This window comes from Flavobacterium polysaccharolyticum, assembly GCF_038739875.1.
GTDB lineage: Bacteria > Bacteroidota > Bacteroidia > Flavobacteriales > Flavobacteriaceae > Flavobacterium > Flavobacterium polysaccharolyticum.
This window is the reverse complement of sequence record NZ_JBCGDP010000009.1, coordinates 1-115,343: the sequence shown is the minus strand read 5'-3', so window position 1 is coordinate 115,343 and position 115,343 is coordinate 1. Positions and strand designations below refer to the sequence as shown.

General features: G+C 35.7%; 95 protein-coding genes, 1 other RNA gene and 3 pseudogenes (1 of these 99 running past the window's edge). 71 read left to right on the top strand and 28 right to left on the bottom strand.

Going from position 1 to position 115,343, the window contains the following annotated elements:
- The 10 genes and pseudogenes from WFZ86_RS10795 to WFZ86_RS10755 all read left to right on the top strand — a co-directional run.
- Positions 1 to 149, top strand: the 3' end of a protein-coding gene (locus WFZ86_RS10795; protein WP_342691919.1) for a DUF1345 domain-containing protein. 526 nt of this gene lie to the left of the window's left edge; only the last 149 of its 675 coding nucleotides appear in the window; its start codon lies beyond the left edge, outside the window; it ends in the stop codon at positions 147 to 149.
- Positions 150 to 343: 194 nt separating this feature from the next.
- Positions 344 to 601: a heavy metal-binding domain-containing protein gene (locus WFZ86_RS10790; protein WP_024981664.1), complete on the top strand. Its 258-nt coding sequence runs from the start codon at positions 344 to 346 to the stop codon at positions 599 to 601.
- 306 nt (positions 602 to 907) lie between these two features.
- Positions 908 to 1,540, top strand: a complete 633-nt coding sequence (locus tag WFZ86_RS10785) for a phosphatase PAP2 family protein (protein WP_051536680.1) — start codon at positions 908 to 910, stop codon at positions 1,538 to 1,540.
- Between the two features lie 279 nt (positions 1,541 to 1,819).
- Positions 1,820 to 3,781: an LTA synthase family protein gene (locus WFZ86_RS10780; protein WP_024981666.1), complete on the top strand. Its 1,962-nt coding sequence runs from the start codon at positions 1,820 to 1,822 to the stop codon at positions 3,779 to 3,781.
- Positions 3,782 to 3,842: 61 nt separating this feature from the next.
- On the top strand, positions 3,843 to 4,712 hold the full coding sequence (locus WFZ86_RS10775) for a bestrophin family protein (RefSeq protein WP_342691918.1): 870 nt from the start codon (positions 3,843 to 3,845) through the stop codon (positions 4,710 to 4,712).
- 10 nt (positions 4,713 to 4,722) lie between these two features.
- Positions 4,723 to 5,190: an MgtC/SapB family protein gene (locus WFZ86_RS10770; RefSeq protein WP_024981668.1), complete on the top strand. Its 468-nt coding sequence runs from the start codon at positions 4,723 to 4,725 to the stop codon at positions 5,188 to 5,190.
- 36 nt (positions 5,191 to 5,226) lie between these two features.
- Positions 5,227 to 7,323, top strand: a complete 2,097-nt coding sequence (locus WFZ86_RS10765; protein WP_024981669.1) for a heavy metal translocating P-type ATPase — start codon at positions 5,227 to 5,229, stop codon at positions 7,321 to 7,323.
- A gap of 292 nt (positions 7,324 to 7,615) precedes the next feature.
- On the top strand, positions 7,616 to 8,224 hold the full coding sequence (locus tag WFZ86_RS10760; RefSeq protein WP_051536683.1) for a DUF3943 domain-containing protein: 609 nt from the start codon (positions 7,616 to 7,618) through the stop codon (positions 8,222 to 8,224).
- Positions 8,203 to 8,295 (top strand): annotated as a pseudogene (locus tag WFZ86_RS20400) (DUF3943 domain-containing protein); the annotation flags it as partial. The gene WFZ86_RS10760 and the pseudogene WFZ86_RS20400, both read left to right, overlap by 22 nt.
- Positions 8,296 to 8,346: 51 nt before the next feature.
- Positions 8,347 to 8,484: a hypothetical protein gene (locus WFZ86_RS10755; RefSeq protein ID WP_244530708.1), complete on the top strand. Its 138-nt coding sequence runs from the start codon at positions 8,347 to 8,349 to the stop codon at positions 8,482 to 8,484.
- A 502-nt stretch (positions 8,485 to 8,986) separates the two neighbouring features.
- Here WFZ86_RS10755 and WFZ86_RS10750 read toward each other — a convergent pair.
- On the bottom strand, positions 8,987 to 9,394 hold the full coding sequence (locus WFZ86_RS10750) for a helix-turn-helix domain-containing protein (protein WP_342691917.1): 408 nt from the start codon (positions 9,392 to 9,394) through the stop codon (positions 8,987 to 8,989).
- Positions 9,395 to 9,994: 600 nt separating this feature from the next.
- Here WFZ86_RS10750 and WFZ86_RS10745 point away from each other — a divergent pair.
- Genes WFZ86_RS10745 through WFZ86_RS10735 form a run of 3 tightly spaced genes read left to right on the top strand, consistent with a single transcriptional unit; the run spans position 9,995 to position 17,116 of the window.
- Complete coding sequence (locus tag WFZ86_RS10745) at positions 9,995 to 13,021, top strand: SusC/RagA family TonB-linked outer membrane protein (protein ID WP_024981671.1); 3,027 nt, start codon at positions 9,995 to 9,997, stop codon at positions 13,019 to 13,021.
- A 17-nt stretch (positions 13,022 to 13,038) separates the two neighbouring features.
- Entirely contained in the window at positions 13,039 to 14,457 is a 1,419-nt protein-coding gene (locus WFZ86_RS10740; protein ID WP_024981672.1) for a RagB/SusD family nutrient uptake outer membrane protein, read from the top strand.
- A 7-nt stretch (positions 14,458 to 14,464) separates the two neighbouring features.
- Positions 14,465 to 17,116: an alpha/beta hydrolase family protein gene (locus tag WFZ86_RS10735; RefSeq protein WP_081764664.1), complete on the top strand. Its 2,652-nt coding sequence runs from the start codon at positions 14,465 to 14,467 to the stop codon at positions 17,114 to 17,116.
- Positions 17,117 to 17,186: 70 nt separating this feature from the next.
- On the opposite strand, the gene WFZ86_RS10730 is transcribed toward WFZ86_RS10735, so the two are convergent.
- From WFZ86_RS10730 to WFZ86_RS10715, 4 genes are all read right to left on the bottom strand, one after another.
- Positions 17,187 to 17,453, bottom strand: a complete 267-nt coding sequence (locus tag WFZ86_RS10730) for a hypothetical protein (protein ID WP_024981674.1) — start codon at positions 17,451 to 17,453, stop codon at positions 17,187 to 17,189.
- A gap of 106 nt (positions 17,454 to 17,559) precedes the next feature.
- Positions 17,560 to 19,038 carry a MauE/DoxX family redox-associated membrane protein gene (locus WFZ86_RS10725; protein WP_024981675.1) on the bottom strand — a complete coding sequence of 493 codons (1,479 nt, stop codon included), beginning with the start codon at positions 19,036 to 19,038 and terminating at the stop codon, positions 17,560 to 17,562.
- 112 nt (positions 19,039 to 19,150) lie between these two features.
- On the bottom strand, positions 19,151 to 20,071 hold the full coding sequence (locus WFZ86_RS10720) for a helix-turn-helix transcriptional regulator (RefSeq protein WP_024981676.1): 921 nt from the start codon (positions 20,069 to 20,071) through the stop codon (positions 19,151 to 19,153).
- Between the two features lie 39 nt (positions 20,072 to 20,110).
- Complete coding sequence (locus WFZ86_RS10715; protein ID WP_024981677.1) at positions 20,111 to 20,494, bottom strand: DUF7793 family protein; 384 nt, start codon at positions 20,492 to 20,494, stop codon at positions 20,111 to 20,113.
- Between the two features lie 221 nt (positions 20,495 to 20,715).
- Here WFZ86_RS10715 and WFZ86_RS10710 point away from each other — a divergent pair, with 221 nt between their 5' ends.
- The 26 genes and pseudogenes from WFZ86_RS10710 to WFZ86_RS10585 all read left to right on the top strand — a co-directional run bounded on the left by WFZ86_RS10710 (position 20,716) and on the right by WFZ86_RS10585 (position 53,904).
- Complete coding sequence (locus WFZ86_RS10710; RefSeq protein WP_024981678.1) at positions 20,716 to 23,145, top strand: aminotransferase class I/II-fold pyridoxal phosphate-dependent enzyme; 2,430 nt, start codon at positions 20,716 to 20,718, stop codon at positions 23,143 to 23,145.
- Positions 23,120 to 24,010: an RteC domain-containing protein gene (locus WFZ86_RS10705; RefSeq protein WP_342691916.1), complete on the top strand. Its 891-nt coding sequence runs from the start codon at positions 23,120 to 23,122 to the stop codon at positions 24,008 to 24,010. The genes WFZ86_RS10710 and WFZ86_RS10705 overlap by 26 nt, the downstream gene beginning before the upstream one ends.
- A 490-nt stretch (positions 24,011 to 24,500) precedes the next feature.
- Positions 24,501 to 24,809 (top strand): helix-turn-helix domain-containing protein, encoded by a 309-nt coding sequence (locus WFZ86_RS10700; protein WP_024981680.1) that lies wholly within the window; start codon positions 24,501 to 24,503, stop codon positions 24,807 to 24,809.
- Positions 24,810 to 24,892: 83 nt separating this feature from the next.
- Positions 24,893 to 26,344, top strand: coding sequence for a DUF3945 domain-containing protein (locus WFZ86_RS10695; RefSeq protein WP_024981681.1), 1,452 nt, complete (start codon positions 24,893 to 24,895; stop codon positions 26,342 to 26,344).
- Between the two features lie 68 nt (positions 26,345 to 26,412).
- Entirely contained in the window at positions 26,413 to 26,856 is a 444-nt protein-coding gene (locus WFZ86_RS10690) for a hypothetical protein (protein WP_024981682.1), read from the top strand.
- A 61-nt stretch (positions 26,857 to 26,917) separates the two neighbouring features.
- Positions 26,918 to 29,005 (top strand): type IA DNA topoisomerase, encoded by a 2,088-nt coding sequence (locus WFZ86_RS10685; RefSeq protein ID WP_342691915.1) that lies wholly within the window; start codon positions 26,918 to 26,920, stop codon positions 29,003 to 29,005.
- Complete coding sequence (locus WFZ86_RS10680; RefSeq protein WP_342691914.1) at positions 29,005 to 29,886, top strand: ORF6N domain-containing protein; 882 nt, start codon at positions 29,005 to 29,007, stop codon at positions 29,884 to 29,886. The genes WFZ86_RS10685 and WFZ86_RS10680 overlap by 1 nt, the downstream gene beginning before the upstream one ends.
- A 24-nt stretch (positions 29,887 to 29,910) precedes the next feature.
- A complete protein-coding gene (locus WFZ86_RS10675; protein ID WP_024981684.1) occupies positions 29,911 to 30,348 on the top strand; it encodes a DUF1896 domain-containing protein in 438 nt (145 codons plus the stop codon).
- Positions 30,335 to 35,716 (top strand): N-6 DNA methylase, encoded by a 5,382-nt coding sequence (locus tag WFZ86_RS10670; protein ID WP_342691913.1) that lies wholly within the window; start codon positions 30,335 to 30,337, stop codon positions 35,714 to 35,716. Before WFZ86_RS10675 ends, WFZ86_RS10670 begins: the two co-directional genes overlap by 14 nt.
- 190 nt (positions 35,717 to 35,906) lie before the next feature.
- Positions 35,907 to 36,278 (top strand): hypothetical protein, encoded by a 372-nt coding sequence (locus WFZ86_RS10665; protein ID WP_024981686.1) that lies wholly within the window; start codon positions 35,907 to 35,909, stop codon positions 36,276 to 36,278.
- A gap of 159 nt (positions 36,279 to 36,437) precedes the next feature.
- Positions 36,438 to 37,283, top strand: a complete 846-nt coding sequence (locus WFZ86_RS10660) for a DUF3347 domain-containing protein (protein ID WP_342691912.1) — start codon at positions 36,438 to 36,440, stop codon at positions 37,281 to 37,283.
- A gap of 29 nt (positions 37,284 to 37,312) precedes the next feature.
- Positions 37,313 to 37,930: a heavy metal-binding domain-containing protein gene (locus WFZ86_RS10655; RefSeq protein WP_342691911.1), complete on the top strand. Its 618-nt coding sequence runs from the start codon at positions 37,313 to 37,315 to the stop codon at positions 37,928 to 37,930.
- A gap of 92 nt (positions 37,931 to 38,022) precedes the next feature.
- Positions 38,023 to 38,598, top strand: a complete 576-nt coding sequence (locus WFZ86_RS10650) for a DUF3347 domain-containing protein (RefSeq protein WP_315184242.1) — start codon at positions 38,023 to 38,025, stop codon at positions 38,596 to 38,598.
- A gap of 1 nt (position 38,599) precedes the next feature.
- Positions 38,600 to 39,070 (top strand): heme-binding domain-containing protein, encoded by a 471-nt coding sequence (locus WFZ86_RS10645; protein WP_130923499.1) that lies wholly within the window; start codon positions 38,600 to 38,602, stop codon positions 39,068 to 39,070.
- Positions 39,071 to 39,075: 5 nt separating this feature from the next.
- Complete coding sequence (locus WFZ86_RS10640) at positions 39,076 to 40,356, top strand: efflux RND transporter permease subunit (protein ID WP_342691910.1); 1,281 nt, start codon at positions 39,076 to 39,078, stop codon at positions 40,354 to 40,356.
- 11 nt (positions 40,357 to 40,367) lie between these two features.
- Positions 40,368 to 42,305 (top strand): efflux RND transporter permease subunit, encoded by a 1,938-nt coding sequence (locus WFZ86_RS10635; protein WP_342691909.1) that lies wholly within the window; start codon positions 40,368 to 40,370, stop codon positions 42,303 to 42,305.
- Complete coding sequence (locus tag WFZ86_RS10630) at positions 42,292 to 43,545, top strand: TolC family protein (RefSeq protein WP_342691908.1); 1,254 nt, start codon at positions 42,292 to 42,294, stop codon at positions 43,543 to 43,545. Before WFZ86_RS10635 ends, WFZ86_RS10630 begins: the two co-directional genes overlap by 14 nt.
- Before the next feature lie 2 nt (positions 43,546 to 43,547).
- Positions 43,548 to 44,795 (top strand): heavy metal-binding domain-containing protein, encoded by a 1,248-nt coding sequence (locus WFZ86_RS10625; RefSeq protein WP_342691907.1) that lies wholly within the window; start codon positions 43,548 to 43,550, stop codon positions 44,793 to 44,795.
- A gap of 2 nt (positions 44,796 to 44,797) precedes the next feature.
- A complete protein-coding gene (locus WFZ86_RS10620) occupies positions 44,798 to 46,015 on the top strand; it encodes an efflux RND transporter periplasmic adaptor subunit (RefSeq protein WP_342691906.1) in 1,218 nt (405 codons plus the stop codon).
- Positions 46,016 to 46,177: 162 nt separating this feature from the next.
- Positions 46,178 to 46,468: a heavy metal-binding domain-containing protein gene (locus WFZ86_RS10615; RefSeq protein ID WP_314836656.1), complete on the top strand. Its 291-nt coding sequence runs from the start codon at positions 46,178 to 46,180 to the stop codon at positions 46,466 to 46,468.
- Between the two features lie 81 nt (positions 46,469 to 46,549).
- Positions 46,550 to 47,110 (top strand): AraC family transcriptional regulator, encoded by a 561-nt coding sequence (locus WFZ86_RS10610; RefSeq protein WP_314836657.1) that lies wholly within the window; start codon positions 46,550 to 46,552, stop codon positions 47,108 to 47,110.
- A 78-nt stretch (positions 47,111 to 47,188) separates the two neighbouring features.
- Positions 47,189 to 49,726, top strand: coding sequence for a heavy metal translocating P-type ATPase (locus tag WFZ86_RS10605; protein WP_342691905.1), 2,538 nt, complete (start codon positions 47,189 to 47,191; stop codon positions 49,724 to 49,726).
- Between the two features lie 35 nt (positions 49,727 to 49,761).
- On the top strand, positions 49,762 to 51,006 hold the full coding sequence (locus WFZ86_RS10600; RefSeq protein ID WP_342691904.1) for a hypothetical protein: 1,245 nt from the start codon (positions 49,762 to 49,764) through the stop codon (positions 51,004 to 51,006).
- Positions 50,945 to 51,346: pseudogene (locus WFZ86_RS10595) on the top strand (MerC domain-containing protein); the annotation flags it as partial. The gene WFZ86_RS10600 and the pseudogene WFZ86_RS10595, both read left to right, overlap by 62 nt.
- Positions 51,347 to 51,397: 51 nt before the next feature.
- Positions 51,398 to 51,616: a GDCCVxC domain-containing (seleno)protein gene (locus tag WFZ86_RS10590; RefSeq protein WP_342691966.1), complete on the top strand. Its 219-nt coding sequence runs from the start codon at positions 51,398 to 51,400 to the stop codon at positions 51,614 to 51,616.
- A gap of 44 nt (positions 51,617 to 51,660) precedes the next feature.
- Positions 51,661 to 53,904: a multicopper oxidase domain-containing protein gene (locus tag WFZ86_RS10585; RefSeq protein WP_342691903.1), complete on the top strand. Its 2,244-nt coding sequence runs from the start codon at positions 51,661 to 51,663 to the stop codon at positions 53,902 to 53,904.
- Between the two features lie 144 nt (positions 53,905 to 54,048).
- Here WFZ86_RS10585 and mobC read toward each other — a convergent pair whose 3' ends face one another.
- Positions 54,049 to 56,049: a conjugal transfer protein MobC gene (mobC, locus tag WFZ86_RS10580; protein WP_342691902.1), complete on the bottom strand. Its 2,001-nt coding sequence runs from the start codon at positions 56,047 to 56,049 to the stop codon at positions 54,049 to 54,051.
- 207 nt (positions 56,050 to 56,256) lie between these two features.
- Between mobC and WFZ86_RS10575 the strand changes: the two genes are divergently transcribed.
- On the top strand, positions 56,257 to 56,814 hold the full coding sequence (locus WFZ86_RS10575; protein ID WP_342691901.1) for a hypothetical protein: 558 nt from the start codon (positions 56,257 to 56,259) through the stop codon (positions 56,812 to 56,814).
- 27 nt (positions 56,815 to 56,841) lie between these two features.
- Here WFZ86_RS10575 and mobB read toward each other — a convergent pair whose 3' ends face one another.
- The gene (gene mobB, locus WFZ86_RS10570; RefSeq protein ID WP_111410181.1) at positions 56,842 to 58,125 is read right to left on the bottom strand and encodes a conjugal transfer protein MobB; all 1,284 of its coding nucleotides are present in this window, start codon (positions 58,123 to 58,125) and stop codon (positions 56,842 to 56,844) included.
- A gap of 7 nt (positions 58,126 to 58,132) precedes the next feature.
- Entirely contained in the window at positions 58,133 to 58,564 is a 432-nt protein-coding gene (mobA, locus tag WFZ86_RS10565; protein WP_100844412.1) for a conjugal transfer protein MobA, read from the bottom strand.
- A gap of 723 nt (positions 58,565 to 59,287) precedes the next feature.
- On the opposite strand from mobA, the gene WFZ86_RS10560 reads away from it, so the two are divergent.
- The 4 genes and pseudogenes from WFZ86_RS10560 to WFZ86_RS10545 all read left to right on the top strand — a co-directional run.
- A complete protein-coding gene (locus WFZ86_RS10560) occupies positions 59,288 to 60,055 on the top strand; it encodes a ParA family protein (RefSeq protein WP_111410182.1) in 768 nt (255 codons plus the stop codon).
- A gap of 4 nt (positions 60,056 to 60,059) precedes the next feature.
- On the top strand, positions 60,060 to 60,476 hold the full coding sequence (locus WFZ86_RS10555) for a DUF3408 domain-containing protein (protein ID WP_024981707.1): 417 nt from the start codon (positions 60,060 to 60,062) through the stop codon (positions 60,474 to 60,476).
- A gap of 2 nt (positions 60,477 to 60,478) precedes the next feature.
- Complete coding sequence (locus WFZ86_RS10550; protein ID WP_111410183.1) at positions 60,479 to 61,111, top strand: conjugal transfer protein TraD; 633 nt, start codon at positions 60,479 to 60,481, stop codon at positions 61,109 to 61,111.
- 416 nt (positions 61,112 to 61,527) lie between these two features.
- Positions 61,528 to 61,626, top strand: a pseudogene (locus tag WFZ86_RS10545) (DUF4133 domain-containing protein); the annotation flags it as partial.
- A 131-nt stretch (positions 61,627 to 61,757) separates the two neighbouring features.
- Here WFZ86_RS10545 and merA read toward each other — a convergent pair.
- Genes merA through WFZ86_RS10525 form a run of 4 tightly spaced genes read right to left on the bottom strand, consistent with a single transcriptional unit; the run spans position 61,758 to position 64,793 of the window.
- The gene (gene merA / locus WFZ86_RS10540) at positions 61,758 to 63,413 is read right to left on the bottom strand and encodes a mercury(II) reductase (RefSeq protein ID WP_111410185.1); all 1,656 of its coding nucleotides are present in this window, start codon (positions 63,411 to 63,413) and stop codon (positions 61,758 to 61,760) included.
- A complete protein-coding gene (locus WFZ86_RS10535; protein WP_111410186.1) occupies positions 63,413 to 63,769 on the bottom strand; it encodes a heavy-metal-associated domain-containing protein in 357 nt (118 codons plus the stop codon). Before WFZ86_RS10535 ends, merA begins: the two co-directional genes overlap by 1 nt.
- 47 nt (positions 63,770 to 63,816) lie before the next feature.
- Positions 63,817 to 64,422: a mercuric transport protein MerTP gene (gene merTP / locus WFZ86_RS10530; RefSeq protein ID WP_111410187.1), complete on the bottom strand. Its 606-nt coding sequence runs from the start codon at positions 64,420 to 64,422 to the stop codon at positions 63,817 to 63,819.
- Complete coding sequence (locus WFZ86_RS10525; protein WP_111410188.1) at positions 64,419 to 64,793, bottom strand: ArsR/SmtB family transcription factor; 375 nt, start codon at positions 64,791 to 64,793, stop codon at positions 64,419 to 64,421. Before WFZ86_RS10525 ends, merTP begins: the two co-directional genes overlap by 4 nt.
- A gap of 250 nt (positions 64,794 to 65,043) precedes the next feature.
- On the opposite strand from WFZ86_RS10525, the gene WFZ86_RS10520 reads away from it, so the two are divergent.
- The 14 genes from WFZ86_RS10520 to WFZ86_RS10455 all read left to right on the top strand — a co-directional run bounded on the left by WFZ86_RS10520 (position 65,044) and on the right by WFZ86_RS10455 (position 78,612).
- On the top strand, positions 65,044 to 65,349 hold the full coding sequence (locus WFZ86_RS10520) for a DUF4134 domain-containing protein (RefSeq protein WP_024981713.1): 306 nt from the start codon (positions 65,044 to 65,046) through the stop codon (positions 65,347 to 65,349).
- A gap of 11 nt (positions 65,350 to 65,360) precedes the next feature.
- Entirely contained in the window at positions 65,361 to 65,690 is a 330-nt protein-coding gene (locus tag WFZ86_RS10515; protein ID WP_111410189.1) for a DUF4133 domain-containing protein, read from the top strand.
- Entirely contained in the window at positions 65,687 to 68,182 is a 2,496-nt protein-coding gene (locus tag WFZ86_RS10510; RefSeq protein WP_116798009.1) for a TraG family conjugative transposon ATPase, read from the top strand. Before WFZ86_RS10515 ends, WFZ86_RS10510 begins: the two co-directional genes overlap by 4 nt.
- A gap of 34 nt (positions 68,183 to 68,216) precedes the next feature.
- Positions 68,217 to 68,849, top strand: a complete 633-nt coding sequence (locus tag WFZ86_RS10505) for a DUF4141 domain-containing protein (RefSeq protein ID WP_116798010.1) — start codon at positions 68,217 to 68,219, stop codon at positions 68,847 to 68,849.
- 3 nt (positions 68,850 to 68,852) lie between these two features.
- A complete protein-coding gene (gene traJ, locus WFZ86_RS10500; protein WP_116798011.1) occupies positions 68,853 to 69,845 on the top strand; it encodes a conjugative transposon protein TraJ in 993 nt (330 codons plus the stop codon).
- Positions 69,846 to 69,869: 24 nt separating this feature from the next.
- Positions 69,870 to 70,493, top strand: coding sequence for a conjugative transposon protein TraK (gene traK, locus WFZ86_RS10495; RefSeq protein WP_342691900.1), 624 nt, complete (start codon positions 69,870 to 69,872; stop codon positions 70,491 to 70,493).
- Positions 70,494 to 70,503: 10 nt separating this feature from the next.
- A complete protein-coding gene (locus WFZ86_RS10490; RefSeq protein ID WP_342691899.1) occupies positions 70,504 to 70,932 on the top strand; it encodes a hypothetical protein in 429 nt (142 codons plus the stop codon).
- A 20-nt stretch (positions 70,933 to 70,952) separates the two neighbouring features.
- Entirely contained in the window at positions 70,953 to 71,174 is a 222-nt protein-coding gene (locus WFZ86_RS10485) for a nitrogen regulatory IIA protein (protein ID WP_243412125.1), read from the top strand.
- Between the two features lie 53 nt (positions 71,175 to 71,227).
- On the top strand, positions 71,228 to 72,556 hold the full coding sequence (gene traM, locus WFZ86_RS10480; RefSeq protein WP_342691898.1) for a conjugative transposon protein TraM: 1,329 nt from the start codon (positions 71,228 to 71,230) through the stop codon (positions 72,554 to 72,556).
- Positions 72,557 to 72,581: 25 nt separating this feature from the next.
- Positions 72,582 to 73,475 (top strand): conjugative transposon protein TraN, encoded by an 894-nt coding sequence (traN, locus tag WFZ86_RS10475; protein WP_342691897.1) that lies wholly within the window; start codon positions 72,582 to 72,584, stop codon positions 73,473 to 73,475.
- Between the two features lie 27 nt (positions 73,476 to 73,502).
- Entirely contained in the window at positions 73,503 to 74,063 is a 561-nt protein-coding gene (locus WFZ86_RS10470; protein WP_342691896.1) for a conjugal transfer protein TraO, read from the top strand.
- 11 nt (positions 74,064 to 74,074) lie between these two features.
- Positions 74,075 to 74,515 carry a DUF3872 domain-containing protein gene (locus tag WFZ86_RS10465; RefSeq protein WP_342691895.1) on the top strand — a complete coding sequence of 147 codons (441 nt, stop codon included), beginning with the start codon at positions 74,075 to 74,077 and terminating at the stop codon, positions 74,513 to 74,515.
- A 229-nt stretch (positions 74,516 to 74,744) separates the two neighbouring features.
- On the top strand, positions 74,745 to 76,877 hold the full coding sequence (locus tag WFZ86_RS10460; RefSeq protein WP_342691894.1) for an AAA family ATPase: 2,133 nt from the start codon (positions 74,745 to 74,747) through the stop codon (positions 76,875 to 76,877).
- Entirely contained in the window at positions 76,870 to 78,612 is a 1,743-nt protein-coding gene (locus tag WFZ86_RS10455; RefSeq protein WP_342691893.1) for a UvrD-helicase domain-containing protein, read from the top strand. The genes WFZ86_RS10460 and WFZ86_RS10455 overlap by 8 nt, the downstream gene beginning before the upstream one ends.
- Before the next feature lie 361 nt (positions 78,613 to 78,973).
- Here the strand turns inward: WFZ86_RS10455 and WFZ86_RS10450 are convergent, their stop codons facing one another.
- From WFZ86_RS10450 to WFZ86_RS10420, 7 genes are all read right to left on the bottom strand, one after another.
- The gene (locus WFZ86_RS10450; protein ID WP_342691892.1) at positions 78,974 to 79,783 is read right to left on the bottom strand and encodes a PRTRC system ThiF family protein; all 810 of its coding nucleotides are present in this window, start codon (positions 79,781 to 79,783) and stop codon (positions 78,974 to 78,976) included.
- Positions 79,780 to 80,505, bottom strand: a complete 726-nt coding sequence (locus tag WFZ86_RS10445) for a PRTRC system protein B (RefSeq protein WP_342691891.1) — start codon at positions 80,503 to 80,505, stop codon at positions 79,780 to 79,782. Before WFZ86_RS10445 ends, WFZ86_RS10450 begins: the two co-directional genes overlap by 4 nt.
- Complete coding sequence (locus WFZ86_RS10440; protein WP_342691890.1) at positions 80,502 to 81,677, bottom strand: hypothetical protein; 1,176 nt, start codon at positions 81,675 to 81,677, stop codon at positions 80,502 to 80,504. Before WFZ86_RS10440 ends, WFZ86_RS10445 begins: the two co-directional genes overlap by 4 nt.
- An 18-nt stretch (positions 81,678 to 81,695) precedes the next feature.
- Complete coding sequence (locus WFZ86_RS10435; RefSeq protein ID WP_315142480.1) at positions 81,696 to 81,914, bottom strand: PRTRC system protein C; 219 nt, start codon at positions 81,912 to 81,914, stop codon at positions 81,696 to 81,698.
- Between the two features lie 17 nt (positions 81,915 to 81,931).
- Positions 81,932 to 82,468 (bottom strand): PRTRC system protein E, encoded by a 537-nt coding sequence (locus tag WFZ86_RS10430; RefSeq protein ID WP_342691889.1) that lies wholly within the window; start codon positions 82,466 to 82,468, stop codon positions 81,932 to 81,934.
- A gap of 80 nt (positions 82,469 to 82,548) precedes the next feature.
- Positions 82,549 to 83,622 carry a DUF932 domain-containing protein gene (locus tag WFZ86_RS10425; RefSeq protein WP_342691888.1) on the bottom strand — a complete coding sequence of 358 codons (1,074 nt, stop codon included), beginning with the start codon at positions 83,620 to 83,622 and terminating at the stop codon, positions 82,549 to 82,551.
- Positions 83,623 to 83,667: 45 nt separating this feature from the next.
- Positions 83,668 to 84,045: a single-stranded DNA-binding protein gene (locus WFZ86_RS10420; RefSeq protein WP_342691887.1), complete on the bottom strand. Its 378-nt coding sequence runs from the start codon at positions 84,043 to 84,045 to the stop codon at positions 83,668 to 83,670.
- A gap of 580 nt (positions 84,046 to 84,625) precedes the next feature.
- Here WFZ86_RS10420 and WFZ86_RS10415 point away from each other — a divergent pair.
- The 5 genes from WFZ86_RS10415 (at position 84,626) to WFZ86_RS10395 (ending at position 94,417) form a co-directional block, all read left to right on the top strand.
- A complete protein-coding gene (locus tag WFZ86_RS10415; protein WP_342691886.1) occupies positions 84,626 to 88,486 on the top strand; it encodes a sacsin N-terminal ATP-binding-like domain-containing protein in 3,861 nt (1,286 codons plus the stop codon).
- Positions 88,487 to 88,771: 285 nt separating this feature from the next.
- Positions 88,772 to 90,277 carry a restriction endonuclease subunit S gene (locus WFZ86_RS10410; RefSeq protein WP_342691885.1) on the top strand — a complete coding sequence of 502 codons (1,506 nt, stop codon included), beginning with the start codon at positions 88,772 to 88,774 and terminating at the stop codon, positions 90,275 to 90,277.
- Positions 90,274 to 91,860 (top strand): restriction system-associated AAA family ATPase, encoded by a 1,587-nt coding sequence (locus WFZ86_RS10405; RefSeq protein WP_342691884.1) that lies wholly within the window; start codon positions 90,274 to 90,276, stop codon positions 91,858 to 91,860. Before WFZ86_RS10410 ends, WFZ86_RS10405 begins: the two co-directional genes overlap by 4 nt.
- A 2-nt stretch (positions 91,861 to 91,862) precedes the next feature.
- Entirely contained in the window at positions 91,863 to 92,945 is a 1,083-nt protein-coding gene (locus tag WFZ86_RS10400) for a hypothetical protein (RefSeq protein ID WP_342691883.1), read from the top strand.
- Positions 92,942 to 94,417 (top strand): class I SAM-dependent DNA methyltransferase, encoded by a 1,476-nt coding sequence (locus WFZ86_RS10395; protein ID WP_342691882.1) that lies wholly within the window; start codon positions 92,942 to 92,944, stop codon positions 94,415 to 94,417. The genes WFZ86_RS10400 and WFZ86_RS10395 overlap by 4 nt, the downstream gene beginning before the upstream one ends.
- Positions 94,418 to 94,699: 282 nt before the next feature.
- Here WFZ86_RS10395 and WFZ86_RS10390 read toward each other — a convergent pair whose 3' ends face one another.
- From WFZ86_RS10390 to WFZ86_RS10380, 3 genes are all read right to left on the bottom strand, one after another.
- Positions 94,700 to 96,004, bottom strand: coding sequence for a site-specific integrase (locus WFZ86_RS10390; protein WP_342691881.1), 1,305 nt, complete (start codon positions 96,002 to 96,004; stop codon positions 94,700 to 94,702).
- Positions 96,005 to 96,303: 299 nt separating this feature from the next.
- Positions 96,304 to 96,700: a transfer-messenger RNA gene (ssrA, locus tag WFZ86_RS10385) on the bottom strand.
- A gap of 88 nt (positions 96,701 to 96,788) precedes the next feature.
- The gene (locus tag WFZ86_RS10380; RefSeq protein WP_342691880.1) at positions 96,789 to 97,991 is read right to left on the bottom strand and encodes a serine hydrolase domain-containing protein; all 1,203 of its coding nucleotides are present in this window, start codon (positions 97,989 to 97,991) and stop codon (positions 96,789 to 96,791) included.
- A gap of 247 nt (positions 97,992 to 98,238) precedes the next feature.
- Here WFZ86_RS10380 and WFZ86_RS10375 point away from each other — a divergent pair, with 247 nt between their 5' ends.
- Together WFZ86_RS10375 and WFZ86_RS10370 are read left to right on the top strand one after the other, a co-directional pair.
- Positions 98,239 to 99,441, top strand: coding sequence for an NAD(P)-dependent oxidoreductase (locus tag WFZ86_RS10375; RefSeq protein WP_342691879.1), 1,203 nt, complete (start codon positions 98,239 to 98,241; stop codon positions 99,439 to 99,441).
- A 149-nt stretch (positions 99,442 to 99,590) separates the two neighbouring features.
- Positions 99,591 to 99,761 carry a hypothetical protein gene (locus WFZ86_RS10370; protein ID WP_197488940.1) on the top strand — a complete coding sequence of 57 codons (171 nt, stop codon included), beginning with the start codon at positions 99,591 to 99,593 and terminating at the stop codon, positions 99,759 to 99,761.
- A gap of 99 nt (positions 99,762 to 99,860) precedes the next feature.
- On the opposite strand, the gene WFZ86_RS10365 is transcribed toward WFZ86_RS10370, so the two are convergent.
- Positions 99,861 to 102,305, bottom strand: coding sequence for a TonB-dependent receptor (locus WFZ86_RS10365; RefSeq protein WP_342691878.1), 2,445 nt, complete (start codon positions 102,303 to 102,305; stop codon positions 99,861 to 99,863).
- Positions 102,306 to 102,392: 87 nt separating this feature from the next.
- Positions 102,393 to 102,740 carry an arsenate reductase (glutaredoxin) gene (gene arsC / locus WFZ86_RS10360; RefSeq protein WP_342691877.1) on the bottom strand — a complete coding sequence of 116 codons (348 nt, stop codon included), beginning with the start codon at positions 102,738 to 102,740 and terminating at the stop codon, positions 102,393 to 102,395.
- Between the two features lie 105 nt (positions 102,741 to 102,845).
- On the opposite strand from arsC, the gene WFZ86_RS10355 reads away from it, so the two are divergent.
- Both WFZ86_RS10355 and WFZ86_RS10350 read left to right on the top strand, forming a co-directional pair.
- Positions 102,846 to 103,760, top strand: a complete 915-nt coding sequence (locus tag WFZ86_RS10355; protein WP_342691876.1) for a CPBP family intramembrane glutamic endopeptidase — start codon at positions 102,846 to 102,848, stop codon at positions 103,758 to 103,760.
- Between the two features lie 34 nt (positions 103,761 to 103,794).
- Entirely contained in the window at positions 103,795 to 104,841 is a 1,047-nt protein-coding gene (locus WFZ86_RS10350) for an AMP-binding protein (protein WP_342691875.1), read from the top strand.
- Between the two features lie 53 nt (positions 104,842 to 104,894).
- On the opposite strand, the gene WFZ86_RS10345 is transcribed toward WFZ86_RS10350, so the two are convergent.
- The 3 genes from WFZ86_RS10345 to prfB form a co-directional block, all read right to left on the bottom strand.
- Complete coding sequence (locus WFZ86_RS10345) at positions 104,895 to 106,523, bottom strand: acyl-CoA carboxylase subunit beta (protein ID WP_342691874.1); 1,629 nt, start codon at positions 106,521 to 106,523, stop codon at positions 104,895 to 104,897.
- A 157-nt stretch (positions 106,524 to 106,680) separates the two neighbouring features.
- Positions 106,681 to 107,679 (bottom strand): UDP-3-O-(3-hydroxymyristoyl)glucosamine N-acyltransferase, encoded by a 999-nt coding sequence (gene lpxD, locus WFZ86_RS10340; RefSeq protein ID WP_342691873.1) that lies wholly within the window; start codon positions 107,677 to 107,679, stop codon positions 106,681 to 106,683.
- A gap of 191 nt (positions 107,680 to 107,870) precedes the next feature.
- A protein-coding gene (gene prfB, locus WFZ86_RS10335; protein ID WP_342691872.1) for a peptide chain release factor 2 occupies positions 107,871 to 108,969 on the bottom strand; the annotation gives its coding sequence in 2 pieces (ribosomal slippage) (positions 107,871 to 108,905 and positions 108,907 to 108,969; 1,098 coding nt in all).
- 89 nt (positions 108,970 to 109,058) lie between these two features.
- On the opposite strand from prfB, the gene WFZ86_RS10330 reads away from it, so the two are divergent.
- Positions 109,059 to 110,087, top strand: coding sequence for a threonine aldolase family protein (locus tag WFZ86_RS10330; RefSeq protein ID WP_342691871.1), 1,029 nt, complete (start codon positions 109,059 to 109,061; stop codon positions 110,085 to 110,087).
- Positions 110,088 to 110,130: 43 nt separating this feature from the next.
- Here WFZ86_RS10330 and WFZ86_RS10325 read toward each other — a convergent pair whose 3' ends face one another.
- Complete coding sequence (locus tag WFZ86_RS10325; protein WP_342691870.1) at positions 110,131 to 110,451, bottom strand: YbaB/EbfC family nucleoid-associated protein; 321 nt, start codon at positions 110,449 to 110,451, stop codon at positions 110,131 to 110,133.
- A 143-nt stretch (positions 110,452 to 110,594) separates the two neighbouring features.
- Between WFZ86_RS10325 and WFZ86_RS10320 the strand changes: the two genes are divergently transcribed.
- The 3 genes from WFZ86_RS10320 (at position 110,595) to WFZ86_RS10310 (ending at position 115,113) form a co-directional block, all read left to right on the top strand.
- Positions 110,595 to 112,655: a S9 family peptidase gene (locus WFZ86_RS10320; RefSeq protein WP_342691965.1), complete on the top strand. Its 2,061-nt coding sequence runs from the start codon at positions 110,595 to 110,597 to the stop codon at positions 112,653 to 112,655.
- Positions 112,656 to 112,729: 74 nt separating this feature from the next.
- Complete coding sequence (gene capA, locus WFZ86_RS10315; protein ID WP_342691869.1) at positions 112,730 to 113,770, top strand: cysteate synthase; 1,041 nt, start codon at positions 112,730 to 112,732, stop codon at positions 113,768 to 113,770.
- A gap of 278 nt (positions 113,771 to 114,048) precedes the next feature.
- Positions 114,049 to 115,113, top strand: coding sequence for a tetratricopeptide repeat protein (locus tag WFZ86_RS10310; protein WP_342691868.1), 1,065 nt, complete (start codon positions 114,049 to 114,051; stop codon positions 115,111 to 115,113).
- Positions 115,114 to 115,343: the final 230 nt, after the last annotated feature.

Sequence of the window (115,343 nt, the reverse complement as noted above, 5' to 3'; positions counted from 1 at the left end):
TCGTAATTGGTATGACATTTCAAGTTTCAGATGTCCAAGTAAGCTCAAAGATTATCAGAAGATTTGTTTTGTTGCACAGTCTAATTTCATTTGCGTTCAATACAATTATTGTGGCACTGACTATTAATAGTATTGCCAGTTTTAAATAACTATTTAATATAAAAAATTTAGAAAATGAACAACAGACTCAATTGTTGGAAGTGTGTATTAATGCTTTCAGGTTTGCTTGGAATGGCTACCATTTTTTCATAATAACATTAACCAAGGATCAAATTAGGGTTTTAAATAATTCCTATTTGCACTCTCTTTTATATAATTTAAGAAACATTTTAAATCTAATTTGATGAAAAAATTAATCATACTAGGAATTATAAATATTGCAATAATGACGATTGTTTTTTCCTGTAAAGAAGAGAAAAAAGTACAAAAGGTTCATATTCACAAAAAGGCAGAAGCCCATAAGATAGTCTACGAATGCCCTATGAAATGTGAAAAAGGGAAATTTTATGACATTTCTGGAAAATGTCCTGTTTGCAAAATGTCATTAATAAAAATTGAACACGAAGAAAATAAAAACCATTTAGAACATAATCATAAATAACTAAAAAAGAAACACCAACACAAATATGATGCAAACAGTAAACAGCTTTGGTGCAGACAGGAAGAAAAAATAAATCACCAAACAAACAAACAAACAAACAAACAAACAGGTTGTTCTATTCACAATGATTCAGAAAATCATTCTGATGATGTTCATAAACGCTAAAGCGAAAGAAATGTCTGCCGAAGATAAATAACACGGCTGTTCGCACGATCTAGAGCACAAGCATTAAAAAGTAGAACATAAATGAGTATTGTTTTCTGTACTCATTTGCATTATAAAAATTTTGATTAAAAAGACAGAAGAATGAAAAACAAAATAAATTTGTTACAAATAACCAATTTAGTGGTGTTGTTTTTTTGCATAAACTTTGCAAATGCCCAGAATTTAGACATTGATGTTTTAAGAAACATAAATCATAATAGGAACAAATCACTGGATCCAGCATTAAAAGGAATTACAAATAGTCTAGCTCCTGTAAGTATTGGAACTCCAATTATTATGTACTCTGTCGGATTGATAATGAAAGATAGTACAGTCAAAAAGAAAGCTATTTTTATTGGAGAAGCCTTTTTGGCTTCAGGATTTATAACATTTGCTTTAAAAAAAACAGTAAATAGAGAACGACCATTTGTAACTTATCCAGATATTGAGCAAGTTACAACAGCAACCGGACCTTCTTTCCCATCAGGGCACGCTTCTTTAGCTTTTGCAACTGCCACTTCCTTGAGTATGGCGTATCCAAAATGGTACATTATTGCTCCTTCGTTTGCGTGGGCAAGTGCAGTAAGCTATTCTCGTATGGTATTGGGTGTTCATTATCCAAGTGACGTTTTAGCTGGCGCAATCATAGGAAGCGGATCAGCTTATCTTTCCTACAAATTGAATAAATGGGTTAATAAAAAACAGAGGAAAAAAATCCCACAACTTTGGGAATAAATAGTTCTTTTTATTTAAAATCAAATACTTATGTTTTATATATAGTAAAAATAAAAAGATTACAAACATTCTAAAACGAAAGAAATACCCAACATCTGCAATGAAGTCTTTAAAAAACTTAAACCTATCCCAAACTGCCAGTATCATTGATGATTTTAAAAACTATTTCAAGGCAGTAGAATCGATTAGGCAATGCTTTTAGGAAGTATATTTCTTTTAATAAAAGATGAAGGAGAAATGGTCTCTGGATTCTCATAACTAAAAATACAATTTAAAAAAATGAAAAATATATTTAACAAACGATTTTCATTACTATATTCATTTATATCAACTTATGTTCTGATTTCTTTCGGGATAAGAATTTCCCTTTATGCTTTATCATTTGATGATATTGATTTTTCTCTTATTTCAATTATCAAAATTTTCAGTTTAGGATTTTTCTTTGACCTATCAGTAGCTTTGTTTTTTTCTACAATTTATTATTCATATCTACTTGCTTTACCTTCAAAACTTGTCGGTAGCATACTTGATAAGGTAATTACTTATTTTTTAATGGGTATTTTACTATTCATTAGTATTTTTTCTTTTGTTGCGGAATTTCCATTTTGGGAGGAATTCAATACAAGGTTTAACTTTATTGCTGTTGATTATTTAATATATACTTATGAAGTTTTTGAAAATATAAATCAATCCTATCCAATCCCATTAATAATTTTGGTTCTATTTACTTTAATCTTCATTATATATGTCATTTATAAGAAGAAAAATGTTTTTAGGGAAACATTCACAGAAAAACCAAAATTTAAAGAAAGGCTTTTTAATGTTTTACCTTTATTACTAGTAACATTACTTTTCGCTTTTTTTGCAAAAAATAAACTTGCAGAATGGAGTATCAATAATTATGAAAATGAATTAAGCAAAAATGGTGTTTTCTCTTTTTTTTCAGCATTGCATTCAAACGAGTTAGATTATACAACATTTTATAAAACATTGCCTAACAAAGAAGCATATAAAATAGTAAAAAAGGAATTGCTTCAAAACAATCAAGAATTTACAAATCAAGAAAAAGATGCGATTACAAGAAACGTAAGTGGCTCAAAAGAACAAGCCCCTAACATAGTTTTAATTGCTATTGAAAGTTTTAGTGCCGATTTTTTAAAACAATTTGGAAACCAACAAAATCTAACACCTAATTATGAAGCATTAGCAAAAAACAGCATATTCTTTACTAATATGTATGCTACAGGTACAAGAACTGTTCGAGGTATGGAAGCACTCACACTCTGCGTTCCACCAACACCAGGAAACAGTATTGTAAGAAGACCAAATAATGAAAGTATATTTTCAATAGCTACGATATTAAAAAAGAAAAATTATGATTTAAGTTTTATATATGGAGGCGATGGCTATTTTGATAATATGAACACTTTTTTTGGCGGTCAAGGGTTTAATATAATAGATAGAAACAGAGGAAATCCGCTATCTGATAATATTAAAACAAAACGATTTGCAATAGAAGACAACGAAGTAACATTTGAAAATGCTTGGGGAATTTGTGATGAAGATAGTTATACTCAATCTATAAAATATGCCAATATAAATTCAAAAAAAAACAAACCTTTTTTTCAATTTATAATGACAACATCTAACCATAAACCCTATTCATTTCCTAATGGAAGAATAAATATGGTACAAGGAAGTAGAGAAAGTGCAGTAAAATATACTGATTTTGCTTTAGGACAATATATCAAAAAAGTGAAAACAAAACCTTGGTTTTCAAATACAATTTTTGTAATTGTTGCTGACCATTGTGCCAATAGTGCTGGTAAATGGGAAATAAATATTGAAAATCATCATATTCCAGCAATGATTTACAATTTGAATAATCAAAAACAAAAAATCAATAAACTTGTATCGCAAATTGACCTAATGCCAACAGTATTTGGATATTTGAATTGGAATTATCAAACAGAACTTTATGGCAAAGATATTAATATAATGAAACCTAATGAAGAAAGAGCTTTAATTGGAAATTATAGAACATTAGGATTATTAAAGAATAAATATTTTACAGAAATAAATGACCGAAAAAAAGTAAATAATTATATATGGGATGCAGAAAAGAAAATAATGAAAAAAATAGAAAATAAAAATTTAATTGATTTAGAAAAATTAACTGTTTCTTATTACCAAACTGCGAGTGAACGATTCAAAAATGGTAAGATGAAACAAAGTAATTAATTATAAATGATTATGTTTTTGTTCTAGATGGATTTTGTCTAAATAATTAAAAAATTAATTTATGCTATTAAATAAAAGAATATCAATATTCACATTTTTGAAACAAATAAAATTTGACATAACTGCCATTCTAATCTATGCTATAGTAGTAGGAATTGCTGACCAGTACGGTTTTCTGTCAAAAATAGAAATACCAATTGCTATGAGTGCCATAATCGGAACTGCATTATCATTATTACTGGCTTTTAGAACAGCCCAAGCTTATGAAAGATGGTGGGAAGCAAGAATAATTTGGGGTGCAATAGTAAACGATTCAAGAACTTTAATACGTCAAGTAAAGCAATTTTTACCAGAAAAAGACACTAAAATTGTGCAGGATTTTGCGTACCGTCAAATAATTTGGTGTTATGTTTTAGGAGAATCGTTGCGAAAATTATCGTATTCAAAAAAAGTATACGACTATGTTAAAGAACATAAATTATCAAAAAACAACATCCCAAATGCAATAATTAATCAACATAGTGAAGCACTATCTAAACTAGAAATTAGCGATTTCAAGCAAATACAGATTGACAGTACTTTAAGTCGCTTGTGTGACTCTATGGAAAAATGCGAACGTATTAAAAACACCGTTTTTCCAAAATCATACAGCTTATTGGTACATTTTTTTATTTATGTTTTTGCCTCGCTTTTACCATTTGGGTTAGATGATAAATATGTTTTAGTAGAAATATTTTTAACAGCTTTGATACCTATAATATTTATAGCCATAGAACGAACGGCAATTATATTACAAGATCCGTTCGAAAATGTAACAACCGACATTCCAATGACAAGTCTTGCAATAACAATAGAAATAAATATTAAAGAATTGATAGGCGATACAGATTTACCAATTGTAGAAAAGCCAAAATCGTTTTATATAATGTAATATATAAATTATGGATATAAATGCAGAATTAATTATTGTTTCCAAACTGATTGTCTCCTTTTTATTAGGAGGATTTATTGGTTTAGATAGAGAAAAACACGGTCAAGATGCAGGAATAAGAACGTATGCAGCCGTATGTATTGGCGCAACTTTGTTTACAGCTATTACAGCCCATTTGGTAAATAACCCAGCGGATACTTCAAGAGTAATTGCAAATATTGTAACAGGCGTTGGTTTTCTAGGTGCTGGAATTATTTATCGCAATTCTACTGCAGGAACATCACACGGATTAACAACAGCAGCAACCGTATGGTGTACATCAGCAGTTGGTGTTGCGGTAGGATTAGATATGTTTATTATAGCTATAATAGGTGCTTGCGCATTGTATTTTCTACTTTCATTACACCATCAAAAATGGTATATAAAATGGAAGCAAAATATGATAATAAAACACGGTAAGGAAAACGAAAATGATTAAATAAAATATTCTTAATTAATTTAAAATGATTAAAAAATGAAAAATACAGATCCAAAACACAAGCACACTTATGATGCTCAAGGTAAAATGACTTGCTGTTCACAAGAAGAAAAAATAAATAAAATGGCAGATAAGCAGGTAAAAAAGAAAACTAAAAAAGAAAGCTGTTGTAGCAACGAACACGATGATACAAAGGCTAAAAAAATAGTAAAGGACCAGCACAATCACGATGAGCATTCGGATGATGACGGACACGACCATTCAGGCGGTAATCAAACGACGTTTCAAATGTTCTTGCCAGCAGTTATAAGTTTTGTGCTATTACTCATTGCTATTGGTTTTGATAATTATTTTCCACAAACTTGGTTCACTGGCTGGGTGCGTATTTCTTGGTATGTAGTAGCTTATGCTCCTGTAGGTTTTCCGGTAATAAAAGAAGCTTTTGAAAGCATACGTAAAGGCGAAATCTTTTCAGAATTCCTATTAATGAGTATTGCTACAATCGGAGCATTCGCTATTGGTGAATATCCCGAAGGTGTTGCCGTAATGCTATTTTATGCCGTTGGCGAAGTATTTCAAACACTGGCAGTTCAAAGAGCAAAAAACAACATCAAATTATTGTTGGATCAAAGACCAGATACCGCTACAGTTATCAAAGAGGGCAATACTATTGATAAAAAAGCAGCTGAAATTGTCATTGGAGAAATAATCCAATTACGCCCAGGAGAAAAATTAGCACTCGACGGAAAATTACTTTCAGATAATGCTTCCTTAAACACAGCAGCATTAACAGGAGAAAGCAAACCAGATACAAAACAAAAAGGAGAAACCGTTCTTGCAGGAATGATTAACCTGAATACAGTTGTTCAAGTCGAAGTGACAACGGCTTACACTGATAGTAAGTTGTCAAAAATCCTTGAGATGGTGCAAGATGCCACGGCTAAAAAAGCACCTACCGAACTATTTATTCGAAAATTTGCTAAAATATACACCCCAATAGTTGTGTTTTTGGCAATCTGTATTTGTTTAGTTCCAATGATATTCATAGAAAATTATATCTTCAACGATTGGTTATACCGAGCTTTAGTTTTCTTGGTTATTTCCTGTCCTTGTGCGCTGGTAATTTCTATTCCTTTGGGATATTTTGGAGGTATTGGTGCAGCAAGTAAAAATGGAATTTTAGTAAAAGGCTCGAATTTTCTAGATATAATGGCATCTATTCAAACAGTAGTTATGGACAAAACTGGAACGCTGACCAAAGGCGTTTTTAAAGTTCAAAAAGTGGTAGCCGTTGATATTCCGGAAGCTGATTTAATAAAATTCACAGCAGCATTAGAAACCAAATCCACACATCCGGTAGGAACTGCTATTATTGAATATGCCAAAGGTTCAGAAAAAGAGGTAACAGTTACCGATGTCGAAGAAATTGCAGGACACGGATTGAAAGGTAATGTAGAAGGAAAAGAAATATTGGCAGGAAATGTAAAATTAATGAAGAAATTCAATATCAGTTACGATGCTGAAATCGACAACACACCATTTACAATAATAGTTATTGCCATCAATCAAAAATATGCAGGATACTTTCTAATTGCTGACGAAATAAAAGAAGATGCAAAAACAGCTATCGAAAGTTTGCATAAAATAAACATCAAAACCGTAATGCTTTCGGGAGATAAACAAGCCGTTGCAGATGCTGTTGCAAAAGAATTAAATATCGATCAAGCCTATGGCGATTTGTTACCTGAAAACAAAGTAGAAAAAGTAGAGGAACTTAAATCACAAAACCTAAAAATTGCTTTTGTGGGCGATGGTGTAAACGATGCGCCAGTGGTTGCCCTTGCCGATGCCGGAATTGCAATGGGTGGTTTAGGAAGTGATGCAACTATTGAAACGGCAGATATTGTAATTCAAAACGACCAACCTACTAAAATTTTCACAGCTATAAATATTGGAAAAAAAACAAAACAAATTGTTTATCAAAACATTGGGCTGGCATTTGCAGTAAAAGCAATTGTTCTTGTTCTTGGGGCTGGTGGTCTAGCAACAATGTGGGAAGCCGTTTTTGCAGATGTGGGTGTAGCGTTGCTTGCTATTTTAAACGCAGTCAGAATACAGAGAATGAAGTTTTAAAAAACCGATTCAAATAATGCTCTTTTCAACGAAAAGTATTCAATATTTCAAGAAGGAGCAAATTGAATCAAAGAACAAGAGAGATTCTAACTATAATTAAATGAAATCAGAAGTATAACGGTTCCAAAACTTATTAATTGAGTTGGTCAACATAGCATTCATATGAATATTTTTTTCTGCTTAAATAATTCTATTTAAGCAGGAAATTATTTTTTATGCTATCTGAAAGAACGTAAATTCTGAGATATATATCTGATAACAATATTAAATAAAATATTTTTTTACATTACCCATGATTCAAACAAAGAATAATATTTACAGCTTACTTTTTACATTGATAGGAGTTGCAACATTTGCCCAACAAATCAGCAATACTGACACCAACCAATTCTCATTTGACAACTCTCTACTAGTTTTTAATTCCAATATCGATAAATTAGAAAATGACAAAACTAAAAGTTATACTTTTGAAAAAGAGGATTCATTTCAATTAGACTCTTCTTTTCAAATTAATGATTCCCTCGTATATCCACCAACAACAAAAGACTATAGAAAATTAGGATACAATACTGCTATTGTTTTTGGTACAACTATTGTCGCTTATGGTATTTTATGGTCTCTTCCTGAAAGCTTCACAAAATGGGATAAGGAAGAAATGAAAAAAAACGGAATAACAGCCAAATGGAAAGAGAATGTGAAAGCAGGCCCCGTTATAGACGAAGATAATTTCTTTTTAAATTATGTAATGCACCCGTACTTTGGAGGTGTATATTATATGACGGCTAGAAGTAATGGTTTTACTATCTTAGAATCCTTTGCGTATTCCGCTATAATGTCAACTTTTTTTTCTGGGAATATGGGGTTGAAGCCTTTGCAGAGATTCCCTCAGTACAAGATTTAATTGTCACACCTGTCTTAGGTTCCGTAGTGGGAGAAGGCTTTTTTTATGCCAAGAAAAGTATTCTTAAAAATGATTCCAAAGTATTAAATTCAAAATTTCTGGGTAAAACCTCCTTGTTATTGATGGATCCACTTAATACTATTATGGATAGTTTCGGTTACAAACAAAAGGTAAAAACACAACTTAATGTGGCTCCAGTGGGGTTCAATCCATATACCAAAAGTGCTACTTTAGGACTTAGCTTTTCAGCTAGCTTTTAATTCTTTTGAAACAAGCTTTCCTCTCAAGTAAAGCCCAACAAACCACAACTCAACAAACTCTATTATTACATATCACTCCATCTTTTAAAGATAAAATGGTGATTCCCGTAATGTTGTATCCTAAATTCGAATACTCCCGATTTGACAAGTATTCGTTATAAAATAAAAAGATGCTTTTATAGCATCTTTTTAGTAGTGGTATTTAATTAAGATCAAATTCTATTTTTTGTCATTTATCTTTAATTTTTTGTTAACTTCTTCAACCCTTTAAAAAAAAAATTGAAATAGTTATTTTATAATATTCACATAGTAGAACAGACTCTACTATAGTAAATAAAATAAAATTTCTAATAAGTTCAGAACATAATGTTTTAAAACAAACTCACTTTATTTTATTAATCCATATGCTAAAACTTTTCCTAAACTTATAAACCTTACTTACAATATATATACCTATTGGGATTACTATTATTAATATGATTATTTCATACCATTTCATAATCTATTTTTTAACTCTACTTTTATCATATTCCAGTATCTCCTGTTCAGAGAGAGGTGTAATAGATATTTCTTTAAATCTTTCAATTTTCTCACCCTGTTGATGTAAGTCTTTTTTTACTTCTCCTTTATCAAATAAATTAATTTTTATTTTAACCAAATCATTGGAAAAAGGTTTTTTAGGAAATAAATCTAGATAAGAGTCTAGTTCTAAGGCTATTGCTATTCGCGATAGCATTCTAATATTGTATTTTGCGGTCTGCTTTGGATTTTCAATATTTCCAATATACCCTTCTGATACTCCTAGTTTATGTGCTAACATCACTTGTGATAAGTTAGATTTTAATCTTAATTCTCTAACTCGTTCAATTAAATAAAAATCTAATTCTGATATAATTATTTCTATAATCATCTGCTTAATTTGATTTAGAAAATAAAGGATTAAAAAAATATTTCACACATACATATAGATATGTGAAATAAATTCGATATATTTGTTTTGTAATACTATTATGAATAGTAATTTTGCGATTCTTCAAATACAATATTGAAGCATTCGCTTTGAATCTCGTTTTCAAAAACTGGTAATTTTATACACACGAGATGATAAGTAAGATGCTCACGTCCTATGGCGTGGGCTCACTTATTCGTGTGGAGGGTATACCAGTACCTTGAAAGCGTTTAAGTTGAGTTCCATGCCATTTTTTATGCCTATATTTTTTAGGTAAAACTCAACTTTAATTCTTAGCACTGCTTCATTTTTTAAGTTTCGTAATACCATTAATTAATGAATTAGTTGGGAAAGACACTGCCACCGTCTGGCTGCAACAGGCAACGGCAGTTGGCTTTCCTGTTTAAAAAACCTTTAAAAAATTGCCAATGAATTAAAAAACACAAAAAAAACTTTGTGCCATTGCGGTACAACAAAAAAATGGCCCTCTAACTCTTCTTGGCGGTTGAATAGAGGACCGTAGCTAAATTAACTAACGTTTCACTTAACCAATCCAATATTATGAATAATTTTTCATTTTACAGGGGTGGAAAGACTTTTTGTTTCCTGTTTTTAATGGGTGTCATCTTGTCTTTTTCCCCTATACAAGCCAACAATTCAGAACGGCGTAATCTAGAAATTACCCAACAGTTTCACATTCAAGGAACTGTCACTGATGGTAACAATCCCTTAGCAGGCGTAAGCATTTCTATAAAAGGAAAACCAAATGCCACCGTAACAGATTATAATGGTCATTATACCCTTTCTGCCTCACCACAAGACATTTTAGTTTTTTCGTATATCGGATACCGAACACAACAGGTTTCCGTGCAAGGGCGAACCACAATCAACATCAGCTTACAGGAAAACACGACCAAACTTCAGGAGGTGAAGATTAATGCGGGATATTATTCGGTAAAGAACAGCGAACGCACTGGGAGCATTTCTAAAATTACCGCAAAAGATATCGAGAAACAGCCCGTTACCAATGTATTGGCCACGATGCAAGGGCGTATGGCTGGAGTCGATATCACACAAGATACGGGAACGCCCGGAAGTGGGTTTCAAATAAAGATACGAGGACTCAACAGTCTTCGTGAAGAAGGCAATGAACCACTGTATATTATTGATGGCGTGCCGTATTCGTCGGAAGTAATCGGATACAGCAATACTACTAGTGGAATACCTACACCCACCAGTCCGTTAAACAGTATTAATCCCAACGATATTGAGAGCATAGAAGTTCTAAAAGATGCCGATGCAACGGCTATCTACGGTTCACGCGGTGCCAATGGCGTGGTACTGATTACTACCAAAAAAGGCAAGGCAGGGAAAACTAATGTAACAGTTTCTGCCTCCTCAGGAATTGGAAAAGTTACCAAAATGATAGACCTGATGAATACCCAGCAGTATCTGGAAATGAGAAGACAGGGTTTTGCCAATGATGGTGTTACTACATATCCTGATTGGGCATATGACATTAATGGAACCTGGGATCAAAACCGCAATACCGATTGGCAGAAGGAACTTTTGGGCGGTACTGCGGTAATCACCAATATGCAGGCATCCGTATCGGGTGGTTCCGATTTAACTCAATACCTGTTGAGTGGTACCTATCACACTGAAACAACGGTACTCCCGGGAGATTTTGAGTACGATAAAGCGGCTGTTCATTTTAGCATGAACCATAGGAGTGAAGATAAAAAGTTTAAACTCACTTTTTCAACAGGCTATACCGCCCAAGACAATCTACAGCCTGAAACCGATATTAGCCGCACTGCACGAAATCTGGCTCCAAATGCCCCCGCTTTATATGATGCCGACGGTAACCTGAATTTTGAAAACAGTACCTTTAGAAATCCATTGGCAGCACTTCGCGCCATCACCACTGCAAAAACAAATGATCTTATTGCCAATACCGTACTTAGCTATCAAATATCCCCCAGTTGGGAACTCAAGGCTAACTTAGGCTTAACGGATTTAAAGAATGCAGAACAGCGACTATTGCCTTCGACGATGTATGATCCTGCCTATGGATTGGGAAGTAACCGCTCATCGATGTTTTCCAACAATACTCAAAGAAAATCATGGATTGTGGAACCACAGCTTCGCTGGAACCATGATTTTGGAATCAGTAAAATTGACATACTGGTGGGGGGTACCGCGCAGCAACAAACTTCTTCAAGGCTGTACCAGTTCGGATATGGTTTTGCCAGCAACAGCCAGATTACAGATATAGCTTCTGCCACGCAAAAATCCATTTATGTAAGCGATGAAACGCTGTATAAATACCAAGCCTTTTTTGGGCGGCTCAATTACAATTGGGATCAAAAATACATTGTGAATATAACAGGAAGAAGGGACGGCTCCAGCCGATTTGGTCCAGGTAAGCAGTTTGCCGCTTTTGGAGCTGTGGGAGCCGCATGGCTGTTCTCGAAGGAAAATTTCCTCAAGGAAAACACCGTTTTTAGTTTTGGAAAGCTTAGAGCGAGTTATGGCAGTTCAGGCAGTGATCAAATAGGGGATTATCAGTATTTGGATACTTATACATCCTCTGGTCTAAACTATAATGGTGCCATCGGTTTGGATCCTACACGACTCTACAATCCGGATTTTAGTTGGGAAATCAATAAAAAATTGGAAGCTGCATTGGAAATGGGGCTTCTAAGTGATCGCATATTCTTTACGCTGGCTTGGTATCGAAATCGATCGTCCAATCAGCTGGTGGGAATTCCTTTGCCTGGCACCACTGGATTCAGCTCTATTAATGCCAATTTAAACGCGACCGTCCAAAATATGGGTCTGGAATTTACACTGCGAACCTTAAATTTTGAAAGTAGCAATTTTAAATGGACAACTAACTTTAATATCTCGGCTTCCCACAACAAACTGCTTTCTTTTCCGGGACTCGAAGGATCTACTTATTCTAATCGCTATGTTATCGGAGAATCTACAAGCATTGTAAAGACATATCAGTTAAATGGGGTCAATCCGCAAACCGGACTCTATGAAGTGGAAGATATCAATAAAGATGGAATGATTACTTCTTTGGAAGACAAAAAAAATATTGAGGATCTCACTCCAAAATATTTCGGAGGTTTAGAAAACCAGTTTCAATATGGAAATTGGCAATTGGATTTTCTTTTTCAATTTGTAAAACAGAAAAATTATGACTACAGTCCCAGCGTTCCTGGAGGAAGTTTCTTTAATCAGCATTCGGATATGACCAATGCATGGCAACATGCAGGCGATCAAGTTCCCTTTCAAATGAATACATCAGGTGAAAATGGGGATGCCGTAAATGCCTATTATAATTATCTGGACAGTAATGCCTCCATTGTAGATGCCTCTTTTATTCGATTAAAAAATGTTGCACTAAGTTATGACTTGCCACAACAGGCCATCAAAGGGGTGCACTGCAAAATCTCACTGCTGGGACAGAATGTGTTAACATTTACCCCATACAAAGGCGGTGATCCCGAATTTAAATATACTGCCTACCTGCCTCCGTTAAGAATAATCACGGCTGGTGTACAGCTTACTTTTTAACCTTAATACATACAGCCATGATATATATACTTATTATTTTTAAAAAGCTACTTCATAAAAGTGCTAAAGAATTGACTGCTAATAGTTGTTTCCTTATAGCGGTATGTCTAACACTAGCTGGCTGCGACAGCTTTGTGGAAGTGGATCTTCCTGCTTCACAACTGACAGCCAAAACCGTGTTCGAAGATGCAGGAACTGCTAATGCCGCAATGGCGGGTTTGTATGCCAAAATGAGAGATGGCGGCTTGTTAAATGGAAATTCAAATGGTGTTTCCTGTAATCTTGGCCTCTACGCCGATGAATTTGACTACTACTACGCATATGACGTAAGCAATTTTTATACCAATTCGCTATTTCCTGGTGAACTAGGTGTAAACGATATCTGGAACAAGAGTTACAGCCAGATTTATAGCGCCAATGCAGTTCTTGAAGGATTGGATAATTCCATATCCATTGCCGAAGCCAATAAAAAACAGTTGCAAGGGGAAGCTATCTTTGTGAGGGCATTGCTTCATTTTTATCTGTTAAATCTCTATGGCGATATTCCTTATATCACCACAACGGATTATCTGCTGAACAGCAAAGTGTCCAGAATGCCAGCCGATAAAATCTACAGCCTAATTCTGATGGACCTGAACAAAGCTGTTGAATTACTATCAGAGGATTATGTTTCGCCTGAGCGCATTCTTCCCAACCGAAGTACTGCTAAAGCACTTTTGGCAAGGGTCTATTTGTATATGGGAATGTATCCTGAAGCATCCAATGCCGCCTCTTCTGTGATTAATAATCCACTCTATAGCTGGGAAACGGATTTGGATAAAATCTTTCTAAAAGAAAGCCGCACTACAATCTGGCAATTTATGCCTAACACATCCGACAGTAATACTGCAGAGGGTAGTCTGTACATTTTTACTTCTGGTCCACCACCGGTCGTGGGACTTAAACCGGAGTTTGTAAATGCTTTTGAGCAGGGTGATCAGAGAAAAACGCATTGGACAACCGAAGTAACTGATGGAGTCTCCACGTGGTACCATGCCTCTAAATATAAACAACAATCGACGACCCCGAGTTCAGTGGAATATTCCATAGTGTTTCGTTTAGCGGAACTATATTTGATTCGAGCCGAGGCGAGAGTTTATCAGGACGATCTGATTGGGGCGAAGGAGGATCTAAATCGGATTAGAACAACGGCAGGACTTAACCCTACAAATGCTGTGACAGCCGAGGATATTAAAACCGATATTCTTAATCAGAGGCGTTTTGAATTGTTTACTGAATTTGGGCAACGTTTTTTTGATTTAAAACGAACTGGAAAACTGGACGAAATACTATCTGTATCCAAACCGGGATGGAATACTACTGATAGTTTGTGGCCATTACCTGCTCTTGAATTGAATTCCAATCCAAATCTTAATCCACAAAACCCGGGATATTAAAATCATTATGAAAGCAATACTAATAATAAGAAAAAAAATTGACTTCGAAATTTTGAGTTTAGTATTGGCTACACTTCTTTTGTTACTGTCCTGTCCCTGTATGGGGCAGGTACAACAAAAGAAGGCATTAACCGAGAACGATTACCAGAGATGGGGAACACTAGAAGTAAAAGCCATTTCTGACCAAGGGAAATGGGCAAGTTATGCGATGCGTTACGAAAACCACAGTGATACTTTATTTGTGCAGAACATCGCTAAAAATAAAAGCTATGTTTTCCCAAAAGGAAATGACGGTCGTTTTGGAGGGGAACAACTCTTTGCTTTTCTAGCTCCCGATTCAAAACTAAAAGTAATGGAGCTGCCCACAGGCAAAATTGCGGTTTATGATAATGTTAAGCGGTATGAGCTGGCAAAGGATGGCCAATATATAATCACCCTGAATAAAGGATACGGTGAAAGATGCCTGATGCAGATACGCAACTCTAACGGGAAGGTAATTGACAGTATCGAAGGTATCTCTGAATATGCGTTAAATGCAGATAAGGATGCAATTATGTATACTTCGAGTCAAAAGGATTATAGCGAGCTAGGGATTATTCATTTTGCTCGCTATTCACATACTGCTATTTCAAAAGCAAACGGCAGTCACTTTTTTAACTTGATGTGGGCTAAGGACTCTAAATCGGTGGCTTTTTTACGGGAGACAGATTCAGCTACTAAGGAAGTTACCGTGAATTATTATAGAATTGCTGATAAAAAGCTCTTCTCACTGGATTATGCCTCTAAAGCGGATTCAAAGAATATGGAAGTTTTTAAAAGGACCACATATGCCATTTCCGACGATGGAAAAAAAGTATTTTTTATGTTAGCCAAAAAGAAGGATCCTAATTTAGAAAAGCCGGATGTGCCTGAAATTTGGCACGGCAACGACAAATGGCTTTATGCAGACAGACAACGGCAGCAGACTGAGGGCGATATTCCCAAAGTAGCTCTCTGGTATCCTGAAACGGGTTTATGTTTACAGATCAGCGATGACGAGCTACCGTCAATCATGCTGAGCGGACAACAGCAGTATGCTGTTTTATACAATAAGTTTTCCTATGGCCTGCAATCGAAATATTATGAAGAAGCGGATTTTTATTTAACCAATCTAAAGGATGGTTCCAAGGAGCTGATACTGAAAAAGCAATCCGTTGACCCCAACCAGATGGGATTTGATCCCTTCAGCAACAAAATACTATATTACCGGGAAAACAATTGGTGGGTTTATGATCCTCTGGCAAAAAAACATACCAATCTGACCCAAAAAGTTACCACTCACTGGGATAACTATAATACTGCAGATGCTCCCCACCAATTTGGAGCCTATGGCAATCTGGGCTGGACCAATGATGGAAAGAATGTTTTATTGTATGATGCCAATGATATCTGGCTAGTGGCTATCGATGGTTCTTCTTGCAAGCGATTAACCAGAGGATACGAGAAAAACCTAGTTTACAGGATAACTCCCATTGAATATGACTGGCGATCACAGAGTAACTATGATGGAAGGAAACCCACCATTTTTGATCTATCCAAAGACCTGCTGCTCGAAGCCACCAATAGAGAAAACTGGTCAACGGGATATTTTATTTACAATGATAAATCGAAAGAACAACCCATAGTATATGAAGCCAGTAAAATCGATGAAATCCGCAAGAGCAAAAACAGTGCTTATCTCTTCCAGACTCAAACTTTTAATCAATCACCGCGATTGGAATTCAGACGGAAAAACCAGACCGCTTCCAAAATTTTATTTCAGTCCAACAAACAGCAAAAAGAGTATTCTTTTGGAAAATCTGAATTACTGTATTACTACAATAGTAAAGGTCAAAAACTAAAAGCGGCGCTGTTCTATCCTGCCAATTATGACCCAACAAAAAAATATCCAATGGTAGTCCATATCTATGATGTAATGTCTGATGAACTTCATCAGTATGTCAATCCCAGCTTCTCGAATCGGGAGGGTTTTAATGTAACCAATTATACGCTCAATGGTTATTTTGTGCTGATGCCCGATATCATCTACCAGATGGGTAATCCTGGAAGTTCGACCGTTGATTGTGTAACAGCCGGAGTCAATGCGGTTACAGGCAAAGGATTGGTGGATAAAGATAAGATAGGTTTGTTCGGGCATTCTTTCGGGGGTTATGAAACCAATTTCATCATATCGCAGACCAATATTTTTAAAGCCGCCGTTTCCGGAGCCGGAGTGAGCGACATCATTTCTTATTACTTTAATATCAGCAGGAATGGTTATTTTCAGTCTGATATGTGGCGATTTGAAAATCAGCAGTTCCGCATTGGAAAATCGCTGTATGAAGATAAGGAAGCATATGTCAGCAACTCACCCATTATGCACGCCGAAAACGTAAAAACCCCGCTGTTGCTATGGGCAGGTAAAAATGACAGGATTATTCCGTGGAATCAAAGCATTGCCTTTTATCTAGCGCTTCGAAAATTGGGAGTTTCAACCCAGATGCTCGTTTATCCTGACGAAGACCATTCACTAGAGAATCCAGAAAACCAGAAGAATCTCAGTCAGCGAATGATGGAATGGTTTGATTATTGGATGAAAGGGGAAGCTGAATTTAAAACAGTATCAAAAGAAACGGAATAGGGAATAAACATAAAAAAATAATGCAGTTTTTCAAAAAAAACTGCATTATCTTCATTGAAAAATGATTTTACTAATTGCGGTGCAATTGTTGGTTACAAGAAGTTTTACTGCCACCATAGGCGATATTACCACCGCTGAGACAGGCAGGGCCATTACCTGGAGCACAGTTAACATCAGGAACTTCCTGACAGTCGTTCACTGATGGATTGTGAATAAAAGCCGGAATCAATACATCGGCTTTACTTACTTCTGAAGTGTTAGTACTTACTGCACCGGCACTAGCCAGAGCAAATGCTGCTATAGGCAGTACAAACGCTCTTAAAATGGTTGTTTTCATAATATTTAAATTTAAATTAATAGAATTTGATCTACTCTTTTCTACAGGTTTTCGATCGTTACTCCTGCTACCGGCCGGTATCTTTCAATTATATTTATATACTGTACTAAATTTTGGATTGGATTCTTTTCCCGTATCCGTATTTGAGCATATAATGTCCCGAAAGGATATACATCGCTGAATCGCCAGCGAAAAAGTTTTTCATTCGCCCCGCTTCTTCATCATACACGTAAAAACTCAAAAGATAAGTCTGTTTTGACAAATCATAAACGTCAACTACAGAAGCATACTTCCACACATCAATCTCTTCATATTTGCCTCGTAACAGGGAATTAACGAAAAGTAAGTTACCCTGTACTGTTGTGTGACGATTAACCATATACGGTGGTGCTGCCAATTTTATGTCCCCGGATTGTTTTATTTTTACCACTTCTAATTTTGCTTTAGTAGTAGTGTCAATGGTATTGGCGCGATGCTCAACGGTTAGGTTTTCCTTTGTAATAATATATTGGTTGCGATAGTAGTAAGTGTAAATCAGTTTATGCAATGTGGCGCTATATTGTAGTGTACCATCGGTGTCAAAAATTCCTTCCATCTGTTTTTGCAACACCTGTGGATTGTATTTGATTTTTGGATTCTCATAGTTGTTGGCAATCCCCAGAATATTTTCTCCTGTCGGAGGTTTTTGGGTTCTAAAAGCCAGTTGCTTATCATTGATAAAGACTATATCTGAAAAATAGAATTGTTTTTCCATCATTACTTTGGCTTTCCAGTGGGAAATCAAACCTCTGTAAATGACAGGAACCGTCCCATCAATTACATAGAAATATGGAGCGTTAATCCGAATCTCGACTGCCTTAAAATTAAAATTCTCACGGTCCAATTGGATGGTGTATTTCTTTTTGCTTTTTAGATTGGAATCAATTTCAAGAATTTGAAGCGGAGCCAAACGATTGGCTAAATAAATTTTATTTTTATTAGTACCAGCAACATAATAAGATGTATTTCTTAAATCAATGCTACCTACTTTGGCAGCCGTAGCCTGTGGAAAGCGTCTAATAAAAGGGTTTTCCTTTTGCATGATGTCTTCCGAGAAAAGAAATAATCCTGTAATGACCATAACACTTCCTAAAACTAATAAGAATAGTCGAATCAGAATGCGGTTATTTATGGATAGCAATAAAATGGCGAATATTGCCAAAAACAGGAATGCCAGATTAAAAATAAGATGTTCTTTCCATCCTAACTTTTCCAAAATACCACCGCATGAACAGGGAATAAAATAACTGAAGTACAGTATGATAACTATATAAGCAGTAAACATACTCATCAAGGCAACTGCTGCACATAAAGCAAAATATCTAAATCTAGGGACACTCAGTAGAACTGCAATAATCAGTTCCAGAACAATTACTGTAATAGACACAAAATCTGCAAAGGGACTTAAAAGGGGAGACTGTCCCAACTGAGCCTGAAAGTTTTCAAAATCCAATAGTTTACTGACTGCTGCATAGACAAAAAGTATAATATAGAGCAAACAAGTAAACTCTAAAAACAAGTTCTGTATTTTGATATTGAATCTCATAGCTTCATAGATTTTAGTTCTACAAAGCAAAATTCTGAATTCAAAAGCCAAAACACTTGTCTTATTGGGAGCAAAACTTGGCCAAAACGGATAAAGTTTGAAAAACTAAAATTTAATCTTCCGATAATGAAGTAAAACCAGTTTCATTTCGCTTTATTTCATATGGAGAAAAACCAAATCGTTTTTTAAAGGATTTTGAAAAATTAGGATAATCGTTAAAGCCATTCATCACCGATATATTTTTCAAAGGTATCGTAGTGTGTTCAATCATAAAATAAGCTCTTTTCAAACGCTCATCATTATAAAATTGGTAAATACTGGTCTTAAAAAAATGACGAAAGCCATCTTTTAATTTATGTTCATTAGTACCAAATTCAGATGAAAGCACTTTTAGCGATGGAAGCGGTTCTTCAAGGTGTGCCAATATATAGTCATAAAGTTTCTGAATCAATAGTGCATCAGCTTTTCGAGTTTTAAAATATTTCTCGTTTTCATTTTCGTTCATCAAAGGACGATAAGAATCTTTGCGGGCAGGAGTAACAAAATTTAATATAATTTCAGAACTAATAACTAACCTTCCAATAGTACAGGAAACAGAAACAGGCAAATGTTCATTAGGTGTAAAATCTAAAGCAATAGTTGTGGGCGATGAAACATTTGCATCGAGTACATCATGAAGTTGTTGCAAAGAAGCTGTAGTAATAATGCCCGCCAAAGGCAGGTCTATCAATTCAGATTCCGAATAACCTAAAAAATAAGCAATTTCAGGAGTAAAGCTTTTGATAGAAAAAGAGGTATCCAAAACAAGTGTACTTTGAGCTATAAATTGAAGTTTTCTATGGGCATTAACATAGCCGACATTAAAAATCGACTCTTTCATTTCTTCTGCTACCATATTAATTAAAACAACTAGCGTTTCCAATTCGTCCTCATTGGAGCTTAAGGGAATGCTACTGCTAAAATTGCCACGTGCCATCTCAAATAGCATTTGATGAATTGTAACAATACGCTCTTCATTGTATGCTTTTTTCATAAGATTCAATTCTTAATTCTTCCTTTTATAGACTAAATGCTAAACAAAACCTTTTAGATAAACCAAAGCGTCATCTTCTTTAGTGAAAATTTGCGTAGGTACAGAAGGCTTACTAATCTCTACATAAAAAGTGCTAATAATTAAGGAAACTTTTTCATGTACAATAAGAGCTACTGCTTGTGTCAATATAGAGCCCGATTGTGCCAAATGATCTCTTCCAGATTTCTCAGTGGCAACGATACCTCGAATATCACACAGAATAGGATAAGACCTTTCATTTTGAAAATGAATTCTATCAGTTACGACACATTGAGCTACCTTAAGATCAATAATCGTATTGGGTTTATATTCAAAGAAGAGAATGCCATCGGCAATCCAAAATCGGGCATAGTCATTCTCATAAAAATCATGGGCTGCAATCATGTTTTATGAATTTTAAAGTTATAATTTAACAAAAATATAAACATTTAATAATAATATGGTTGTCAATTTAGGATTATTTGTTGTATTTTATAGTGTTTGTTGTTAATTCGGGAATTTGACTTGTCAATTTGGGAGTATTGAAGAAGTAGTTGAAATAACTTTCATTTTTTTTATGAAATTTATAACTCTATTTTAAAATAACACCAAAAAAGAAGTAACCAATGGCAAAAATTAGACACAATAACTTTATCGATACTGTGGATGAAGTTTTTTCGGAAGCAAAGAAAGAAGGCATACTGCACTTATATGCAGAAGACAAGGTATTAACAGGCAGGACAATCCAAATTAAAGGAAAAGAAATGTTTCATTTCGGAACAACTGGTTATCTGGGACTCGAACAGGACGACAGACTTAAGGAAGCTGCTATTCAATCCATACGTAATTATGGTACGCAATTCCCCCTTTCAAAATCATATATTTCACATCCATTATATAGTGAATTGGAAAGTAAAATCGAACAAATGTATGGTATACCACCTATTATAACCAAGAACAGTACATTGGGGCATTTAGCTATTATCCCAACGCTCATTAGAGATGAGGATGCAGTAATAATAGATCACCAGGTCCACTGGAGTGTGCAAAATGCTTGTCAACTTTTAAAACTGCGAGGAATTCCGGTAGAAATGATCAGACACAGCAATTTGGATATGTTGGAAGATAAAATAAAACAACTAAGTACCAAGTGCAACAAAATCTGGTACATGGCTGATGGGGTATATTCCATGTTTGGGGATTATGCACCCATACCTGAATTATTGGCGTTAACCCAAAAGTATGCACAGCTAAACCTTTATTTTGATGATGTCCATGGAATGAGTTGGAAAGGCAAAAATGGAACTGGTTTTGTTTTTGACGCGATCAAAGAACTACCTGAAAATTGCATTGTAGTGAGTACATTAAGTAAAACCTTTGGAGCCAGTGGGGCAACATTATTTTGCAAGAATCAAAAATTAAGAGACAAAATCAAAAATTTTGGAGGACCCTTAACTTTTTCCGCTCAGTTAGAACCAGCGTCTGTTGCAGCAGCAATTGCCTCTGCAGACATCCATTTATCTCCTGAAATACAATTGAAACAAAAAGATTTGGCGGATAAAATTGCCCACTTCAATCAATTGTTGTCATTAGGAAACCTTCCAATAATTTCAAAAAATGATTCGCCAGTTTTCTTTTTAGGAATGGGTACGCCCGCAACGGCTTACAACTTTTCGAAACGTTTATTCAAGGAAGGTTTTTTTCTAAACTTGGGGATTTATCCTGCTGTACCGATCAAGAATACCGGAATTAGAATTACGCTATCCAGTCACAATAAGCAACAGGACATTACTGCCTTGGCCGAAGCGTTGGAATATCATTTTCCTAAAGCGTTGGAAGAAACAAATAATAGTGAAAACAAAATCAGACAGGCTTTTGGAATAGACAGTAGAAAAACTGAAAAGATTTCGGAATCAAAAGAGCAGGAGCTTTTTATTGAAGAAAAAAACACGATTCAGGATATCGAAAAATCAGAATGGAATCAATACATGGGAAAATATAATATTTTCGATTGGGAAGGACTGGTTTATTTAGAGAATACATTCAGCCAGCATCCAGACCCGACAAACCAATGGGATTTTTATTATTACACTATTAAAGATAATAAAGGTGATACAATACTTATGACCTTTTTTACTTATGCCCTTTGGAAAGACGATATGTTGGCAACTGAATCTGTCTCCATCCATTTGGAAGAAATTAGAAAAACCAATCCCTTATACCTCACTTCAAGAGTATTGAATATGGGGACTCTATTTACTGAGGGAAAACACTGTTTTATCAATCAAGAACACCCTTTGGCAGAAAAGGCGTTGAAACTTCTTTTGGATAAATTAGAAGAAAAGTACAATGCTTTAAACGCAGATATGTTAGTTTTAAGAGATTTCGAAAAAGACAATTGCTTCAACAAAACAATTGTAGATCAAGGATATTTTAAAATAGACATGCCTGAATCTTGTGTAGTTCAAAACCATGTTTGGCATAACTACGAAGAGTTTACAGAAACATTATCTCCGCGTTCCCGTAAACATTTTAGTAAAGAGATAGAACCTTATGAAAAGTACTATGATGTTACAATAAAAGATAAATTGAGCAAATCAGAAATAGAAAGAGCATACCAACTATACCACAATGTAAAAGACAATAATTACGCTATCAATACATTTAAATATTCTCAAGAAGTTTTCGAAAACATGAATGAAAGTCAAAACTGGGAGTTCATATTATTAGCATTGAAAACAGAAACAGAAAATCCATTTGTAGGAGTTATGTTTTGCTACAAAAATAATAATCACACCTATGTCCCGGAATTAATAGGGATGGACTATAAATGGGCTAAAGAATACCAACTCTACAGGCAACTGTTATTTCAAACCATAAAAAGAGCTAATGAACTGCAGTTTCAAAAAATAGATTTTGGAGTATCAGCTTCCTTTGAAAAAAGAAAATTAGGAGCCCAAATAATTCCAAAAGTAGCCTATGTTCAGGCAAGAGACAATTACGCGATGGAAGTTATGAATACTTTGCAAAATGATTACAAATCAATTGCAAAATGACGAAGGCATATTGACAACTAATATTAAAAAGATGTTTGAAAAAGCAATTGAATCATTTAATACTGTCTGTAATGAAATTTTAGAGGCAAACGAAACAATGCAAAATAAGGCTTGCAATGGAATTGTATTGTGTAATAAAACATTAACGAACTTAAAAGAGATAGTCGATAAAAATGACTTCAACACTGTTCCAGAGGAGATTGATTTTTTCAAAAACATCAAACCCGTTCCTATGAGTTTATTGATTTATTTCACCGAAGTACGCTCCTGTGAATTAAGAATGCCTAAGGCGGGCAACACTTATAAGGTCCAATTCCTCCAAAAAGAACTGCGAAAAATCAATAAGTTTTTTTACAGAAATGCCGATTTTGTGCATTATATGGAACAAGGATACTGTTACCTAGACCATCAATTCTTTACCAGAAACCATCGGGATAATTTTCCTTTTACCCCCATGACAGATTACTACCAGTTTCCCGAATTTTCAACATCACAAGACATGCTTTGGGCAAAAGTAAAGGCAATGTACCGATTCATTCACTACATCCGGCAAGCACTAAAAAGACTAAAAGTCGATGATTCCGAAATATTTGAAGAAAAAAAACACAAAGTATTGGTATGGACAGGGCCAAAAACAGCTTTAACAGAATTGATTTATGCATTGTTTTCTAATGGGACAATCAATCATGGTGCTGCAGATATTAATAGTATAACAGCATCCTTTGAAGATTTTTTCAACATCAAACTAGATAACATCTATAAAACCTATACCGAAATCAAAGCCCGTAAAAGCAGTAAGACAAAATTTCTGGAAGAACTAACGCTAAACCTGCAACAAAAAATGTACAGAGAAGACCAAGAGTAAAGCCGTAACTACGAAAGCTCACAAGCAGTAAATCCTGATTTAAAAGGATATACTGCTTTTTTTTGCTAGAATCAATCAAAGAATAATTCCCAGTAAAAATTAAGGTTTTTTACGGTTTTTAAATGTTAATTTTTTTCGTACTACGAAAGCCATTGGGATAAAATCCAATAAATGCCACTAAATAGACTAATCAATATCGATCTAAAACAGAAATCATCACTGTATTCATCTTTTATGACAGAATCACTCAAATAATTGAGGCCTAAAAAGAGAATATTTTAAATCGAATAAGAAATCATCATTTTTTAGAGAATTATTTTCCAATAAAACCAAGGCTTTAAGAATTTTAAATGTTAAATTTTTTCCGTACTACGAAAGCCATTGGGATAAAATCCAACAAAAGCTACTGAATTTTGTAAAAGCATATTAAACAGTACCTCGTATCTGGAAGAATTGCTACATACTGCGTATTGAACCTAAATTTTTGATTATGAATATTGACAGAATGGAATTTATGGCTTGGATGGAACGAATAATGGAGAGGTTCGACATCCTTATGGAATTGGTAAGCGGGGCTAAAAATCAAAGTACTATTATTGATGGAGAAGAGCTACTGGACAATCAGGATATTTTGCAAATGTTGAAGATAAGTACACGATCCCTACAGCGCTATCGTTCCTCCGGCAAGCTTCCCTATTATACAATCAGCGGAAAAATTTATTACAAACTGTCAGATGTGCACCAATTCATCAGAGAAAGTTTTACCACTTCCATGCCTAAAGTAAAAGTCAACGGGTGACAAATAGTGCCAATAAATGACAATTGGTACAAAACAGTGGAAGCTTCTTTTACTTTCGATATCGAACTTAAATATTTCAAATTATGAGCGAACAAACTTTAGATAAACCGCAATCTCCCGAACAACTATCGGACATATTATTGGTGCTGGATAAAGAGAAAAAGAAAATTCAGGCTGTAAAGGGAATCGATGAAAATGGCAAGCTGGAAACCGTTGACCCTACAAAGAAGAACCAGAACCAGTTTATGCGGGTTGATAAGCAGGGTGATTTCTTTTCCAACTTCTTCTCTAATTTCTTCAGTCAGTTGAAGAACCCTACCAATTTTTCATTTTTCAAAGTTCCTGAACCATTGGTTATTAATATGGCAAAAGAAATGCAAAAACAGATAGAGCACCCAACTTCTGAAGGAGAACAACTAATGAAGCAATACGAAGTAAAATCGGAACTAGATAAAAATAATAAACAAGAAAATAAAAATAGTATGGAAACAAAACAGACAACATCGGAAACTAGCGAGTACCGCTATAAACCGGAACAGATTGATTGGGAAACTATGAACAATCTCGGACTGAACAAAGAAAAACTTGAAAAGATGAACCTCCTTGATCCTTTACTGAAAGGTTTTAAAACCAATGAGCTTGTGCCTGTAAGCCTTAATCTCGGCACAGCCGTTACCCGTATGGATGCACGGCTCTCTCTGCAACAAAATGATGAAGGGGCGGTTGTGGTTGCCATTCATGGTATCCGCAAAGAACCTAACCTGAATTTTCCTTTTTTCGGTCACGAGTTCACTAAGGAAGATAAAGACAACCTGCTTCAGGCAGGCAATATGGGTCGTGTAGTCAATCTGACCAATCCAAAAACGAATGAGAGCATTCCATCCATTGTCAGCGTGGACAGGCTTACCAATGAGCTTGTTGCACTGCGAACAGACAAAATCAAAATCCCTGATGAGATCAAAGGCGTGAAACTAGATGATGTACAAAAGCAAATCCTAATGGAAGGCAAACCACTTTATTTAGAAGGAATGACTTCCAAAAAAGGAACTGCGTTTGATGCAACCGTACAATTCAATGCCGATAAACGTTTTGTAGAGTTCCTGTTTGACAGGGGTAACTCCAATAAGCAGATGCAAGGTAATCAGCAAGCCCAATCGCAGGAAGTTCCGAAAACCTTTAGGGACAAAGAGCTGGATAAGGAGCAATATCAGAAATTCAAAGACGGACAAACTGTTTATGTCAGCGGATTGGTAGATAAGAAAGGTAAGGAATATAATGGTTACATCACCTTTAACAAGGAAACCAATAAAACAGATTTCTCTTTTCAAAATCCGAATAAGGTTAAAGAACAGACGAAACCCTCAGAAGCATACAAAACACAAACAGCTGTTAATTCAGAAGGTAAAACCAATGAAGCAACCAAGAATATCAAAGAGCCTTTGAAATCAGGCCAAAAAAATCCCGACAGTAAGGAACAGCAGGAACAACAAGAAGCAGCTCAAGCACCTGCTAAATCCAAAGGGCGTAAAATGTAATTACCTAAATACATTCGTTGCGAAAAACTCTGGACTATGTTACTTAATAAACTTAAAAAGCATTGATTATGAATAAACTAATGATAGATGGACAACAATCTGTGGAAAAAAACTCTAAGCTACTATTATTAGTAGATATGGATAAAGTAGATAAGATAGTACTCGGAATGAAGGGAGTTGGAAAATATGATGAATATGAAACGGCAGAAGTAAAAATGGAAAATCATAGAGAGTTTAAAAGGTTTGATAAGAATGATAATTTTCTTCTCTACTTTCTTATGGATTTTTTTGCAAATATGCATAATCCAACACGTTATAAACTTTTCATTGTGCCAGAATCAAAAGCAGTTGAATTAGCAAAGGAAATTCAAATTATTATCAATAATCCTTACAAGGAAGGTGGATTATTGTTGAAGAAATATGAGTTACAGTCAGAACAATTACAAAAGCAATTGCTGTCTGAACAGGAAAAGCTACAGACACCAATGAAATCAAGTGGAAGAAAAATATAGTCACTTGAAATTTAAAAATGGCAAAGGTATTTTATGTGACAAATAGAATAAAAAGATACATATGAAAATAGTAATTGCAGAAAAACCAAGTGTAGCCAAGGAAATAGCAGGCCTGTTGGGAGCATCTGAAAAGAAGGATGGCTACCTGACAGGCAACGGCTATTATGTTACCTGGGCTTTTGGACATTTAGTAGGATTGGGTATGCCGGAAGATTACGGCATTTCTGGATTTCAGAAATCATGCCTGCCGATACTGCCCAATCCTTTTTTATTGACAATACGTAAAATAAAAAAAGATAAAGGCTATACGACAGATATAGGTGCATTAAAGCAACTGAAAGTAATAGAACAGCTCATTGGCCTTAGTGAAAAGATTATCGTAGCAACCGATGCCGGACGTGAGGGTGAATTAATATTCCGTTACATCTATGAATATCTGAAATGCAACAAACCGTTTGAACGCCTTTGGATTAGTTCGCTAACCGAAAAGGCAATCAAGCAGGGTTTTGACAACCTGAAACCCGGTAACGATTTTGATGGATTATTTCAAGCAGCGCAAGGCAGGAGCCGTGCTGATTGGCTGGTGGGCATCAATTCTTCGCAGGCACTGTCAATTGCCGCAGGCAACGGCATTTATTCGCTCGGAAGAGTGCAGACACCTACACTTGCTTTAATATGTAGGCGTTATCAGGAAAACAGAAATTTTTCGGTGCAACAATACTGGCAGATACAGTTGTCCCATACAAAAGAGTTCATAGATTTTAAAAGCCTTTCCAAAACCAAATGGGAAGACAAAAAACTGGCAGAAGATACGTTGAAGTCCATCCAAAGAAACAGCAATATTGCTACTGTTACGTCAGTAGAAATCAAAACTGTAACGGAGCAACCGCCTTTGTTGTTTGATCTGACAGGCTTGCAAAAAGAAGCTAACAAGACATTGAACCTGTCTGCTGAAGAAACTTTGAATATAGCCCAAAGCCTGTATGAAAAGAAATTTATTACTTACCCGCGTACCGGAAGTAAATACATTCCGGAAGATATGTGGGCAGAAATCCCTAATCTTATCAGGGCTTTGCAAGATATGGGAGTCTTCAAGCAAGCAGTAACCAAAGTGAAATGGGGACATTTCAATAAACGTATAGTGAATGATCTTCGTGTTACAGATCATCATGGTCTGCTGATTACGGACAAAATCCCTTCGGCTTTATCGGCAAGGGAAAATGCAGTTTACAATATGATTGCCTTTCGACTACTGGAAGCAATTTCACAAGCCTGTACAAAAGAGATTACCGATATTACTTTACAGGTTTTGCATTATGATTTTGGTCTGAAAGGTTGCAAGATATTGGAGCCAGGCTGGCATTTCATCAAAGGCAGTTTCTCTGATAATGATGCCGAACCTCTGCAGGAACTACCCGAACTGAAAAAAGGTGATGAACTCAAAATCAAAGATGCTTCGGTTCTGGAAAAGAAAACCAGACCACCTGTGCTTTATACTGAGGCCGGACTTTTATCGGCTATGGAAACTGCTGGAAAGGAGATTGAAAATGAAGAGGAACGAAAAGCAATGCAAAACATAGGTATTGGTACACCAGCCACAAGAGCCACCATTATTGAAACCCTGTTTAGCCGTAACTATATTCAAAGGGAAAATAAATCCCTGATACCTACCGGTAAAGGATTACAGGTCTATGAACTTATAAAAGATAAAAAGATTGCGGACGTAGCGATGACTGCAGAATGGGAGTTGACTTTGCAGAAAATTGAAAACAACGAAAGTAATGCATATGCTTTCCAAAAAGAAATGGAAAACTATGCAGCATTAATTACCAATGAATTATTGCAAACTGCCATTGCACAAGAAAATCGGGCTATGCTTGACTGTCCCAAATGCAAAAATAGGCAACTGATTATAAGGCATAAAATTGTCAAATGTCCTGATGAGAACTGTAATTGGGTACAATTTCGAAATGTGTGTGGTGTGCAAATCAGTATAGCCGATATAGAAAACCTTGTAATCAAAAGAAAAACTACTCTCATCAAAGGGATGAAAAGCAAATCCGGAAAGAAATTCGATGCCTATATCGTATTAAATGAGAAAGCCGAAAGCTCTTTTGAATTTGAAAAATCTAAACTTCCGAAGAAATAATGAGTGATTCTATCATTACCCGTCAGGAAATTGAGAATCGAATTTATACTATAAGAGGGCAACAGGTTATGCTCGACAACGATCTCGCAATGATTTATCAGGTAGAAACTAAAGTCTTCAATCAGGCGGTAAAGCGTAATATAGACCGCTTTCCTGAATCCTTTTGTTTTCAATTGACACAGGATGAATTTGATGGAATTAACTTGAGGTCACAATTTGTGACCTCAAGTTTGAATTACGGGGGAAGACGTTATCTGCCTTATGTTTTTTGCGAACAAGGGATTGCGATGCTTTCAGCTGTACTCCGTAGTGATATTGCAGTAAAAGTTAGTATCGAGATAATGAATGCTTTTGTGGAAATGCGCAAGATACTTGTTAATAACGCAGCCTTGTTTCATCGACTGGATAAGATAGAACTGAAACAGATAGATGCAGACCAGAAATTTGAAGAAATCTTTAAGGCTTTGGAAAGTGGAAAACTGCATAGCGAAAAGGGTGTTTTCTATGATGGGCAAATTTTTGATGCCTATGCTTTTGTCTCTGATATTATTCGTAGTGCCCAAAGTTCTATTATCCTTATTGATAATTATGTGGACGATACGGTGCTAACCTTGTTGGGTAAGAGAAATATTAATGTTACCGCAACAATCTATACCAAAAGCATAAGTAATCAGTTACGGCTGGATGTGCAACGATACAACAGTCAATATCCCCCGGTTGAAGTTGAAATTTTTTCTAATGCGCATGACCGTTTTCTCATAATTGATAATACTGAACTCTACCACATCGGAGCATCATTAAAAGATCTGGGTAAAAAATGGTTTGCATTTTCGAGAATGAATATTGAGGTTGGCAGGATGCTCCAAATTTTAGCCATTTAGCAAAATTCTAAATAAAAATATAGTATGAATACACAGCAAAAAGACCTGTCATATTTCAGGTTACGACTACAAGAATTATTAACTATAAGCTTTCCCGAAAAAGCGTATGATGTTAAATTTATTGACCAGCGTTCAAGTTGGGCTTCCAATGCTTATGAAGATGCTTTTCGAGCAGGAAACCCAATAAACCAATGTGATCATATTGCCGATTATGTCTTATTTGAAGGATTGCACTTTTCAAAATTTGATACCCTTTTTCAAGTAGTCTGCAATGAGTTTGATGCGAGAATGGCAGATGAAGAATTACGACCGTTTGCCTTAAAGATGTTGCCTATTTGCTACCCTGTTTTTACAAACTACAAATTAACGGATGACTTCGCCTATACAACGGAGTTTGATTTGCTCTATACGGAACTGACAGGAACCATAGCAATATGGATAGAGGAACATGGGCTTCAGTAAACGTCAACATCTCCAATCGAATATTGATTCCCTGCGAATTGCTTTTAAACTGGAAAAGGAGAACAGAAAAGCCTCCGCAGGCGAAAGACTGCTAATGATGCAATACAGCGGATTTGGTGGTCTTAAATTTGTGTTGAATCCTGCCCAAAATCCGATAGATATTAACCATTGGAGAAAGACCGAACATGAACTTTTTCCAGTTACACAGGAACTCCATCAGCTTCTAAAAGAAAATGCAACTGATGAAAAACAATACCGTAGATATGTGGACAGTATGCGGAGTTCTGTACTGACTGCATTTTACACACCACCTTTGATTATTGATGCTATTTCCACCACATTAAAAGAAAATGGTGTAAGCATTCAAAAACTTTTAGAACCATCTGCCGGTAACGGTTCTTTCATACAATCCTTTGCAGATAAAGATATGCCACAGGTTACCGCTTATGAAAAGGACTTGCTCACTGGAAAAATTTTAAAACAGCTCTATCCAGATAATACGATCCGCATTAGCGGCTTTGAAGAAATACCCGAAAGGGAAAAAAACAGCTATGATGTGGTAGCTAGCAATATCCCTTTCGGTGATACGTCCGTCTTTGATCTTTCCTATTCCAGAAGCAGGGACACTGCAAAAGTACAGGCTGCCCGAAGCATACACAATTACTTCTTTATGAAGGGAGCCGAAATGCTCCGTGAAGGTGGTGTGCTGGCTTTTATCACTTCACAAGGTGTGCTGAACAGCCCGAAGAACGAACCCATACGCAAGGTATTGATGCAGGACAACAACCTAGTTTCAGTCGTTCGGTTGCCGAATAATTTATTTACCGACTATGCTGGTACAGAGGTAGGAAGTGATCTAATAATTCTGCAAAAGAATACTGCAAAACAAAGTTTGACCGAAGCGGAAGAACTGTTTTGTCAGAGTCAAATAACGGAATACAATACGCCAAGCAACGCCTTGTTTCAAGACAACGGAAGGATTATACATACTACACAGATGTTGGCTACCGATCCTTATGGACAACCTGCATTTGTCTATACGCACAGGGATGGTGTGGAAGGAATTGCCAAGGACCTAAAGCAAATGCTATCGGAAGATTTTGGAAAACATCTGGATATTGGCTTGTATAAAGGTGAACGAAACGATGCGCCAATCAAACAAATTCCTATAACACCAACGGTTACACCTTCCGTTGCCGGATCTGCAATCATTTCACAGAAAACGCAGACATTAACTGCTCAAACAATAAATAAAGACATTGTAAAAGAAGAAAGGCAACTAAGCATTTTTGATCTCTTTGAAAATTCAAAAGAACTGGCGTCTTTTACCACTCCTGTTAAAGCAATCACAACAACAAAACTACCAGCCAAAAGAAAAAGAACTGTGAGCGGATATCAGGGAAACCTGTTCAGCGGTTTGATGCAACAACCTCCCATTTCTACTTCTCCAGTAAATAGCAATATATCAAATGAGAGAAATACACAGGAAGTTATCGGCGATTTGTTTTCAGGACTGAAAGGAAATAATCTCTCCGAAAAGATTACCGCAGGCAACACCATTCCCGAACCAGCAATTTATACCAAAGAAATACAGTCTTTTCATCGTAACGATAGCCTTGCAGTGGATAACGGCTGGGTCGGCTATCTTAAAGATTTTGATAGCGATAGGAAACTGGCAATGTTTCATCCTTTGCAATTATCGTCCTTACAGAAAGGAAGAGCTGAAGCCTATATTTCTGTACGAGATAACTACCTCGATTTATATCAGAAGGAAGCCAAACTGCAAACCGAACATAAAGAAGAGAGAGAAACATTTAATGAGGTTTACGATGCCTTCGTAAAAAGGTACGGCAACCTGAACAGTGCCGATAATATCAAGCTTATCAAAACAGACAGTTCCGGTAAGGAAATGCCTTACTTGGAACGTGTTGTGGGCGGTGTGGTACATAAGGCGGATATCTTCCACCGTCCGGTAAGCTTCTCCATTACCACATTAGCTACCGATAATCCCGATGAGGCTTTAGCCGCATCATTGAACAAATACGGGAACGTTGATCTAGACTTTATGTCCCAAATCAGCGGTATATCATCCGATGATTTGAAAGAGGTATTACACGGACGCATCTTTTACAATCCTTTGGAAAAGGAATATGAAATAGCTGAAAGATGGGTAGCTGGCAATGTGGTGGAGAAAGCCACAGCCTTAAAAAGCTATCTCGAAAGCAATCCCCATGATAGGCAGGCCAAAGAAAGCCTTACGTCTTTAGAAGAGGCCCGACCACTGCGTATCGAATTTGAAGAGTTAGATTTCAATCTTGGTGAACGCTGGATACCTACAGGGATCTATGCCCGTTTTGCTTCTCATCTTTTCGATACGGAGGTGCGTATCCAGTATTCTGAAACTTCCGATGACTTTTCTATAAAATGTGATCAGAAAAATGTACATATATGGGATAAATATGCCGTCAAGTCTGAAAGTCGAACATTTGACGGGATTACTCTGCTAAAAAACGCATTAGTCAATACCACTCCTGATATTACCAAAAAAATAATGATTGATGATAAGGAAGTAAAGGTACGGGATATGGAAGCTATACAGATGGCGAATACCAAGATTGATGAAATACGTACCGCCTTTACCGAGTGGCTTCACACTCAAAACGATGAGTTTAAAAAAAGGATGACCGACCAGTATAATGATACCTTTAACTGTTTTGTGCGTCCGCAGTACGACGGAAGCCATCAGGAATTTCCAGGACTGGACAGAAAAGGCTTAGGCATTAACGATTTGTATTCGAGCCAAAAGGATACAGTATGGATGATCAAGCTGAACAACGGTGCGATTTGCGATCACGAAGTAGGAGCCGGTAAGACATTGGTGATGTGTACCGCAGCACAGGAGATGAAACGTTTGGGAATGGTATACAAACCTATGATAATAGGATTGAAAGCCAATGTTCATGAGATTGCAGAAACGTACCGTAAAGCCTACCCACACGCTAAGATTATGTATCCTGGCAAAGAAGATTTTACGCCACAGAAAAGGCAACGGATTTTCGGAGATATTAAAAACAACGATTGGGACTGCGTGATATTGACCCATGACCAGTTTGGCATGATACCCCAGTCGCCAGAAATGCAAAAGGAAATCCTACAAGACGAACTGAACAGCGTGGAAGATAATCTTGCCGCTTTGGAAGCACAGGGCAAAGAGATTTCAAGGGGTATGCTCAAAGGTGTAATCATCAGGAAACAGAACCTTGAAGTTAGGCTGAAAACTTTGGAACATGACATCGAAAACCGAAAAGATGATGTAGTGGATTTTAAGATGATGGGCATCGACCACTTATTTGTTGATGAAAGCCACCAGTTCAAAAACCTGATGTTCAATACGCGTCATGACCGGGTTGCAGGTTTGGGCAATATGATGGGAAGCCAAAAGGCCATGAACCTGCTTTTTGCTATCCGCACCATTCAAGATCGCATACAAGGCGATATGGGTGCTACCTTTCTTTCAGGTACAACTATCAGCAATTCCTTAACCGAGTTATATCTCTTGTTTAAATATCTCCGTCCAAGAGCATTGGAAAAACAAGGTATTAACTGTTTTGATGCCTGGGCGGCTATCTATGCAAGGAAAACGACTGATTATGAGTTTTCGGTAGCGAATAATATTGTGTCAAAAGAACGCTTCCGCTACTTTATCAAAGTGCCGGAACTGGCACAGTTCTATTCGGAAATCACGGACTACAGAACGGCTAAGGATATTGGTATAGATCGTCCGGAAAAGAACGAGGTGCTTTATAATATACCGCCTACACCAGATCAGGAAGTATTCATCCAGAAATTGATGGATTTTGCTAAATCAGGTAATGCGACCTTATTGGGAAGACCTCCGCTGACAGATCGGGAAGAAAAAGCAAAAATGTTGATTGCTACAGATTATGCTCGTAAGATGTCACTCGATATGCGGATGGTAAGCGATAAATACGATGACCACCCCGATAACAAAGCTTCCCATTGTGCAGCCAATATTGCAAAGTATTACCAAAAATTCCATGCACAGAAGGGAACGCAGTTTATCTTTTCTGATTTAGGTACTTACAAGTCTGGAGAATGGAACGTCTATGGGGAAATCAAGCGCAAACTTGTAGATGATTACGGCATACCGGCACATGAAGTCCGTTTTATACAGGAAGCTAAAAATGATAAGCAACGTAAGGAGCTTATTAACGGTATGAATGATGGAAAAATCCGTGTTCTGTTTGGTTCTACCGGTATGTTGGGAACTGGTGTAAATGCACAGAAAAGAGCAGTTGCTGTTCATCATTTGGATACCCCGTGGAGACCAAGCGATCTTGCTCAACGTGACGGAAGGGCTGTCCGAAAAGGCAATGAAATAGCCAAGTTCTTTGCAGATAACAAGGTAGATGTAATTATCTATGCAGTCGAAAAATCGCTGGACAGCTATAAGTTCAACCTGCTGTACAATAAACAGATTTTTATTGACCAGCTTAAAACCAATAATCTCGGAAAGCGAACCATTGATGAGGGGAGTATGGATGAAAAATCGGGTATGAACTTTTCGGAATATGTAGCTATCCTTTCGGGCAATACCGACCTTTTGGAAAAAGCAAAGCTGGAAAAACAGGTTGCTGGATTGGAAAGTGAGAAGCAGGCATTCAATCGTTCCAAGTTCAGCTCCAAATACAAGCTGGAAGATATTTCTGCGACACTAGAGTCTGCCAAGTCACGATTGGAACGAATGACCCTCGATTGGGAAAATCTGCAACAGCGCTTACAAAAAGGGCAGGATGGAACGATACTGAACCTTGTACAGCTAGACGGATTGTCACCTAATGCCGATGTGAAACAGATTGGGACCAAACTTAACCAGATTGCGGATAAAGCCCGTACTGGAGGTCAGTATGACGAAATAGGCAGCCTGTATGGGTTTACATTATTGGTTAAAACTGAAATATCCGAAAAAGAGGGTGTTGATATAAAAGTCAATCGTTTTTTGGTACAGGGTGAAGGCAACATAAAATACACTTATAATAATGGCTTGATTGCTAATGACGCAAAGCTTGCATCAATGAATTTCCTTAGTGCTTTAGAAAAAATTCCCAGTTATATTGAGCAGGAACAAAAGAAGATTGCTGAGTTGCAAAAAGACTTGCCTGTACTTCAGGCAGTGGTCAATGGTATATGGACAAAGGAAAATAAGTTGAGCGAACTAAAAACCGAATTGGCAGCCATTGATAGGAAAATACAATTATCTATTGCTTCCGAGCCCAAAGAACAGAAAGAAGCTTTAAAAATCAGTGATATTAAGGAAAGGTCTTCTGTAGGTTTGAAAGCAATGTAATTTCATTGGTAAAAAAAAACATTCTTTTTATTTGGTAGTAAATTTTGAAAAACACCTTAATTTTTTTTCTTCTGATGCGTAACTATGTTAGCTAACTTGTTAAGGAAAGTGTAGCAAAAATGTGATTTTTAACACGTTGTTAGTAAATAATCAATATAAATTGATTAATTTTGATTCAAATTAAACTACAATGAATAAATTTCACATTTTAGTAATAGTATTATTTGGTTTCTTATTGATACCAAGTAATTCTTTTGCCTGTGAAAATAATTCAACAAAACATTCTTCTACAAAAGAGACATCTTCAAATATGGATAAAGATGATTGTTGCAAAAATGACAATCATTCCAAAACGAAAAATCACGAAGGTTGTGGAGGAAAATGTAACCATTCTAGATGCAGTTGCGCTACTTCTTGTAACAGTAGTACTGTTGCTATTAATGAATTGAAATTTAATAGCAATCTTTTTAATTTTTCTTCTGAAAAACAAAAATTTTATAATTACAAAACCACTATTTCTTCTGGTTTTAATTCTCTTTGGCTTATACCTAAAATAAGCTAAAATCTATAGTTGATAGCCATAATTATATCTTATTGATAACTATTATTGGTCTCCAAATCATTTATTTTATCGGTTAATTTCAATTTCAAAATGATGGGTATTCTATGATTTCATTTTTGTTATTGCTTAACTAATTCAATTTAACATTATTTACATACAATGAACTCATTAAAAAAAATAATGATAGCAATACTTCTATTGTTATCAGTAGTGGTATCCAACGCACAAATTAAAAATGCTAAAATAGAGTCCGTTAAAATTTACGGAAACTGCGGAATGTGCGAAGCCAAAATAGAAAAAGCAGGTAGTCTAAAAAATGTCGCAAACGTTGACTGGAACGCAGATACAAAAATGGCTGTCCTTAGTTATGATCCTAAAATAACCAGTCAAGACGAAATACTCAAACGTATTGCATTGTCAGGTTATGACAGTGATAAATTTCTTGCTCCAGATGATACATATTCAAAACTTGCAGGATGTTGTCAATATGATCGTGAGGCAAAAGTTCATGTTAAAACAGAACCAAAAAGCGAAATGACAGGAATGGAAAGCAGCATACTTTCAACAACAGCTGAAAATCAAACCGTAAATCAACTACAGCCAGTTTTGGACAATTATTTTTTACTGAAAGATGCTTTAGTAAAAACAGATGCTAAAACAGCTTCTGAAAAAGCAGCAGCATTATTATCTTCGATTACTGCAGTGAAAATGGAAACATTAAAAATGGATGAACATGTGATTTGGATGAAAATCTTAAAAGATTTAACTGCCGATTCCAAAAGTATTTCTGAAACACAGGATATTAAGAAACAAAGAGAAACTTTTAAATCATTATCGAAAACCTTTTATGAGTTAATAAAAGTTTCAAAACCATCAGAAACCATTTATTATCAATACTGTCCTATGCAAGAGGCGAATTGGCTAAGCAAAGAAAATGCAGTCAAAAACCCTTATTATGGCTCACAAATGCTGAGTTGTGGTAAAACAGTAGAAACAATCAAGTAATATTTAAAAACAATTAAAATAGTAAAAAGATGAAAACACTAATTATTGTATTAAGTGCATTTTTTGCATTTAATTCAGCAGTAACAGCACAAACTGTTACAAAAAAGGAAGAACAAAAAACAATTTACGTTTGTCCTACACATCCTGACAAAACAAATTCAAGTTCAGGTAAATGTCCAGAATGTGGGATGGATATGGTAAAAGTCACCGAAAAAATTGATTTGCACCCGCAAAAAGGAAGTCAGCCTCAAAGTAAAATTGTGACAAAATATGTTTGTCCTATGGATGGATCAACTTCTGATAAACCAGGTAAATGTTCTAAATGTGCAATGGCAATGGTAAAAACCACTGAAAAAATTGATTTACACCCGCAAAAAGGAAGTCAGCCTACAAGTAAAACTGTGACAAAATATGTTTGCTCGATGGACGGCACAACTTCTGATAAACCGGGTCAATGCGCTAAATGTGGAATGGGTTTGGTAAAAGTCACCGAAAAAGTTGATTTGCACCCTCAAAAAGGAAGTCAGCCTCAAAGTAAAATTGTGACAAAATATGTTTGTCCTATGGATGGTTCCACTTCAGATGTACCTGGAAAATGTCCTAAATGCGGTATGGCAATGACCCAACAAGAAGAACATAAACACTAATCTAATCTTTTAATAGTTTATTTGTAAACAACTGTAGTTCAGTAGTTTGTTTAATAAATTAATTATCTTTAAATAACGTAAAAATTTTAAAAATGAAAAACATATTTCTTTCAGCAGTAGCAATGACATTCGTATTGGTTTCTTGTAATCAAAAAAATAAACAAGAAGAAACAGTTAATTCAGAAACAGTTAATTCAGAAAAAAGTAAATCTGAATCTGTAAAAGTCAATCCAGATTCTTTTTCCATTAAAGAAATTGTAACGGATTATTTGTCTTTAAAAAATGCTTTGACTAAAGACGATTCTAACGCTACTGCCGATGCAGGAAAAGAAATGGTGGCGACTTTGGGGAAAATTGATATGAAAAAATTATCTGGTGAACAAATGAAAACCTATATGGATATTGCAGATGATGTAAAAGAACACGCAGAGCATATTGGAGATAATGGCGGAAAGATAGAACACCAAAGAGAACACTTTGTAACTTTAAGTAAGGATATGGATGACTTAATTCAATTATTCGGAACCAATCAAAAACTTTATCTGGATTTTTGCCCAATGGCAGATAACAACAAAGGTGCTGTTTGGATAAGCGAAACCAAAGAAATTACAAATCCTTATTTTGGAAAAGATATGGCTACTTGCGGTTCTATTAAAAAAGAATTCTAGAATGAAAAGAATCATCAAAAAAATACTTTTTATTGGGTTAATTATTTTTTTGTTGATGCAGTTATATCAACCTGCTCGGAACATTAGTTTTGAGCAGGATATAACTGGTAATTTTACAAAAGTGTATAATGTTCCTAAAAATGTTGAAATCATTTTGAGAACTTCTTGTTATGATTGCCACAGTAACAACACCTATTATCCTTGGTACTCTTACATTCAACCCGTTCGGTTTTTTATGGAAAGTCATATTAAAGAAGGGAAAGAAAATTTGAATTTTAACGAATGGGGTAATTATAGTGACCGTAAACAAAATAATAAATTAGATAGAATTGCAAAACAAATCGAATCAAACGAAATGCCTTTGAGTTCTTATACTTTAATCCATAAAAATGCAATCCTTACAGCCTCCCAAAAAAAAGAAGTATTGGATTGGATAAATAAAATAGAAGATAGTATTTCATCACAAAATTAAAAATAATGGTAGAAAAATTAATAACATTCTCACTACGAAATCGAGCCGTTGTCTTGCTGGTTTCAGCTTGCTTATTTGTTTGGGGAGTTTACAGCGTCCAACAAAACCCCATTGACGCCATTCCTGATTTATCCGAAAATCAAGTTATTGTGTTTACGGAGTGGATGGGAAGAAGCCCACAGGTTATCGAAGCCCAAGTAACATATCCCTTGGTTTCCAACCTGCAAGGTATTCCTAAGGTTAAAAACATTCGAGGCGCATCTATGTTTGGGATGAGCTTTGTTTACATCATTTTTGAAGATGATGTCGATATTTATTGGGCAAGAACCCGTGTATTGGAAAGACTAAATTATGCCCAACGCTTGTTGCCTCAAAATGTAGTTCCAACACTTGGACCCGATGGCACAGGTGTGGGTCACGTTTTTTGGTATCATTTAAACGCCGACGGTATGGACTTGGGAGAGCAAAGAGCCTTACAAGATTGGTACGTGAAATTCGCCTTGCAAACTGTTCCTGGAGTTGCCGAAGTGGCATCTTTTGGTGGTTTTGAAAAACAGTATCAATTAGTGTTGGATCCCTTGAAAATGCAATACTATAACGTCAGTATGATGGAAGTGATGAATGCCGTAAAAACAAATAATAATGACGTTGGTGGACGAAAATTTGAAATGAGCAATATGGCCTACATAGTTAGAGGTTTGGGCTATATCAAAAACATAAAAGATGTCGAAGACATTGCCATTAAAAACTATAATTCCGTTCCGGTAAAAGTGAAAGACATTGGTTCAATACAAATGGGAGGCGATTTAAGACTAGGTATTTTTGATGAAAATGGCAATGGTGAAGTTGTTGGCGGAATTGTGGTAATGCGTTATGGTGAAAATGCTGACAAAGTAATCACGGCAGTAAAAGAGAAAATGAAAGAAGTCGAAAAAGGATTGCCCGAAGGCGTTACTTTTAAAACATCTTATGACAGAAGTGAATTGATTGAAAAAGCAATCGAATCAGTCAAAGGAACGCTAATCGAAGAAATGATTGCCGTTTCTATCATTGTATTACTTTTTCTTTTTCATTGGCGAAGTGCTTTAATTATACTCATTCAATTACCTATATCTGTGGCTATTGGCTTTATTTTACTCGAAGCATTTGGTATTTCTTCAAACATTATGTCACTAACGGGTATTGCTCTGGCAATTGGTGTTGTCGTTGATGATGGTATCGTAATGGTGGAGAATGCATACAGGACAATTTCGGAGAAACAGGAAGAAATGGATAATAATCAGTAATTGGAAATAAGATGAAAAATAAAATTAAAAATATATTCAAAAAAGAAAACGATCCACTATCCTCCGAAGAGAAGTTAAAGCTTATAGAAAGCTCTTCCAAATTAGTAGGTCCAGGTGTTTTCTACTCAACAATAATTGTTATTACATCCTTTTTACCTGTATTTCTTCTCACTGGAATGGAAGGCAAGTTATTCGGCCCATTAGCTTGGACAAAATCATTTATACTAATAGTTGATGCTTTTTTAGCCATTACACTTACACCAGTGCTAATTAGTTTTTTACTAAAAGGAAAGCTTCGTCCAGAAGATAAAAATCCAATTAACAAAAAATTGGAAAGCATTTATACACCCATTTTAATTTTTTGTTTAAAATGGAGAAAAACGGTTTTAGGCATCAACATCATTGCCTTACTGATTGGCGTATTAATGTTTACTCGTTTAGGTTCAGAATTTATGCCTCCTTTAGATGAAGGATCAGTACTGTTTATGCCGGTGACCTTACCCGATGTATCCAACTCCGAAGTAAAGAGAATTCTTCAGGTTCAGGACAAATTGATAAAATCAATTCCCGAAGTGGCTCATGTGTTGGGAAAAGCAGGCAGGGCAAATACTGCAACGGATAACAGTCCAATAAGTATGGTTGAAACGATTATTTTGTTAAAACCTCAAGCAGAATGGCGAGAAGACAAAACCAAGAATGACATTATCACGGAAATAAACAACAAACTGCAAATCCCCGGTGTGACCAATGGTTTTACGCAACCTATTATCAACCGTATCAATATGCTTTCAACAGGAATCAGAACCGATGTAGGAATAAAAATCTACGGTGCAAGTTTAGATACTATCAATGTTTTGGCTCAAAAAATTAAAAAAACATTGGAAGGAACTTCAGGAGTTAAAGATTTGTATGCGGAACCAATAACAGGCGGAAAATATATTGATATCGAAGCAAAAAGAGACGTTATTGGCAGATACGGACTAAACATAGATGATATAAATAACGTGGTCGAAGCATCCATTGGAGGTATGAAACTAACCACGACTATCGAGGGAAGACAGCGTTTTTCTGTAAATGCACGATATGCACAAGAATACAGAAATAGTCTTGAGGCCTTAAAAAAACTGCAAGTGCAAACAATGGATTTTGGTCCAATACCATTAGAAACTGTAGCCAATGTAAAAATAAGTGATGGCCCTCCAATGATAAATAGCGAAAATGCAATGCTTCGTGGCACAGTATTATTCAACGTTCGAGAGCGTGATTTAGGAAGTACCGTAAAAGAGGCACAGAAAAAACTCAATGCAATGATGACTAAAATGCCAAAAGGATATTATGTGGAATGGAGTGGTCAATGGGAAAATCAAATTAGAGCCAACAAAACATTAAGTTTAATACTGCCAATTGTTGTGGTTATTATATTTCTTGTTTTATATTTTACTTACCATTCAATGAAAGAGGCGTTAATCACGATGATTACAGTACCCTTTGCTCTAATTGGAGGAATATTTATGGTTTATTTTTATGGCATTAATTTATCCGTTGCTGTTGCCGTTGGATTTATTGCATTATTTGGAATGGCAATCGAAACGGCAATGTTAATGACCATCTATTTGAATGAAGCAATGAATAAAATGATAGAAAAGTACGGAAATAGTAAGGAAACCATAACTGAAGAAATATTGAAACAATATATTATTGATGGTTCAGCCAAAAGGTTAAGACCAAAATTGATGACGGTTTCAGTTTCCTTATTTGGATTAATCCCTATTCTTTGGGCAACAGGAACAGGATCTGATATAATGCTTCCCATTACTGTCCCACTAATTGGAGGTACAATTACTTCCACGATTTATGTATTATTAGTAACACCAATTGTTTTTGAGATGGTAAAACTTCGAGAATTAAGAACAAAAGGTAAAATAGATATTATAGATGTTAAAGAATAAATTTTATATAGCCATAAGTTGTTTGATTTTAAGCGCCACTAATTTGGCAGCCCAAACACTTTCTTTGGATAATGTATTGAGTACAATCAAGACAAACAATCCTCAACTAAAAATGTACGATGCCGATATTCAAAGTATGGATGCAGCGGCAAAAGGTGCCAGAAGCTGGATGGCACCACAAGTAGAAACTGGCTTTTTTATGACTCCCTACAATACCAAAATGTGGAAAGCCAATGAAATGGAACCAGGAATGGGGAGTTATATGTTGGGTGTAACCCAAATGATTCCGAATGCTTCAAAGCTTAATGCCAATGAAAATTTGATGAAAGCGATGTCTTCGGTCGAAAGTGAAAATAAAAACTTTACACTAAACCAATTAAATGCATTGGCCAAAACCTATTATTATGAATGGATTATCATTAAGAAAAAAATAAAAATAGCCCAAGATAATATTCAGCTTCTAGAGTATATGATTAAAAGTATGGAAATACGCTATCAGTATAATATGGACAAACTACCGTCTTATTACAAAGCAAAATCCCAATTGGCTACTTTGCAAAGTATGATTGTTATGTTAGAAAATGATGTATCACAGCGAAAATATATGCTCAATACTTTAATGGCTCGTAATAAAAATGAGGAATTAGAAATTGATTCCAATTACGAGATTAAAGATTTTAATCTTTTTGAGACCGATTTGTCTCCCTACATCAATAACCGTAGTGATATCAAAGCCATTGATAAAACTAAGGAAATTAACAACTATAAAATTGAGGTTGAAAAAGTAGCAACCAGACCAGAATTTGGTGTGAAATATGACCATATGTTTGCTTTCGGGAATCAGCCACAGCAATTTTCATTAATGGGAATGATTACCATTCCGATGTCTTGGTCAACCAAAATGAATAAAGCCAATATAGAAAGTTATCGTATTAAAAACGAAAGTTTGGATTGGCAAAAGCAAATGATTGCCAACGAAGCAAGCGGAATGATAAAAGGGATGAATGCTGAGTTTTTGAACCTAAAAAAACAATACCAAATTACCCAAGACAACATTATTCCAGCTTTAAAACGAAACTACGATACGGCTATTTTAGCTTGGCAAAACAATACCGGAGATTTATTCATAGCGTTAGAAGCTTGGGAAGCAATGAATATGACTCAAATCGATGCTTTAGACAAATTAAAATCAATTTTAACTACACAAGTAGAAATTGAAAAACAATTAGAAACCAAATAATTATGAACAAGTATATAAAGTATAGTTTAGCTTTTATTGGAATTTTTATTATCGGAATTGCAATCTATTTCTTTGCCAAAAAATCAGATAATCATTCGGAAATGGAGCATCAAAACGAGGTTTACACTTGCTCGATGCACCCAGAAATTATTAGAGATGAACCTGGTAATTGTCCCATTTGCGGAATGACTTTGGTAAAAAAAGTAACAGATAATAATTCCATTGACGACAGTTCAATTGACAATCTTATAAAACCTACCGACAATTTTATAGTAGGTAAATATCAAACGACAACGGCAATAGACACCACCATAAGCAGTGAAATAAATTTACCAGGCATTGTGGCATACGACCCTAATTCATCGGTAAATATTGCAGCTCGAATGAACGGAAGAATAGAACGAATGTATGTCAATTATAAATATCAAAAAGTAAATAAAGGACAAAAACTGTTTGATTTGTACAGCCCAGAATTACTGACGGAGCAACAAAACTTCATTTATATGGTCTCTAATGATGTTGAAAATCCTTCGATTATTGATGCATCCAGACAAAAATTGTTGCTTTATGGAATGACTCAAAATCAAATAAATGCGCTGTCTAATTCCAAAAAAGTAAACCCGCAAATAACAATTTATAGTCCTGATTCTGGTATTATTGATGGAACAGGAACGATGGATAATACAACTAATCCTGTGATGCAAAGTGCGAGTAACAACACTGCAACATTGGATGTTAAAGAAGGGAGTTATATAAAAAAGGGAGAAGTCATTTTTAAACTATTAAATACAGATAAAGTATGGGGAATATTCAATGTTATCCAAGGATACAATAGTCTAATCAAAGCCAATCAATCCATCAGAATTACTTCCGAACTTGACAAAGATGAATTTATGGATGCAAAAATAAATTTTGTCGAAACACAACTAAATACAGCTGATAAAACCAACAGAATTCGAGTTTATTTAAATAACAATAAATTGAAATTACCAGTTGGTTTGCGATTGCAAGGCGTTGTGAAAACAAATCCAGCAAATGGAATTTGGATTCAAAAACAATCAATGGTAAGCATTGGAAACAAGAAAATAGTTTTCTTAAAAATGGACAATGGCTTTAAGGCATCTACTATAAAAACAGGAATTGAAATAGATGATTTTATCCAAATTATTGAAGGTATAACTGTAAAAGATACTATTGCCAAAAACGCACAATATTTAATTGACAGCGAAAGCTTTATTAAAACCGAATAATGATGAAGACAATAAAAAAAATAAGTGTACTATCAATACTATTTATGGTAATGGCGGCTTGTAATACTAAAGACAAAGAAGACCATAGCAAACACAATAAGAGTACAGCAACAACATTTTACACTTGCTCTATGGATCCACAAGTTAAGGAAGACAAACCCGGAAAATGCCCCATTTGCCATATGGAGTTAACCCCAATAAAACAAGATGATACAGAGGCAAACGAGATAAGTTTGAGCAAACAGCAAATACAACTGGGAAATATCACTACTCAAACTATTTCAGAAACTCAAAGCAGTTTAGAGCAAAATTATACGGGAGTCTTGGCCATTAATCAAGAGAAAATCAAAACCCTTTCTGCACGAGCAATGGGACGAATTGAAAAGTTGTATTTCAAAACCGTTGGTGATTATGTGGCTAAAAACCAAGCTGTATATCAATTGTATAGCGAGGATATTGCCATTGCCAAACAGGATTATTTCACAGCTTATAAGCAACTGTCGATGCCAGGAGATTTTGGAAAGAATGCAAAAAATATGCTAGTTACAGCCAAACAAAAACTTCTTTTTTATGGCCTTACCAATGCCCAAATTGAAAGCATTAAAACCAATAAAGATGTTTCTCCAAATACAATCTTTTACAGTCCATATAGCGGAACAATTTCTGAAATTGTAGCTACAGAAGGAAGCTATGTAATGGAAGGTTCGGGAATAATAAAAATGTCTGATTTAAACAGCCTTTGGTTAGAAACACAAGTAAACGTAAACTATGCCAAAAGCCTTAAAATAGGTCAAAAAGCCAATGTTACTTTTAGTGATTTCCCAGATAAAACAATAAATACCCAAGTTGCTTTTATCAATCCTGAAATAAATCCAGATACCCGATTGCTGTTAATTCGAATGGAAATTCCAAATCAGGGTTTACAATTAAAACCGGGAATGCAGGCAGTTGTAAAATTGACTCAATCAAATGCTAAAGGAATTTTTATCCCGATTGATGCAGTTATTCGAGAAGAAAACGCTTCCTATATTTGGGTTGAAAAAAGACCAGGAATATTTGAAAATGTTATGGTAGAAACAGGAATAGAAACCAATGGAATGATTGAAATCAAATCCGATTTAGATTCCTCAAAAAAAGTTGTTATTACAGGTGCTTACGCCATAAACAGCGAATATAAATTCCGAAAAGGAAGTGACCCAATGGAGGGAATGAAGATGTAAAAAATACTCATTGGGCATCGAAAATAATCAAGCTCTTTAAAAAAGAGTAAAATGGTTTGGGGGAATTACATAAATCAAAAAAAAAATAGTATAACAATTTGCAAAACAGTAAACTATATATTTATATAACAGAAAGTAATCTGTAAATTAAAATCCGATAAAATGAAAAAAATAATCTTTTCAGCCATAGTAATGGCATTTGTATTGGTTTCCTGTAACCAAAAAAACAAAGAAGCTTCAACGGATCATTCTAATATGATGAGCAATGATAGTACAATGATGGATAATGACAGTATAACGATAAACGACAAAAACAGTACAATGGAAAATCATGAAAAAATGTATGCATGCCCAATGCACCCTGAAGTGCAAGGAAAACTGAATGACAAATGTTCAAAATGTGGAATGAAATTAACAGAACTTGTTCCTGAGAAAAAAGAAGAAAACAAATAACACCTAATTTGGGGAAGAAACTATAATTAACCTTGTTATGAATTTAGCAGGGTTAGTTTATATTAATTAAACCTGTTTACTATGAAACTTTATATCAAAAATATGGTATGCAGCCGTTGTAAAATGGTAGTAAAGTCTGTATTTGAAAGTCTGGGAATTAATCCTTTTTCAGTTGAGTTAGGGGAAGTTGAATTGAAAAATGACATAAACGAAAATCAAAAAAACGAATTGTTAAAAGAACTTCGTGCAATTGGCTTTGATTTAATTGACGATAGGAAAAGTAAAACAATCGATAAGATTAAAACATTGATTATTGATTTGGTTCAAAATAAAAACAATGATTTGAAAAGTAACTTATCCAGTTATATTTCACAAGAACTCCATCAAGACTATAACACCTTGAGTAATCTGTTTTCGGAAGTTGAAAATACTACTATTGAGAAGTATTTCATCAATCAGAAAATTGAGAAAGTAAAAGAATTGATTATTTATGATGAACTATCTTTAAGCCAAATTGCCTACTCTTTAAATTATAGTACTGTTTCGCATTTGAGTAATCAATTCAAAAAAGTAACTGGCTTTTCGCCAACTTACTTCAAGAACATAAAAACCATTAAAAGAAAGCAAATAGAAGATTTGTAAATCTTGCATATCATACCCAAAATTGTGCAAATGCAAAAAACAGTTATGATAGAAATTTGTATTAAAATAATATAGAAGATGATACATACTTACAGCATTACCGGTATGACTTGCGATGGTTGTCGCTCTAAAGTCGAAAAAGCATTGAATACTATTGAAGGGGTTGAGGCAAAAGTTGCATTAAATCCACCCATAGCAACTATAACTATGGAAAAACATATTCCAACAACACAGTTACAAGAAGCATTGACAGCAGTTGGGAAATACACCATAGAAATGAATAATGGCAAGATCCTAGTACAGGCACCAGCTAATGAAACTACAGCAAAATCCTGCTGCTCTACGCATTCTCATGAACATAAAAAAGAAACTGTTATACCAAGCAATGCTCAGGGAAAATACTATTGTCCAATGCATTGTGAAGGCGAAAAATTATATGACAAAGCGGGTGACTGCCCTGTGTGTGGAATGGATTTAGTAAAAGCACCCGATTTAACAGTTAATATAGCCTTATATACTTGTCCGATGCATCCTGAAGTAATTAGTGAAACTCCAGGTTCATGTCCTATTTGCGGGATGGATTTAGTACCAATGGAACCAAGCGAAAGCGAAGACCAAAAGACGTATAAAGATTTAGTAAAGAAAATGAAAATAGCGGTCGTATTTACAGTTCCTATTTTCGCTATTGCTATGATAGAAATGGCACATAATAATCCTTTACTTCAACTAATGGATGCCACTAAGTGGAATTGGGTACAGCTTATTTTATCACTTCCAGTTGTTTTTTATGCGTGTTGGATATTTTTTGTTCGCGCTTGGAAATCAATAATTACATGGAATTTAAATATGTTCACCCTTATTGGAATTGGTACAGGAGTTGCCTTTTTATTCAGTTTAGTCGGTATGTTTTTTCCAGAAATTTTTCCAAACGAATTCAAAACTGAGCACGGAACAGTATTATTATATTTTGAAGCTACAACAGTTATTTTGACTTTAGTTTTATTGGGACAATTACTCGAAGCCAGAGCCCATAGCCAAACGAGCGGAGCTATCAAAGAATTATTAAAACTAGCTCCTACAGAAGCTACGTTGGTTGTTGACGGAAGCGATAAGGTAATTTCAATCCACGACATCAAAAAAGATGATTTACTGAGAGTAAAACCTGGAGACAAAATTCCGGTTGACGGAAAAATTACCGATGGAGAAAGTAGTATTGATGAAGCTATGATTACTGGCGAACCAATACCCGTTGACAAAAAGAAAGATGATAATGTTATTGCTGGAACCATAAACGGTAACAAGTCCTTTGTAATGATTGCCGAAAAAGTAGGTTCAGAAACTTTGCTTTCCCAAATAGTGCAGATGGTAAATGATGCCAGTCGTTCAAGAGCACCAATTCAAAAATTAGCCGATAGTATCGCTAAATATTTTGTACCAGTAGTGGTGATTATCTCCGCAATAACATTTTTCGTTTGGGCAAAATTTGGCCCAGAACCAGCATTGGTTTATGGATTCATTAATGCAATTGCGGTATTAATTATTGCTTGTCCTTGTGCATTAGGATTAGCTACGCCAATGTCGGTAATGGTTGGTGTTGGTAAAGGTGCGCAATCTGGTGTACTTATAAAAAATGCTGAAGCTTTAGAAAACATGAATAAAGTTAATGTGTTAATTACTGACAAAACAGGAACAATAACCGAGGGGAAACCTTCTGTTGAGAAGATATTTTCTTCAAATAATGAAGAAAATAATTTGCTTAAAAACATAGCTTCATTAAACCAATACAGCGAACATCCATTAGCACAAGCTGTAGTCAATTATGCTAAATCAAAAACAGTTTCATTAATCGAGGTAAAGGATTTCGAAGCCATTGCAGGCAAAGGAGTTATTGGAACTGTTGACGCTAAAAAAGTAGCATTAGGAAATAAAAAACTAATGGAACAAGTCAAAGCAATCGTTTCTGATGATTTAGAAAATAAAATTATTGCCGAACAAAAGCTAGGTAAAACCGTTTCATACATAGCCGTTGATGCTATTGCTGTTGGTTTTGTATCAATTTTTGATGCCATTAAAGAATCAAGTGCCGAAGCCATTAAAGAATTAATGCGTCAGGGTGTTGAAGTAGTAATGCTCACCGGAGACAATGAAAACACAGCCAAAGCCGTTGCGGACGAATTGGGCTTAGCGTCGTATAAAGCAGGATGCTTACCCGAAGACAAACTCAAAGAAATTAAAAAATTACAAGCAGAAGGCAAAATTGTGGCGATGGCAGGCGATGGTATAAATGATGCTCCGGCATTAGCCCAAGCCAATATTGGAATTGCAATGGGAACAGGAACGGACGTAGCCATAGAAAGCGCCAAAATCACATTAGTAAAAGGTGATTTACAAGGTATCGTCAAAGCCAAGAATTTGAGCCACGCTGTGATGCGTAACATCAAACAAAACTTATTTTTTGCTTTCTTTTACAATGTGCTAGGTGTACCAATCGCAGCAGGAGCTTTATACCCATTTTTTGGAATTTTATTATCGCCAATGATTGCAGCTTTAGCAATGAGTTTTAGCTCGGTTTCTGTAATTGTAAATGCTTTGCGATTAAGAAGTTTAAAATTGTAATAACAAATAAAAAATAAGTTATAGCTGTATTAAAAATGAATAACCTTACTCAAATAATCCAACAATACAAAACCGATACCGAAAGTGTTTATACCACTTGGTTTGTAGATAATGATCAAAGATTAAAAGCATTTCGGACTATTCGTCGTGGCGTTTTGCAAGTGATAGACGATATTAAAAACAAAACTTTTCCAAATGATTTTAAAGGAAGTAGTTTAGAATTTGTATTGAGTTGTATAGCAGAACAAAAACAAATATTTGTAGGCGTAGCACATCCTTTTTATTGGAAACCAAAATTAAGAATTCCAGACATTTACGAAAACCAAAACAATAAAATTGCTTTCGGCCAATTTCTCGAAAACTGCATTAATGCCAAAACAGAAGAGCAAGTAGTAAAAGAAATTGTAAAACTAGACGAACTCAAAATAAAAGGTCTTGGTCCTGCTGTCGCTAGTATTTTATATTTCTTGCACCCAACTTGGTTTCCACCATTCAATACAGCTATTCTTAACGGATTCAACTTTTTGTTCAAAGACAAAAAAAAACTAGGAAGTTGGACGGAATATTTAAAAATAAGGGAAACTTTAATCGAAACTAATAGCAAACATAAAACTGAATTATCAAATGATTTAGGAGCGATTGCGGGATTATGTTTTGAAATTGGAACACAAAAAATGCTTATTGGTAATGATGAGTATTTAAGTGAAGAAGAACGCAATAAGTTTGAAAAAAACATTTTAAAACGTCAAAAAGAAATTCAGGAAGAGAAATTAGCAGAAAATCTTCATAATGAAATGCAATACCATTTATTAAAAATTGGAGTTTCATTAGGTTTTGATGTAACACCAGCGAGTAATGATAAGAGCAAATCGTTTGGTGGACAAAGTTTTTCATTTATATCAATAAATAAATTTCCAGAACTTCCAACAGATAAAGACACACAAAATACCATAAAACTAATTGATGTGTTATGGTTTCAAAAAGGAACTAATAAAATCATTGGAGCATTTGAAGTCGAAAAAAGTACTAGCATCTATTCAGGAATATTACGATTATCTGATTTATATTTTAGTATTTCTAACGGCGAAGAAGTCTTTTATATAATAATTCCTGACAGTCGAGAGAAAGACGTTATTCAACAACTCAACCGACCAGTTATAAAGAACTCAAAAATGAATATCAAATATATTCTATTTTCTGAATTAAGAGCCAATTGTGATGCAATTTGCAAATTTGGTTCAGACCATTCTATTATGGAAAAAATTGCAAAATCAATTTAAAATGAAATTAACAAATAACATTGACAAATTTGGAACAATTGGAATGTTCCTTACAGCAATATTTTCGCCTTGTTGCTTCCCACTTTTTGCATTTGGAGCTTCGGCACTTGGACTTGGAACAATAGAATTGTTTGGTGGATGGACAATGTGGATTTTCCAAGTAATGGTCTTGCTTTCTATTGTAGGAATTTATATTTCGTACCGAAATCACAAATGTTTATACCCATTATTAATTGCATTCCCGAGCGTAATATTAATATTCGCTGCTTATTATTTAAGTAAAACTGAAAATTCAACTTACTTAATTTATGCAGGTATGGTTGGACTTTTTATTGCAACAATTGTAAATTATTACCAAAATAAGTTAAATAGGAATTGTAAAACTTGTGGGATATATGACGGAAAAAGAGTTGAATTAAAATCGACAATTACTTGCCCAAAATGTGGATACAAGAAAGATGAAATAATGCCGACAAATGCGTGTGAATTTTTCTATGAATGTGACAGCTGTAAAACAAGATTGCGACCATTAGAGGGAGATTGTTGCGTGTATTGTAGTTATGGAAGCGTGAAATGCCCTCCTATTCAAGTTGGAGCAGGATGCTGTTAAAACATCATAAAAATCAAATTAAAAATCAAATTAGAAATAAAGTAATGAAAATCAAATTATCAATTATAATATTATTCCTTGTGTTAAGCGTATCAGCTCAAAAGGTTGTGCGTTACGACTTATATGTAAAAGATACCATCGTCAATTTTACAGGTAAACCTAAAAGAGCCATTGCCGTAAACGGACAAATACCAATGCCAACCTTAACATTTACTGAAGGCGACATTGCAGAAATTTATGTGCATAATGAGTTAAATGAAGATACTTCTTTACATTGGCACGGCTTATTTTTACCCAACAAAGAAGATGGTGTACCGAATTTGACACAAATGCCAATAAAACCTCATACTACACATTTGTATAAATTTCCAATAATACAACACGGCACACATTGGTATCACAGTCACACAGGATTACAAGAACAAATCGGAATGTATGGAAATTTTGTAATGCTCAAAAAAACGACTGACCTAACTTTTAGAAATGGAATTGATGATTTACCAACCGTTCCAATTGTTTTGAGCGAATGGACGGATATTAAACCGGAAAACGTACACAGAATGTTGCACAACGCAAACGATTATCCTGCCATCAAAAAAGGTACAACCCAAAGTTATGCCGAAGCCATAAAACAAGGTTATTTCAAAACCAAAGTTATCAACGAATGGAAAAGAATGACCGCAATGGATGTAAGCGACGTATTTTACGATAAAATCCTCATGAATGGTAGGCCAAGTACAGATGTTAAAAGTATTGATGGAAAACCTTTAAAAGGAGGAGATAAAGTTCGTTTGAGAATTTCCAACGGTGGAGCTTCTTCCTATTTTTGGCTTACTTATGCAGGTGGTAAAATTACTGTTGTTGCCAACGATGGTAACGATGTCGAACCAGTAGAAGTCGATAGATTAATTGTTGGAGTTTCTGAAACTTACGATGTTGTTGTTACTATTCCTGCTGACAAAACCGCTTACGAATTTTTGGCTACCACCGAAGATAGATTATATTCAGCCTCTTATTTTATTGGCGATGGTATCAAGCAACTTATTGAACCACTTCCCAAGCTTAAATATTTTGAAGGGATGAAAATGATGAACGGAATGATGAAAATGAACGGAGACCTTGACGATATGGGAATGCAAATGAGCCTCAATCAAATGGATATGAATGTTGTAATGTACCCAGAAATTACAGGCGAACAAAAAAAGAAAGCCGATAAAAAAATGGTGGATATGAAAATGACCGAAGCCGATTATAACAGTAATGCTCTTTCGGATATTACAACCTTAAATTATGCAATGCTGAAATCGCCAACTAAAACCACACTCCCAAAAGATGCTCCAGTAAAAGAGTTGAAATTTGAACTCACAGGAAATATGAACCGCTATGTTTGGAGTTTAGACAACAAAGTTGTCTCGGAAGCTGACAAAATTTTAATTAAAGAAGGTGAAAATGTCCGCATTACAATTTATAATAATTCGATGATGCGACACCCAATGCACTTACACGGGCACGATTTCAGATTATTGAATGGTCAAGGCGATTATGCACCATTAAAAAATATTGTGGACATTATGCCAATGGAAACCGATACCTTGGAATTTAATGCAAATGTAAAAGGTGATTGGTTTTTTCATTGTCATATCTTGTACCATATGATGAGCGGAATGGGCAGAGTTTTTAGTTATGAAAACCAAGCACCAAATCCCGAAATCCCAAACCCAAAACTCGCACAACGTAAATTGTTTGCAGACGACAGGAAATTTCATTTTATGGCAGAAAATGATTTTGCAACAAATGGTAACGATGGAGAAGCAATGTACCAAAGTACTCGTTGGAGCATTGGAACAGAATGGAGATTAGGATATAATGATATGCACGGTTACGAAACCGAAACCCATATCGGACGATATATTGGTAAAATGCAATGGCTAATGCCGTTTGTAGGTTTTGATTGGCGTTACAGAGTAATGCCTGATGGTGAAGTTGAAAAAAATATGTTCAGACAAACCAATACAAAGGATAATCGGCATTTTTTAAGTGTTGGTGTAAATTATACTTTACCATTGTTAATTGTAGCACAAGCAGAAGTATTTACGGGAGGTTATTTTAGAATACAATTTGAACGAAAAGATATTCCTATTTCAAAACGATTAAGAATGAATTTAATGTGGAATACGGATTATGAATATATGGCAGGTTTACGATATATTCTAGGGAAAAATATGGGATTGACAACACACTATGATAGCGACATGGGTTGGGGTATTGGAGTGAGTTTGAATTATTAATTCAATTAAGCATATAGAGCTTCTTAGTTTCTAGGATAATCAAATTGAAACTAGAACAACACGCCCAAATGATGTCAAAATTTCGAAAATCTTATAATTTTCAGTTTTTTGTTTTGTGAATTGCTTGAATGGATATCTTTTTTATTATCCCTTTTTAATAAGGTATTCTAAATCAGGATCATTTTTAATACGCTCCAATTCAGTTTCAATAATCTGAACAATATCCTGTTTTATCTGCCGGTAATTAGCTTCAATTTCCTGTTTCATTTTGTCTTCTCCGTTTTTATCCACAAATGATAGAATCTTAGGTATTTTTTTATAAGCCTTGGTTTCGGAGGCCACTTTTCCATTATCCACAACAATTTCAGCGTGGAATATTTTTTGTTCGATACGTTCGTCAAAATTATCAGAAACTGCTCCCACAAACATACCTTGTGTGAGTGTGGAAATTTTGGAAGCAGGGATAAGACTATCCAGTTGCGTAGATATGGAAGTGGACTTATCATTTCGGTTAATAGTTAGGCTTTGTCGTTTTTGTAAAACCTTTCCAAAGCGTTCAGATAGACTTTTTGCTGTTTCGCCGACCACCTGGCCACTGAATATATTACCTACGGTATTTTGTATAACCTTACTTTCTTTGTCTCCATAATCGCGGGTTAATTGCGAATAATCCTGAAACCCCAAACAAACGGCCACTTTATTACTTCTAGCGGTGGCTATCAGGTTGTCTAATCCACGGAAGTAAATGGTAGGCAACTCATCAATGATAACTGAACTTTTAAGCTGTCCCTTTTTATTGATAAGCTTCACTATTCTTGAATTGTATAAACCCAACGCTGCGGAATAAATATTTTGACGATCGGGATTGTTACCTACACACAATATCTTCGGTTCTTTCGGATTGTTGATGTCTAATGAAAAATCATCTCCGGTCATAACCCAATACAATTGCGGGGAGATCATTCTTGACAAAGGGATTTTCGCAGACGCTATCTGCCCCTGCAATTGGTCTTGTGCGCCGCCTTGCCAGGCATCCATAAAGGGCGATAGATAATTTTCCAGATCAGAATAGGAAGTCAGAATAGTAAATACGTCCGAATACTTTTTGTTTAGTAATTCAATGGAGTGAGGGAACGTACAGAATTTACCGTTTTCATAGATTTTAAGAAACCAAATGATGGCAGCCAATAAAATAATTGGAGATTCTACAAAGAAATCTCCCTGCTTCTGTATCCAGCTTCTGTTAAGATTCAGCATTATCGTATAGGCAGATTCGTAAGCATCGGATATATCGGTCATAAAATCAGGATTTATGGGGTTGCAACGGTGGCTTTTTCTTGGGTCGTCAAAGTTGATGATGTAGAATTTCGGTTTTACCTTGTATTTATCTGCATGCTTTAGCAAATGGTTATATGCAATTGTAGAAAGGTCGTCGAATTTAAAATCATAGATATACATTGAAAAACCTTTTTCAATATGTTGTTTGATATAGTTGTTTACTACTGCATACGATTTGCCCGAACCAGGTGTGCCCAATACGATGGTTGCCCTAAATGGGTTTACAATATTAATCCATCCGTTATGTTGTTTTTTGTTGTACCAGAACTTAGTCGGCAGATTCACCGAATACTCGTTTTCCATTAGTTTGGTTTCCTGCATAAAACTTTCGTTCTCATTATTGAATACATCGTCCATTAGGTTGGTACGAAGCAGACGGCTAATCCAAATTCCTGCTACCATCAGCGAGATATAACCCAAACCTGTGGTAAGGATATAAAGAAATGTAGCGATGTTTAATGGCAGTTTTAATAAGGGTGTGTTCAGAAAAAACAGCACAAACCCAATTCCCAACGTCACATATATTTTAGACCATGTTATTTTTTCATTCTTGACACCTTTTGTTCCCAAACAACTCAAAGCCAGCAAGAGCAAAGCAAATATTTTGGTATAAAGCGTATGGGAAAACAGGCTCACCGTTCGATCAAAGTTTCTCAATATTTTATTGACTACCTCCAGTGTCCAGCTTCTTTCTAAAAAGAACCCATAACAGAACCAGTAAAAGTGCATCAGCACAATGAGTATACTTACCGCTCTCATAAATGCCATAATCTTGGCTAAACCTCTTAAATCGTCTTCTCCCTGCATTTTTCAAATATTAAATGTTCGGGCGTTAATTTAAAGGATGTGCAGAGTGGCTATAAAAAAGTGGCAGACATTAGCGGTGCGTGACAGTGTTTGGCGTTAATTGGTTCCAATCAAGTTCAGATTTTATAACGATTTTTTTATTAAATTTAAACTCTTGATTTTTTTGACTTACTCATCAATTTGATAATCAATATTAAAGGAAATAATATGAATTGGAATAATCCTGACGCTGATCCTGGAGAAAGTGAAGAGGACTATGAAGCCCGGAAAAGAGAAGAAAGTGAGGCTGCTACAGGGCTAATGTTTATGGTCGTTGAGGGTTTTATTTTTGTCTTAAAAATAACTGCTATTTTCGGTATGTTTTTTTATGTCGGATTTTTACTGTCTCAAAAGTTCTGGGGAGAGGAAACCGACAAATTTAAAATTTGGAGTTTCTCCTTATTATTTACCTACCTTATTTTCTGCATTATTTATTTCTTTAAAGGAACTATCATTGGCTTGCAGGCAAAGAAGAGGAAATTATGGATATTACCGTGGGTAATCTGTGTGTTAATATGCTGTATTATTCCCGCATTTATAGTAAAATCATTCGTTGCTGGTATGTTCAATCTAACAGAACGACAAGGTTTATTGTGTATTGGATTGAGTTGGGGAGCATTTATACTTTTTTCATTATATGTTTATGGTATTTATCAGTTCAAGACGCCAACTGTTCCGAAGATTTTGTACTGGAGCTATGCTTTGGGATTTAAAGTGTCTTTATAATCATGAGTTCAAAATAAACAACAAAACCTACTGACCTCTTTTACGTTTTCTCTTCTTTTTCATCTTATTGGCAAAATCCTGTTCTTCGTAATCTTCTCCCTTTGCTTCGGGAAGTAAGCCACTAAATGTTTCGATCAAACTGTCCTTGTGCTTATCAGTATCAAGGAAGTCGAACAAATGATGTGGTTGTTCTACAGGAAGATCTGTATCATTTGGTTTTGATATTTTAGATTGTAGTTCAACTGGCTTTTTAATGTCGGGTTTGATATTATGGTTCCAATAATCATTAAAGGTATTGGCAGAAAGTTCTTTGCCCAAACGTGAACCGTTCCAAATTGCTTTAGAATTATGGTCTATAAAAGTTATTCCGTAAATACGTCCTGTGTCATTTCTTCGTACCACTACGTTAATGCCCTGTTCGCCTAATCGCTTTTTAAAAGCCTGCTCATCACTTGTTGATTGCAGGGCAATGGTAACAGTAGCTTTAATGGTTGGCTTTGTCGGGTGGTCTTTCAAAGCCTCTTTGCTTTTTGCAAAATGTAATTCCAAAGTCGGTAGCCCTGCATTCTTTCCGAATAAGGAAGCCTTGAACGGATGTCCAGCTCTTTCTCCTTTTTCATTTAAAGGAATGTACAATAAGCCTTGGCGAATTTTCCCCTGCAATTCTCCCTCTACTTTTTCAATAGTAATATTAAAAAGGGAAAGCAGTGCATTGTATTCTCCCAGTGTCTGGAACTTATAATACTTAGTTAGGTGACGGACAACCGAAGCAATCTGGCTTTTTATATCTCCTATTTGGTAATTCACAGGATGGAAAATATTATCATTTTGCTTGTGCTCTTTCTCTGTAGCTGATAGAAGTCCGTATTTACTTTCGAGTTCACGACATACATTCATAGATCGTCTTTTTTCGAACTTATCCGAAATCTTTTTGCCTTCTTCATCCACACAAACTGATACAATATGAATATGGGTGCGATCAATATCCGTATGCTTGAATACTACAAAAGGTTGTTCCCCATAACCCATTTCCTGCATATACTCCTGAGCTATTAGTTTGAACTTTTCATCACTTACATTATCCTTTGGGTCAGGATTAAGAGAAATATGCAAAGTTTGCTTTTCGGTATTACGGTTGGCAATCAGATAAGGTTCAAAAGAGCGAACCAACTGAGCAACGGAATACTGTCCATTAGGTGTTTCTATTATTCTGTTAGTAAATAGAATTTGCCCGTTTTCTTTTTCCACTTTGAGTTGATTGTATGCCAATGCACCATATAAATTGCTTCCTCTTCCGATTTTTGCTATCATTTCAGTACTATTTTTTCAAATGTTTGGCTTCAAATTCTTCTGTGAGCTGGATTATTTTTTGACATAACACTGCCATTTCAGCCGTTTGCTTTTCCAATTTGTAGAGATAAGCTGCCGCTTTTTTCTCTGAAAAATTGCGATAAAGTAGTTTTACAATTTGATTGTAATTCACGCCAATAGAGCGGAACTGGTTGTGAAAAGAGGTTAGCCTCATATAAAAATCCAACACAGCTTTGTCTATTTTAACCGTTTTAATTTCCCTTCCAAACAATACGAAAATGATAAATTTTGCTTTATTGGTCATTCCCGATGCTTCAAAAAGAGATAATAATTTGATATTTTCTTCGTCCGTAAGACGAAAAACGTGGCGGTGAATACTCGGATCGTTCTTCGGAGTTCGTCCGCCTTTATTCTGTTTTTTATTACTGTTTTCGTTCATCACTAATCCATTTTTAACTTCAACAAAAATCCTGACTTCGGAAGGGTTTTCAGCTCCCGGCAGGGCAAGTTGTTTTGAGGCACGAACGGAGTTTGGAGTGCCTCAAAACACAACTTGCCGTGTTCTGGCGAACACAAAAATCCGCCCTGCGGGACGGATTAAATAAAGCAGGGAAAAACGGCTTCGGGTCGTTCACTTTATAATCTGATCTATCGAAGTGCTCTTGCATAAATCCATTAATAAAAATCATTTTACAAAGTAAACTTCTCTTAAGTAGAGTGTTGCACAGTGTCGTAGTGCCAAACAGTGTCAATGAGCGCCAATTCGTACCACTTTAAAATAAGGACGTATATATCTACATTTCTTTGTGCCTGCAAGCGGATGTAAACAGATAATTATGTTGGTACGTAGTTTCTCAATTATGTATTTAGTCGCCTATGTATATACAAGCGTAAGGGTGTGGATAGATGCAGATGAGGATATAAAATTACATAGTTGCATAAGTGCAGATTTACAGATCTGAGTTTGTACACAAATAGGTCTGATAATGCAAATTTATTTGTATACCTACCTAAAGACAGATGTACATATGTCAGTATTCAAGTAGTGTAATACGTGCTTAAGTGGCTATATAACTATCTACAAAATTACATATGTATGGGCGATAGTTGATAAGTATCTATCTATGTAGAGATATAAGTGAATAATTAAATAGAGTTAAAAATGAAAACAGAACACAAAACAGTATTCATTGCTTTTTCTTCCCAAAAGGGAGGTGTAGGCAAAACCACCTTTACGGCACTTGCGGCCAGTACACTACATTATCGTCTTGGCTACAATGTAGCCGTATTCGATGCTGATTTTCCACAACATAGTTTAATGAAAATGAAGACTCGTGATTTGGCTATGGTGATGGAAAATGAGTTTTTAAAACGGGTGGCATTCAAACAATTTACGACTATTAACAAAAAAGCTTATCCGATCATTCAGCATAAAGCAGAAGGTGTATTGGAGGCTGCGCATGATTTTTTAGAATCCACTTCCGTTCCGGTTGATTTTATCTTTTTTGACCTTCCGGGAACAGTAAACACTCCCGGTATTTTGAAAGCTCTGGCGGGGATGCACCATATTTTCACGCCTATTGTAGCAGATCGTGTAGTTATGGAAAGTACACTCATTTTTACCCAGCTGATGAAGGATGTTATTATGAAAAAAGGAGAAACCTCCATTGAAACCATTAATCTGTTTTGGAATCAGGTAGATGGTCGTGAACGCTCGCCCTTGTACGATGTTTATAATAAACTTATTGATGAGTTGGACTTAAGTCTAATGCAATGTCAGATTATGAACAGCACACGTTTCCGCAAGGAGAGTGAAGCCAATGCCAAAACTGTTTTTCGATCAACTTTAATGCCTCCCGATGAACGGTTGATGAATGCTTGCCGCTTAGACCAGTTTATGACGGAATTTTTAAGAATCGTTCAATTGTAATAGTATGGAAAAAGACAATAAGAAAAAAGCAATTCCCGAAATCAACGAAGAGTTAATGATGAATCTGATGGTAGATGGAGTAAAAAAGGAAGGATTGGAACTTCCGCTGGAAGAACGCAAAGCTCCGATAAAACCATTTCAGGAAAAGCCTTTAGCGAAGGAACGGAACAGAGGAAAAAAAATAAATGATCAGGATTATGAAAGCATATTTTTCAAAAGGCCAGACACCAATGCCCGTGATGGTAAAACGGTATATATCCGACCGGATTTCCATGAGAAACTCTCACGGATTGTACAGGTAATAGGCGAAGATAAAATAACCATTTATGCCTACTTAGACAATCTTCTTGAATATCATTTTCAGGAGTTTGGAGAGCAGATTATCACAACTTTTAATGATAAATACAAACCTATTTTATAATTATGGAAACACTAATTGTAATATGCCTGCTCATTGTTATTGTGCTACTCCTGGAGGATAAGATCGTTATCAGAAAAATGACAGAACAAAAAACAAAGCATGGAAAACCTAATCCGAAGTTACCCGATATTATGGGGCAGCCAAAGTCAATGAGGAGCCTTTCAGTGCCAAAAAGTGCTATCGAAAGCCAAAGTAAAAAGCGGAAACATGAAATGAATAATTTTGATATTGAAATCGACGAGGTAGATGTCGATATACAAATTCCGCAGGAAGAACTGGATGAAGTTTTTGGAAATATGCCTGATTTTGAGGAAGAGGAAGTAGAATGGAACAGGTACGGAATATCTGGTGGGAATAACGGTTTTGCCCAAGGGGTTACCTTTGAAGAATTAAGTTCAGTGGGGATGTTGCTGCAAAAAGAAAATTTGGAGCAATCTCAAAAGGAAACAGCGGTTGCTATAGTTCAGAAAATACAGGGAACCGAATTATTCAGCCTACTGGAAAATTCCATAGAAAATGCTTCCCGTAAAATAGCCGAGCTATTAGACAGTAGTCTTACTTCTGATGCGGATGCTGGTTCTTCCACTTTGCGGAAAAATGATTTGGAGGAGTTTGATATTGGGGAGTTTGTATGAAACTCGCTCATAAAACCCTCAAAAATTAAAACACCAAACGGTAAAAGTTTGGTGTTTTTTATGCATAAACACTCACTACAAACCACTCACTGCCAAATCATTCCTTTGAATGCCACTTTATTATAGCACCCTGATTTCTGAAACATCTTTGTCCCGAAAGTCCGCAAGGTGCGGGTTAACAATAACAAATTAATGTGTTTCAATTATGGAAAAACAGAGAAAAAAAGTTTTGCTGGCAGCCGTGGCAATGCTGCCAGGAATTGGTGTGTTCGCACAGGAAAACGGTTCGGCAGGTATCAAGTGGCTACCCAAATGGTGACGTCTTATTTCGACCCCACACATAGCTCATCTAAGCCATTGGAGCTGTGGTCGGTCTCTTCGAAACTGCAACCATTCTTCCTTTAATTCTTTGTCATATGACTAATTACAATATCAACAAAGGCATCGGAAAAACGGTGGAATTTGAAGGGCTGAAAACACAATATATATTTATTTTCGCTGGCGGACTACTAGGGACACATCCTGGTCATTTTAATTGGAGAGGCTATCTGAAAAGTCAAGACAGCCTCTCCTTATATTCGGGTAGATTATAAATACGTAAATCTTACAGTGCTATTTTTTTTTAGATATCAGACTTATATAAATATCAACTTGCACAACAACTCAACTTTGAAGCGTCTTTTCCGAATGTGATAGCTGCTAATTTTATTCCTTCTCCTAATGTCAAATATGGATAAAAACTCTCAGCTAAGTCCTTTACTGTTATTCCGTATTTTATAGCCATACTTAATTGTTGAATAAGTTCTCCGCCCTCTGGTGCTACTATTCTAGCTCCTATTAGTTTGTCTGTCTCGGTGTTGCGAATAAGTTTTATAAAACCTCTTGTGTCATTTGCTGCAATGGCTCTCGGCACATCTTTCAATTCTATTTTAGAAACTTCAAACGGAATATTTTGTTGTTCTGCTTGTACTTCATCCAAACCGGCACCTGCAACTTGTGGGTCGGTAAATACTACCCATGGCAAAGAAGTGTAATCTGCTTTATTTTCTGCTCCAGAAAAAGCATTTTCTACGGCAATTTTTCCTTCAAAAGCGGCTGTATAAACAAAAGCAGGTGTATTGGTTACATCGCCTACGGCATAAATGTTTTGCAAATTAGTTTCCATTTTTTCGTTTACCGAGATATGTCCCGTTTTGTTCAATGCTAAACCGATGTTTTGCAATCCTAGTTTTTGTGTATTGGGTTTTGTTCCTGACGCAACTACTATTTTTCCTTTTTCTATGATTTGTGTAAACGAACCGTCAGGACATTTACAATGAATAATCGTTTCGTTTCCTTGTTTCTCAAATTTAACAGCTCTGAAATTGGGTAAAATTTCAATGCCTTCATTTCGCATTTGGTTTTCCAATACTTCGCTGATGTCAGGTGTTTGTGTTCGCAAAACTCGGTCTGTAAATTCTATGATACGAACTTTAACGCCTAAACGATTATATGCCATAGCTATTTCCAAACCAATGTAACCTGCTCCCATAATAGTGATGCTTTCGGGCTTTTCTTCTAAATCAAAAAGCGAAACATTGGTCAAGTAGCCAATTTCATTTAATCCTTCAATGTTTGGAATATTGGTAGTAGCACCAGTTGCAATGATAAATTTCAAGGAAGTATATTCTGTTTTTCCATCAACAACAATTGTTTTGTTGTCCTTAAACTCCGCCCAACCTGTAATCATTTTTAGGTTTTCAAAATCGCTTACCACATCCATATATTTTTTTCCTTGAAGTGTGGCAACTAATTTTTTCTTGTCTTTAATAACTTGTGCAAAATCAATATCAACTCCTTTGGGTTTAATACCTTCAAAGTTGGAATGGGTAGCGTGATAAGCCGTTTCGCCTGCACGAATTAGGTTTTTAGAAGGCACGCAACCCACATTGACACAAGTACCGCCAAAGCCCAAACCACCGTTTACCATTAAGGTAGTCAGCCCCAAACTCTCTGCTTTGATAGCTGCCGAAAATGCAGCCGAACCACCACCAATAATTATTAAATCAAAGTGATTATTCCCACTGTTTCCATTTTCTGGGATTTCACCTTTTACACGATAGTTTTTTGTACCGTTGATGGTATTGATTATTTCTTCCCTGCTTGTTTTTGAAGGGTCAAAAGAACATTCACAAGTGGATTTTGGATAGCCTACCTTAGCTTCTGTTACTCCTTCATTTTTTGAAAGAAGTTTTTCAATTCCTGTGGCACAATGGTCGCAGGTCATCCCTACGATGTCAAGTTTTATGGTTTCTTTGTTCATTACGCTTTCTTTTTTTGAGTTTCTTTGATGATTTCAGCTTTATAGCCTATTTTTTCAACTATCCTAATGATAGTATCAGGATTTGTTTTCTTTGGGTCGTATTGGATGGTTGCCAAATCGCCCGGATATTTCACTTTGTGTTCAATAATGCCGTCCACTTCTTTGAGGGTATTTGAAATGTGGTTGGAACAACCTGTACAAGTCATTCCCGTGATTTTCAGTTTCACGGTTTTACCTTCTTGTTGTGTTGTGTTTTCCTTTTTTACTTTACTGTCAGTCGGTTTGCAACATTGGGCATTGACCTGAGTAATTCCAATTAGGAACAAAGCACTCAATAAAATCAAATTCTTTTTCATTGTGTAATTATTTAATTAAATTCTTAAATATGAAAAGCAAAAAAATACTATTTCTTGCCAACTACTTTGTAACCTGTACCGTTGATGGCTTCTTCAATTTGAGCCAAGCTCACTTTAGTTTGGTCAAATTTCACTTTGGCAGTTGCTTCTTCGTAACTCGCATCTACCTTAACAATACCTGGCAACTTATTTACGTCATTTTCTACGTGTGAAGCACAACCATTGCAAGTCATTCCTTTTACATCAAAAGCTACTGTTTGGATGTCCGAAGCATTGACGATTACAACTTCTTTTTTATCGTTTGAAGGGTATAAAATCTGTGCATAGTATGGAAAAGCAAGCATTAAAACAGCAAACACGGTTACAATTCCTAAAAATGTTTTGGTCTGCATAAAAGGTTTCTTTTCGTCTTCTTCGCAATCGCATTGGATTTCTTCGGCTGTTCTTGGTTTGAGTTTCTGATACCAAGCAAAGCCCAATACCAAAACAGTTATACCAATAAGATAAGGTCTTGCAGGTTCCATCCACGAAAAGGTAGCTGCCACTCCTGATGCTCCTGAAATAAGAGCCAATACAGGTGTTATGCAGCAAAGTGATGCTGCTATTGCCGAAAGCACTCCCGCTCCGGCAAGTTTGTTGTTTTTCTTGTTCATACTGTTTCCTTTTTTGAATTGTTAATGTGTTTAAAAAATGGTCGAAGTAAAGTCAGTTGCTCTTGTTTCAAAGAGTAGAAAATGGTCTGTCCTTCTCTTCTTCCTTCAATGACGTTTCCGTCTTTGAGTTTTCTAAGATGTTGGGAAACGGCTGGGATACTCATTCCGAGAATGTCTGAAAGGTCGCAAGGACAGAGTTCGTTTTCTTCTTCTAAGAGAAATAAGATTTTCAACCTTACTTCGTTTGCTGCCAATGCTAAAAGTCCACTCAGTTGACTGAATGCCTTGCCGTTGGCTTGAAGTATTTCCCGACAATTGTCTATTTGAACCTTGTCGGCAAACACTCTGATACACGATTGATTGTTTTCCATAATTTTCCTGTTTAGGATTTAATAACGCAGCAAAGATACAAATAGTTTTCTTATTTAAGCAAATGATTAAATGTATTTTTCAACAGCTCTTAATTTTTGTATTCAGTGAGTAATTTAGCTCATTTGGTCACACACCGCCAAACAATTCCACTTACTGTCACTTTGTTATAGCGCCTCGTTTTCCGAAACATCTTTGTTCCGAAAGCCCGTAAGGTGCGGGAAGACAATAACAATTTAAAATGTTAAAATCATGGAAAAACAAAGAAAAAAAATCCTGCTGGCAACAATGGCAATGCTGACAGGCTTCAGTGTGTTGGCACAGGGAGACGGTTCAGCTGGTATCACCGAAGCCACACAAATGGTTACGTCCTATTTCGATCCTGCCACACAACTCATCTACGCTATTGGAGCCGTGGTAGGTCTCATTGGAGGGGTTAAAGTGTACGGTAAGTTCAGTAGCGGAGATCCCGATACAAGCAAGACTGCAGCAAGTTGGTTTGGTGCGTGTATCTTCTTAATCGTAGCCGCTACCATTTTACGTTCATTCTTTCTTTAATCCCTTGCCTTATGAATTACAATATCAATAAAGGCATCGGAAGAACAGTAGAATTTAAGGGGTTGAAAGCACAATACTTGTTCATTTTCGCAGGCGGACTGCTTGGTACACTGATTCTTGTAATGATAATGTATATGGCTGGCGTAAACTCTTATATCTGCCTGTTGCTTGGAGCAGGCGGTGCTTCGCTGATTGTATGGCAGACCTTTTCATTGAACAAAAAGTATGGGGAACACGGGCTGATGAAAATTGGGGCAAGAAAAAGACACCCACGATATATCATCTGTCGCAAGCCGTTACACCGCTATTTACAGTTCACTTCTAAATCGAATGCCTTATGAGAAATGTAGCCAAGACCACTACGCTGGAAAATAAGTTTCCCTTACTTGCGGTAGAAAACAATTGTATTCTGTCAAAGGATGCAGACATTACCGCTTGTTTTGAAGTACGTTTGCCGGAACTCTTTACGGTGGCTTCTGCGGAATATGAAGCCATTCATTCCGCTTGGCACAAAGCAATCAAGACGTTGCCCGATTATACAGTTGTCCATAAACAGGACTGGTACATCAAGGAAAACTATGCGCCCGACATTGCGGGTGATGGTTTGAGTTTTTTGGGTAAATCCTACCAACAACATTTCAATGAACGCCCTTTTCTCAACCATTACTGCTACCTGTTCCTGACTAAGACCACTAAGGAAAGAATGCGGATGCAAAGCAATTTTTCATCACTTTGCAAAGGTACTCTTATACCAAAAGAAATCAGGGATAAGGAAGCAATCCATCGTTTTATGGAAGCGGTAGCACAGTTTGAACGTATTGCAAATGACAGTGGATTTGTCGGATTGCGACGTTTAACGGAAGAAGACATCATAGGTACGGATGAAAAACAGGGACTGCTGGAACAGTATCTAACGCTGTCGAGGGAGGTCGGGACACCAATGCAGGACATCGGATTGGGAGCCGAGGAAGTACGTGTTGGCAACAAAAGATTGTGCCTGCATACCTTATCCGATACAGATGACCTGCCCTCAACAGTATCAGCAGATACTCGTTACGAAAAACTATCTACCGACCGGAGCGACTGCCGTTTGTCGTTTGCTGCTCCAGTGGGCTTGTTGCTAAACTGCAATCACATCTACAACCAATATCTGTTTTTGGATAACAGCGAAGACAACCTGCAAAAGTTTGAGAAGTCCGCAAGGAATATGCACTCATTGGCTCGTTACAGCCGTGCTAACCAAATCAATAAAGAATGGATAGAACGCTATCTGAACGAAGCACACAGTTTTGGACTATCATCTATTAGGGCACACTTCAACATCATGGCTTGGTCGGATGACTCCAGTGAATTTAAACAATTAAAGAACGACTGCGGTAGTGCTTTGGCACTTATGGAATGTAAACCCCGTCATAATACCACCGATGTAGCTACGCTCTACTGGGCAGGAATGCCGGGAAATGCGGGAGATTTTCCAAGTGAAGAAAGCTTTTATACGTTCATTGAACCGGCATTGTGCTTCTTTACAGAAGAAACTAACTATCACAATTCACCATCGCCGTTCGGTATCAAGATGGCAGACCGCCTAACTGGAAAGCCCATCCATCTGGACATTTCTGACTTGCCGATGAAGCGTGGTATTATCACGAACCGGAACAAGTTTATATTGGGTCCTTCAGGAAGTGGTAAGTCTTTTTTTACCAACCACATGGTTCGGCAATACTATGAGCAAGGTGCACACGTCCTGCTTGTGGATACGGGTAACTCGTATCAGGGGTTATGTGAACTTATTAAGGGGAAAACCAAAGGCGAAGACGGGGTTTACTTCACTTACACAGAAGACAATCCCATTGCCTTCAATCCTTTCTATACTGATGATGGTGTTTTTGATATTGAAAAGCGAGAAAGCATCAAAACGCTGATAGTGACCTTATGGAAGCGTGATGACGAACCGCCGACCCGTTCCGAAGAAGTAGCATTATCCAATGCGGTAAGCGGCTACATTGAACGTATCAAACAAGATGAGGTATATCCTTCTTTCAATGGATTCTATGAATATGTTCAGGGCGATTACCGTAAGGTATTGGAAGAAAAACAGGTTCGGGAAAAAGACTTTGATATTGCCAACTTCCTGAACGTACTGGAACCTTATTACAAAGGAGGCGAATACGATTACCTGCTCAATTCCGATAAACAGTTAGATCTGCTTTCCAAACGCTTCATTGTGTTTGAAATTGATGCAATCAAAGACCACAAAATCCTCTTCCCAATCGTGACCATCATCATCATGGAGGTGTTCATTAACAAAATGAGAAGACTCAAAGGTATCCGCAAACTCATACTGATTGAAGAGGCTTGGAAAGCGATTGCCAAGGAAGGTATGGCAGAATATATAAAGTATCTCTTCAAAACGGTTAGGAAGTTTTTCGGTGAAGCTATTGTAGTAACACAGGAAGTCGATGACATCATCCAATCGCCCATTGTCAAGGAAAGTATCATCAATAACTCCGATTGTAAAATCCTGCTCGACCAGCGCAAGTACATGAACAAGTTTGATGACATACAGGCTATGCTTGGACTTACAGACAAGGAGAAGGGACAGGTACTTTCCATCAACATGAATAATGATCCGTCACGACTTTACAAGGAAGTGTGGATTGGTCTGGGGGGAACCCATTCAGCGGTATATGCCACAGAAGTTTCCGTTGAAGAATATCTCGCCTATACCACCGAGGAAACGGAAAAAATGGAAGTGATGCGGATTGCTGGTGAACTGGATGGAAATGTAGAGCAGGCTATCAAGCGAATAGCCCTGCAAAGAAGAGAAAAGTAAAACAAATTATTAATCATTTTAAAATCAAAGAGCAATGAAAAAAATACTATTCATGGTGTTGACAGTACTAATGCTGGCTGTAGCACCGTCCGCAAAAGCCCAATGGGTGGTTACCGATCCTGCAAACCTGGCTTCAGGTATTCTTAACAGTGCCAATGAAATTGTACAGACTTCAAACACGGTATCCAATGTTGTCAAAAATTTCAAGGAAGTGGAAAAGGTATATAAGCAGGGCAAAGAATACTATGATAAGCTACAAGCTGTAAATAATCTAGTCAAAGATGCACGCAAGGTACAGCAAACAGTACTGCTGGTTGGTGATGTGTCAGAAATGTATGTGCAGAATTTTGGAAAAATGATGAACGATCCCAATTTTTCTGCCCAAGAATTAATAGCTATTGCCAATGGTTATGCAGCACTGCTTAACGAAAGTACCGAACTGCTGAAAGAACTCAAACAGATCGTAAGTTCTTCCAGCTTGTCTTTGAATGACAAAGAACGTATGGATATTATTGACCGTGTATACAAAGAAATTAAGGAATACCACAGCCTTGTACGCTATTACACGAACAAAAATATCTCAGTAAGTTTTGTTAGGGCAAAAAAGCAGAACAATAGCAAAAGAGTACTTGAACTCTACGGAACCGCTAACCAAAAATACTGGTAAGCTATGGAATTTGATAATCTTCACGAGGTTCTGCGCTCCTTGTATGATGAGATGCTTCCACTGTCCGCCGATATGGCGGCAGTGGCTAAAGGAGTGGCAGGCTTGGGATCCTTATTCTATATAGCTATTAAGGTGTGGCAGGCACTAAGCCGGGCAGAGCCGATAGATGTGTATCCTTTACTACGTCCTTTTGCTTTGGGTCTTTGCATCATGTTTTTCCCTACTATGGTACTTGGAACAATCAATGCAATCCTTAGCCCGATAGTGCAAGGGACGCATGCCATCCTCGAAAATCAGGTGCTTGACCTGAACGACCTACAGACAAAAAAAGATCTGTTGGAACGGGAAGCTATGCTTCGAAATCCTGAAAATGCCTATTTGATATCAAACGAAGAGTTCGATAAAAAACTGGAAGAACTGGGCTGGTCGCCATCGGATCTGGCCACGATGTCGGGGATGTATATGGAAAGAGGGATGTATAGCATTGAGCAGTCTGTAAAAAACTGGTTCAGGGAATTGCTGGAAATTCTATTTCAAGCAGCTGCTTTGGTGATTGACACCATACGTACATTCTTTTTGATTGTGTTATCAATTTTGGGTCCGATAGCTTTTGCTATATCGGTCTGGGATGGTTTTCAATCCACACTTACGCAATGGCTTACGCGATATGTCAGTGTGTATTTATGGTTACCTGTAGCCGACCTCTTCAGCTCTATGCTTGCCAAGATACAATCCCTGATTATAGAAAGGGATATTGAAATGCTTGCTGACCCGACTTTCATTCCCGATACCTCAAATACCGTGTATGTAATTTTTATGATCATTGGCATTGTGGGATATTTTACCATTCCTACAGTGACAGGCTGGATCATTCAGGCTGGCGGAGCGGGAAATTTTACCCGTAACGTGAATCAAGCCGCAATGAAAGCTGGAAATATTGCTGGAGCTGGGGCAGGTTCGGCAGCAGGAAATATCGGCGGACAGTTACTCAAATAATGTAAAACTATTAATCAGTAAAAAATGGAATTTAAAACACTAAGAAATATCGAAAACAGCTTTCGTCAAATAAGACTTTACGCCCTTGTATTTGCCGTTCTCTGCATAAGTGTTGCAGGATATGCCGTATGGCAATCCTACCGCTTTGCAGAAGAACAACGCCAAAAAATCTATGTGCTGGACAATGGAAAATCACTAATGCTGGCTCTTGCACAGGACGCATCCATCAACCGTCCGGTCGAAGGGAGGGAACACGTAAGGCACTTTCATGAATTGTTCTTTACGCTGGCTCCCGATAAGAATGCTATCGAAAGTAATATGAGCCGAGCGTTTAACCTTGCCGATAAAAGTGCCTTTGATTATTACAAAGACCTTTCGGAAAAGGGGTATTACAACCGTATTATATCAGGTAATGTACAGCAGCGTATCGAAGTGGATAGTGTGGTCTGCAATTTTGACACCTATCCCTATGCAGTCCGCACCTATGCCAAACAGTTCATCATCCGTTCCAGCAATGTGACCAAACGCAATCTTATTACTTCCTGCTATCTGGTCAATTCCGTCCGTTCGGACAATAACCCGCAGGGATTCAATATAGAAAAATTTTCGGTGGTCGAAAACAAGGACATTGAAGTTATCGAACGCTAAAAATAATCGTATGGAAACATTTTCAGATTTAAACACCTTCGCTATAACCCTTACCGAAAAAGGATATAGCGGTTATTTCCACACTCAGGGCGCGTATCCCGGAAACTTAAAAGACAGTATCTGTGAATACCTGGAAAGTTGCCAAAAGGATGCCGACAATTTGCCTAAACAGGAATTGCTGCTGACAAGCTATCTGCAATGGTCGGGAGAAGATAAGCCTCGTGTAGAATGCAACATGTGGGTAAAATACCTGAACGGCAAATTCTCTCTCAACAGAATGGAGGTTGCAAAAAAAGATGGTTTCGGACAATTGATGAAAAAATCAACTTTGACAGACCTTTCTATACTATCCGTACCCAAAGCAATTGCTTCAATCGCTTTGGTTAGTGAAGAGCCGAAGCAGGAGGCAGAAAAAAGTCCAAAGCGTTTCAAGCTATAACAAAAAGAAATTAGAAGGCTATGAAAAAATTAAGAACAACTATGGACAGGTACTTTGACAAGCTGGATGAACGTTGGCGGGTATTGCCAATACAAAAACAGCATCAATGTATGCTGTACTTCTTGGTGGGTTATCTGCTGCTTACTGCGGTGGTCATTGGCAAAGTATGGTATGAAACTTCAAAGTCCCATAACGATATAGGTATTGAGCATATCGAGAACCCCATCCACAAAAAAAAATGAAAGTCCTACAAAATTGCAGGATACATTAACAACAATTTATAAAAATAAGATTTATGAAAGTAAATGAGAACAAAAAAACGATTGTTCGGGTAACGGAAGGTAACCCTGCAGCAACCGATGATGTATTGCAAGACAGTACACAGAATAAAATTCAAAAGCTTAAAAAACCTCTTATATTCGGTTTGATGGGTGTTGTGTTCCTCTGCTGTATGTACCTGATCTTTAAACCGTCTTCCGAGAAAAAGGAAATTGATAAAATCGGACTGAACGATGTCGTACCACAAGCTACTGGTGGAGGAATGCCTGATGATAAAGGTAAGGCATACGAGGAGGAAATGCTGGAACGTAAGAATCAAAAAAAACGGAACGATCTCACATCTCTTTCTGATTACTGGAATGAAGACGGAAAAGGAGAAGCGGGAGAGGAGCTGCCTGAGGAGCAAGAAAGCTACAGTAGTGCCAACGGATCTGGAAAACAAAATAATCCCGCTTTGAACAGTTACCGCAACGTGCAAAGCACTTTAGGTTCTTTCTATAAGGACGATAATTCTGAAACACAGGAACTCCACAAACAATTGGAAGAATTAAAGGAAAAACTAGCTGAGAAAGATGTTCCAGCCAGAGCAACAGTAGATGACCAATTGGCATTAATGGAGAAATCCTATCAGATGGCTGCAAAATATCTTCCTTCAGGTACAAATAAGGGAGAAGCTGTAACTGCCAATAGTACTGTTTCTAAGCCTTCTTCCTCTACACAAAAAGAGCAGTTTGTGGCATTCAGTTCTACAAGAAAGAACACCGTATCTGCCTTGTGCCGTGAGCCTAGCGATAGTGTCTTTTTAGCTGATTGGAGTCAAAACAAGAACAGCCGTTTTTATACTGCAGGTGCTTTAGAGCAAGTGATACAACCCAAAAACAGTATCAAAGCCTGTGTACAGGAAACGCAGACCATTATCGGTGAAAGTAGTGTACGCCTCCGCTTATTGGAACCGGCCCAAACGCCTAATCGTACCATTCCCAAGGGAACAATTTTAACGGCTAATGCCAAACTTGAGGGAGGACGTTTACAGATAAAGGTTACTTCCATAGAACTGGACGGAAACATCATCCTGGTTGATATTACTATTTATGATCTGGACGGCCAGCAGGGTTTGTATGTGCCGTATTCGCCCGAAATGAATGCCCTTAGCGAAATGGCAGGCAATATGAGCCAGCAATCCGGTACAAGCCTGATGCTTACCCAATCAGCAGGACAACAGGTTGCCGCTGATTTGAGCCGTGGGGTAGTACAGGGCATTTCGGGCTATTTCTCCAAAAAAGTGAAGACACCGAAAGTTACCTTAAAGGCAGGTCATCAACTGTTTCTTGTCTCCAAAAAATAATGTAAAACATAAATAGAATTAAACAATGAAAAATCATTTTAGAACCTTGTGGGCATTTGCCCTGATCATTGGCTTTGCCATTTCCTCTTTTGCACAGGACAGTGCAAAAAGTTCCCTTACTTTAGGTAAGATAGAACCGTTCTGTATGGAAGTTACTTATGACAAAACTTCACATCTGATTTTCCCAACTGCTATACGCTATGTGGATTTGGGCAGTGAATACCTTATTGCAGGAAAAGCAGAAGATGCGGAAAATGTACTTCGTGTAAAAGCATCGATAAGAGAGTTTGCACCAGAGACAAATTTTTCGGTGATTACCAATGACGGCCGCTTTTACAGCTTCAATGTACATTATAATTCATGCCCAGAGGCATTGAGTTATGACCTGCTATCAATGCAAAAGGCAGTGGATAAAGCGGGCGGGAACGATGTGCTTTTTGAAGAATTGGGAAACAATTCTCCATCTCTGGCAGGTTTGTTATTGGAAACCATTTACAAAAACGATAAGCGTATTGTAAAGCATATCGGGGCGAAAAGTTTCGGCATACAGTTTATCCTGAAAGGAATTTACATCCATAATGGTAAATACTATTTCCATACAGAACTCGCAAACCGTACCAATGTTCCTTTCCAGATTGATTTTATCAATTTCAAGGTAGTGGACAAAAAGATTGCAAAGCGAACCGTGGTACAGGAAAAGCCAATGATACCACTACGCACTTACAAGCCACTGAGTGAGATTGACGGAAAAAGAACTGAACAAAATGTGTTCCTATTAGACCAGTTTACCATTGCCGATGACAAGATGTTGTTGATTGAGATTTTTGAGAAAAACGGTGGTAGACATCAAACACTTCAAGTAGAAAATTCCGATTTGATCAAGGCTCGTTTGATTAACGATATGCACCTTAAATTTTAGTAATCCATTAAAAATAACAACAGAAAAATGAAAAAGTATATTTATACGATGATGTTTGCCCTTATAGGTATCACTGTCGCACAGGCACAACGAATGCTTCCTAAACAGAAAGGACTGGAAGTAAACGTAGGAACGTTATCCAATGACCATCCTGGCAGGAACTACTACCTCAATATCGGTATGACCGTAAACGGTAAAAATGGCAATTATCAGCTTTGGGCTTTGGAATATACGCATCAGTATGATGAGTATAAAGACTTCCGCTTACCGCAGGAAACCTACACAGCCGAAGGGGGATACAGTTTCTTTCTGCTGGGCGATGCCCGTAAGAACATTAGCCTGAATGCAGGAATAACTGGTGTGTTGGGGTATGAAAGCATTAACCGTGGCGAAGCTCAGTTGTATGACGGGTCAATAATACTGACTGAGGATAATTTTATCTATGGTACAGGCGGAAGGCTGTCTTTTGAAGCATACCTATCCGACAATTTAGTAATGATTCTTCAAGGACATACAAAAGTTTTTTGGGGTACGGATCTGGAACAGTTTCGACCTTCAGCGGGTCTGGGATTAAGGATTAACTTTTAAAATATAAAACTATGACAGCATTTTTTAATAGATTCAGAATTGGATTACTGCCAATGTATGTATTGCTGACAATCCTAATAAGCTTCGTTACATCCTGTAGCAAAGACGAACTGGAAATACAAAATGATTTCCCTTTTGAGGTAAAAGTGATGCCCATACCCAAAGAAATTGTTAATGACAATACCGTTGAGATCCGGCTAGAGATACAGCCAACTGGCAATTACAGTAATACACAATACTATCTTCGCTACTTTCAGTTTGACGGACAAGGAACTTTGCAGTATTATGATGCTTTACCATATCTGCCCAACGATTTGTACCCGTTGCAGGCGAAGCAATTTAGGCTGTATTATACTTCGAAGTCCACTGTATCGCAATCCTTTGACGTATGGATTTCGGACAATTTTGGAAACGAAAAGCAATTGAGCTTTGAATTCAATAGCAGTAATTGATAAAATTATTGACGGTTAATATAAATTAAATTGACCTGCTATATTTAGCAGGTCAATTTTTTATTATTTTTTTAGATTTAAATCTTTGGTAATCAGGTGGTTTTTTAAATGGTATAATTGTAAAATTATTTTAGGTACTAGAGAATTATATAAGCATTGAAATAATAATAATGATTATGAAAATTTTTCTCATATTTTAACTATTTTAGGTGAAATATTTTAAGATTATATGTTTATATCAAAATTGTCACTAAGAAACTTTAGGAATTTCAGAAATGTTTCTCTGAATTTTAATAAAGGTGTAAATACCATTATCGGGGAAAATGGCTCAGGAAAAACAAATCTTTTTCATGCAATCAGGTTATTAGTTGATGAAAGTATGCCTAGAGGCGTAAGATTATATGAAAGTGATTTTAATCGTTCACTCGGAAAATGGACTGGACATTGGATAATAATTCAAATAGAATTTCAAGAACTTGACTCTAGTGAAGAAGCACAATCAATCGCTATGCATAAGATTGGTGCTGTCGATGATTTTGATACTACTCAAGGAACATATTCTATGTTTTTCCGTCCTAGGATTGAAATAAGACGAAATCTTTTTAAACTTTCTCAAAGTGATGACAAAACAGTCGAAGAATTGGAAAAACTACTAAGTGGAGTTTCATTAAATGATTATGAGTCAGTTTTTGCAGGAAGAGGAAATGTTGATTTCTCAGATGAGGAAACATACTCTCAATATGTAGGCAATTTTACTGAGATTACATTTCCTGATCCTGACGACGAACAAACGGATGTCTATGGTATAAAAATGTATGGCATCTCAATTCCTAATGAATTCGCCTGTACTTTTGCAAAAGCACTTCGGGATGTAGAGTCTGATTTACGCTCATATAGAGATAATCCATTATTGAATCTGTTAAGAGATAAAGAAAAAAATATTTCCATTGACAAAAAACATGAAATCGAAGAACAGGTTGATATTTTAAATAAGAATATTTCAGGCTTAGAGGAAGTAAAAGGAGTTTCAAAAGGTATTACCCAAACCATTAAGGAAGCCGTTGGTGAGACATACGCACCTAACGTAAATATTAAATCCGAATTGCCTTCAGAAATGGAAAAGATCCTTCAATCTTTAAAATTATGGGTAGGCGACCCTGATGAGGAAGGACACGAAGGAAGATTATGGGAATTGAGTCTTGGAGGAGCGAACCTGATTTATCTTTCACTCAAATTATTAGAATTTGAAAAAATAAAGAAAGACAACAAGATTGCAAATTTCATTTTGATTGAAGAGCCTGAAGCACATATACACACCCATATTCAAAAAACACTATTTCAGAAGTTAGATAAGGAAAGAACACAGGTGTTTATTTCTACTCATTCCACCCATATATCTTCGGTATGTGAAATAAGTTCTATGAATATTTTAGGGAGGGGTAAACAAAGGGCTCATGTATTTGCACCTTCAAGTAATCTTAAAGCAGATAAGATAATTAAACTGGAACGATATTTAGATGCCAACAGAACTAACTTATTGTTTGCAAAAGGGGTTATTCTTGTTGAGGGAGATGCTGAACACATATTGATTCCTGAAATTATAAAAAAAGTACTTGGGGTATCTTTAGATGAACTTGGAATCTCTTTAATAAATATTGGTAGTACTGGATTTGAGAATGTTGCTCAATTATTTCATAAAGACAGAATACATAGAAATTGTAGTGTTCTGACTGATAATGACCTTTCAATCGTTAAGTTGCCTAAAGACCCGAAGGATGATAATCAATACGAGAGAGATTGTCGTAATTCTCAAATCTCAGGAGTAGACAGAAAAGAAAAATTAGAACTTTTTTGTAAGGATAATAATTTCGTCAAACCATTCTATGCTAAATATACTTTTGAGGTTGATTTTTTACTTGAAGGAAATTCATACGAAATTATTCAAACAGTTGAAAAGGCATTTAAAAAACAACAGGATAAAGATCGAATTAAAGGATTGCTCGAAAATAAGGATGTTTCGATCTCTGGAAAAGAAGTTTTACGGTTAGCTGAAAAATTTAAAAAAGGCTGGTTTGCAATCATGGTTTCTGAAAAAGTAAGTAACATTACAGCTATTCCTGAATATATTTTAGACGCCACTGTATTTGCGTGTCCAACTCTTAATGAAAGTATATTACTTGCCATTGCAAAATATAGGCTTACAAAATTAAAAGATTATCATTACATAGGTGATACAACCGATTATAAGTCACTCCTTGATAAGATAATCTTAATTGAAGATGTAGCGGAGGCATTAGAATTCTTTATTGAAGAGTTACCTCATGATGTGTTGTCTAAATTAATAAGTAAATTAAATGCTTAAAGGTTTAAATCCCCAACAAACTGATGCAGTAATTGAGCCGGGAAATGTTCTTTTAACCGCATGCCCGGGAAGTGGTAAAACACGGGCACTTACTTACAAGATTGCTTATGAGTTAGAGCGTCTTACTAATTCTAAAAAAATCATCATAGCCGTTACCTTTACTAATAGAGCTGCTGATGAAATAAAAAAGAGAATACGTGAACTAAATGCTGATGATACTAATTTGTGGGCTGGCACAATTCATTCCTTTTGCTTGGAGTGGATTCTCAGACCTTATATGTGTTATTTGGATGAACTGAAAAATGGGTTTTCAATTTCAGATGAATACAATTCTGAAAATTTGATTGATGAGTTGAAAAAAACTTATGGACTTAATTTTTGGGATTCCGTGTCTACGAAATATCTACCAAATGGAGAAAAAGAAGAAACAGTTTATAGGGCATTAATAGATGAATACCACGATGCGCTTGCTAGTAAAAAATTGATTGATTTCGACCAGATACTCCATTATGCACATAAATTGATTTTAGGATATCCTAAAATCTCGGAAATCCTTAAAAATATGTTTCATTTGGTATGTGTAGATGAGTACCAAGACACACAACAGCTGCAGTATTCAATTTTGGCAAAAATAATGAAGGGAGCATCTGGGAATTGTAAGATGTTTTTTGTTGGAGATTCTGATCAAGCAATATACGGTTCATTGGGAGGTGTGGCAAAAGAACTTGAGGAGATTAAAAAGGAGTTTGGGGTTGTTTTCACAAGTAAAGAATTATCGGGAAATTATAGGTCTAACCAACAAATTATCGATTATTATCGAAACTTTCAAACTACTGACATTGATATAAAGGCATTAGGAACAAATGCAGATGATACTGCTGTGATAACCTATAACAGAGTAGTTCATAAGGATAATTTGACAGTTAGTATTTCAGAAATAATAAAGCAGAAAATTGCTGATGGAGTTCCTGAACATGAGATATGTGTTCTTGCACCGACTTGGTATCTTGTAATTCCTATGGGAAGGAAATTAAAATCACTTTTGCCCGATGTAAAATTTGATGCAGTCGGTTTATCTCCACTACTTAAAAATAGAGAGAATACTTGGTTTAAAATTGCAAGATTATTTCTTGTCTTACCTTCCCCAAAATCTTTCCTAATAAGAAAGCGTTGGGCATCAGAACTTATCAACGAGTTAGAAAGTTTAGGAATTATACTTTTTGAGGATAAAGAATTCAAATCAAAAGCATTATTGAAGTTAATAAACTCAATTTCATCCGAAGAGACTGATGGATTACAATATTTGGAGAAATGTTTTCTTGAATTATTTGAGAAATTAGGAATTTCAATTTCTTCAAATGAGATGCTTGAAGTACACTGGACAACTTTTTTTGATGGTGCAAAAACAAGACTTGAAAATTCCGATTTTGATTTAGCAAAAGATATAGAGAGTTTTAGAAAAATGTTTAAACATGAGGAAGGCGTTGTTGTTAATACTTGTCATGGTATTAAAGGAGAAGAGTTTGATACAGTCATTGCTTTTGGATTATTACATGGGAAATTACCCAATTGGAATGAAACTGGAATTAGGGCCGCTGAAAAATTATTATATGTAATTTGTTCAAGGGCTAAACGTGAATTACATCTTATATCAGAGACAGGTCGTGTAACAAATTCGGGGAGAGCTTATAATCCAACTTATCAACTTAGCTCAATTGAGTATGATTATAGTTGAATTGAGGGATTTTGCTTTGGCATAATCCGCAAGGTTGTTATTTAATTCATAGTGTAAAATTTCACATCACACTTTTTCCTTGTCGAAAATGATTTCATGAAAAAAGTAATAAGAATTATACCTCCAAAGCGGCGTTCTTTTGCTTCTTTTCTTTGGTCGCTGATGTGGAAAGAAAAGAAGTCCCCTAAAAAAAAATGAAAGGGATAATGAATATCCCTTAGAAATAAGATTGCAACCTGTTTGATAAAATGCGAAGAAAAGAAGGATGCGGGGGTGCATTTTGGCAAAGTGGTTGCGCCGATTAGACGCAAAAAGACTTTCCCGACCATAGGAGGGAGTGTCTTTTTGCGCCCGATTATGGCTATAAGGCGACTTTTATGGGATGGGTATTGAAATCCTTCAGATTGTGAAAAAATCCCCTGTAAGGTGTCATACCGTGTCGAAACAAGCTCCATAAAAGCGAACAACCCATTTGAGTTAAGGAGGAATTGATAAACAAATCCTGTTTTTCCAACGCTTCCGCTAAACTGCAACTTGGCGTGTCGTCTTCTTGTTCGGACCGCTTCAATAATTCTCCATATTCTTCCGTAATCATTGGTAGGCTTGCCACCGTTTCATATTTCTCCGAATTAGGTTGGAGAATGTTTCCTATGGTAGATAGCAACACTTGCCCTGTATGCTGGCTATTGCCAAAATCCAGCCAATATTTCGGTTCGTCCCTGTGGTGTCTATGATTACTAATTTCTTTCAGTATCTCAGCAACCCCAAATCTCGCCTGTACATTGTCCACACAGGTAATGTAAAGAGTTGCCTGCGCTTCTTCGGGTATCCTGCCCAAACTGTCCTTTTCAAACTTTACGGTTTTGGCTTTCCAATTTGTACCTGAAAAGCGGTTTGCACGGTTAATGAGGGCAACGGATTTGTACAATCCTGTTTCACTTTCTGCAAACCGCTGTCTTCCTAAATTGGCATTGGTCACTGTATCATCATCCCATAAGCGGACACGTAATCCTGCGTGTCCCAATTCAATTAAGCTGTGGTTCATTTCCATTAAAGCGGTCAAAACCTTTGAGCCTGTCCCGCCTGCACCGATTAGGTTTACCGCAATAGGATTGGTCGGGCTTATCAGATAGTTATCGGTAAAATGTACTTTTAGTTTCTCGGTATTCATAACAAAAGATTTTTAAGGGTTTTGTTGTTCTTTTTCAATACATCTTTAGGAAAGGTTTCGCTAGTTTCAATTAGTTTTTTCCAAAGGATTACACAATTCCCTTTTATAGGATTTTGTTTTCCTAGTAAATGGCTGAAATAGCTGTTAAAAAAGTAGCCTTCCCAAGCATTGGTAAATTCCTCCACGGAAGCGGAATTTTTAATGTCTATACTTACAGTTCCCATACATACTTTGCCGTCTTCATAAATATTGAAGAAAGGAGCATAATACAATAATGTATTTTCTGTTGGTCTTCTGTCAGTAGTAAGTGCAAATACAGCAAGGCTGTTTTTACTGGCATACCAAAGCATTGGCGGTACATACGCTTTGCCGTTGGGTATGCCCAAGCCGTTCACAAAATATAATTGCTGTTCCTGTGTTTTGGTGTACCAAAGCACCGTGCCTTTTTCGCTCTGATTGACATGCAATATATTGCTCTGCAAAATTCCTTTTGGCTTTAAAAAGGCTTTGTCCTTTTCTTTATCGGTGTGTAAAGCCATTGATAATGCTTTAGCTTCATTTACGGTTAATGGATGGGCATTGATAGGATTTCCGTTTTTGTCCATATCAAAATGCTCCACATACATATCGGTATTCGTTCCTTTGGTTTGGTAAAAAACCAATGCAGATTTTGGGTTGTAAAGCGTTCCGAAATTCTCGGTTATGTCGTTTGTGTTGTTCATTTTCTTGTCGTTTTATAATCATACAGTAGTGTGCAGAGTTCGTCCAAAAGGGCAAACAGGCGGTTTTCAAAATCAAGGCTAGTTTGTGTAATGTTGCTTCCGTCAAAGCGCTTAAAAATGGTTGGTTCTGCCATTGCTCCATACTCGTTAAACTCATTGTTAATACTATCGGCAAGCCTCTCATATAACCAACCTGTGGTATCTGCTATAAAGGAAATGTATTTTTCCATTCCAACAGTTTCGTAGTTGTTTTCATCATTATAGGGGTCTTCTTCGAGTCTTGGTGCGTTTCGGAAAATGCTCTCGTGTGGATATTGTGCATAAAGGGCAAAGGCATCGCAAGCCACTTTCTGGCATTCCAAGTCGAATGTGTCACGGGTTTTGAAGTTGTTTAAACGCTGTTCAAACACCTGTAAATTGATACGATTGAATAGCTTCTGTTCTATCCTTTCGCCTATCCATTCGGCTTTTACAATCTCTGCAATACAGCTGTCCGTTTCTTCGGTATAATCATCCTGTTCGACCCAATCGTTCATCATTTCGTACAGCCAATATAAATAGCTGTTCTCTTGTCTGTAATAGGGTATATCGACAATATGGTACAGATAACTGCAAACTGAAACAAGCAATTGCGCCGTATTTTTGCGCTTTGGGTCATGGAGCATTTGAAAGAGTGGCACAATAGGGATATAGTACAGGGTTGTGCCTGTATTGTATCGTTCTTCGCTCGTGAAAAATGTTTTCTTACTATCCTGTATCAAACGTAAATTATTCCAATTGACATTGTTCTTTTTTAACTTGGTTTCAGCATCCCACATAGCCAAAGCCATATTGTAAGGATAGCCATAATCTTTCGTTTTTAATGGTTCAATGTCGTAATGTTCTGCAAGCTGGGAAAGGGACTTGTAAAAATCCCTCTCCGTTTTTGCAGTTCTCTTACAAGCCTGTATGGATTGCACTGCTTTCAGTTTTGGCAGAAACGTACACTTTAGAAAACCGTTGGTAGCATTGCTATCGGTACAGATTTCTGTTTGTCTTTCAGTACTTCGTTTGTGTCTTTGGCTCTTTGCATCCAATTTGCGAACTCGCCCAATTGTTGGTGCAGTTGCCGTTGTGTTTTCTGTTCGGGTATGCTGATAGTACCCGATAGGATATTGCGCTGCATAGTTCATCGTTTTTGAATTTTTAGTTTAACCTTTCGTTCCTATTACGCTTTCTAATTTATATTCTATCGCATCATCGCGGATAATAGGAGCAGATACTTTGGCGGTGGTTAATATGGGGTAGGTATTGGCATAAAAATTCAATACTGCTTCCACACTCCAGCGAGGTTCGGGGTCGGTCAGTCTGATGTCCTGTCCTTTGTCTTTAAGTATAAATACTCGTTCTAATTGAGTTGCTAATAACATAACTATTGGATTTTGGGTTAAACTTGAGGCTGTTCCGTTGCAAACAGGCCTGTTGAAGAAAATTTGTCTGAGAGTTCCGATTTACGTTTGCGAATCTCGTCCGCTTTTTCTGGGTACTCGCTAATTTCGGGTACTTTCATCCACGCTTCACGAAATTTGCACTCTTTCTCCAATTCGTCTGCCTTTGCCATACCGTCTTTAAACTTCTTGTCCTTGGCTTCCTGTTCTTTCTGCTCTTTATCGGTTTTTTCTTTTTCCATTGCCGATTGCTTTTTAGCTTCTTCCAATTGCTTCATAAAGGCTTCCATATTTACCATTAAGCCCGAAGCAGTTTGCAAAGGAGTTGTTATCTGCTGAAAGAAACCTTCGTCTAATTCGTCTGCCGTTCCCCTTAAATTAAGGGGTGGTATCAGTTGTTTTGCGTTATCGCCACATTGCTCATTTTGAAGAATTATAGAAACAATAAGATTATTGTCTATACCCTTTGATATAGTGAGTTGTAAGTCTCCTGTAATATCCATTTGGACTATCTGATTGAAAAAATTTGCATTCATAGTTCTTGAATTTAAATTAACATTTTTTATATTTTACGATTTTAAAAGCGACCACCTTTGCAGGCAGTCGCCTGTAAGGATTAATTAAGGTTTAGGATTTCTGTACCAGCTGTTGAAAAAGCACTACATAATTCAAATGCTTTCTGAGACTTTAACTGTGCTGTACCACCCATTACAATGGATTGCAGTTTGGCTTCATTATCTTTGTAATTGCGAACATTTTGATAGTAGCCTGTCACGGCGTTGTACGCTCCAAACAAAGTGCCTTTGGTTGTTTCCATCTGCTGTGTATCACTAACCATAGCATAGGTAAAAGCATCTTCTACTGTGTTTTTGAACAAGGTGGAAACTTCATCTTCCGCACCTTTTTTCAATAAATCAAATGTTTCCTTATTTGGACAAAGCGCTAATTGGATTAGTTTTTTTACCTCTTGGTCAGTTACTTTTACTTTAGCCCATTGGTTGAATATGCCCTCTAATTGGTTGCTCAGTGTATTTGCTAATCCCATAACTTTATGAGCATCATCCAAACGCTGTTTTGCTCCCGAAGTATGTTTGATGCGTACTACGTTACTCATCGAGCGAAGGGAGGCGTTAAGGGTGTTTTGGCATACGATACGGATAGGTGTAAACGCTGCGGTAATGCTTCCGCTGCCATCGTGCGAAGTAGTCAAAAAAATATACTTTTCGGTAACATCGTCGCCATTGCCTACTCGGATATAGTCGGGCAGTTTTGCCGTAATAAAAATGCGCTTCCCGTTGCCTAATGCTCCTGCGGTTTCATATAATATGCCTTCGTCACCGCCTACAATAGCATCAAAGAAATTGAACGCCTCACGGTTTTGGACGATGTGGTAATCTTTGCCTACCACACCCAATACGGCATTGTTATCGGTGCGGATATTGGCAAAGTAGTTAGGTACTTCCAATTCGCTGTTGCCTATCTCTATACCGTTTGCCGTTTCAATAATGCCCGAACCTTTGGTATATAGGGGTGTTTTAATGACTTCATAGTCTAAGCCTGCGTGTTTTATGGCTTCTTCGCTTGTTGGGTATTGCTCTACAATCTGCCCCAAACCGTGCCACGCTTTTTGGTTTACGCTAAAGAACGAATAGTTTCCTGTTTTCTCGTTGAAATTGATATTATGTGCCATGATAAAATGATTTAAAAAGTTTAAATATTATTTAGATACTCGTTGTTAAAATGGGAGGTCGTCCTTTGTATCGTCATTGTTGTTTACTGTAGGAGCTTGTACCGCATCTGCTTTTTTACCTCCCCCGTGCAGTTTGATTTGGGAGGTGTTGAAATTCAGTCCTGCGTGCGGTTGTCCGTCACTGCCTGTCCACGCTCTTGCGCTCACTTTGCCTGTAAGTTCTACCACCGTACCTTTTGTGAGTATCTGCGCTACTTTTGGACTAAGCCAGTATGCGCAATCGAAATACGTTGTCTGCTCTATGCGTTCGCCCGCTTTGTTTTTGTAGCTGTCGTTGATGGCTACCGAAAAGTTTACTACTGTTTTGCTGTTCGACACGTTGCGTACCTGCGCATCCGCTGTCACTCTTCCTGTAATGTTCATAATTTCTACGATTTTTAGTGATTAATTTTTTTTGAAATTTTATTCGGCAATGAGAGGAGGTGCTGTTTTGTTTCATCAAATCCATTTTTAATATTTTACTTTTCATTGCTGACATTTTTTTTATTCGTCTAAAGAGCCGGAGTATGCTATGTTTCGTTTCGGGAGCATAAAAAGGTTAGTGTTTAGCAATAGCAAGGTTTTGACAAAAAATACAACCCGGATGGGTGGAGATTTTTTGTCAAACCTGAAGGGCTTGACCTTGCTATTGCGTTAAGAACACGGAGTTACCTTTGCTGCTGAAATGAGACAAAAGAATACCGGTTCTTGAATAATAAAAATGATGGGGAAGCACTGGAAATTATATGGTATAAATAGAATAGAGATCAAATAATGTGCTGGGTACTAAGAGTAAAGAATTGCCATAATATAAAACTAACTTTGATGCTAAATACTATTTGCAAATCGTCTTTTGATACTTTTGATTTATTATTTTTTCAAAAAAAATAAATTGTGATTCTTATTAAAAAACATATTTTACTTACATTCACCAAAGCGGAAATTAACTTAAAATTGAAGATTTATGCACAAAAAATTTGTTGATACTATACATGAAGAAAAGGCCAAAAATGACAGCAATTCACGGGATCTCGCCCGTACACTAAATGTATTATCCAAAACAGTTTTTGGTGAAGTAAACCGGTTCATTTTTGAGTTGCTGCAAAATGCTGATGATTCTTCCTCAGACGGAAGCCCAATTAGTGTTCGCTTTCAACTATTGGATAATTACCTTGTGTTTTCCCACGACGGTAAACATTTCACTAAAGAAGATGTTCAGGGCATATCGGGGATTGGCAACCGTGCAAGTGATAAGGATAAAAATGTGGAGAAAACAGGTTATAAGGGTATTGGTTTTAAATCTGTCTTTGGCTCATCGGACTATGCACACATAGTTTCTGGAGGCTTCTCATTTCGATTTGATAAAAAATTTGAGGGTTTTGCTAACCCCGAAGAATATCCCTGGCAGGTTGTGCCGATCTGGACCGATCAGGTTGCTAGTGAAGTTGCAGGCTCTTATGACGAGGATTGGGTAAATACAATTATCGGTATCAGCGACCGTGAAAATATCAAACGAGAGATTATTAAAGTTTTTGAGGACTGTCAAATTATACTTTTTCTGCGTAAGGTTAAAACTGTTACACTCTTTGACAGGGATAAAAAAATATTTGAAGTAACCAAAAAAGCCTCGCAGGATGTTGTAGACCTTTACAATAATGGTAAGTTACATAGTTCTTGGATATTTAAAATAATGGATCTGCCAATTAGTGATGAATTGTCTGCAAAACTTAATCAGCTTTCCGATACTGAATGCCCTCAGAAATTAAAAGAAGCAAAGGCGACAAAATTAACCTTCGCCGCACAAGTTAAAGATCAGCATTTAGTACCTATTAAGAGGGCTGTAATTTATTCGTACCTGCCAACAAAAGCAAATAAGGAATTTCCCTTTCTGATCAATGGAGATTTTCTTACTAATGCAGAGCGAACCGAATTGATGCCTAATATTTGGAACGAATTCTTGTTTACTGAAATTGCTAGACGGCAGTTAGAATGGTTTAGCGATTTACAACAAACTCAATATCGTTTCGATGTCCTTAAATTATTAAACGGCAAGTATCCGGCATATTCAGGTTTAAAAATCGATATTGCATATAACAAAAGCCTTGAGGAATCAGCTGTGGCAATCGATTTTTTGCCAGAACAGTCTGGTGAGGATACAGTTGTAATCTCACAAAGTGTAGTGGACAATACCGGCTTTTCGGAGTACTTCTCTCCATCCTTAATAACAGATTATCTCGGCATAACCGATTCGCATGGAATAGTAGATCTGCGGATGGAAAGTCAATCCTGCTTAATACCGTTAGGAGCCAGACAGTTTACTTTTTCCCAGGTGCTGGAACTTGTAAAATCTGATGCTATTGATGATGCCAATGGAGCAATTAATTTAATACGGTTCTTTTATAACAAGACAATCAACGGTAATAATCCAACCTGGCTGCCACAATTGGAATCGGCACCTTTTATTATGGATGAGTCTGGACAATACAAAAGTCCGCAGGAAATTTTCATGCCGGCAGAGACAGTAACTCCAGACATCAATTTTGAAAACCTCAATTATGTCCATGAGGATGTTTTAGCTTTTTACGGCGATAAAAAGCATGTAATTAAATGGCTCCAGGTATTGGGGGTGCGGGAACCCACTGATCTGGAAGTTGTACGAAAAGCCATCCTTCCGATGATTAAGAACGATGATATCAATGAGCAAAACAGATTAGTCATCACTCGCTTTATTTTTAAAGTATATCAGGCAAAATTACTCTCAGATAGTGATTATCTGGATTTGAAGTTTTTGAAGGTTTTAACTACCAATGGTCTAAAGATGCCAAGTCATTGTTATCTTTCAGATAAGTACAATCCTGAAAAGAAACTCTCAACGATTTTGCCAAATGCAAATTTTTTGGCCCAAGACTATATAGAGACTGAAGAAGATTCCACAGACTGGAAGGTGTTTTTCAAAAAGATTGGCATAAGAGAAAATATTTCTATTGATCTTATCGATGAGAAAATAGAAAGACAAAAATTTGCAAGATCATATCCTGAGGCAACTGATTATCTAAACTGGCTGGATAGTACAGAAGCTTATCCTTCGTTGTATCGTCTATATCGCAACAGTGGACAACATTATATACAGAACTACACTGCAATTGAATTCAGGTCAAACCTATTGCAGGCAGCTTTTTCTAAGTTCTTTTGGACCAAAATGCTTGATAGTTGGGAAACATTTAAACATAAATGCGACATTACGCAGTATTATTATCGCGGAGGCAGTAATATTGTTCCGAGTTTTATTGAATATTATGTTAAAAATTTTGAATGCATTCCCTGTACAGATGGTCAGTGCTATAAGTCTACTGATGTTTTTGCGCCTTCTTTAAAATCAATTATCGGTCAGCATCTACCGGTTGCAGATTTACCGGCATCGATGACTGTAGGACAAATAGATTTTTTTAAATTCAAGAAAATTTTTAGCATGGAAGAGTGCCTGCATCTACTTAATCTGATCGGCTCGCAGCCACTTAATAGCGATACTAATAAACAGTTATTTTCGATTTATGACCAGCTTATCAGTCAGCCTACTGATGTAGTAAGTTCTTTAAGATCGAAAATTGCGCAGTGGAAGACCAGTAGTTATATGCTTACTATCGACAACACTTTCGAGCGAGCAGCTGACCTGTACATATTTGCTGTACATAACGCTCAGGCGCCAATGGGGAGCAATAGATTTCTTAAAGTTCCACCAAGGTCAAAAGACGAAATAAAAGCGTTATCCGAGTTTTTAGATATTCCAATGATAACTTATGATTTGCTAGAATTTGTTCCTTTGAATATAAGGGAGGACGTTGAACTTCAACAAGCGCTTATGAAACGCGCGCCATTTCTTGCATTCATTTACTCCAAAAAAAGTACTGATAACTATCAAAAAGTGCTTTCTAAGATTACATCAAGTTTTGAGAATACAAAATTTATAAATGCAGAATCACTAAGCTTGGTTTACAAAGATCAGGAGCAAGTGATTGTAGATTCAAAGATCGACTGCTGGCCGGGACAATATGGCGAGTTTTATTTTACAGGCAAATGGAATTCGCCTGTAACTTTATACAGTCTTAGCAACAGCCTATGCGATCTTTTAAAATTGGAAGGTATGGAACGGGAATTCGGATTAACGATGCAACTTCAGCCTGAAGACATCTATTCATGGCTTCAGGAACAGGGTTATCCTGTGGGTGAAATCCCTGAAGACGGCTTTTATCTGGGGACCAGCTCTGAATATTCGGAGGAAACAGGAGATACGGAAAGTCCTTATACAGGTGTAGATATCGATTTTGAAAATGTTTTTGTACCTGAGGTACAAGTTGAAGATATTAATTTTGAAAACGTTACTGCTGTGGTAAATAACCTGTCCCAAGTGACGGTTACTACTTCCAAAATTTACAAACCGATTGAAAATTCGCAAGTCAAAGTTGATATAGGACGATGGTCTGAAGAATATGTTAATAAATATCTTCAGGAGAACAAGGATAGCTTTACTGAAATCACCTGGCATAACGAGACGGCTGAAAGTTACCTCCCTTATGATTTTACGGTTATGGAAAAGGGGATTGAAAAATGCATTGAGGTAAAAGGTACACCATCTCTCACAAAGGAGATGATAAAACTGTCTTTACAAGAGTGGAAGCAAATGTTTATTCATGGTAATAATTATTCAATTTTTAGAGTCTATGGTGCTGGCACAATTAAAAGCAGATTGGAACGCAACGATAATATTAAAGGTGAAATAGAAAGTGGGAAGCTATTAGAATTTCCAGTCGAGATTTTTCTCCCCTAGTACGATTATGCAAATTTTTATCGCACAGTATTATTGAAATTACTCGCTCTGCTCTCTAAAAGTAATAATTACAATAGATATAAAAAGCGATCACAAAATCATAAATGATAGATAAACTATATTCGAAAGTTACTATAATATTGCGCATCAGCAAGATAAATATAGAGTCAATTACAAAATTATTTAATTTTTTTTTTTTAATTTGAGAACATAAAAATTGGTCAATCCTTAAAAAAAAACTACATTGTGCGGTTATTTCAATACTTCTAGAAACAAATAAAAATAGTGAATAAAGGAGAAACAAATATACCTGATACTTGGAAATGGGTAAGTATAGGAGATATTGCTGTGACAAGTAGTGGCGGTACTCCCGATAGGCAAAATTCAAACTATTTTAAAGGTAATATACCATGGGTAAAATCAGGAGAATTAAATTATAATATAATTACCGGAACTGAAGAATATATTACAGATGAAGCATTAGCCTTTTCTAGTGCGAAGATATTTCCTAAAGGCTCATTACTAATTGCTTTGTATGGTAATACTGTTGGAAGGATGGCTTTTCTTGGTGTTGATGCATCAACTAATCAAGCAGTCGCATCAATTACACCTTTTCTTGTTAATCCAAAATACCTTTATTACTATCTCTTTTCATCAAAGGAAGACCTTTTAAATAAAAGAGAAGGAAGCGCCCAGCCAAATATCAGCCAAAAAGTATTGAACGAATTTACTTTCCCTCTAACATTTATTGAGGAACAAAATAGAATCGTGGACAAGATTGAGGAAATTTTTAGTGAATTAGATAAAATCATTTCTCAGTTAACTGAATCACTCAATAAAAGCGATTATTTAAAAGCTAAACTACTTGACAGACATATTATAAATGATGCAAAATATGTAAAGTTGGCCGAACTAGTCGATTCAATAAATTATGGATATACAGCTAAATCCTCCAAAATAAAAAAGGATAATAGTTTGCATTATTTGCGCATAACCGATATACAAAATGGCAAAATTGACTGGAATACAGTTCCGTATTGTGAAATTACGGAGAAAGACGACATTTCAAAATTTAAATTGCAAGAAGATGATATATTGTTTGCTAGATCTGGAAATACGGTAGGTAAATCAATTTTAATTAATAGCTTACAAGATTCGTTGTTCGCATCGTACCTAATAAGGATTAGATGTGCAAAAACTATACTTAGTCCAAAGTTTCTGTACTATTTCATGCAAACTAATTTTTACTGGAAACAAATTAACGAGGGCACTACTGGTATTGGACAACCAAACTTTAATGGAACTAAGCTTGCAAATTTGATGGTTCCTTCACTTGATATTCACACACAAAATAATATTGTAGAATTTATTGAAGTCAACTTTGATGAAATTGAAAAATTGAAAAATGAAATTGAAAACAATATTCTAAAAACTAAGCTCTTAAAATCAAAAATTCTGCAAGATGCCTTTTCTGGCAAATTAATACCTCAAAATTTTCAAGGCAGTATAGACGATTTATTACTCCGCATTAAAGAGGCGAAGGAAAGTTATGCAAAAGGTACTCTTGAGAAAAATAGAAACAAAGCGAAATTAAAGAAAAAAGAAGTAGATTTATATGAGATAATCTCTAGTAATTATAAAAACAGACCATTTTCATATTCCGAAATTTTTACATTAACTAAGCTACCGAAAAACAAACTAAGAACTAAATTTCAAGAATTGGAACAAAAAAAATTAGTGATAAATTATTTTGATGAAAAATCTGAAACGATAAAATATACTGTTGTATGAAAATCCGAAGACTTTTAATATATGATATTGACTACAAACCCTTAATGAACGGAGTGGATTTATTTTTTCCTAAAACGGAAGATAGTTTTATCCATGCAAATTGTTTTATTGGGATTAATGGTTCGGGTAAGTCTCAAATATTGGAATTAATTGCAGAAATATTTTTATACTTAGATGGTTTGTTCAGGCAAGAAAATAAAAACGAGAAAGAAAATTCACCATTTGGTTTTAGAATTGAGTACGAAATTCTAGTTGAAACCGCTAAATATCTTGTAATTATTGACTGTGAAAAGACTAATCTTAAAAAGAAAGAAATAATAATTGAGATTATAAATTCAGGTGGGGAATCAATTGCATTTGAAATAGATGATTTTAATAAATTTTTGCCTTCTAAAGTTATTGGTTATACTTCAGGTGATAATGAAACATTAAGCTTACCATTTGATTTGTACTATGACGAGTATGCAAAATACACAGCGAATCGTGCACTCAATAGTATCAAATTCAAAGAAAAATACAAAGATGCTGTTGATTATGAACCCATGTTATATTTCATGAATTATAATACAAACTTGGGGATAACAATAAGCAGTTTAATTTTTGAAGATACTCATCCTACGATTGCAATTATTAAGAAAGAATTACAAATTAAAAAATTAACGAGTTTTACAATAACAATCCAAACTAATCAGAGAAATGCGCCATTTTATAGTACAAAAGGAGATGGCGGAATAAAACTTACAACCGAGCTGGAACTTTGGAAAGATAAACTAATTAAATGTTGTCCAAAAGCTGTACAAGATGAGGATGATACAAAGTTTAAGAGGTGGATATTAGAATATGAATTAGATGAAGTAACGATCAAACTATTTAAGCATCATTTTAATAGTCCTCTGGAACTCTACACAGCTCTTTATAAATTGGAGTTATTAAATAATTTGATAATAAAGGATGATATAGTAAAAAAAATTAAGAGTGACAGGAAGGAAAGAAAGCTTGTTACCCGAATGCCAATGGTATCAGAAGATGATAAAGTTCTAAGTTATTCTGAACTTAAACTAGAACTAGAAAATGGGAGTATAGTAGATTATTTGAGTTTGAGTGATGGAGAACATCAATTTTTAAATGTGTTTGGAACAATTTCAATGATCGGACAAGATAACTGTCTATTTCTTTTAGATGAGCCAGAAACGCATTTTAATCCAAAATGGAGGAGAACTTTTATAAGTACCTTGAAAAAGTTGACTGATGGCAGACAGCAAGATATGTTTATAACATCACATTCACCATTTGTGGTTTCTGATACGAAAAAAGAAAATATTTTTATATTTAAGAGAGAAAAGGATAAGATTAATATCTCTGAACCTTCACAGGAGACTTACGGTGCTTCATTTGATGAAATCTTGAAAATGGCATTTGATATAAAAATACCTATTTCAGAGGATTCGTTATTATTTATACAAGAACTTGAGAATAGCACTGATATCGATTTAATCGAAAAGCAAATAAAAGAACTGGGGGAATCTTATGAATTAAGTTCTCTACATCGAAGAATTGAATTCTTAAAATCCTTAAATAATTAATTATGCTTTATAGGTATAATTATATAAAGGAGCATAAAATGGTTACTTTGAATAAACATTTTTTATATTTTATTCGTAAAATAAGGAATGTTACTCCAGGTACGCCTTTTAATAGGGTAAACTATTTCCACCATACTTTTTTAAACGCAAACGGAAGAATTGCTCCCAATAACCGGATTGTCCCTAGTCTTGAAACGACATTTCAGTCTTTTTTCGAAACTTATAGAGAATTAGATGTGGCTTCAAAACAAGATTTTTACAATCTCGTAAGATTTTCCTGCAATATACATACTTTTTATGAAGATGCTTCCGTTGATGTAAATCCTTTGAAAAAAGATAATATTCGTGCAATTATAGGAAATGATTCATTTGAAAATTTAATGAATGCTCTATGGGGAAGTTTAAAAAGTAATGCTTGGGAAATTGACGCACATTACAAAGATTTTTTTGAAGATTTGCAATCCAAGACCTGCACTTTTTGCGGCATAAATCAGTTACCAAATCCAGAATCATATAGAGCAGATTATGACCATATTGCATATAAAGGCCTATATCCTATTTCAACTATTAATTTAAAGAATATAGCTCCATCCTGCTCTGAATGTAATACTAAATTTAAATTGCAAAAAGATATTTTCTATGAAGATGATAATACTACAAGGAGAATTTCTAATTATCCCTATTTGAATTTCATTGAAGTGCAAATAGATTTTACAGGAACTATTTTGCCGCAAACCGTGTTGGGAAATGAAAATGGTACATGGAATTTGAATTTTGTTCCTAATAACGACTATACTAGGACATGGGAGGATTTGTATAATATAAAGCATCGGTATATAACAGAAGTGCTTCAAGTCGATTTCAAGACTTGGCTAGGTCACTTTAAAAAGGAACTACAACAATATAATGTAATTATAAACGATCACGATGAAATTAAAAACTATTTTTTAAAACATTATGAACGTTACAATGAAGAAAGATTACAAAAAAGATACATTGTAAAGTCATCTCTATTTAAATATTTTAATGAGTGTGACAATGAAGTATTCTATAATCAATTAATTTCTGAAATAAATCAAAGATGACAACAAATAGTTTAGTAGCAAAAATATGGTCTTTTTGTGATACACTGCGTGATGATGGTGTAAATTATACGGATTACTTAGAACAAATAACTTATTTGCTGTTCTTGAAAATGGCCGATGAATTTTCTAAACCTCCTTATAATCGCGACTTTAATTTGCCTAAAAATTGCAATTGGCAGCATCTCTTAGATAATTTAGATAATAACCTAAATACTGTATATATTGATGCTTTACATACTCTTTCAAATTCAGAAGGGATGTTAGGTGACATTTTTGACGGTGCTCAAAACAAAATACATGATCCATATAAATTAAAAAAACTTATAGAATTATTAGACGAGGAAGAATGGGTATCTGAGACAAATGATGTTAAAGGAGACATTTATGAATCACTTCTACAAAAAAGTGCTGAAAGTAGCGGTGCAGGACAATATTTTACTCCCAGAGCAATAATAAAGGCAATGGTCGAATGTATTCAACCTAAAACGGGAGAATCTATTTGGGATCCAAGTTGTGGAACAGGTGGCTTCTTCTTAGGTGCAATTGAGTATTTGAACACACATTATAAAAAGGAATTAGAAAAGAAAAATGTTAGAAATTTTTTTCAGTATGATACTTTTAGAGGTTGGGAAATTGTACCTTCAACTGCTCGATTGTGCTTTATGAACTTATTCCTCCACGGAATTGGTGACTTACAAAAAACCCCAGATATAAAAGTTGTTGATAGTCTTATTGAGCCAGATAAGCAGAAACCAAAAATTATCTTTGCTAACCCTCCATTTGGAAAAAGTAGTAGTTATACTATTACAAATGATCAGAAATTAGGAGACCAAGAAAATTTTAAATATAGAGAAGATTTTTGGACTACTACAAGCAATAAGCAGCTAGCTTTTGTACAGCACATTGTTACTATCTTACAAGATAAGGGAAGAGCCGCTATTGTATTGCCAGATAACGTTCTATTTGAAGGCGGTGCAGGCGAGATAATTAGAAAGGAACTATTAGAACGTACTAATCTACATACTATTTTAAGATTACCAACTGGTATATTTTATGCCAACGGTGTGAAATGTAATGTTCTATTTTTAGAAAAAAAAGAGTTTGAAAACAAAGCAAGCACAAAAGAAATATGGTTTTATGACTATAGAACAAATGTGCACCATACCCTAAAAAAGCAAGTATTAAAATATGAAAACTTGAAATCATTTGTGGAATGTTACCATGCAACAGATAGAAATCTCACTAATGAGACTTGGGGTAAGGATAATAAAAAGGGAAGATTTAGAAAATATTCATATGCTGAGTTGATAAACCGGGATAAAACTAATTTTGATATATTTTGGTTAAAGGATGATAGTCACGTTGATTTAGATAGTTTGCCGGAACCTGAAATATTAGCTCAAGAGATTCTTGATAATTTAGAAAGTACTATTCAAAATTTCAGAGAAGTAGTAAAGAGCTTGTCCAAATAACATATTCTACTACCATATTTATTTTTGAAAATAGCTATAAGGTAAGTCGTTATAAATGAGACCTATTCGGCTACCTTTTTGGAAGTATATTTGAAAATACCTAAAATCAACGAATTAAGGAATAGGTAGTTAATCCTGCCACTACTATGTTTAAATTGTTCTGTATGGAGGTAGCATAAACATAAATTTTACAGCCTAAATTTACTTCTACCTATCAGGTACGACAGAACCGAATCTACTATAATAATAAACCAACCGAATTGCTAGGGTTGGTTTTTTAGTTTATTTAATCCCAAATTGTTCTTTTAGTTTTTGTAATTCTTTTTCCAGTTTCGATATCATAGACATTGCTTCATCAGGAAAGGTTGGGCTGAGCTTACCGAGCTTGCTACCCAAGTTATTCATTTCTCGTCCAATTGTTTGCTCTGTGGTAATTGCATATAACTCAGTCTGGCGGATTGACTGGTGCCCCAGCATCTCTTTTACTACGGAGATAGGCACATCATTATTAAGAGTAACTGTGCTGCCAAAAGTACGTCTGGCTTTATGAGTGTTCAATTCGCAAGTAAATCCACATAGATCAGCTATTTCTTTAAGATAGGCATTCATTTTTTGATTAGATGCGACAGGCAGGACAGCATTTCTTGAAATACAGAGTGGATGTTCTTTGTATTTTTCTATTATTTCGAGGGCTTTGGGAAGTAATGGAACATTGGTCACAGAACCAGTCTTTTGTCTTTCGGACATTATCCACTGCGCTCCATCTATACCTATTTTTATATCTGTTTTCCGAAGTTGGTAAGCGTCAATATAAGCAAGACCTGTATAGCACTGAAAGACAAAGATATCCCGAACTGTTTGGAGTCTTGTGGTTGTAATACTGACCTGTTCGAGCGTACGCAGTTCACTCGCGGTGAGTGGTCTTTTTACAGTTTTTGTCATCTTACGTTTGAATGCTCTGAAAGGATCCTGTACAATTATATCTTTATCAATTGCTCTATTTATGACCTTTTTCATGCAGGCAATATATTTCAATGCGGAGTTATTTACACAATTTCGTACGGTTTTTAAATATAATTCATAGCTAATGATAAAATCATAGTCTAAGTCCCTGAACTCAATATCTTCTGTCGTGTATTTGTATTTCACAAATTCTCTTGCATGAAATCTTGCTGTCTCATAGCGTTTATGTGTTGCCAAAGCATAATCCTGTGGAACCAGCGCTAGCATTTCGTCATTATGCTTTTGAAATTCTTCAAGAAGCATTGCTTTTGAAATTATCCTTCCCAGTACAAAATCAATAATCCGCTGCGCTGAAATCGATTTTTCGTTGTATATTAAATCCATCTTGAATTGGTTGATTCTAGTCGTTATAGCATCCAAAAAAAGATTTAGGGCTCTGGCATCTTCTTTATTTCCCGTTGCTCTTTCTGTTTTTTGATCCCACCTTTGAATGTCCCATTTCCTTTTAGTAGATGTCTCTTTTGGTAAGCCATCTACTGTTACTCTCAGATAAATATATCTGATGCTTGATTTGTTTTTGGGTGTTTTCAAAAAGAAACATAGCCCAAAGCTGCTTTCTAACATAATTCAATTTTTTAAATTAATAAATATAGAATTATGACGTTCTCTTGTCAAGTCGTTAACTTGCTTTACATGTTGTAAATCAGTAGTTTAAAAGTGTTTTTTGGCAAAATTGTGGCACTTTTTATTTCAATAGTAAAATGCCACACTACTGCCATATAAATTTGGAGCACTTTTGAAAATTTTGATAGTTGCAGGAAAAATAAAAAAGCCTGCAAATTCAAAAATTTGCAGGCTTTTAAAGGTTTTCGAGACATTTTGTGTGTTTTTGACAACTTTGAAAAGATGCCTTTAAACGGTCCCAGTGGAATCGCCGAGAATCGAACTCGGGTCCAAACAAGCAACTAAAAGGCTTTCTACACGCTTATTTCCTGATTAGGTTTTCGATGTTAAGCTAGGTCAGAAACAACCACTCAACACTTATCTTCTTACTTTCGAAATCCACCCGAAGCTTATGGAAATCTAGGTTTATTTTTACGGTTCCCCTGTACTGACCGCCACAAACCAAGGCTTTCAAGGAGAATCCAGCTTTCCTACCTTGTAGGAACGTGGCGCAATCGTACTATAATTCGGATTATGCAGCTAAAGCGTAGTTATTTTCGCCGTGTAAAAGTGTGAGATCTTATATTTACGAGCAAGGTCTCAATGCTCGACGTGCTTACTTTTCAATTCGACTTGCTGTCAAAACCAGTCGACCCCATTTATTGGACTGCAAATATAGTTTTTTTGTAATTATTAAAAGCGTTTTCACAAAATCTATACCGATATTTATTTTGAATTTTAATAATTACTCTTCATCTTCCAATTTAAATGGATAATCTCCAAACAATTTTGCAAGTTTTCTAACAGCATAGGTGTTTCTTGTCATTTTGTTTGACAAAGCGATAATCACCACTTTCTCCTCAGGAAGGGTAATATATGATGAGGTGTTCCCATGCCACCATCCATTATGAAAATAAAAATTCTGACCTGTTTCCCAATTGATCATTCTAATTCCAAGACCATAGTTTTTGGTTCCTTTGCGCTCATTGCTGTAAGGTTTAAAAACTTGTGCCCATAATTCAGGTTCTAAGAAGTTTTTAGAATTCCTTGCTAGATCAAATTTGAGTAAATCTCTAGGAGTAGAATAAATATTTTTATCGCCATAGACTCCATCCAAATAATCGATACCAATTTCTACTTTGCTCGCTTTATAGGAAGGAACGATTCTTTTTTTGTCTTTTTTGATGTCACAAACAAAGGAATGTGTCATGCCCAGTGGCTGAAACAACATTTTGTCCATAGCTTCTATATAAGAAAGCTTGGTGACTTTTTCAATGATTAAGGCAAGCATAGCGTAGTTGGTATTACAATAAGCAAAACGACTGTCTGTTTTGAATTCTAAACCAATGTTTTTTGTAGCCATCAAATCCAAAAGGTCTTGATTGGTTAATGTTTTATGACGATCCCAGATATTGGCTTTTCTATCAGTAAAATAGGAGTAGTTTCGGATGCCGCTACGGTGATTCAATAACGTTCTAACCGTAACCTCAGGATAAGGGAAACGATCCAAAAGCGTAGTAACTTTTTGATCTAAATCTAAACGTTTGGCATTGATTAATTTTAAAATTACGGTTGCAGTTAAAACCTTACTTACTGAAGCTATGTGTAATGGGGTTTCGCTGGTGATGGTGTCTTTATCTCTAAAATTTGCTAAGCCATTATATTTTTCGTAAATAATTTGACCATTTTGAGCTACCAAAAAACTTCCATTCATAGTGTTATTAGGCCAGTTTTTTTGATAAAAATTCTCAATTTTTATTTTCTTGGTTGCAATATAATCTGCGGATAATTGAGTACTGTCTTTACTTGCTGGTTTTACGATTGGGAGAACATTTTTAGGAAGCTTCGCGTCTGTTAATTCTACCTTTTTTATTTCTTTTGCACAGGAACTAATTGCCAAAGAAAGGACAAGTAATTGTGCTATATTTGCTTTTTTTATAAGAGTCATTGGGTGAAAATTGAAAAAACAAATATATAGAATCAATTGCTTTCTGTTTCTAGTTTTTTTCAAAATATATCACCTTTCGTCTTCTTCAAAACAGGCAATTAGTATAGTGTATTGGAGTTCAATTATTAATGTTTTTGTGTTTTGATAATAATCTGCTAAAAGTACTTATTTTTGGTTTATATTGTTATATTTGTAACAAAAATATTAAATAAAGTTAAAAAAATAATATAATTTAAATACTATAAAAATGAAGTTTGGAATTATCAAAGAAAGAAAAAACCCACCAGATAGAAGAGTGGTTTTTTCTCCCAATGAAATCAAAACCATTCAAGAGCAATTTCCAGCTGTGACCTTTACAGTGGAACCATCAGATATTCGAGTTTTTACTGATGAGCAATATCGAAATCTAGGTATTGAAGTTACTGAGGATTTATCCGACTGTGAAGTATTGTTTGGGGTAAAAGAGGTTCCAGTTGAAGCTTTGATTCCAAACAAAAAATACTTCTTTTTTTCGCACACTATCAAAAAACAGCCCTATAATAGAAAATTGTTGCAAGCAATTTTAGAAAAAAATATTGAGTTGTATGATCATGAAACTATTGTTGATGGAGCTCATAAACGATTAATAGGTTTTGGCCGTTATGCAGGGATTGTTGGCGGGTATAATGCCATCAGAGCTTTTGGAATTAAGTTTGAATTATTCAAAATGCCCAAAGCAGAGTCTTTGAATGGAAAAGATGCACTTGTACAACAACTCAAAAGACAAATCATTCCGCCTATTAAGATTGTAGTTACAGGTACCGGAAAAGTAGGAAGCGGGGTTAAAGAGATTTTGATGGCTATGAAGGTTAAAGAAGTTTCTGTGGATAATTTTTTGACTAAAACTTTTACACAACCTGTTTTTACTCAAATCGATGTTTTGGATTATAACAAAAGAATTGATGGTAAAAAATTGGATACTCTCGATTTTTATAAAAACCCACAAGATTACGAATCGGATTTTGAACGTTTTACTAAAGTGTCAGATATTTATATTTCGGGTCATTTTCACGCGAATGAGGCTCCCGAAATTGTATCGCAAAAAATGCTTCAAGCTGGTGATTGTAAAATAAAAGTAGTAGCCGATGTTTCTTGTGATGTAAACGGACCCATTGCTTGTACTTTGAGAGCCTCTACCATTGCGGAACCTTTATATGGCTATTTGCCAAGCGAGAATAAAGAGGTTGATGTTTTTCATCCAGCAGCCATTGTAGTTATGGCTGTAGATAATTTGCCTTGCGAATTGCCTAAAGATGCGAGTGAAGGCTTTGGAGAAATGTTTACTAAGCATGTGATTCCCGCTTTTTTTAATGAAGATGCTGACGGAATTTTAGCTCGTGCTCAAATGACTAAAAGTGGTAAATTAACCGAAAGATTCCAGTATTTAAACGATTATGTTGAAGGTAAATAATTGAATTATAGTGGTATGTAATTCAATTAAAATACTTTAGAAAGATTCGTAGCTTTTGAGCTAAAAAAAGAAAAGACTTTTTATCGATTTAATTGGTTTAAAAAAATATTCCCACTATATTTGTCGCAACATTCAAAATTCCGGAAAACATGTTTGAATTTTCACAGTACTTAGGCTTCTTACTTTTCTTAACCATCCTAACAATGGGATTTTGGTTAATGTTTTTCTTAGTTGGTTTCATTTCCTATTGGGTAGGAGGTGCCTCTTGGGAAGCATACAAAGAGAAAAAAGCAAAACAGAAGCAAGAAGAATTAGGATAATCTAATTATCTCAATAAAAAAAGGACTCCAAAAGAGTCCTTTTTTTATGCTCAAAATTGATTGATAAAAAAAAGACTCGTTTTCACGAGTCTCTCTTTATTAACCTTGATATTCCATTTCGCCTTCGTTCATGTTTTTCTTAGGCTTTTCTCTTTCGTTTTTAGGTTTGTTGAAACGATAGGTAAAAGAAAGTGTAAACTGTCTTTCTCTCCATTGCATTTCTGAATACGATGTTTGTCTTTTTAGGAAAGTTTCAGAAATCATCTTTCTGGAGTTGAACACATCACTTACGTTGAAAGCAAGAGTTCCTTTGTCTTTTAAGATATCTTTACTGAAAGCTAAATTCATTGCAAACACACCCAATCTTTTGCCTTGTGCATTGGCTTGTGGTCCGTTGTAAGACATATTGGTTTGCCAATCAATTTTTGCAGGTAAGGTAATTTTTGATGTCAAACGCGTTGACCAAGAAGTAGCATCATTGTCGAAATTCTGAACTACTTTGTTACCATTGAAATCAGTATAGGTAAAATCCCCTCTTGTTTGAACAGCAAAGAAATTAAAATTACTATTCAACTTCCACCATTTGTAAGGAGAATAGTTTAAGGTGAATTCAAATCCTGTGCGGTATTCCTCGCCTATGTTGATAGGAGAGCTAATAATTAATGGTACTCCATTTACAAAATCTCCTGATTCTCTTCTTGCGAACTGAAATACATCAGTGGTTTTATTGACGTAAAGAGAGGTATTAAGTGTAATTTTTTCCCATCTTTTGATGTATCCCCAATCGATAGCATCTGTGAATGATGGATCTAAATCTGGATTTCCAACAAAAATATTGATGTTACTAGATAAATTGCTAAAAGGATTTAGCATTCTACCTCTTGGTCTTTGAATTCTTCTACTATAGCTTAACGAAGTACTACTCATGTCAGATAGTTCGTAGGTAAAAAAAGCGCTAGGGAAGAAGTTGTTATATTTTTTATTGTTAAAATCGCTCGTTACTAATTGATTGATATCAATATTAGAATCTTCGAAACGTAATCCAAATAGCATAGAAAGTTTATTTACTTTGATGCCGTATTGCGTATAAATTGCATTGATTTTTTCTTTGTATTCTAAGGTATTAGTGAAATCTGGATTTACAACACCATCGTTTTCAACTCTATAATCAGTGGTTAAATTAGTGAAATCTCCGCGGTAACCTGCTTCAAGTTGTTGTCCTTTTCCTAACGGTAATACATAATCAACTACAAATAAGTTTCTTTTTTGATTTTGATTATTGATGGTGTTATCTAAAGCAACCGTAGAAGTATTTGTTGCTGTATCTGTAATCAAAGCAGTGTTTTTGTCATCATTGTTGGAGATTGAGATGTCAAAACTCAATTTGTGTCCTTCTTTTTTGAAGTTTTTGATGAAGTTTGAAGCAAATTCTATGTTTTCGCTATCACTATCTTCTTCATTGATACGATTTCTAGTGTATTGATAGATAAAATTAGAGTCATAATTATTTTGAAAAACATTGTCGGTATTATCGCCATTGCTTTTTCTGTAATTAATACTGTTACTCCATGAAGTAGATTTATTTATGAACCATTCTATTCCTGCAGTTCCATTATATCCATTGCTATAGCGATCATTCTCTCTGTTTTCATATAGATAGTTTAGAGTAGTGCCATCCTCATTGAGGTTTTTGGAATTGTTAAAAGCATTTCCAGGGCTATTACGATTACTGTAGCCTTGGGTTGTAAACAAGTTGAATTTTTCTGTTTTGTAGTTCAAAGTACCGCTCAATCCGTGATTATCTGGGTAACCTGTATTAGCAATGATAGTTCCATTGAAGCCTTGGTTTTTTCCTTTTTTCAAGATAATGTTCAATAATCCACCACCACCTTCGGCATCATATCTAGCAGAAGGATTGGTAACTACTTCTACTTTTTCAATAGCGTCCGCAGGAATTAATCGTAATGCTTCGGTAATATTAATAGCGTTTGAAGGTCTTCCGTCAATAAGGATTCTTACATTTTCATTTCCTCTTAAACTTACAGTTCCTTCAGCATCTACAGAAACCGATGGGATATTATCCAAAACATCACTTACTGTTCCTCCTTTTACCATTAAATCAGAACCTACATTGTATACTTTCTTGTCTAATTTGATGTCTACTGTTGTTTTTTCTGCACGAACCACAACTTCATTTAACTGCGCTGCATCTTCTGCTAAGCCAATTGTTCCTAATGAAAGGTTATCAGTAATATTTTTTTGCTTGATTTCTGTTGATTTAAATGAAATGAACTCAACAATTATATCATATGTTCCTGAAGTTACATCGACTGCAAATTCTCCTTTGTCGTTGGTAACTCCACCTGCAATCATCTTTGGGTTTGAAGTATTTTTAAGAGTAATGGTTGCGTATTCTAATGGTTGTTTGGAAATTTTTTCGATTACTTTTCCGGTAACTTTTAGTTTGGTTTTGCCTTGTTGAGCATAGCCTAATAAGCTAAAACAAAGTAAGAATAAGGTAATGGTACTAGTAAGGTTTTTCATTGTTTAATTTTTGTTTACTTTCTTTAGACTAGAGAATGAAGAATAGGTTTCATTTGCAAATGGTAAAAATTTGTTAAAAAAAATGCTTTATTGTTTAAGAAAGTCAATTACTTTGGCTTCTTCACGGGCAATAATTGCTTTTTCCTCAGAAACTAAAATAGGTCTTTCGATGAGTATTGGATTGGTAATCATGATACTAATGAGTTCTTGCTCAGTGAAATTTTGTTCCTTATAATTCTCAATCCAAATTTTTTCCTTCTGGCGGATTAATTCAATTGGAGGAATATTTAATTTTTGAAGTACCGCTTTCAATTCGTCAATTGTTGGTGGGGTAGTTAAATAAGAAACGATTTCGAATTCTTTTTCCGAAGATTCGAGTAGAGCTAGGCAATTTCTAGATTTACCACAGCGGTTGTTGTGAAAAATTTGTAACATTTTTTTGATTTTTTTATAGAAATTATGCGAAATAAATAGGTACTTTTAGGGGATGCAAATGTATGCGAACTATATCGTAAATCTATTTAACAAATTGTTAATACTATGTTTTTAGAACAAGGAGTTACTCCACAAAATCATTTTTATAAATATATAATTGGTTCTCTTATAATTATTGTAGCAGCTTTTGTTGGTCAAGTTCCCATGATGGTTGCGGTTTTTTTTAAGGCTGCAACAGATCACAAAACTGTTCCAGTGACTAATGAGGGGTTGATGCATTTTTTTGACCCCAATACTACGCTATTTTTAATAATGCTTTCTTTTGTGTTTGCCTTGGCGGGTATTTTTTTAGTGATAAAGAACATTCATAAACAAACCATTTTATCTGTTACCACATTTAGGCCCAAAATGGATTGGAGTCGCGTGTTATTTTCATTTGTTTTATGGGCTGTTATTGGCATAACAACAACTTGGATAGAGTGGTTTATAAGTCCGGATCATTTCGAAATTAATTTCAAACCTATTCCTTTCTTGATTTTAGCGATTATTGGATTGGTGTTGATTCCTATTCAAACTAGTACTGAAGAATACGTTTTTAGAGGCTATCTGATGCAAGGATTTGCGAATTTATCTCGTAACAAATGGTTTCCTTTGCTTATGACTTCTCTGATTTTTGGATTGATGCATTTATTCAATCCTGAAGTAACCAAAATGGGCTATGGTATCATGATTTACTATATAGGTACTGGTCTTTTTCTTGGTGTTATTACATTGATGGATGATGGAATGGAATTAGCGCTGGGTTTTCATGCTGCGAATAATTTAGTTGGAGCTTTATTGGTCACTTCTGATTGGACAGCTTTTCAAACCTATTCGATCTTGAAAGATGTTTCAGAGCCTACTTTTGGTTTTGATGTTATCTTGCCAGTAATACTAATATACCCGATACTTTTGCTTATCTTTGAGAGAAAATACCGTTGGAATAATTGGAAAGAAAAACTTACAGGAGACATTAATTAACATACTCATACATTAAGAATAAATTAATACAACTATGAAAACAGTTACATATAAAAATGTTCATAATCATTTTAAATTTAATGGCGTTCACTTAGATCGTGAACAACTTTGTACGGTTGCCTATTCTTTCATTAAAGAAGGTGCCGATTTTCAAAAAGCGCTTGGGGATTTCTTAATCGATTGGTTTGATGACAAGTCTTACATCGAAATGAATACTTCAGGAACAACTGGAGCACCTAAATTAATTCGAGTCGAGAAAGAAGCGATGGTGAGTTCAGCCCTTTCTACTGGGGATTTCTTTGATTTGACTCCAGGAAATAAAGTATTACATTGTTTACCTATTGACTATGTAGCGGGAAAAATGATGTTTGTGCGTTCTTTTATTCTGGGCTTAGATGTGGATTTTGTAGAGCCTAATTCAAATCCTTTGGAATACAATGATGTAAAATATGATTTTGCGGCTATGGTTCCGTTACAAGCAAAAAATTCTTTGTCAAAATTGACAAACATTAAGAAAATAATAATTGGCGGGGTGAAAATTCATAAGTCGTTAGAACAAGAATTAGTAAAATTACCTAATGAGATATACGAAACTTACGGAATGACTGAGACCATCACGCATATTGCGGCCAAACGAGTAGGAGAAAGAGCTTTTACTGTTTTGCCTAATGTGATTGTAACCGCTAATGAGAATAATTGTTTAGTGGTGCATGCTAAAAACATTAATCCAGAACCTATCGTTACCAATGATATCGTAGAGCTTGTGTCAGATACTCAATTTGTCTGGTTAGGTCGTTTTGATAATGTTATAAATAGCGGTGGAATCAAATTAATACCAGAAAAAATTGAAGAGAAATTATCTACACATATTCCTAGACGTTATTTTGTTTACGGACAAGCAGACGATGTGTTGGGTGAAAAAGTAGTTTTATATGTTGAAGGTGAGCCAATAACAATTGATGACGCTGTTTTTGGAGTTTTAGATAAATATGAAAAACCTAAAAATATTGTTTTTATTCCTAAGTTTAAGGTTACAGCAACGGGTAAAATAGTTCGTAAAGAAAGTATTAATTTGTTGTAAAATGAATTGATATTATATTCATAAAAAAAAGAGCTGATTTTCAGCTCTTTTTTTTATGTTTGAATGACTCCTAAATTGAATTTTTTCTCAATTGGTGCATGATTAGCGGCTTCAATTCCCATAGAAATCCAAGTTCTGGTTTCCAAGGGATCAATGATAGCATCAGTCCATAATCTAGATGCTGCATAATATGGAGAGACTTGTTCGTCATATTTAGCCTTTATTTTGGCAAATAATTCGGTTTCTTTGGCTTCATCAACTACTTCTCCTTTAGCTTTTAAAGAAGAAGCTTCAATTTGAGTCAATACTTTTGCAGCTTGTGTTCCGCCCATAACGGCTAATTCGGCACTTGGCCAAGCAAAAATTAGTCTTGGGTCATACGCTTTGCCGCACATGGCATAATTCCCTGCACCATAGGAATTTCCGACAATTACGGTGAATTTTGGTACTACAGAGTTAGAAACCGCATTAACCATTTTGGCTCCATCTTTTATGATTCCTCCATGCTCAGATTTTGAACCAACCATAAATCCTGTTACATCTTGAATAAAAACCAAAGGGATTTTCTTTTGGTTGCAATTGGCAATAAATCGAGTGGCCTTATCGGCAGAATCAGAATAAATAACGCCACCAAATTGCATTTCACCTTTTTTGGTTTTAACTACTTTACGTTGGTTGGCTACTATGCCCACGGCCCAGCCATCAATTCTTGCATAACCCGTTAAAATGGTTTGTCCATAGCCGTCTTTATAAGGTTCAAAATCAGAATTATCAACCAATCGTTTGATGATTTCAAGCATGTCGTATTGCTCGTGCCTTGCCTTAGGTAAAATTCCATAAATTTCTTTTTCGTCCAAAGCTGGTTTTTCTGCTTGAATGCGATGGTAGCCAGCTTTCTCAAAATCACCAATTTTGCCAACTATATTTTTGATTTTATCAAGAGCGTCTTTATCATCTTTGGCTTTGTAATCTGTAACTCCAGAAATTTCGCAATGTGTTGTGGCTCCACCCAAAGTTTCATTGTCTATACTTTCTCCGATAGCCGCTTTTACTAAATAACTTCCGGCTAAAAAAATACTTCCTGTTTTATCTACGATTAAAGCTTCATCACTCATGATAGGTAAGTAGGCTCCACCAGCCACACAACTTCCCATTACGGCTGCAATTTGTGTGATTCCCATGCTACTCATTTGGGCATTATTTCTAAAAATACGACCAAAATGTTCTTTGTCAGGGAAAATTTCATCTTGTAACGGTAGGTATACTCCAGCGCTATCGACTAGGTAGATAATTGGAAGTCGATTTTCCATTGCAATTTCTTGAGCTCGAAGATTTTTTTTCCCCGTTATTGGAAACCAAGCTCCAGCTTTAACGGTAGCATCATTGGCTACGACAATGCATTGCTTACCTTGTATGTACCCAATTTTTACAATTACTCCCCCCGAAGGGCATCCACCATGTTCAGGATACATTCCGTCTCCTACAAAAGCTCCTATTTCGATGCTTTTGTTTGGGGTATCTAATAAATAATCGATTCGCTCTCTGGCCGTCATTTTGCCTTCGGCATGAAGTTTTTCTATTCTTTTTTCGCCTCCGCCTAATTTTACTTTTGCAAATTTATGACGCAATTGTGACAACAGAAGTTTATTGTGGTCTTCGTTCTGATTGAAGTTTAAATCCATAATAGGTTAGCTAGTTTTTTAGCTAGCTAATTTACAAAAAGGATTGAAATATTTTCTATAGCTCAGTTGTTTTGACTAAAAAAAGAAATGTTTTTTGTATATAATGCAAAAAAGCAGAAAATTAATTCTGCTTTTTTGTGAATCTATTAAGGAGGGTTTATTTTCTAGTATCGTTTACTAATCTTTTTAAAATAGCCCATTGTCTAAGTGCATCTTTGGCTGCAATTGCGGGATAGCCTAAAACGACTTTTCCTGCAGGGACATCGCAAGTAACGCCAGATCCTGCACCAACAGTGGCTCCTGTGCCAATAGTTGTATGGTCTTTTATTGAAGCGCTTCCACCAATCACAACGCCGTCTTCTAGGGTTACAGAACCAGCAAGACCACTATGGCCGGCCATAATACAAAAACGTCCCAATTTACTGTTGTGTCCTATTTGAACTAAATTATCTATTTTACACCCATCACCAACAACAGTCGAACTGAATTTACCTCTGTCTACGCAAGAATTGGCTCCAATTTCTACATTATTACCAATCACGACATTTCCAATTTGTGGGATCTTAACTAATCCTTTTTCATGGCAAAAACTAAATCCAAATCCGTCTGCTCCTATAGTAGCATTGGGGTGCAGGATACAATCATTACCAATATGACAACGCTCTCTAACGACAACACCTGACCAAATGGTAGTGTCATTGCCTATGCTTGAAAAATCTAAAAGTGTTACATTGGGGTAAATTGTAGTGTTTTTACCGATAATTACATTTGGACCAATATAGCAGCCGGCTCCAATTTTGGTACCTTCACCAATAATTGCACTATCATCAATACAGGCTGTTGGATGTACATCAAAGTCAAATTGTGGCGGTGCTGGAGCAAAAAGTTGAAGTAATTGAGACATGGCCAGTTCGGCATTTTTTACTTTGATAAATGCTCTATTGGTTCCGGGTTCAATGCTAATATCTTCATTAACTATTGCTGCACTAGCCTTAGAAGTGCTCCAATATTTTTCATGTTTTTTATTTCCTATAAAAGAAATTTGATTTTCTGAAGCAAGTTCTAATTGTTCTGGGGAAGTAATGTTTTCTGATAATGTGCCAATTAGTGTGCCGTTTAGAACATTATTAATTTCTTGAATGGAATATGATTTCATTAAATGTAAAGGGGTATTTATGATATTAGCCGCCAAATTAAGCGAATTACTATTGAGATACCTAATTTTTTAACGTTTGAAATAGAAAATAAAAATAATGGTGCTTTAAATGAGATTCAGTTTAAGTTCTTGAAAAAAAAAAACGACTACTGTTTTAAGGTAGTCGTTAGAGTGTTTATGTAGAATGTTGTTTATTCTTCTTCTTTTTGTCCCATCATCATCAGAAAGGCTTTTAGAAAAGGATCTATATTACCGTTCATTACACTGTCAACATCACTAGTTTCTTGTCCTGTTCGAACATCTTTAACTAATTTGTATGGATGCATCACATAGTTTCTGATTTGTGAACCCCATTCTATTTTCATTTTTTTTGCTTCGATTTCATCTCGAAGTGCTTGTTTCTTTTTCAACTCAATTTCGTACAATTGCGATTTTAACAACTGCATGGCTTTTGTTTTATTGTCTAGTTGTGATCGAGTCTCCGAATTTTCGATAATAATACCAGTGGGATGGTGACGTAAACGTACTGCTGTTTCTACTTTGTTTACGTTTTGTCCTCCAGCTCCGCTTGAACGCATGGTTTCCCATGAAATATCAGCTGGATTAATCTCAATTTGAATGGTGTCATCTGCTAGAGGGTAAACATAAACTGAAGCAAAGGAAGTGTGTCGTTTCGCATTGCTGTCAAATGGTGAAATACGAACCAAACGATGTACACCATTTTCCCCTTTCAAATAACCAAATGAATAATCGCCTTCAAATTCTAAAGTAACGGTTTTGATTCCAGCAGCCTCTCCTTTCTGAAAGTTTAGCTCTTTGATTTTGTAACCATATTTTTCGCCCCACATAATGTACATTCGCATCAACATTTCGGCCCAATCACAACTTTCGGTTCCTCCAGCCCCAGCAGTAATTTGCAATACAGCACTTAGTGTATCTCCTTCATCCGAAAGCATATTTTTGAACTCAATAGCTTCGATGTGATTTTCAGCTAAATTGTATTGTTCATCAAGTTCTTCAATACTTAGTTCACCTTCTTTATAGAAATCATATGCCAATTGCAATTCTTCAGTTAGCGTTGTTGCTTTGTCGTAATCTTCAATCCATTTCTTCTTATTGCGTAGATTTTTTACAATGATTTCGGCCTCTTTTGCATTATTCCAAAAGTCAGGAGCAAAAGTCTTTTCTTCTTCGTTGGTGATTTCAATGAGTTTAGCATCAACGTCAAAGATACCTCCTCAACGCACCAAGGCGCTCCACAATACCTTTAATTTGTTCGGTAGTTGTCATAAATTATTATTAATTTTGTTTTGCAAAAATATAAAAAAAATACCACAGCACAAGCTAAGAGCTTGCTGTGACTGATATAAATACTACTTATGGAAATTAATTTAGTGAGTGATACTGTGACCAAACCTTCTCCAGAGATGTTGCAATATATGTTTAGAGCGGTTGTTGGTGACGATGTTTACAAACAAGATCCTACAGTAATTGAATTAGAAGCACGTGTAGCCGCAATGTTCGGAATGGAGGCTGGGTTGTTTTTTCCTTCAGGTACTATGGCGAATCAAACAGCTATAAAATTACATACGCAACCTGGTGAGCAGTTGATTGCAGATAAATATGCTCATGTTTATAATTATGAAGGTGGTGGGGTTTCGTTTAATAGCGGTGTTTCTTGTTGTTTATTAGATGGAAATCGAGGGATGATAACAGCTAATCAAGTGGCAGAAGCAATCAACGATCCTGAATTTTATCACAGTCCTAAGACAAGTTTGGTGTGTGTAGAAAACACAACCAATAAAGGGGGTGGAGCCTGCTATGACCTCGAAACCTTGCAGCAAATTAAGCAAGTTTGTGATAGCAATAACTTAAAGTTTCATTTGGATGGTGCTAGAATCTGGAATGCTTTGGTAGCTAAAAGGCAAAATCCTAAGGAATACGGAAAGTTATTTGATACCATTTCAGTTTGTTTATCCAAAGGGTTAGGAGCGCCAATTGGTTCGGTTCTGCTTGCCGACAAGGAGACTATTCACAGAGCTTTGAGAGTGCGCAAAATTTTAGGCGGCGGAATGCGTCAAGTGGGATATTTAGCAGCAGCAGGAATTTATGCTTTAGAAAATAATATTATGCGATTGACAGAAGACCATCGCAGAGCCAAAGAATTAGGACTGCTATTAAGTCGGCTACCTTGGGTAGAATCAGTAGAACCTGTTGAGACAAATATCTTGATTTTTAAAGTGATTTCAAGTTTAAATGATGCGCTTTTAATCGAAAAATTGCGTCAAAAAAATATTGCAATTAGTTCACTCGGAAAAGGAAAACTAAGGATAGTTACGCATTTAGATTATCGAGAGGTTATGCATTCTTATGTTTTAGATACTTTACAGCGTTTATTCTTAGTATAAAAAAAAGGATTTATAGTTTTTATAAATCCTTTTTTTTGTGCTGCTATTTGAATAAATTATCCATTCCTGGTATCATTGGCATGTCCATTTTTGCAACTGCATCAAGTTCTGTTTGGTTTACTTGATTGGCTCTTGCAATTGCTTTATTGAGTACTAAAATCAAATAATCTTCGAGTTGTTCTTTGTCTTCTAACAATTCATCAGCTATATGTATTGATTTTACAGTAGTGTTAGCGGTAATAGTGATCTTTAATAAGCTATCGGAACTTTGTTCGTCAATTAATACAGTATCTAATCTTTTTTTGGTGTCTTCTATTTTTTGTTGGGTTTCTTTTAGTTTCCCCATCATTCCCATTAAATCCATTTTTGTTTTTTTTTAAATTATACATGCAAAATTACTATATTGCTGATTGATAATCAATAGAAAAAATAATGAAAAAAATCATTCGTTTGGGATTGCTTTGTGTTATTTTTGTGCTAACAATTTCTAAGGTAAAAGCGCAAAAAATGGCTGAAAACATACAGGCTCCAATAGCTAAAATTATTCCAAAACAACTAGTAAAACATAAGGATACTCGAATCGATAATTATTTTTGGTTAAACGAAAGAGAAAATCCTGAGGTTATTGCTTACTTGAATCAAGAAAACGATTATTATAATGCTAAAACGGCACATACTAAGCAGTTTCAAACAGAGCTTTTTGAAGAAATGAAAGCGAGAATAAAAGAAGATGACCAGTCGGTGCCTTATTTTTATAATGGTTATTTTTATTTGACACGATACGAAAAAGGGCAGGATTATCCTATTTATACTAGGAAAAAAGGAAGTTTAGCCGCTCCAGAAGAAATTCTTTTTAATTGTAACGAATTGGCTAAAGGACAATCTTATTTTCAGTTGGGAGGGATAAGTATTAGTCCTAATAATAAATATGCATCCTTTGGAGTGGATACTAAAGGAAGAAGAATTTATACGATTCAAATCAAGAATTTAGAAACAGGCGAAATTCTTTCAGATAAAATTGAAAATGTGACTGGAGGGTCAGTTTGGGCCAATGATAATGCTACTATATTTTATACCCAACAAGATAAGGTTACCTTGAGAGCAGATAAGGTTTTTAGACACAAATTAGGGACTGACGCTAATAGTGATGTATTGGTTTTTGACGAAAAAGACGATACTTTTAATGTTTATGTAAGTAAAGAAAAATCTAGAAAATACATTGTAATCGGTTCAGGAAGTACGCTAACGAGTGAGTACAGGATTTTGAATGCAGACCAACCTGAAGGAGAATTCAAAGTATTCCAGTCAAGAGTTCGTGGTTTGGAGTATAGTATTTCTCATTATGGAGATTCTTTTTATGTAATTACTAATAAAGACAAAGCAACCAATTTTAAATTGATGAAAACGCCTGAAAATGCTACTCAAAAAGAAAATTGGAAAGACTTAATTCCGCATCGTAAGGATGTTTTGTTAGAAGGCATCGAAATATTTAAAAACTACTTAGTTGTTGAGGAACGTTCTAATGGTTTAAATCATATTCGTATCATGCCTTGGAGCGGAAAAGGAGATTATTATCTGCCTTTTGATAACGAAACCTATAGCGCATATACTACTACAAACGTGGATTTTGATACTGATATTCTAAGATATGGTTACCAATCAATGGCGACTCCTTCCTCGGTTATCGATTTTAATATGGCAACCAAAACCAAAGAAGTGTTGAAAGAACAACAGGTGTTGGGAGGGAAGTTTGATAAGAATAATTATATAGAAGAACGTGTTTGGGCAACAGCAACAGATGGTACAAAAGTGCCAATTTCAATGGTATATCATAAATCTGTTAAGAAAGATGGAAAAAATCCATTGTTACTCTATGCTTATGGTTCTTATGGAAATACTATGGAACCTTATTTTTCATCTACACGATTAACTTTATTAGATAGAGGGTTTGTTTATGCTATTGCACATATTCGTGGGGGAGAAGATTTGGGAAGACAATGGTATGAAGACGGGAAACTACTAAAAAAGAAAAATACTTTTACGGATTTTATTGACTGCTCTAAATATGTAATTCAAGAAAAATACACCTCACCACAACATTTGTATGCTGAAGGAGGCTCTGCTGGTGGTTTGTTAATGGGTGCAGTGGTGAATATGGCCCCAGAATTGTATCATGGAGTTATTGCTCAAGTGCCATTTGTGGATGTTGTAACTACCATGTTAGATGATAGTATTCCTTTGACAACTGGAGAATATGACGAATGGGGAAATCCAAACGAAAAAAAGTATTATGAATATATGTTGTCCTATTCGCCTTATGATAATGTAAAAAAGCAACAATATCCTAATTTGTTCGTTTCGACAGGCCTACATGATTCACAAGTACAGTATTGGGAGCCAGCAAAATGGGTAGCGAAAATGAGAACTATGAAAGATGATGATGCCGTTTTGTACTTAGTTACTAACATGGACGCAGGTCACGGTGGTGCTTCTGGTCGATTTGAGTCTTTGAAAGAGTTGGCTAGAGAGTTTAGTTTTTTGCTAGATTTGGAGAAAATTAAAAAGTAATTCGATTTTTTTTGTTAAGTTTGCAACTTATCTAGGGTGTAGTTTTTAACACAGCTTGGATTAACTATTTTTTTATGAAAGAAGAAATAAACGCTTATAATAATATTTTAGAGTTAATAGGTAATACACCACTTATTAGACTAAATAGAGTTACTCAGGAGTTAGAAGGTAATTTTTATGCTAAGATAGAAGCTTTCAATCCAGGACATTCTTCAAAAGATAGAATCGCATTATATATAATCGAAGAGGCAGAACGAAAAGGAATATTATCGCCAGGAGATACTATCATTGAAACAACTTCAGGAAATACTGGTTTTAGCCTTGCAATGGTTAGTATAATTAAAGGGTATAATTGTATTCTTGCTGTAAGTTCAAAGTCCTCAAAAGACAAAATTGACATGTTGCGTAGTTTAGGAGCAAAAGTCTATGTTTGTCCAGCTCACGTATCTGCTGATGATGAAAGATCTTATTATAATGTTGCTAAGAGACTTCATGAAGAAACCAAAGGTTCAGTTTATATTAATCAATATTTTAATCAATTAAATATTGATGCTCACTACTTGTCAACGGGGCCGGAAATTTGGAAACAAACAAACGGTAAAATAACACATTTGGTAGCTTGTAGTGGAACAGGAGGGACTATTTCAGGAACTGCAAAATATTTAAAAGAACAAAATCCAGCAATCAAAATTTTAGGGGTAGATGCTTTTGGTTCCGTGTTGAAGAAATATCATGAAACTAAGGAATTTGATAGTACTGAAATTTATCCATACCGAATTGAAGGATTGGGTAAAAACTTAATTCCTACTGCAACTGATTTTGATGTTATTGATAAGTTTATCAAAGTGACCGATGAAGAAAGTGCACATTCAACAAGAGAATTGGCTAGAAAAGAAGGGCTTTTTGTTGGATATACGTCGGGTGCAGTTATGCAAGCAATAAAACAATATGCAGACGAAGGAGAATTTGATAAAAATAGTAATGTAATTGCTATCTTTCCAGATCATGGTTCCCGCTACATGAGTAAAGTGTTTAGTGACGATTGGATGAATGACCAAGGCTTCTTTGATAGTGTAAACGAAGAAGAAGAGCAAAAAATAGAGTTTATTAAATAGTTTATATAGTAATATATGTTAAAAAAAAACCATTTATTTATTTAAATGGTTTTTTTTTGGATTTTGAAACGCCATAAGTGCATTAGTGGTAAAAAAAATGATGATTTCATTTTTTTTGCTTGTTTGTATGATTACAATAGATATTTTTTTTTAATGTATTTGTAAAATCAAATTATTATTCTATTTTGGTCATGTTAATATTTTATTAATTTAATAAATTTTTATATAAAACAACTTTACAAAATTATCAAACCTAATCTTACCAAAAAAAAACTGCTATGAAGAAATTGTACTTATACACGCTATTAATATTTGGCGTTACGTTTTCAGTTATGGCTCAAAAAGAGCAAACAAATATTGCGCAATCTGAATTGACTAAAGGTAACCCTCAAGAGGCTTTAAAAGTGTTAAATGCTGCTGAGTATTTAGTAACCAATGCAAAAGATGAAGACAAATCAGAGTATTATTTTGTTAAAGCTAAAACACATATCGCATTAGCTAATAAAAAGATCGATGCTCCAAAAAATATGGCTCAAGCTGTTGCTTGTTATAATGATTTGATTTTATATGAAGTAGATTCTGGTAATTTGAAATATGCGGTGCAGGCTCGTGAAGGTATAAAGGAATTAAAAAGTGAATTAGAGCGTAGTTCAGCTGATGATAACAATGCACAGCGTTTTTCTGATGCAGCAATTAAGATGACTTATCTTTACGAAATGGATAAAAAAGATACGGTAAACCTTTATAATGCTGCGTCAAATTATTTTAATGCTAAACAATTTGATTTAGCGTTAAAAACTTATGAGACACTAAAGGCTATGAAATATTCTGGTAATGGTATGGAGTATTATGCGGTAAACAAAACAACCAAACAAGAAGAGCTCTTTGTTTCTGGGGCTAATAGAGATTTAGGTGTAAAGCAAGGTTCTCATGAGAAGCCGAGAAACGTAAAAGCTAAGTCTAAAAAAACTGAAATCCTGAAGCATATCGCTTATATCTACAATGAGAAAGGAGACGTGTCTAGTGCTGAAAGTAACTACAAAGCTATCATAGCTATTAATCCAAACGATGTCGAAGCATATGTAGATTTAGCTTATGTTAAGCTAGATAAGAAAAAAGAAATCGCTGACAAAATGGCTTTACTAGGAACTTCAGATCAGGATATGCAAAAGTATGACGAGTTAAAAGTTAAAAGAGATGAGGAGGCTAAAATAGCTGTTGGTTATCTTGAAAAAGCATTGAGTTTGGAGCCTAGCAATAAAGATGTTTCGAAATTGCTTCTTAATTTATACCGTTCCTTGGAGATGACGGATAAGTACGAGGCATTAAAAGCTAAAGGATAAAAAGAAAATCAAAAAGAGGCTGTTCAAAAAGTATGAACAGCTTCTTTTTTATATAGAGTGTCTAGTCCTGAAAAAGTGATACAGGATTAATAAAAAATTAAATTACAATTTTAGACAGTAGCAAGCTCAGGTTTGCTACTGTTTTTTGTTTTATAGGTTCTCATTTTAATTTTGTTTTGGTGATGCATCTGATTTGGAGTAAGCATGTAATTAGAATAATGAGGTCTGAT

Bases quoted from the DNA above. Each gene is read 5' to 3' on its own strand.
- WFZ86_RS10405 (WP_342691884.1), top strand. From the start codon at position 90,274: ATGAAAATCCGAAGACTTTTAATATATGATATTGACTACAAACCCTTA.
- WFZ86_RS10705 (WP_342691916.1), top strand. From the start codon at position 23,120: ATGATTACAAATCAATTGCAAAATGACGAAGGCATATTGACAACTAAT.
- WFZ86_RS10780 (WP_024981666.1), top strand. From the start codon at position 1,820: ATGAAAAATATATTTAACAAACGATTTTCATTACTATATTCATTTATA.
- lpxD (WP_342691873.1), bottom strand. From the start codon at position 107,679: ATGAAATCATATTCCATTCAAGAAATTAATAATGTTCTAAACGGCACA.
- WFZ86_RS10555 (WP_024981707.1), top strand. From the start codon at position 60,060: ATGGAAAAAGACAATAAGAAAAAAGCAATTCCCGAAATCAACGAAGAG.
- WFZ86_RS10505 (WP_116798010.1), top strand. From the start codon at position 68,217: ATGAAAAAAATACTATTCATGGTGTTGACAGTACTAATGCTGGCTGTA.
- WFZ86_RS10645 (WP_130923499.1), top strand. From the start codon at position 38,600: ATGAAAAGAATCATCAAAAAAATACTTTTTATTGGGTTAATTATTTTT.
- mobA (WP_100844412.1), bottom strand. From the start codon at position 58,564: ATGAACGAAAACAGTAATAAAAAACAGAATAAAGGCGGACGAACTCCG.
- WFZ86_RS10670 (WP_342691913.1), top strand. From the start codon at position 30,335: ATGGGCTTCAGTAAACGTCAACATCTCCAATCGAATATTGATTCCCTG.
- WFZ86_RS10605 (WP_342691905.1), top strand. From the start codon at position 47,189: ATGATACATACTTACAGCATTACCGGTATGACTTGCGATGGTTGTCGC.
- WFZ86_RS10390 (WP_342691881.1), bottom strand. From the start codon at position 96,004: ATGTTAGAAAGCAGCTTTGGGCTATGTTTCTTTTTGAAAACACCCAAA.
- WFZ86_RS10675 (WP_024981684.1), top strand. From the start codon at position 29,911: ATGAATACACAGCAAAAAGACCTGTCATATTTCAGGTTACGACTACAA.
- WFZ86_RS10750 (WP_342691917.1), bottom strand. From the start codon at position 9,394: ATGATTATAGAAATAATTATATCAGAATTAGATTTTTATTTAATTGAA.
- WFZ86_RS10375 (WP_342691879.1), top strand. From the start codon at position 98,239: ATGAAGTTTGGAATTATCAAAGAAAGAAAAAACCCACCAGATAGAAGA.
- WFZ86_RS10370 (WP_197488940.1), top strand. From the start codon at position 99,591: ATGTTTGAATTTTCACAGTACTTAGGCTTCTTACTTTTCTTAACCATC.
- WFZ86_RS10535 (WP_111410186.1), bottom strand. From the start codon at position 63,769: ATGAAAAAGAATTTGATTTTATTGAGTGCTTTGTTCCTAATTGGAATT.
- WFZ86_RS10785 (WP_051536680.1), top strand. From the start codon at position 908: ATGAAAAACAAAATAAATTTGTTACAAATAACCAATTTAGTGGTGTTG.
- WFZ86_RS10625 (WP_342691907.1), top strand. From the start codon at position 43,548: ATGAACAAGTATATAAAGTATAGTTTAGCTTTTATTGGAATTTTTATT.
- WFZ86_RS10365 (WP_342691878.1), bottom strand. From the start codon at position 102,305: ATGAAAAACCTTACTAGTACCATTACCTTATTCTTACTTTGTTTTAGC.
- WFZ86_RS10615 (WP_314836656.1), top strand. From the start codon at position 46,178: ATGAAAAAAATAATCTTTTCAGCCATAGTAATGGCATTTGTATTGGTT.
- WFZ86_RS10430 (WP_342691889.1), bottom strand. From the start codon at position 82,468: ATGAATGCAAATTTTTTCAATCAGATAGTCCAAATGGATATTACAGGA.
- WFZ86_RS10470 (WP_342691896.1), top strand. From the start codon at position 73,503: ATGAAAAAGTATATTTATACGATGATGTTTGCCCTTATAGGTATCACT.
- WFZ86_RS10790 (WP_024981664.1), top strand. From the start codon at position 344: ATGAAAAAATTAATCATACTAGGAATTATAAATATTGCAATAATGACG.
- WFZ86_RS10560 (WP_111410182.1), top strand. From the start codon at position 59,288: ATGAAAACAGAACACAAAACAGTATTCATTGCTTTTTCTTCCCAAAAG.
- WFZ86_RS10740 (WP_024981672.1), top strand. From the start codon at position 13,039: ATGATATATATACTTATTATTTTTAAAAAGCTACTTCATAAAAGTGCT.
- WFZ86_RS10440 (WP_342691890.1), bottom strand. From the start codon at position 81,677: ATGAACTATGCAGCGCAATATCCTATCGGGTACTATCAGCATACCCGA.
- WFZ86_RS10355 (WP_342691876.1), top strand. From the start codon at position 102,846: ATGTTTTTAGAACAAGGAGTTACTCCACAAAATCATTTTTATAAATAT.
- mobC (WP_342691902.1), bottom strand. From the start codon at position 56,049: ATGCAGGGAGAAGACGATTTAAGAGGTTTAGCCAAGATTATGGCATTT.
- WFZ86_RS10630 (WP_342691908.1), top strand. From the start codon at position 42,292: ATGTTAAAGAATAAATTTTATATAGCCATAAGTTGTTTGATTTTAAGC.
- WFZ86_RS10610 (WP_314836657.1), top strand. From the start codon at position 46,550: ATGAAACTTTATATCAAAAATATGGTATGCAGCCGTTGTAAAATGGTA.
- WFZ86_RS10515 (WP_111410189.1), top strand. From the start codon at position 65,361: ATGAATTACAATATCAATAAAGGCATCGGAAGAACAGTAGAATTTAAG.
- WFZ86_RS10715 (WP_024981677.1), bottom strand. From the start codon at position 20,494: ATGATTGCAGCCCATGATTTTTATGAGAATGACTATGCCCGATTTTGG.
- traM (WP_342691898.1), top strand. From the start codon at position 71,228: ATGAAAGTAAATGAGAACAAAAAAACGATTGTTCGGGTAACGGAAGGT.
- WFZ86_RS10380 (WP_342691880.1), bottom strand. From the start codon at position 97,991: ATGACTCTTATAAAAAAAGCAAATATAGCACAATTACTTGTCCTTTCT.
- WFZ86_RS10585 (WP_342691903.1), top strand. From the start codon at position 51,661: ATGAAAATCAAATTATCAATTATAATATTATTCCTTGTGTTAAGCGTA.
- WFZ86_RS10450 (WP_342691892.1), bottom strand. From the start codon at position 79,783: ATGAATACCGAGAAACTAAAAGTACATTTTACCGATAACTATCTGATA.
- WFZ86_RS10600 (WP_342691904.1), top strand. From the start codon at position 49,762: ATGAATAACCTTACTCAAATAATCCAACAATACAAAACCGATACCGAA.
- WFZ86_RS10745 (WP_024981671.1), top strand. From the start codon at position 9,995: ATGAATAATTTTTCATTTTACAGGGGTGGAAAGACTTTTTGTTTCCTG.
- WFZ86_RS10415 (WP_342691886.1), top strand. From the start codon at position 84,626: ATGCACAAAAAATTTGTTGATACTATACATGAAGAAAAGGCCAAAAAT.
- WFZ86_RS10775 (WP_342691918.1), top strand. From the start codon at position 3,843: ATGCTATTAAATAAAAGAATATCAATATTCACATTTTTGAAACAAATA.
- WFZ86_RS10735 (WP_081764664.1), top strand. From the start codon at position 14,465: ATGAAAGCAATACTAATAATAAGAAAAAAAATTGACTTCGAAATTTTG.
- capA (WP_342691869.1), top strand. From the start codon at position 112,730: ATGAAAGAAGAAATAAACGCTTATAATAATATTTTAGAGTTAATAGGT.
- WFZ86_RS10550 (WP_111410183.1), top strand. From the start codon at position 60,479: ATGGAAACACTAATTGTAATATGCCTGCTCATTGTTATTGTGCTACTC.
- WFZ86_RS10620 (WP_342691906.1), top strand. From the start codon at position 44,798: ATGAAGACAATAAAAAAAATAAGTGTACTATCAATACTATTTATGGTA.
- WFZ86_RS10660 (WP_342691912.1), top strand. From the start codon at position 36,438: ATGAACTCATTAAAAAAAATAATGATAGCAATACTTCTATTGTTATCA.
- WFZ86_RS10685 (WP_342691915.1), top strand. From the start codon at position 26,918: ATGAAAATAGTAATTGCAGAAAAACCAAGTGTAGCCAAGGAAATAGCA.
- WFZ86_RS10435 (WP_315142480.1), bottom strand. From the start codon at position 81,914: ATGTTATTAGCAACTCAATTAGAACGAGTATTTATACTTAAAGACAAA.
- WFZ86_RS10730 (WP_024981674.1), bottom strand. From the start codon at position 17,453: ATGAAAACAACCATTTTAAGAGCGTTTGTACTGCCTATAGCAGCATTT.
- WFZ86_RS10525 (WP_111410188.1), bottom strand. From the start codon at position 64,793: ATGGAAAACAATCAATCGTGTATCAGAGTGTTTGCCGACAAGGTTCAA.
- WFZ86_RS10720 (WP_024981676.1), bottom strand. From the start codon at position 20,071: ATGAAAAAAGCATACAATGAAGAGCGTATTGTTACAATTCATCAAATG.
- WFZ86_RS10520 (WP_024981713.1), top strand. From the start codon at position 65,044: ATGGAAAAACAAAGAAAAAAAATCCTGCTGGCAACAATGGCAATGCTG.
- WFZ86_RS10635 (WP_342691909.1), top strand. From the start codon at position 40,368: ATGAAAAATAAAATTAAAAATATATTCAAAAAAGAAAACGATCCACTA.
- WFZ86_RS10765 (WP_024981669.1), top strand. From the start codon at position 5,227: ATGAAAAATACAGATCCAAAACACAAGCACACTTATGATGCTCAAGGT.
- WFZ86_RS10425 (WP_342691888.1), bottom strand. From the start codon at position 83,622: ATGGCACATAATATCAATTTCAACGAGAAAACAGGAAACTATTCGTTC.
- WFZ86_RS10650 (WP_315184242.1), top strand. From the start codon at position 38,023: ATGAAAAACATATTTCTTTCAGCAGTAGCAATGACATTCGTATTGGTT.
- WFZ86_RS10420 (WP_342691887.1), bottom strand. From the start codon at position 84,045: ATGAACATTACAGGAAGAGTGACAGCGGATGCGCAGGTACGCAACGTG.
- WFZ86_RS10725 (WP_024981675.1), bottom strand. From the start codon at position 19,038: ATGAGATTCAATATCAAAATACAGAACTTGTTTTTAGAGTTTACTTGT.
- WFZ86_RS10510 (WP_116798009.1), top strand. From the start codon at position 65,687: ATGAGAAATGTAGCCAAGACCACTACGCTGGAAAATAAGTTTCCCTTA.
- WFZ86_RS10320 (WP_342691965.1), top strand. From the start codon at position 110,595: ATGGCTGAAAACATACAGGCTCCAATAGCTAAAATTATTCCAAAACAA.
- WFZ86_RS10700 (WP_024981680.1), top strand. From the start codon at position 24,501: ATGAATATTGACAGAATGGAATTTATGGCTTGGATGGAACGAATAATG.
- WFZ86_RS10395 (WP_342691882.1), top strand. From the start codon at position 92,942: ATGACAACAAATAGTTTAGTAGCAAAAATATGGTCTTTTTGTGATACA.
- WFZ86_RS10710 (WP_024981678.1), top strand. From the start codon at position 20,716: ATGGCAAAAATTAGACACAATAACTTTATCGATACTGTGGATGAAGTT.
- WFZ86_RS10455 (WP_342691893.1), top strand. From the start codon at position 76,870: ATGCTTAAAGGTTTAAATCCCCAACAAACTGATGCAGTAATTGAGCCG.
- WFZ86_RS10350 (WP_342691875.1), top strand. From the start codon at position 103,795: ATGAAAACAGTTACATATAAAAATGTTCATAATCATTTTAAATTTAAT.
- WFZ86_RS10655 (WP_342691911.1), top strand. From the start codon at position 37,313: ATGAAAACACTAATTATTGTATTAAGTGCATTTTTTGCATTTAATTCA.
- WFZ86_RS10640 (WP_342691910.1), top strand. From the start codon at position 39,076: ATGGTAGAAAAATTAATAACATTCTCACTACGAAATCGAGCCGTTGTC.
- WFZ86_RS10460 (WP_342691894.1), top strand. From the start codon at position 74,745: ATGTTTATATCAAAATTGTCACTAAGAAACTTTAGGAATTTCAGAAAT.
- WFZ86_RS10690 (WP_024981682.1), top strand. From the start codon at position 26,413: ATGAATAAACTAATGATAGATGGACAACAATCTGTGGAAAAAAACTCT.
- arsC (WP_342691877.1), bottom strand. From the start codon at position 102,740: ATGTTACAAATTTTTCACAACAACCGCTGTGGTAAATCTAGAAATTGC.
- merTP (WP_111410187.1), bottom strand. From the start codon at position 64,422: ATGAACAAGAAAAACAACAAACTTGCCGGAGCGGGAGTGCTTTCGGCA.
- WFZ86_RS10695 (WP_024981681.1), top strand. From the start codon at position 24,893: ATGAGCGAACAAACTTTAGATAAACCGCAATCTCCCGAACAACTATCG.
- WFZ86_RS10330 (WP_342691871.1), top strand. From the start codon at position 109,059: ATGGAAATTAATTTAGTGAGTGATACTGTGACCAAACCTTCTCCAGAG.
- WFZ86_RS10770 (WP_024981668.1), top strand. From the start codon at position 4,723: ATGGATATAAATGCAGAATTAATTATTGTTTCCAAACTGATTGTCTCC.
- WFZ86_RS10445 (WP_342691891.1), bottom strand. From the start codon at position 80,505: ATGAACAACACAAACGACATAACCGAGAATTTCGGAACGCTTTACAAC.
- WFZ86_RS10575 (WP_342691901.1), top strand. From the start codon at position 56,257: ATGAATTGGAATAATCCTGACGCTGATCCTGGAGAAAGTGAAGAGGAC.
- WFZ86_RS10325 (WP_342691870.1), bottom strand. From the start codon at position 110,451: ATGGATTTAATGGGAATGATGGGGAAACTAAAAGAAACCCAACAAAAA.
- traN (WP_342691897.1), top strand. From the start codon at position 72,582: ATGAAAAATCATTTTAGAACCTTGTGGGCATTTGCCCTGATCATTGGC.
- WFZ86_RS10760 (WP_051536683.1), top strand. From the start codon at position 7,616: ATGATTCAAACAAAGAATAATATTTACAGCTTACTTTTTACATTGATA.
- WFZ86_RS10680 (WP_342691914.1), top strand. From the start codon at position 29,005: ATGAGTGATTCTATCATTACCCGTCAGGAAATTGAGAATCGAATTTAT.
- WFZ86_RS10345 (WP_342691874.1), bottom strand. From the start codon at position 106,523: ATGGATTTAAACTTCAATCAGAACGAAGACCACAATAAACTTCTGTTG.
- WFZ86_RS10465 (WP_342691895.1), top strand. From the start codon at position 74,075: ATGACAGCATTTTTTAATAGATTCAGAATTGGATTACTGCCAATGTAT.
- merA (WP_111410185.1), bottom strand. From the start codon at position 63,413: ATGAACAAAGAAACCATAAAACTTGACATCGTAGGGATGACCTGCGAC.
- traJ (WP_116798011.1), top strand. From the start codon at position 68,853: ATGGAATTTGATAATCTTCACGAGGTTCTGCGCTCCTTGTATGATGAG.
- mobB (WP_111410181.1), bottom strand. From the start codon at position 58,125: ATGATAGCAAAAATCGGAAGAGGAAGCAATTTATATGGTGCATTGGCA.
- WFZ86_RS10400 (WP_342691883.1), top strand. From the start codon at position 91,863: ATGCTTTATAGGTATAATTATATAAAGGAGCATAAAATGGTTACTTTG.
- WFZ86_RS10485 (WP_243412125.1), top strand. From the start codon at position 70,953: ATGAAAAAATTAAGAACAACTATGGACAGGTACTTTGACAAGCTGGAT.
- WFZ86_RS10755 (WP_244530708.1), top strand. From the start codon at position 8,347: ATGGATCCACTTAATACTATTATGGATAGTTTCGGTTACAAACAAAAG.
- WFZ86_RS10665 (WP_024981686.1), top strand. From the start codon at position 35,907: ATGAATAAATTTCACATTTTAGTAATAGTATTATTTGGTTTCTTATTG.
- WFZ86_RS10310 (WP_342691868.1), top strand. From the start codon at position 114,049: ATGAAGAAATTGTACTTATACACGCTATTAATATTTGGCGTTACGTTT.
- traK (WP_342691900.1), top strand. From the start codon at position 69,870: ATGGAATTTAAAACACTAAGAAATATCGAAAACAGCTTTCGTCAAATA.
- WFZ86_RS10490 (WP_342691899.1), top strand. From the start codon at position 70,504: ATGGAAACATTTTCAGATTTAAACACCTTCGCTATAACCCTTACCGAA.